We start from the raw sequence: 115,343 nt of genomic DNA, 5'->3' as shown, positions 1-115,343 counted from the left end.
CGCCGCACACTCGGGATCGTTGGTAGACCGGCGGATCAGCGATTGCGCGATCTTGAGATGGTTCACGCGGTAATCCTTGACGTATTCAAATGACGCGTACTCGCTACCGAAATCGTCGATAGCGATCTTCGCGCCGAGCGCATGTAGCTGCGGAAGTATGTCGCTGTGTGCCCACGACAGCCTCGCCAGTGTCGCCTCAGTCACGTCGAATTCCAGAACAGCGGGCGCGAGACGCCACTTCGCGGCGGTTTCCGTGACATCGCGCACAAACGCTTCAGCGTTCCTGAGCTCGAACAGCGACAGATTGATTGCGATCATCAACGGGGCCACCCCCTCGTCGCGCCACGCTCTCATTTGCTGGCATGCCTGGTCCAGCACCCAGTGCCCAAGCGCCGCCATGGTGCCGTCCCTTTCGGCGATCGGAATGAACACACCGGGGGAAATCAGGCCCCGCGCCGGGTGATGCCAGCGGACCAGCCCTTCCATGCCGAGAATGTTTCCGGAGGACAACTCGACTTCGGGCTGGTACTGCAGTTCCACCTCGCCTCGCTCGATCGCTCCTCTCAAGTCGTCAGCGAGTGCGAGACGTTCGAGTATCGCCTGATCGAGTTCGTCAGAGTGAAAGTGATGCCGGTTGCCGCCCGTTTGCTTCGCACGGTGGAGCGCCAATTCGGCCTGCGTCAGCATGGCATCTGCGCCGCTGTCACCCTGGACATACGCACGGATGCCAATGCTCGCCGAGAGACGCACATCGTTGCCATTGAGCAAATAGGGCGCTGCCAGTGCCGTTTGGAGCTTGGCAGCCAGTATCCCGGCGTACGCCGGCTCGGCCATCTCGCCCTGCAGCACGGCAAACGCGTCGCCGCCGAACCGGGCAACCAGGTCGCTTTCGCGAGTGCAGTTCCTAAGACGCGCCGCCACCTCTCGAAGCAACAGGTCGCCGATCGGATAGCCCAGTCTGTCATTGACCAGCTTGAGGTGGTCGAGATCGACAAGAAGAATCGCGAACGGCATCGTGCCGTGTTGGGCCGCAGCGAAAGCCTGACGCATCTGCGCGAGGAAGCGGGCCCGATTCGCCAAACCCGTCAGCGCATCGGTTCGAGCGAGCCGCGCAATCTTTTCCTCCGCGGCCTTGCGCTCGGTAATGTCGATGATCACCCCTTCAACTTCGATTAGCCGTCCATCCTTATCGCGGACCGGGACGTAGCGATTCTCGACCCAGCGGCAAGCGCCGTCGCCAGTGCGCAAGCGGAATTCGATTGCGACGCCTGCGGCGTTCTTTTCCAGCACGCGCGCCAGTGCCTCGTCAACCTTGGCATGGTCGTCCGGTTCGACAAGCTCATTGGCCCACGCGGGCGAGGCGAGCAACGCAGCGCGCTCGTGGCCGAACCTGGTGATCTCGTGCGATATGTAGATGAGCGGAAACGAAGGCTCGCCACGCAGACGATAAAGAATGACTGGACTGTTCTGGACGATGAGGTTGGCTTCAGCAAGCGCTTTAAGTCTTTCCTCGACCACCTCTTCAAGCTCGCTTGTCTTGAGGGCTGCCTCTTTCGTCATCTGCCACTTCCTGGTCAGCACGCTGGCCGCCTGGCGGATCTCGATGTTGTTCAATGGCTTCTTGAGAATGAGCAGCCGGTCGTCTGCGCCCAGGCGCCTGGTCAAGGTCCCCCAAGGGTAGTCTGTATGCGCGTTGCATAAGGCAAACTGCAACTTCGGATCCACTTGCCAGAGTCGCTCGATCGTCTGAAGGCTGTCCCACCCGGACAGCATGTGCATGTCAACAAAGACCATTGCATACGGCTTGTTCTCCGCCAACGCGCGCAAGACCCGCTCCAGCGCTTCCTGGCCCTGATAGACGGAATCCATCTCAAACGCCGCGCGTGCGGCTGGAAGCTCGCCGAACGACGACGCCTGGCTCGCGCTCAGCGCAGTTTCGCTGCCCAGGGGGCGAGTGAGAATCTTGCGGAAGTTCTGGTGAGTCGCAACATTGTCATTGATCACCAGCACGCGACGATTGAGCGGATCGCTCTGCACGCTCACGCGCGGCTCTTCACGGAGCCAGCGGCCGCTCCAGGGCAACGATCTCGCCCTTGCCGACGTCGCCACGGTGTGACCGCGGGGGCGCACGCCCTTGGGCAGCCCGTGCGGTTCTATGTGAGGCCCGGCGTGAGGCCAAGACTGTGACCAGGCCTGGCCGTGGTGAAGCCTTGATTGAAAACGCATGCCAGGTTCTCCCCGCGATGCCAACACTGGCCCAATCTCGTCAGACGATTGAAGTATAGTCGCGCGCGTCCATCTAACAACCTTCAGTGCCTGGAAACATCACGCGCGCTTGACGGCGAATTGAGGGTCGGAGGCGTCCACCTGGATTAGCCGCGAACCGACATTCGAACGTCCCCATTAAAACGTCGGCGAATATCTGTAGATGGCCAGGCTGAGATCTCTCGGATCGGCGGTGAGCCCTGCTTCAACTGCGATGCATCGGGAATAGGATTCTTCGACATATTTCAAGCTATCAATCTTGCTAGGTTCGGATTCTTTTGCATCAAGAGACTATCCGGGGAGTTGGTCGGATCTCGCATTGATCGATACTTAAATCGACGTCGCCATTCAAAAAATTATTTCATTCCGATTCCTGACTCCTGGGGAGAGCCGTGCTGATACAAACACTCTTTGAAGCATTCCACGCCAAGCCATACAAGATCTGCGGATATGAAATGTCGGAGGAACGCGAGACCGTCGTTAAGTACTCGCTTCGAAACAAAAGGGCTGGGAAAGTCTTCCGTAAGGCGGCAAAAGATATCCTGCTCGACAATAGCCTGAGAAAGAATTTCGACTACGACGATCTGGTCGAAATCACCTCCGTCGTGCAGCGCGATAGCATTCTCAGGAACGGCGATATCGACCACGATGTTCTCGGCCGCTATCAACGGGCCAACAAGCCGCTGTATGCTTTCTACCCCTACCTCGTCGCACTGACCGTAGTGGTGTGGTGCTTCTGCGCGCTGCTAGGGCATCGATTTCTATCTGCGAGCTTCTTCGGCGTCAACGTCGTCTTGCCCGGCGGAATCGTTATCTTCCCCGTCATTTATTTTATGGCCGACCTCATACAAGAGGTTTACGGCTATGCAAGGTTGCGCCAGACCTTATGGATCTGCATCGTTTCCCACATCTCGATTGGAATTCTGACCAGTCTGGTCATGTCGATGCAGCCCGCCTCGTTCGTTGACGAACACTCCTATCGGACGGTGATGGATCAACAATGGCGAATGATCATCGGCAATGTGATCGGGATGATTGCTGGCTTCACGATCAATGGCGTCATTCTGGCCAAGCTGAAAATCAAGTTCAACGGGAAAAACCTCTGGCTGAGAACGATCGTCTCGACACTGTGTGCCGAGTTCGTTTACTCATACGTCTGCAGCTTCATCGCCTTCCATCACAATCTGGCCGTCATTGACCTGATCAAGCTGCAGTTTTTGATGGTGGTCGTCAAGGTGATGTGGGAGGTGGTTGCCACGCCGTTGCTGTATGTCACCTCGCACCTGCTGAAGAAGCGCGAAGGCGTGGACGTGTACGACTATTACACGAATTTCAATCCGTTCTCGCTGGCTGTATAAGCACGGGAGAAGATCGAACACGGGTGTGGGCGGCGGATCGTTCGCGCCGTCCACCACACTTGCACACAGTGACGGCGGCGCGCTCGATCACGGCTTAAGCGTTCAAAGCCTGGCGGCGCGCGACAATAAACAGTCTCTCGAACGGGAGCGTGCACGAGCCATCATTGTTTTTGTAGTGGTGCGCCAGTTGGCCGGCATAGAGGTCGCAGAACGCGTCGAACGATATTTGATCGAGCAGGCTGCTTATCGGCCGGAGCGGCGCGCCTTTAGCCCATTCGACGAGTCCGTCCACGCCGGAAAACCGCTGCTCGTATGTTGATGCCCATACTTCGTATGTCACGCCCAGCGAGCCCAGGATGGCTGCATACTCGTTGGCTGCCAGGACCGGAGCTTGCCGCAGTTTCCCCTGCAGGCGGCTCCTCCAGTCGGGCGCTTCGGCAACCTTAAGGATCGATGTGTAAAACGGCGTGTGGAACATGTTCGGCATCTGTATTGCCAGTGTGCCACCTGCCGACAGAAGCTTGGCGAGGCGTGCCAGTTGCTCCGCGTGATTGGGCACCCACTGGAATGACGATCCGAGGTAAATCAGATCGAGCGTTTCATCGGCGTCGAAGGTTTCAATATGACCCGTGCGCCAATCGATGTTGGCCGCCGCTTCTTTGCGGCGGGCCTCCTCGATCAGAGAAGCGGAAGAATCGATTGCGCAGATCCTTGCGTCCGGATAGCGCCTGCGAAGTGCGAGGGTCGAACAGTCGCCGGCGCCACACCCCAGGTCGGCGATCTGCTTCGGGTCGCCTCGAAGCTTCGCGATCAGGTCATCGTTAGGCCGCACACGCTCGGCTATGAAAGCGTGGTATTGAGTAGCATCCCATTCAATCATCGCGGCGGATCTCCTTGACGAGGCCAAGCTTGCGATATCGCCCCTGCAATAGAGGCATGGATTCAAACTTGGGGGCCGAAAAATGGATGACTTCGGTTTGCTGCTTCCTGGCGTAGTTCCCGACGACGACCTCACGGTCAATCGTCTGGATCAGGAACAGGTCGCCGCTTGAAAAACTAGCCTGGTAGTCGACGATCAGCAAATCATCCGGTCGAACGAGCGGCTCCATCGCGCGAAAATTTCCCACCTTCGTGGCAAACAGTTCAGGTTCGGAGAACTTGGTACGCACCTGATCGAGCGAACCATCCGCCAAGGATTCGGGCAGCAGGAGCAAACGGCTCCATGGAATCAGCGGAATGTGATAGTTCTGCAGCCGATGCTCGTTGTTCTCGCCTTTGCGTCTGTACATATCGAGTTTCTCTTCGGCCCTCAGTTGCTCGAGGGAAACCGAGAAAAATTCGGCGATCGGTATCAGCGATGCGTCGGTCGGCGTATGCGTGCGGCCAAGCAGGATATTGTTGATGATCTTCTGTGAGACGCCGGTGAGTCTCGACAATTCGCGCTCACTGATACAAACGTCGTCAATCAGAAATCTCAGCACTTCCGAAGTGGACTCAAACGAAACTGGCCCGGTATCCGTTCCCGAGAGATCGGAAATCAAACCCCTGGGGCTCACGCAGAAAAAGTCCGCCAGCACTCGGAGAGTCGAAGGCCGCGGATTCGAGGTGCCATTGACGAGCGCCTGGAGGGTTGAGAGCGTTATGCCGCTACGCTTCGACAATTCGTTGACACTCGTTATTCCGTTCTGGCGCATCAGTAGCCGGACGTGTTGGGCGAGGTTACTCAAGGCTCCGCTTCCCAGGAAGTTGTGCGTTATGCGTCGAGCATAAAGATTGGAAGTCGCTACGCAGTGACTGTTTTGCGCGGGCAATCGGCTTGATAGGCCAAGCGAAATGCTCTACACTCAAAACAGGTTATGCATTTAACCTGTTTTGAGTGTAGAGCATTTCAAGTGCAACGAGTACAGCGTAAGTGCATAGAAAGAGCGGGCACCAGCAGCAACATCGCTGCCCCTGTCGTAGCGGTCGCTATTATAGGTGTGCTTTCACTCCAACAGCCAGCGGCAATGTTCTTTGGCACTTTCCGTTTTTTATACATTTTGCATAACTAATTGATGAGCTGTACGCGTTCATCAGAATAAAACGACGGAACGCTGCAAGGGCCACTGCCAGGCATCGCACACCGGACAAAGGAGGATAGATGCTCGCTTACACCTTAACCGAGCCAGTCGACAAGGTGGCCCGGCATGACGCGGGGCCGTCCAGGTTGCAGTCTTGCTTTTACTGTCGAGATGGCCGCGCGCTGCCCCTGCACGGCTCGATGGACGCCGTCACGCGGGGCACCTATCTCGGGCTCTTTCACGGCCGCGACAGTCTGGACGCGAAAATGGGCGCGCTCGGTTTCCAGGGTCCGGCGATCGGTCCGCTGCGCTATGTGCGCACCGCTTACGGAGCGCATCTGTACCTCGGCTTCGAAGATCCCGCGATCGCACAACTCTTCTTTCCGGATTTCGAGCCGGAAGTGGGCCGCACTGGCTCGCTCGGTCCACAATATGAAGTGTCGATTGACCTCGAAGACGGCATGATTGCCTTCGACGGCCGCTTTTTCGGCGACTGGTCCGTGTTTTACCACCACGGTTCGTAGTCGGCCTCTCATCTGCTTTAGCCGGCGGCGCCCTGGTCGATGCCTTATCGTATGCTCGATGCGATCAATTGTTCGTACACGTCGTACTGTCCTGCCGGGAGTACCGGCTGCAGCGTTTCCCGCCTTTTTTCCGCGCCGAATAGACGTTCGACAATCCAGCCAACCAGGTATAGGGCGGCAAGACAGCCCCCAGCGGTTGCGACGTTTCCAACGCTCATAAACGGCCGGTCATCGGGCTCCACTCCAGCAGCGCGCAGTGCAGTGCGCGCGTCGGGGTGTGTCGTGGCACGGCGCTCCGGCAACAAGCCCAATCGTTCGAGAATGAACGCACCAGCGCAGATGGAGCCAAGCAACTGGCGGCTCGGGTCCAGCTGAAATGCTCCCATGAAGGCGTTATCCGAGATCGCGGCTGGCACGCCTTCCTTGCCGCTCGCGAACAATACAACATCGGCTTGATTCGCCTCAGCAAGTGAACCGTGAGTGCTGATGGCCAAGCCATGCGCGGATCGAAGCTCCCTTTGCTTGCCCAGGATGCGAACTTGCCAATCGTGCTGGTTGCGGCCAAGAATATCCCACATCAAAAACAGGTCGATGTCGGTGAATTGATCAAAAGCGACAAGCGCAATTTTCTTCATTGGCGGCTCCATTGATCCTTGGCGTTTCCGCTGAAGGAAGGGAAAATGAACGAAGCCACAGTCTAGCGACGCAAGCAGTAACATACACAGGCTGTACGTTTTCGGGGTAAAGCGAATGTTGACGCGTGACCATTGGATTGCCGCTGGGTTCGATACGCTGGACCACGAAGGATATTCGGCGGTTTCCGCTGAACGGCTGGCGCGACGCTTAAGCGTGACTCGCGGATCGTTCTACCATCATTTCCGCAGCCGCGAGGACTTTGTCCGTGCGCTGCTTGCGCAATGGGAGTCGGACTACACGGACCGCATGCTCGAGTACGCAGCGGAAGGCTCCAGTCTGGAGGATGTGCTCACGCGTTATCTCGCGATCGCCGAGGAAAAGCGGCCCGGAAGAGAAATCGCCATCCGGGCGTGGGCGCGTCGAGACCCGCTGGTGGCCGAATATCAGAGCCGGGTCGACAATACCCGGCTTTCGTTCGCGATCTCGGTTTGCCGCTCGCGAAGCGAGGCGTCTGTCGATGCGGACCTTATCGGTCGCCTCGCGCACCTGTGTTTAATCGGCGGCCAGCAATCCGGGGAACGGCATCGAACCGCCGCCTTTGCCCATCTCGCGCACGAAGCGCTTAAGCTGTTGCGACACGCCTCGTTCCCCAATCGGACGTAAAAAACCAAGCGACACCCTCACGGACTCGAGTCGCCAAGACTCGCCGCTCGCAAACGGTCGAAATCCAGAATGACGATTTCCCCGCACCTCAGACTCAAGATGCCTTGGCCTTTCGACCTGGTGTTTACCCATATCTCGGCACGCGTGCCCGGCCCCGAACATCATTTCCTGACTACCCCTTACGGCATGATGTTCGACGAGCTCACCGCGTCGTTGGTCAAGATCGATCTCGACGGCCGCAAGGTTTCCGAATCGCCGTATGACGTCAATCCGGCCGGCTTCACGATCCATAGCGCCGTGCATGTGGCGCGCGAAGACGCCCTTTGCGTGATGCACACCCACTCGGTCAACGGCGTTGCGGTGTCGGCGCAGGAGGCGGGTTTGCTGCCGCTGTCCCAGCAGTCGCTCGGCGTGCTGGCGTCGCTCGAATACCACGACTACGAGGGCATTGCACTCAATGAAGAAGAGAAGCCGCGTCTCGTTCATGACCTCGGAGGCAACACTTACCTGATGCTGCGTAACCACGGCCTGCTGACGGTCGGCGCGACGCCGGCGGACGCCTTCGTCGCCATGTACTTCTCCGAGGTGGCCTGCATGATTCAGGTGCGCGCTACGGCTGGCGAACAGCCAACCAGATCGGCACGCTCATCGACACAGGTGTCATAAGGCCCGTGATCGATCGGGTTTTCCCGTTCGAATCAACTCAAGAAGCTTTGGCTTACGTCGAAACAGGCCGTGCGAAGGGTAAGGTTGTCGCCAAGAACCGATAGAAAGCCATAGCGCGCACCCGGACCGCACACGAGCCGGGTTTCTGCGTCACCCGTTACGCAGAAACACAACATAGCCGCGAAACCACGGATTGGCGCTTAGATACGGTGGCGCCTCCCATACGCCCCCCTCTATCAGGCCAATCCGAAACGGCAACTGCAGGCGCGCAACGCGCGGCAAATACGCGTTGAAATCGGCAATCGTATGGCGGCCCTGATAGGTCTGCACGACCACCTCGTCGACGATTCGCTTGAGCTGGTTGACCTGATCGGCGTCGATGCGGCTGCTCCAGTCGAGAAGCCCGGTGATGCTCAACCGGCAATCGGCCGGCAACTCTTCGCGCAGGACCCGCAGAAAATCGAGGTAGTCCTGAAGATGAAGCGTGTGTGCGTCGAAGTCGATCTGGATCCCGGCGATCTTCTGTCCCGACGCTCGCCAGCGCGCGAGTTGCGCCAGCATGATGTGCTCGACGCGCGGCGTCCAGCGTAGCGTATGCGCTCGGTAGACGAGCCAGACATCCGCATGGGGCAACGGCGGCAGCGAGGCGCCCTGCGCGATGAAACGCACCTGCGCGTCGTCTTGCGGCGACGCTTCGATCTGCCCTTGCAGCACATAGACGGTGCGCGCGTCGTGCAATACCGGCTGTGGCTTTACGCCTGCCCACAGCCAGAACGCGTCGTACTGCGCGGGATCGACCGTGCCGGCCAGTGCGATCCGCGCGCACAAAAGCAGAGCGGCGCAAAGTAGCCGCGTCATCCCGCGTTCACCAGAAATACTTCAGCGACTGCGCGTACTTGCTGCGCGGGTAGGTGGACTTCAGCGTGGTGAACCACTGCTTGCGCGTGCCTTTCGGAACGTCGTCGCCGCCGCAGTCGTTATAGCCCGACGGTGCGTAGCAGTTGATCGCACGATACAACGCGTAGGCCCGCTCATTAGCCGGTGCATCTGCGCTGCTGATCACCGTCTGATAACTGCTCATCCGCTGGTACGATTTACCCGGAAATTGCGACGGCGCGCTGCCAAGCGTAGCCGATGCGTTCGCTGAGCCAGCGGGCGCCGGGTGCACGGACGCTATCACCACCGGGTCTTCGATCAGGCCATAAACGGGAGGATTACGCCGTACGAAATCGGCCAGACAATTCAGACCTTTCGCGTCGGCGGGGTTCTGTTGCAGCGTCGCCGCGACGTCGCGCACAGCAGGACACGCGTAACCCTCGTCGTTGGTGGAACCCGGCAGCGTGAACGGCTTCAGTGCGTCGGACGGCGTGTCCGAAACCAGCGCGAGGTCGGTGATGAAGTCAGGGTAGTCCGCGCGCGTCAGCTCCTTATATAGCAGCGTATACAGCGCGATGTCGCGCAGCGGGCCGCTGGTCGCCCGGTTCTGCGCCTGCGTGCGCAGCAGATTCGCATTCGCCGCGTGTTGCAGCAAGATCGCGCGAATGCCGGCGTTCTGAACCGGCGAATCGTCAGCGAATACGCGGTCAACAAGACCCGCCTGCTCGAGGTTGATCGCCAGCGCGAGTTCCAGCGCTTCACGCTGCAAGCGCAATTTCGCGAGCGGTATCAGATCGATCCAGAGTTGCCGGGCTTTGTCCGCCTGACCGCTGTCTTCGAGCGCGAAGCCGCGCAAGGTCTGCTGGCTTAGGCCAAAGTAATCGAGCGACGCGCCCGATGACTGCGGCAACAACGCAAGAGCCTGCTCCGGTTTGCGATCGACATACACGTGATATGCGGCGAGCAGATAGTCATGCAGCGCCGGTGCATTGGCGAAGCGCGGCTTCTGTGCCTGCAACTCGTCGAGCGCCAGTGGCTTGCTGCTGGTCGAATCGTTGCTGTCGTGGGCGCGCATCCGCATCAGGTCGACGATTGCCAGCACGGATGGCGACTGGAGCTGGCCAGGGTCAAGGTTATCCGTCAACAGCAACTTGCTGTCGAGTTCGTTCGCCAGCTGCGCGAGTGGCACATTCGACGTCTTCGGCGACCAATGAGTAAACGCCTTGTCGTAAAGATCGGCCTGCTGCGTCGCGTTGCCGCCAAGCCAGGCGACGCGACGTTGCAGACCGGCTGCGGATGCCGCATAGCGTCCATGCGGGTAGATCCGCAAATAGGCCCGAAAGACCGTGTCGGCGGCGCCGAGCGAAACCTTTACCACGCTGGCTCGATCCGGTGTGGTGCTGTCGGAGCCGAACGCGTTGGCTTGTGCGGCGTTCAACTGCGCGCGACCGGCCATATACAGCGCGCTCTCCTTAAGCCACGGATCGGCGCTGTGCGACGCGCTGGCGAAAGCCTTGGTGGCGGACGCGAAATCGTACCTGTAGAACGCGTTCGCACCGTCAAGATAGGTCGCGAACTGCTGCCCGAGTGCGGACTTGAGACCTGCAGGCTTCGTCCATGCGGCACTGGCGCCGCCCGTGGCGCACGCCTTCGCCACTTCGGCGCGCGTTGCACGCAAGCGCGCAGCCTCGTCACCCGGGAGCCCCTTCGCGGCATCCAGCGCGTCGTTGAACGCCTTGTCGCCGGACGTCACACTGCGGCAGATGCTGCCCTCGCCGTCCGCATAGACATCCGATTGCGCGCCTTGCGCCGATGAGTCGCTCGACGTCTCCGGCTGCTTCTGACCGATATCGATCCAGCCGGAGAAGTCATATGAAAACGGGACGATGAGCCTGCTCGTCCTGTCCGCTGGCGGAACGGATTCCGGGTCCGGGAGGACTTGTGCAAGTACGCCGCCGTCAGTCATCAACAGCATCGCGTTGATCCGGGTATCGTTGCCGGGGCTCAGAATCGGTAAGCCTGCACACGAATAGCTGTTTTGCCTGATCGTGGCGCTTGGGTCACAGGACATGTCCGAGCTCGCATAGGCGGCCGAAACCGGAAGCAGGCTCGCCACTAGCGTGGCAATCAATTTTCGGTGCAGCAACGTGATTCTCCGCGTTGTTTTTGTGCTGTCGGTGTTTCGAGTAACGTCGAATGCGTCGAACGACGCGTCACGACCACGATGTTGTAAATGCGTTTTAGATATACAACCCGAGTCTCGTACTATCGTTAAACGAAAAATCGTTTGGCTATAGAGGCAGAAATTTGACAATCTCGCCCGGAATGTCGAGGCGAATTATTATAGCTGAGTGATAACTGGATCGAATGATTATCTAGAATCGTAAAGACGGGTGGATGCGCTTAAAACGCGTCGCGCCAATTGATCTTTTTAAGCTTGTCCAATAGACTGAGATCCCTTTTGTGCTTGCCAACAAAAGGAATCTTCATGCTCAGCCTCGCCACGCTTGCCCTATTCTCGGGCGCTTGTCTCGCGCTTACGATGACCCCGGGTCCGGATATGTTGTTGATCGCGTCCAGAAGCGCCAGCCAAGGGCGGGCGGCGGGTTTTGCATCGCTTGCCGGGATTCAGGCGGGAACCTACGGCCACGCAATGGCGGCGGCATTTGGTCTATCCCGGTTGTTTTTGGCCGTTCCCATGGCCTACGATGCGGTCCGGTTCGCTGGCGCCGCATACCTGCTCTACCTCGCCTGGAAGACCTTTCGGGCAGACTCAACCGCCCTGTCGGCGGCAACATCCCAAGGCCGCTCTACGGTTGGAAGGATTTTTCGGCAAGGACTGCTCACCAATCTCCTCAATCCGAAGATGGCTCTGTTCGTCCTCGCGCTGTTTCCGCAATTCGTCCGCCCGCAAGATGGGTCCGTAGCGCTCCAGATATTGATTCTGGCAACCGTCCTTAACCTGATCGGCCTGGTCGTCAACGGTGTGGTCATCCTGTTCGCTAGTCAGTTCAGCCGCCGACTGGCGGGGCGCCGCCGGCCGTCACGACTCCCGCAATACTTGCTTGGATCGGTGTTTGCCGGATTAGCGTTTCGACTCGCTATGGCAAGCCCAAAATAAACGCGGGGACGCGCCCGTCATTTTGAGCTTTCGGAAGGCTATTCACCTAATAATCATGACGGGTCTCCTATTCGTGCTGTCTTGGATGGTCGGGGTCGCAGCGACGGCTATACCTTGCGCTCTCCTGTCTGTGATCGCGCGAATGGTGACCAGGGTGTTCAACTCTATCAAGGGCCGCAGTCGTTATCGTCCCGGACGAAACTGCGCCCGTACGCCGAACAGCGGCAGCAGAGTAAATCCCAGTCCCATTGGCAGTGACCACAATGATTCGCCCCAGTTTGCCCAGAAGGTTGCCGCTTGCGCCGTCATGGCGGGATTGCGCGGGTCGTAAGCTACCGGCACCGCCGCGCCACGCGGCCGCGAAATAAAGCCGTTTTGCACGAATTCAACTTGCACACCATTGGCCGTACTGAACCGTATCGTGGGGTGTCCTGCCGGATCGATGATCACCCCTGTGACGCGGGTCGCATGGCGCAGGAACACAGCGGTGTGACAGGTATGCCATGTGATGTAGGTAAGGACAACGAAGCCCATGATCATCATCAGGACCGTGGCCACATTCCATGGCTCCGGCAGGTTGCGCTCAGTGTCGATTGGCATTGTTGAATAACAAATGATTTGGGCATAACGGCCCGGGCTCCGCTACTTTCCAGACCTTCATGGACACCGGCGTACTCTGCGCCGCAAGGGGCCCCTGGTACGCGGAAATTTTTCTGGTTCGGAAAGACGACCGCTGATTGTTAACGATCTGGGCGACGCTGTCGAATGTCTCAAAGTGGTCGGCGTCGTCTCATGCAATAGGCATATGCAACTTGAAGCTCGCAAAGCTGCGATCGGCGGCATGCAGCCAGCCGATGTGCCGCAGGCCGTGCCAGGAAGAGGTCAGGGAGAAAAAAAGACCGCTGTCCGTGAGGGCAGCGGTCTTTCTTACCATGCGAATTGCTGTTACTGGGCAGCCGGCGACACGGTGCTCGGGGTCGCCAGCGTGTTGTGACTCCCGGGAAGGTTGGTGAGGGAGGTGGCGCTATTGTTCGTGCTGTTCGGCAGGCCCGAGTTCGCCGACCCGGCGCCCGAACCGCTGTCCGAGTTAGTGGCGCCAGGCGTGCCGTAGCCGCTCGTTGTATTGGCGGCCGCCGGCGACACGGTGCTCGGGGTCGCCAGTGTGTTGTTGCTCTGTGCATAAGCGCCGCCCGACAGCGCGAGTGTGGCGGCGGCCGCGACTAATGTGCTGGTTACCTTATTCATGATCCGTGTCTCCTTGATTGGACTGGAATTTCGAAACAAACGATCCATTCGTATTTCTCCATAGCCGTCGTTGCATGCCCGGCTCGTGACAAGCAAACTCGCGCGACCGCTCGCAGTGGCGCACGTGACGCAAACCACAGATCGCCGCTCACGGCTAGCAACGACACACGTACTTCATTCCTGGAAAAACAGATAACACCCAGTTTAGGAAAGCGGACACCGATAATTAAGTGCATTGTTCGCAAGGGTGAATTTCGATTTTTGACATTGCCCTCAGGCAGTCACCTACGCGTTGGTTTGATGTAAGGACATCGGAGTATTTTGGCTATCGTCAACATGTCTGCATACGGCAGACACCAGGTCACGCACACACCTCCGCGCGACGAATACGGTATTCGGGTGTGTCCTCAGAGTGGTTTAACCTTGCCAAGCGGTCTGATGAGTACACAAAACAGTCTGAGTGTCGACCTCGTAGCTGAGTCGACCCAAGACTCCGCGCTGCGAAATTCAGGGTTGGACGCCTTGCGTGCCTCCTTAACCCTGCTCGTTATATTCCATCACTGTGCCATCACGTATGGCGCGATTGGCGGTTGGTACTACCACGAAGTGGCGCCGGAGAAGTCGTTGGCATCCGTGGTGCTGGTGCTCTTCTGCACCATCAACCAGGCATACTTTATGGGTCTCTTCTTCTTTCTGGCGGGGCATTACACATCCAGATCGATCGAACGAAAGGGGCCGGCCCGCTTCCTGACGGATCGGTTTCTGAGGCTCGGCGTGCCTCTACTTGTGTACGGGCTGCTGATCGGGCCTGTCACCATCGCGTTAGCGCAGACAAGCCAAGGTCATACGTTTGTCGGGACGTTAAGCTACTTATGGCACAAAGGCACATTCGAAAGCGGTCCGATGTGGTTCGCCGAGGCGTTGCTCATATTCAGCGTGGGCACTATACTGTGGAACCTCGCTTTTCGGCGCCGCGACGCGTCCCCTGGCAATCGAGCCATTCAAGGCAAATTGCCATCCGACTTGATGCTGGGCGTTGGGGCGGTCCTCACCGGAGTCGCAGCGCTCGCGTTGCGATCGTTTTGGCGCGTCGGGGTCAACGTGTGGGGCCTTCAGCTTGGGTACTTCTCGAGCTATGTGGTTTTGTATTCGGCGGGGTTCGCCACGGCTCATGCGCATTGGATCGAACGTTTGCCGAAAGAGCAAGTACGGCTATGGTGGAGGATCGCCTTGATCGCTTTACCCATATTGCCGCTCGTCTATTTCATTGGCGGACATTTTCCTGGGTTACGCGGTCGCCCCCTGTCGGTCATCTATGCGTTCTGGGAGCCATTTGTCGCGTGGGGCACCATACTCTTTCTGCTAGACGGCTTTCAGCGGCACTTTCATAAGCTGGTCGGATTGTGGCGCCCCCTTTGCAGGCGCGCCTATACGATTTACATCATCCACCCGCCCGTGCTGGTCGCCGTCGCGCTGACATGGAGACACGTGCCGGCATACCCTTTAGTAAAGTTCGTTGCAACCGGGAGCCTCAGTTGCGTACTGTGCTATTTGACTGCTGGGGTTCTGCTTCGTTTTCCTAGACTGGCGTCAATACTATAAAAGGGCAAACTTCGCCGCGAAGGCGCAAGAAGAGTTCGATCGACGGGACAAATCTGTGACAATGGTCCGGTCTTTCTACTCTCATGATGCTATGCGCCTGGACCTCACAGACAACCCCAATGCCGATGACGAAGCTTTCGTCATCGATCAGACCCGAGCGTACAACAGGCGCTTCGTTGAACGTGACGTACAACCGCTTTGCGTATTCGTCCGGAACGATGACGGCCACATCATAGGCGGACTGACGGCCAAGACCTACTGGCAGTATTTAGACATCTCCTTTCTGTGGGTCGACGAACAGCATCGGAAATCCGGTCATGCAACGGCGCTCATGTCAGCCGCTGAGGCGGAAGCGAGACGGCGTGGTTGCAAGAAGGCGATCGTTGATACCTTCAGTTTTCAAGCCCCTGAGTTTTATCGAAAGCTCGGCTACTCCGAGTGGGGCCGCCTGACTGAAATGGCAGGGCAGCACGAGCGCTATTTCTTTCGCAAGGCTCTCTGAGCGATACCAGTCTATTGGATGCTTCCAGCAAATCTCTCTGCTAACCGCTCCCGCTCGAACGCCTCCACGACGAAATCGACAAACACCCGTGTTTTCGCCGGCAACAGCGCTCGAGTTGCGTAATAGATCGAAATCGCTCCGGCGTCCGCGTACCAATGCGGTAGCAACCGCACGAGTTCGCCTCGTTCGATTGACGACAGCACATCCGATACGGTCAGCAGCGCAGCACCCAGTCCGAGAATCGCAGCCTCGCGCATCGCTGCCGGGTCGTCGACCGTGATGGTCGCACTGAGTCGCGCAAGCATCTCGCCGCCCGCCATGTTGCGCATCGTCCTGTGGACCACGCGGCCGGTGCGGCTCGAACGCATCACAATGCCGTCGAGGTCCGCAAGATCGCTGGGATCGTCCAGTGGCACGCGACTGGCCATGTAAGCCGGAGACGCCACCGCCACCAGATGCGCAGGCGCCAATGCGCGCGACACGACGCCCGGTGCGAGATCGAATCCCCCACCCAGCGCGGCATCGTATCCCTCGGCAATCAAGTCGACCTGTCGGTTCTCGAAGTGCCAATCCGGACGAATCATCGGATAGCGGGCGAGGAACGCCGGCAGCAACGGCATAACGTACGTGATGCCAAACGTCGGCGCCATGCTGACTTTCAGCATGCCAGCCGGCTCGCTACGATCGGTCGAGACGGACGCGATCGCTGCCTGCAGCGCGTCCAGATTGCCGCCAATTTCCACTAGAAACCGCTCGCCCGCCTCGGTCAGCGTGAGCTTGCGCGTCGAGCGCTGGAACAGCCGCGCGCCGAGATTGCGTTCTAGCAGCGCCACGTTCCGACTGACCGCAGCGGGCGTCAGCGCAAGACGCCGCGCGGCCGCGGAGAAGCTGCCCGTTTCGGCGCTGCGCACGAACGACTCGAGGTTGGCAAGGGTTTCCATGCAGGAATATTAAAGCATTGCTTGAAAATAATTCAAGCAATTACCCGCTAATCATTGAGCAATTAAGGCGGCAACATTCGCTCATCCGGCCTTGGGGAGTGAACGTCACACGCCCCTCCCCTTGCCGGCACGGACGACGGCTTTACCACCTGATTCATTACCCTTCACCAGGAGCATCGTTATGAGCACCATCGGTATCATCGGAGCAGGCGCCATTGGATCCGCATTCGCGAAAGCGCTGGCGGGCAAAGGCCTCGAAGCCATCATTGCGAACAGCCGAGGCCCAGAGTCACTCGCGGACCTCACGCGCGAACTTGGCCCCTCGATCACGCCGGGAACGCGCGAACAAGCGGCCGCCCAGGACATCGTCCTCGTCGCAGTGAACTGGTCGAAGCTGCCGGGCGCCCTGGCCGGGCTGCCGGACTTCGGCGGACGCATTGTGATTGACGCGAACAACCCGATCGAGGCGCCACGGTTCGAACCCGCCGAATTGCATGGCCGCAGTTCGAGTGAAGTATTCGCGGACCTCGTGCCGGGCGCGCGCGTCGTAAAGGCGTTCAATCATCTGCCCGCACACCTCGTCTCCGACGATCCACAGGCCGAGGGCGGACACCGCGTGCTGTTTTTCGCGGGAGACGACGCGCATGCGAAAACGGTTGTAAGCGGACTGATCGAACGGCTCGGCTTCTTCGGCATCGACCTCGGTGCACTCGAAGGCGGCGGGCGGCTCGTTCAAATCCCGAGCGGCCCGCTACCGGTGCTGAATCTCGTCAAATTGGCTTAGTCGATGAGAGGCGCGGCAAGTGACGAACGTCCGGTCGTTCTCATATAGCCGGAGAAATTGCCCCGAAGGTGAGGCATCCGTTGCGATGCCCACCGCGGTGGCATCTGCTCAACCTTCAGCCGCCTCCCTCAAGATCGCGCACATTCTCCATCTGTGATCGCGGTCGTGGCCGGCAAGCTGTTCGATCGGAAAAGATTCGAACAAGCCTTCGGTTCGGCTTCGCCCCACGCTGCTTGCGATAGACCTCAACCGGCAAGCCACCCCAGCCCCAGTTCTCGGTGTTGACCTCCTCAATGACAACAAAGGTCGATTCGAGCGGTTTGTTCAGTACGTCGAACAGTACCTTACTGACCCCCTCGATAAGCTGCGCTTTTTCGTCCGCTGTGACGGAATCATTGCCGGGCCTGGACCCTTCGCGGGTTACCTGAATAGTGACGATAGGCATGTCGTTCTCCGTAATCGTCGGTTGACTTGAAGGGCGCCGGCGAGCGGCGCCCAAGGGTGATCAGTGACCGGCGCTCTGGCCGCCGTCCACGTGCAGGATTTCGCCAGTCACGAACGGCGCGGCATCCAGATACAGAACTGCGCCCACAACATCGCTCATCTCGCCCATGTGACCAACCGGATGCAGTGCGCCCAGCGCCGCATGGCTTTCCTGCGGGTGCATCGGCGACTTGATGATGCCCGGCGAGACGGCGTTGGCGCGGATGCCCTTTTTCGCGTATTCGATCGCGAGCGACCTGGTGGCCGCGTTCAGGCCGCCCTTGGTCAGCGACGCCAGCACCGATGGCACGCCGTCGATGGCATGGTCAATCAGACTGGTCGTGACGGTGACCACGTGACCGCTCGCATTCTTTTCCATTTCAGCAATCGCCAGCTGTGTGATGTAGAAGAAGCCTGCAACGTTCACGCTCGTGATCGCCGCGTAATCTTCCGCCGTGTATTGGGTGAAGGGCTTGGCGATGAAGATGCCAGCGTTGTTGACCAGTGTGTCGATACGGCCAAAACGGGCAACGGCTTCGGAAATCACGCGCTGCGCGGTTGCCGGATCGGCGATATCGCCTGCCACAGTCAGAATGTTGGAGTCTTCCGAAGGCTTGATCGAGCGCGCGGTTGCGACCACGCGGTAGTCGAGCTTGCGGAATGCCTTGACCAGTTCGGCGCCAATGCCTTGCGATGCGCCGGTAACGACGACGACTTTTTGTGACGTGCTCATGATTGAATCTCCTGAAAGTTTGCTTGGATCAGATGCTGATCGGGCCAGCGGCTCCGATGGGTACGAAATGTAGGCGCATTGGCGCTGAATTCGAACACCCACCGTGGACAAACAGTCTTGCGTGCGAGGTACAAATGCCGCCCGAGATGGGCGCGCTCGCCGGATAGAACGGAGATCAGTATCAGCGCGCCGCAGATGCGACGCGCAGCGGGGAGATTAAGTCGTATGCAGTCTTCGCATTGCGCTATCCCAATGCAGGGGCGGCCCTGCGGCGCGCACCGGTAGTCAGCAGCAGCAACTGTCGGCTGGATAGTGAGGAACCGGAACACAACGTTGGACAGCAACAGCGAACTTAGGGCCGGCTAGCGAGCTTCATCGGCGGCTGGAGGGCTAGCCGCCGGCGCCGAGGCCGACTCCCAGGTACATGAGCCGGGCATTGTGGATTGAGCGTCCGCTCTGGCTCATAGGGTTGCGCCCGTGAGTTCGTATCGGCGTGACTATATCGCAGGACGGAGAGCATCGCTGTCGACGCTGAATACGGACACCGCATCGCGCAGGGCCTGCGCCTGCTGTGCCAGCGCCTGTGCCGCGGCCGATGCCTGCTCGACCAGGGCGGCGTTTTGCTGCGTAACCTCATCCATCTGGGTAATGGCTGTATTGACCTGCCCGATGCCAGTACTCTGCTCGTCCGAGGCTGCGGCGAGTTCGTTCATGATGTCGGTCGTGCGCCCGGCGGAGGTCACGATCTCGTCCATCGTACGGCCGGCATTTTCAACCAGCTTCGAGCCGGTATCGATCCGGGTGACCGATTCGGTAATCAGGTCCTTGATTTCCTTGGCGGCGGTTGCGCTTCGCTGGGCGAGCGTGCGGACCTCGCCCGCCACGACGGCGAACCCACGCCCCTGTTCGCCCGCCCGGGCCGCCTCGACGGCCGCGTTGAGCGCGAGGATGTTGGTCTGGAAAGCGATCCCTTCAATCACGCTGATGATGTCGGCGACCCGCGCCGAGCTTTCGGCAATCTCGTGCATGGTCGTGACGACGCGACCAATCTCCGCGCCGCCACGTTGGGCTACGCTCGAACCCGTGCTGGCCAGATGGCTGGCCTGCTTGGCGTTGTCCGCATTCTGGTGCACCGCGCTGGTCAGTTGCTCCATGCTCGACGCCGTCTCCTCCAGGGAAGCGGCCTGTCGTTCCGTTCGTTGCGACAAGTCGGTATTGCCTTGCGCAATCTCGCCCGCAGCGACCGAGATGGATTCGCTCGAGCTTTTGATGCCCCGTACGATGCTCGTCAACTGCTCTTTCATGGCGGCAAGCGAATACATCAGGCTGGCGTTGTCGCCCGCCTTCAGTGGCACCGTGACGCGCAAATTGCCGGCTGCGATTGCACTGGCCATGGCCGCGGCTTCTCGCGGCTCGCCGCCAAGCTGCCTCGCGAAGCCACGGGCGATGAAGAGCGCCACGGCGAGCGCGACTGCCGCTGCCGCGACGATCAAGCCGATCACTAGCCCAATTGCGCTGTGATAGGCCTCGTCGGCCACCTTCCCTTCTCTCGCCGCGCCTTCTTCGTTGATGGCGACGATCTTGTCGATGTCCTTCGCGACGGCATCCCGAACCGTCCCGGACTGCCCCGTCAGGATGCTCATTGCTTGCTGCGGGTTGCCAGCCTTCGCCTGGGTCCGAACCTGCTGATCCAGATCCATGTACTGGGGCATCAGGACCTGGATGTCCGCAAACGCCGTCTTCTCCTCCGGCTCGGAGATGAGCTTCTCGTATTCCGCACTCGCGCTCCGGAATGCCTCGATACGCGGCGCCATCCTCGAATCCACCGCCTGAACCTCGGCAGCCTTGTCGGTGGAGGCCATCCGGAATTCGGAGAGACGGATCTGGTTCAGGGCGTTTTGCATTCGAAGGCTGCTGCTGACGCTGGCGGACCATTTATCGCGGAGCGCTGCGACATGAGCGTTTTCGGCGCTGACCTCGTAGAGCGAAAACACACCCAGCCCAACCAGCAGAAGGATGACTACCGCAAAGCCTGAAACGAGTTGCGTCACCACTCTCATGTTCTTAAGAAACGGCACGATAATTTCCTTACTTGCTGTGACTGACTGAACCGACGCTCGGCGTGGCCACCCTGCGCATGCCGGTGAGCGGCGTCAGACAGGCGGGATTCGTGAGCAACCACCACGCCAGACGAGCGCGGTCGCCGACTGGCTCACGCCAGCGTCGCCATGGAATTAGTTAATCTACCTAGGTGTTTACGACTGGTCTGAAGAAATATTTAGGGGCGAATGCGTGAGGAAGGTGAGTGGCGGGCGCTTAGCTGGCGGTCAGTTGCCGGTTCGCCGTCAGTCGACGAGACGGTTACATGCTGCCGTTTTCGACGACGCGGCCTTCTGCACGCCAGCGGAGCATGCCGCCGGCGAGGTTGGCAACGGCCTCGAATCCTGACTGCCGCAGGATGACCGTGGCTTGCGCTGAACGTCCGCCGGCCCGGCAGACCGTCACGATCGGGCGTTCTTGCGCGAGTTCGCCGGCACGCTTCGCCAGCTCGCCGAGTGAAATGAGCCTGGCCTCGGGAATGCGCCCGAGCGGCCCGTCGAACTCGTCAGGCTCGCGCACGTCGACGATCTGGACCGAGCGGAGATTTTCCTCGAGCCATTGAGGATTGATTTCCCAGATGCCCGCAAAGTTGTACGTCAGCGGCGCCCAATCGGGCTCGGCCATCTGCGTGGGGTCGCTTGCCGCGACGCCGCATGTCAGGTTGGCGGGCACCGCGACGTCGATCTGTTTCGGATGCGGCAGGCGCAGATTCGTCATGTATCCGGCGAAATCGTCTTCGCAGAGCTCACCACCGAGACGCGGATTGAAGCGCCGCTCCTCGCCGACACTCGTCACCGTCAAGCCGCGGTAATCGTGGGCCGGGAACAGCAGGCATGTCTCGGGCAGCGTGAAAATCTGCTCGTGGACCGCCCGGAACATCGCGCGCGGATCGCCGTGCTGGAAATCTGTCCGGCCCGTGCCCCTGATCAACAGGCAATCGCCGGTGAACGCCATGGTCTCGTCGTCGAGCACAAGGCTGATGCATCCATTCGTATGACCTGGTGTGGCACGCACGCCCAGGTACCGTGTGCCGAATTCACACCGGTCGCCATGATTCAGATAACGGCTCGCACCTTCGGCTCCGCTCGCGGCCGACATCGCAATCTGGCTGCCCGTGCGGCGTTTGAGCATCCACGCGCCAGTGACATGATCGGCGTGGACGTGGGTGTCGATGGTATAGAGCAGGCGCAATCCCAGCTCTCCGAGCAGGGCAATCTCCCGGCGCACCTGTTCAAATACCGGATCGACCAGCACCGCCTCTCCGGTTGTGCTATCGGCAAGAAGATACGTGTAGGTGGACGATTGCTGGTCGAATAGCTGCCGGAAAATCAACACGGTTTCGCTCCGGGCACATGGACGCGCCCGGACTCGCCCCGGGCGCTGGAGAGTATCACTTCGGTTGTGCCACGTACCGCAGGTAAGGTTTCACGGTTTTGAAACCCTGCGGGTATTTGCGCATCGCGTCATCGTTCGAAACGGACGTCGGAATGATCACGTCCTCGCCCGGTTTCCAGTTAACCGGCGTCGCCACCGTGTGTTTTGCATTGAGCTGCAGCGAATCGAGCAGACGCAACACCTCGTCGAAATTGCGGCCTGCGCTCATCGGATACACGAGCATGGCTTTGACCTTCTTGTCCGGCCCAATGAGAAACACCGAGCGTACCGTCGCGTTGTCCACTGCGGTGCGTGGACCACCGCTGGCGTTCGGGTGAATCATGTCGTATAGCTTGGCGACCGCCAGGTCCGCGTCGCCGATCAGCGGATAGTTGATCGCGTGTCCCTGGGTCTCTTCGATATCCTTCACCCACTTCGTGTGGTCGCTCACTGGATCGATGCTGAGTCCGATGACCTTTGTATTGCGCTTGTCGAATTCCGGCTTCAGGCCGGCCATGTATCCGAGTTCAGTGGTGCAAACCGGTGTGAAATCCTTCGGATGCGAAAACAGGATGACCCAATGGTCGCCGATCCATTCGTGAAAATGGATCGTCCCTTCGGTGGTTTCGGCCGTGAAATCCGGAGCTTCTTCTCCTAATCGTATCGACATCTTCATCCTCCATGGGGCGTGTGCGCCAAGGTACTCGTTCCGCTGTCGCAGCGACGGCCGCGGCTGCCTCGGTTGTAATCAGGCGCTGGGTTTAGCTAACGATCAACCTGCGGTCGCGCTTATAGCGTAGGACAAAAACGACTTTCGCAGGGGGCGTTGAGGCGACGGCGGGTATACGTCAGCTCTTTCTGGACGTCTTCGCGACAAATGGCGTGGGGGTGTGCTGAACCTTTTCGCTTCCGCACTTCGGACAATTTGGATGAGCGGTTTCATGTTCAGCGAGATGTTCGGCATGCTCGAACATCTGACCGCACTTCTCGCAACGGTACTGGTAAGTCGGCATCGCACCTCTCCAACACAAATCCCGCACGTTGTGCGGGCCAGATACCGCCAGCAACACGCGGTACTGTCGTAGCCCATTCTAGTACACGAAACGCCTCCGTACGCGCCTTGCGCAGCGCTCATCGCACGGGCAGCGAGTCCCCTCCGAGGCAACCGATTGCGAACTTGCCGGATTTCCAATCCGTTCTCTTCTGGACGTTAGCTCACGCTCCGCTATGCTTACTGATACCGACCGACGGCTCCGTTGAATGGACCTCGGGCGGCACGGTAGCCAGAGGCCAACATCTTGCTACAGGGGGCAACAAGCGGAGCGCTAAATTATGAAAATGCTACTTACGGTCCAGATCCCTCATGAACCCTTCAACTCACTGGTCAAAAGCGGCAAGGCCGGCGAGACGCTTGGGCATATCCTCGAAACCATCAAGCCGGAGGCCGTGTACTTCACGGAGCAAGACGGAATGCGCTGCGGGATCTTCCTGGTCAACGTACAGGATTCATCTGACGTTCCCGCTTTTGCGGAGCCCTTTTTTCTCACCTTCCAGGCGAGTTGCAAGTTCCGCATTGTGATGAGCCCGGAGGATCTGCAAAAGGCCGGTCTGGAAGAACTCGGCAAAAAGTGGGGGTGAGGAGCGTTCAGTAAGTACGTCCCAATCCGCCCCCTGTTGCGTCGAGAAGGCGGGCAGCTTCACGCCTCGCCTGTTCGGCCTCTTGCGGTCGTTGGATCTGACTGAACAGCGTACCCAGGTTGCCGAGCGTCCGTGCTTCATCCTGACGGTAGGCAACCGGATCATCTCGCGACAGGGCCTGGTACAGGTCCAGCGCGTTTCGGTAGGCATCTTCCGCCTCGCGCGGGCGCCCAGTGTGACTGAAAAGGACACCTAGATTGTTCAGCGTCCGCGCTTCGTCCGGCTGATAGGCCGTGGGGTTTTCTTGCGCCAGCGTACGATAGATTTGCAGCGCATCCTCGTAAGCCTGCTGCCCCTCTTTCGGCCGTTGCGTGGCGCGGTAGAGCGCACCAAGGTTAGTGAGTGTGCGCGCCACATCGGACCGATAGAGTGCAGGACTCTCCCGGGCAAGCTGCTGCCGGATCGTTAGCGCGCCCCTGTAGGCATGCTCTGCTTGCTGGTGTTGCTGTGTTGCGCTATAGAGGTTCCCGAGATTGTTGAGCGTACGTGCGAGCGCCGGGCGATAGGCCGCGGGGTTAGCGCGCACGAGAGCTTGCTGGATGCTCAGCGCCTCGCGATACGCCTTCTCAGCATCGCTCGTGCGCTGTGTGCGTCGTACAGGATGCCGAGGTCGTTGAGCGTCGTCGCGATATCGGGCTTGTAGGTCGTGGGGTCGCGATCAGCCAATGCACGATCGATGTCCAGCGACTCGCGGTAAGCATCCGTGGCATCCTGCAGGCGCTGTGTATCGCGATACAGGACGCCGAGGCTATCAAACGTTTCCGCCACAGCAGGCCCGTAGACCACAGGGTCCTGTCGCGCCAGTGCCCAATCGATCTCCAGCGCCCTCAGATAGGCGATTTCCGCCTCTTTTGGCCGTTGCAGGCCAACATAGAGGTTGCCGAGTTTCTGCTGGGTATGCGCACGCTGAGGTTGGTAGGCGGCAGGCTTCTCCTGCGCGAGCACCTGATAACGCGAGAGCAGCGCGCGGTAAATCGGTTCTGCACGTTCGAACTCGCATTGCTCTTCCAAAGTATCGGCAAACGCCGTTGCAATGCTGGTGTCGTCCGATTGCGCCTGTACGACGACGCTCAGTATTACGTTGGCCGCTCGCGCGAGCGAGACTATCTGGGCACGGGAGAGTTTGGCGTCCTTCGCTGCACGGCTCAGCTCGGTGGCCATACGGTTGAGGGCTCGAACGTGGAAGCCACAATCGGCCTGTACCTTGAGGCCGTCTTTGACATCGACCTCGAAGAACGCCGGGAAACACGAATTCGCGGCCGCAGCGTGGTGTCCCACCAACAACACGGCGATTGCCACGCCCCACAGCATCTTGCGCGCACTCACTTCCCTACGCAGGCCTGCAGTCAAATCAGACGCGCAAGTTGGCTGACGCAGCGCCCTTTATGCCGCACTGCGCAAACCGTGCTGCATCAAGCGGACACTAGTCAACTTGGCACACCATGCATGCGACGAGCGAAGCGAGTCCGCTCGGCTCGGTCCATCAGATCGAGGAATTGATCCGTGCCCATGTGAATCAGTTCTTCGTGATCGCCGGCCTCGAAATATACGTCCGGCTGCTGGGCGAGGCTTTCGTCAAGATAGGTCCGCATGCCATAGGCCGTGCATACCGGCGGCAGCGCTCCCAGGTCGCAATCCTTGAACAGCTCGCGTAGATCGACCTCCTTGGCCAGCGTGAGGCGGCGCCCGGTCTTTGCCCAAAGCTCGGACAACCGCACGGCGTAGGTGGATGGCAGTACAGCCGCCACATAACCGTGCTCGTCTTCGAAAAGCACGGTCTTGGCGAGGCGATCGCCGGGAATATGCGCAGCCGCCGCGGTTTCAACGCTGGAATGGCTGTGCGGATGATGCACGATTTCGTACCGGGAGCCCTTGCTGCGCAGGCAGTCCTGGAGAGTGGCAGACATTGACATGACGCACCTCCTCGGGAAGGAAACGGGTGATTGTTGCGCACGATCCTTAAAGAATAGTTCGCTTTCGTTCGCGTGTGAAAAACATGCGGGCCATAGCATCTATGCACGGGCGTGACGAAGAACTGGACGATTACCCCGTATGGCACACGCGTCCGTTTTCGCCAATAATGGCCCCAGATCCACTACTGGACGAGGGCGGCCATGCGTTACAGTCCCGATTCCATACGTACCGTCGCCCTGGTCGGACATGCCGGGTGCGGCAAGACGTCTCTCGTCGAAGCACTGCTGCACCAGGGCGGCGCGCTCCACGCGCCCGGCAGCGTCGAGCGCGGTACCACGGTCTGCGATTTCGACCCGCTCGAGCGCAAATATCATCACTCGCTAAATTCGGCCGTCGCCCACCTGCACTACCGGGATACGCGCATTTTTCTGCTCGATACACCCGGCTATCCGGACTTTTCCGGGCTGTCGATCAGCGCCCTGCCCGCGGTCGAAACCGCCGCTATCGTCATCAACGCGCAGACCGGCATCGAACTGACCACCCGGCGGATGATGGCGTGGGCGGAACAACGCAAGCTCTGCAGAATGATCATCGTGAACGGGATCGATGGCGAAAAGGTCGACCTTGCGGGGCTTCTGACGCACATTCAGGAGACCTTCGGTATGCAATGCCTGCCCATCAACCTGCCGGCTCAGCGCGGCCGCCAGGTGGTGGACTGCTTTTTCAACCCTGGCGGCGACGCCGATTTTCGATCGGTTGCGGCCGCGCACGACGCGCTGGTCGATCAGGTGGTCGAGATCGATCCTGCCCTGATGGAGCTTTATCTGGAGCAAGGCGAGGCCATCAGCCCGGAGCAATTGCACGAGCCCTTCGAGCGAGCGCTACGCGAAGGCCATCTGGTGCCGATCTGCTTCACGTCAGCGACCAACGGTGTCGGCATCGCGGAACTGCTCGACGTGTTCGTCCGGCTCCTGCCCAATCCCATGGAAGGCAACCCGCCGCTCTTCTATCGCGATGCCGGCGGCCGCCAGCAAATCGTACGCGCCGAACCGGTTGCCGACAAACATGTACTGGCCCACGCCTTCAAGATCGTCATGGACCCTTACATCGGCAAGATGGCGGTGTTTCGCGTCCATCAGGGCACGATCCGACGCGATAGCCAGCTCTATATCGGCGACGCACGCCAGCCGTTCAGGGTCGCCCATCTAATGATGCTGCAGGGCAAGGAACACGTGGATGTCCCGCAAGCCTGCCCGGGCGATATCTGCGCCACGGCCAAGGTCGACGAGATTGGCTTCGATGCGGTGCTGCATGACGCTCCCGAGGACGGCAACATCCACCTGACCCCGCTCGACTTCCCCACGTCCATCTATGGGTTGGCGATCGAGCCTGCGCGCAGGGGCAACGAACAGCGCCTGTGGGAAATTCTGCAAAAGCTGAGTGCGGAAGACCCGTGCCTGCGCATCGAACACCCGGTCGGCACCAACGAGACCGTGGTGCGAGGCCTGGGCGAGTTGCACCTGCGCATCATGCTGGAGCGATTATCCGAGCAGTACAAGCTCGAGGTCGTGACGCGACCACCGAAGATCGCCTATCGGGAAACCATCGGCGCCAAGGCCGAGGGGCATCATCGCCACAAGAAGCAAACCGGCGGCGCCGGGCAATTCGGCGAAGTGATGCTGCGCGTGGAGCCGCTGCCGCGCGGCACGGGTTTCGAGTTCGTCGACGCGGTCAAGGGTGGCGCCATTCCGGGCCAGTTCATGCCTGCCGTGGAAAAGGGCATCCTTCAGGTCATCGAGAGCGGGCCGCTGGCCGGTTTCCCGATGCAGGACGTGCGAGTCATTGTCTACGACGGCAAGAGTCATTCAGTCGACTCCAAGGAAGTGGCCTTCGTCTCCGCCGGGCGCAAGGCCTTTATCGACGCGGTGCTGAAAGCTCGGCCGATCCTGCTCGAACCCATCGTAGATATCGAGGTGATGACGCCGGAAGCCGCGATGGGCGACATCATCGGCGACCTGTCCGCCAAGCGCGGGCAGGTTCACGGCACACGCACGGCCGCCGGCAACGCGGTGGTCGTTGCGGGGCAGGTGCCGTTGTCTGAACTCAACGACTATCAGTCACGTCTGAACGCGATTGCCGGCGGGCACGGTAATTACAGTATCCAGCTTAGCCACTATGATCCGGTGCCTCCCGCTCAGCAGGAGAGGATGGCGGCGCAGCATAAAAGCCAAGGGGACAGCGCGGCGACATGAGTGGCATGCCTGCAAGGTCCGCGTCGCATGGATTCCCCATGCAAGCTTGCGACAATCGCGTCTGCCCGAGCCAGTGATATGGGCCGCCCCGATCAATACAGGGATCAAAGGCGGCGCGTCACGTTTCATCATTCTTTGCTGGATTGAGTCGCGGCTTGTTCGATGAGCTTGGCGACTTCGGCCGGGTGCGACATGTAAGCCACGTGGCTCGAGTTGACCTCAACCACCTTGCTTCCGGCACGCTGGGTCATGAAGCGCTCCAGATCGGGATTGATTGCGCGGTCCGCCGTCGCGACAACCGCCCAACTCGGCTTCGTCCTCCACGCCGCATGTTTGATCGGGACACCAAACGACTGTGCCGCCGGCGTCACTTGCGAAATAGCCATGAACTTTGCTTCGGCAGCGGGAACGTCGGCGGCGAAATCTGCGTGGAACATCGCCTCATCGAAATACAGGTGGCCATCTGCCGTCGCCTTGATCGCCGTGGTCGCGGGCGGCATCTTTTTGGTCAGATCAAGGGGGCTTTCTCCCGTATCGGGCTGGAAAGCAGCCACATAAACAAGACCTGCGACCTTGTCGTCGTTGCCGGCCTCGGTCACCACCGCACCACCGTAGCTGTGACCGACGAGGATGCTCGGGCCGTCCTGTGCATCGATCACCCGGGTGGTTGCCTTCACATCCTCGTCGAACGAGGTTTCCGGCTCTTGCACGACCGAAACCTTGTAGCCGTCGCGGGTAAGGATGTTCGAGACGGCCTGCCAGCCCGAGCCATCGGCGAAATAGCCGTGAACGAGGACGACGTTCTTGACGGGTGCAGCCACCGCTGCGTGTGATCCCAGGACCGCGGCGGAGAACGCGACTGCGGCGGCGATTTTGCTTACGTATGAGGAAATCTTCATTTTCATGCTCCAAAGAGTGAGGTAACCAGAGAAGTCGACCGGGGATCTCCCTGACCGATGTAGCCATCCTACTAGTAGGATGGCTAGAATGCAAGAAAATTTTCAAGGCTGGAAATTGGTGCCCGCTCCGCGTAGACTGTCGAGTATCCAACCGACTAGATGGTAGGCAAAATGACAGCAACTGGGGACCTGACCGCGAACAGGATTATCGAAGCGGGCCGGCAACTCATCATGCGTCGCGGCTATAGCGGGTTTAGCTATGCCGACGTCGCCGACGCAATCGACATTCGTAAGGCGAGCATTCACCACCACTTCCCCGCGAAAACAGATCTCGTGATCGCTGTATTGAACGATTGGCGGGAAACGTTTGACGCCGACATGGTGTTACTTGAGGCAAGCGGTGCCGACGCGCTTGCGCAGTTGCGTGCCTACATCGGCCATTGGGAACGCTGCATTGCGGACGACACAGCTCCGTTCTGCGTGGCTGGCATGCTCGGCGCCGAACTTCCGTCGCTGCCCGAGGAAGTAGCGAAAGAGGTGAAAGCGTTTTTCGATAACCTCACTGCGTGGCTTGAGCAGGTGCTCGAGTCAGGCGTGAAAAACGACCTCTTCAAACTGAGTTCGTCGGTTCAAACCGAGGCCGCAACACTCGTGTCGCTGGTATACGGCGCCATGCTCGCTGCGCGGGCTTATGGCAATGTCTCGCTGTTTAAGGACGTTACCGACAGCGCAGTGGAAAGGCTGGTGAAAGCGCACAAGCGGAGCCGGTCTGCGTGAGAGACTGGGGCCACGCAGGCACTGGCGTGGGTTTCAGATCTACTGGTTGGGGGGCGCTTGGCTTCATCGGCGAGAAGCAGGCGTCACCGCCCTCCGACCCGACGCGAGCGCTAAGGCGGCTGCCGTCCGACTTCTCGATACCGCCATTGTCAGCAATCCGCCGCATTGCTGATGTAGAACCCGACCCGCCCCATTGTCGGCTCCGGCCGAAGCGTGCGCATCGCTATTCCGGCAGGTTCCGGAGCCCTCCTGTCGATGCGGTTGCGAGGGCGAGCCATGCGCACATACACCGGAAAAGCGCTCTAAAGAATACTGTCTAACGCCTTGGCGAACCTGGCGACCGTGCCTTCGACGTCATGCAGTTTGTCCAGGCCAAATAATCCGACGCGGAATGTTTTGAAGTCTTCAGGCTCGTCGCATTGAAGGGGAACGCCGGGCGCGATCTGCAAGCCGGCATCGGCGAATTTCTTGCCGGATCGTATGCCGTCATCGTCCGTGTAGCTGACCACGACGCCCGGAGCCTGAAAACCTTCGGCCGCCACGCTTTTGAAACCTTTGTCACTCAACAGAGAGCGAATGCGCTTGCCGAGTTCAAGCTGCTCCGCTCTCACTTTGTCGAAGCCATATGCCTCGGTTTCCTTCATGACGTCACGCAGGGCCGTGAGACTGTCCGTGGGCATCGTGGCGTGGTACGCGAACCCACCGTTCTCGTAGGCTTCCATGATCTGCAGCCATTTGCGAAGATCGCAAGCGAAACTGGTGCTGGTTGTTACGTCGACTCTTTCGCGGGCGAGAGGGCTGAGCATGACCAGTGCGCAGCAGGGTGGCGCGCTCCATCCCTTTTGCGGTGCGCTGATCAGGACATCGACGCCACTGGCCTGCATGTCCACCCAGATCGTACCGGAGGCGATACAGTCCAGCACAAACATGCCGCCGACGGCGTGAACAGCGTCGGACACGGCACGCAAATAGGCATCAGGCAACATCATCCCGGATGCAGTTTCGACATGCGGCGCAAAGACCAGATCCGGCTTGTTCTCCTTGATCGCAGCGACCACTTCTTCGATCGGAGCCGGTGCATAGGCGGCCTGCCTGCCTTGCTCGACCGGACGCGCCTTCAACACCATCGATTCAGACGGAATGCCGCCCATGTCGAAAATCTGCGACCAGCGGAAACTGAACCAGCCATTGCGGATGACCAGACACTTCCTGCCCGTCGCGAACTGCCGTGCGACGGCTTCCATGCCGAAAGTGCCGCTGCCCGGGACGATAACGGCCGACTTCGCGTTGTAAACCTTTTTCAGGGTTCCTGAAATATCGCGCAGGACTCCTTGAAAGAACTGCGACATATGATTGATTGATCGGTCGGTGTAAACGACTGAATATTCGAGGAGTCCCTCGCGGTCGACATCGGGAAGTAAGCCTGGCACGTTTGTCTCCGGTTATGGACGAATATAAGGATCGAAAACAGATTCTAGCGAAAGCCACCTGCAACGGCATCGGCCGAGAGGCCCCGCTACCCATCCGACAAGTTTCGGCATGGACCCGACAGTCTACGACACATATTCGATGCACCCGACGGCGGTTTGCTGCATCAGCGAACTCACACTCCCGACCCTGTGCAGACTTTCACCGCATCCTGCTAGCAGTCATCTGCAGGTTTGATCATCGCGGCTTACGTGAACCGCCCCGGGGAATCGTGCAGGCTGGTTCCTCAGGCCCCGCAGAACTCAGTGAACCACTGAGCCGCGGGGCCACACGTTCAAGGTCCACGTACCAGGTGGAACAATCGCGTCGCCCAATCTTGCAGCGACCCGATAGTCATCACCGGAAGCTTGAAGCCGCGATACTGGACTGCGCGATCAGGACATGAATCAGCCGACAGGTCTTCGAATCCATATCGAAGTCCTGCCCGTTCCTGCGCCCAATATTCGAACGGATGGAAAATCCGTGCCCGCGCCACCGGCATGGCGTACCCGGCCGCATGGCGATCGTGGATCTCGTCCTCGACTCTCGACTTGGCGGGATGCCGAGTCGGGTAGATCGTTTGGATGGACTCGTTGTGAAGAGTACGGCTCGATGTTTTCGTGTTCATAGTTATCTCCGTGAGTAAAACCGGAAACGGAGACGCTACAAACAAAACAGGCCTCATCCGTTTCCGGCGAGGCCTGTTGACAAACGCTTTGTTCAAATCTAACGCGAACGGGCCCCCCGCAGTACGTCCAACTGGACATACTTGCCGCCTTGCTCTGCGAATGGGGAGATGTGGTTCGTCAACATGGCCTGAAGTGTCTATGTGAACGCGCCGTCTGTCAATCGACGCCATGTTGTTCTCGCACTACATTTCATTGGATCTTCAGTGACGGCGCGGGGCTAGATCGAATCTCCAGGAATCTCATTCCGAGGTGAACGCGACGGTACGCTTTTGCCGCTCGTCGACCGAAAGCGAGAAAACATCCGGACGAGCATAGTGGCCGACCACGTCGAAATCGTAACGTGCTCGTGTGAGTTCATCCGTATCGATCTCGGCCACGACGAGGCCCGCTTCGCCACGTAGCGGTCCGGCTAGCACATCGCCGAGCGGTCCGACAATCACGCTGCCGCCGTTGATCAGCGGACGGTCTTTGTCCCAGTTCGGCACGTCGATACCAAGTGCCGTCGGCGACGGCTGTACCTGACATGCACTGATGACGAAGCAGCGGCCCTCGTGGGCGATGTGCCGCATCGAGCATTGCCAGATGTCGCGCTCGTCCACCGTGGGAGCACACCAGATCTGCACGCCTTTCGCATACATGGCCATACGCATCAGCGGCATGTGATTTTCCCAACAGATCACCGCCCCCGCGACGCCAGCGGAAGTCTCGACGGCAGGCAGGGTTGAACCATCGCCTTGCCCCCAGATCAGACGCTCGGTCCCGGTCGGCATCAGCTTGCGGTGCTTCGCGACCAGTCCTTCTCCCGGATTGAAGAACAGCGCCGTGCAGTAAAGCGTGCTGCCCGCGCGTTCAATGACACCGATCACGAGCGACACGCCGCACCGGGTCGAAAGCTCGTCGAGCGCCTCCGTCTCCTCGCCCGGGACGTCGATCGCGTTGTTGTAATAGCGCGCAAACGCCTCACGCCCTTCAGGCAGTCGATAACCGAGCCGCGTGCCGAAGATCTCGCCTTTCGGATAGCCGCCCAGCAGCGCTTCCGGCATGACGACGAGCTTCGCTCCAGAAGCGCGGATCGGCTCTTCGAACGACAGGATCTGGCGCAGCGTCTCTGCCTTGCCGGCAGCGGACGAGCCGATTTGCAATGCGGCGACTTTCGACTTGGACACGATGAATTTCTCCAGGGGAAGTTGATAAAGCGCTATCTTTCCGTGGCGATAGAATCGCGTGAACACATATCATAACTTTCCGATATGAATAGATTTGATATCTCTGCCGTCGATCTGAACCTGCTGAAGATCTTTGAAGCGTTGTTCGAAGAGGGAGGGGCCAGCCGGGCGGCGATTCGTCTGGACATGACCCAGTCTGCCGTCAGCGCGTCTTTGCGGCGCCTGCGCGAGGTCTATTCCGACACGCTGTTCGTGCGCACCGGCCGCGGTCTGGCGCCGACGTCGCGGGCGCGCGAACTCAAGCCCGTGATCAGCGAGGCACTGGACAAGTGCAGGCAAAGCCTGGCCATCGCTTCACCTGATGCAACCACCTTCCATGGCCGTGCCGTATCGATCGGACTCTCCGACGACTTTGAGCTGGCCTTGGGGCAACGGATCATCGACATGGTGGAACGTCGCGCCCCCGGGCTGCGGATCATTTTCCGGCAAACGTACAGTCAGATCGTGAGCGACGCACTGGCCAACCAGGAAATGGATCTGGCAGTCGCTGCGGGTGGCTTTGCCGCTCGGGGTCTCAGTCACAAAGTACTCGGCGAGGGAAGCTATGCGTGCCTGATAGACGGCGCGAGTGACAGCCCCCAAGGTCTGACGCTCGACGAATTTGTGTCGAGGGGACATGTTCTGGTTTCGTCGGGCGGCGTGGTTGGGATCGTCGACGAGGCCCTGGCGGCCCTCGGACTGAAGCGCAATGTCATAGCGTCGACGACGCACTTCGCGGCATTGCCGTTTCTGCTGAAAGGCACGCGAGCGGTGGCGACGATCCCCCTCCATGCGGCCGAAGCGATCGCAAAAATGACGGGACTAAAGCTGCTGGCGTGCCCACTCGACGTGCCGGGCTATCCGATTGAGCTGGGATGGCGCAGCAGTTCGCTGCGGGATGCGGCCGTGGTCAAGGTTCATGCCGCGATAACCGAGTGCTTCTCTTGAGCCACTTTCCGCGCCGGGAATTCACGCATGAAATCAACAAAGCGACGAACTTTCTCCGGAACGTGTGCCGTATTCGGAAACACCGCGTAGACCCCTTGTTGCGGGATCGAATACTCTGGCACGAGCTGGATCAAGCGCTGTTCCCGTAACGCGTTCGCCACGAGCCAATCGGGCAGGATTGCAGCACCGCTAGGTCGCGCGGCGTGGCGACAGCACACCAGATCGTCAATTCGAGCGATCAGGAACTGCGCTACCTCGCGGTCAGCACACAGCAGTCCCCAGAGATTTGCGAGTACCCGGATTCAGGCAAGTATGCGGCGAGGGTCGATGGTCCGGATGGATTCAACGCCATCGGCTTTAGCGGCAAAAGCACGGACTACTGGGACGGCGAATAATCCGTCAATGCGTGCTTCGAGCCGCACCTGCGCGGTATGTCAAGTGGGCGGCGCCGGGCGATGAGTCAGGGGGCCGCCCCAAAAATTGCCTTATAAGTTCTTTTGACAATGGGCAAAAGCGGTTTTGGGGTTAGCTTGACGGCACATTCTTTTATCAGGGAAATCGCTCGCGGCTCGGGAAACATGTTGTCTTGCACCCATTTGCCATCGAACTGGAACAACAGCTCGGGATAGTCGATGTATCGCTGGTCAATGTTCAATTCGCCTACCAGATCGTCTCGGACAAAAATGAGGTTTCCGGTGTGGCAAACCAGCGTATAGCCTTTCTTTTTCGCTACGTTACACGTGGCGGAAAAGGTGTTCCCTTTGGTTTTTTCGCTATGCCTCCACACTATTCCGGGCGGCACACTCGAGTTGATTTCAATAACGACTACCTTTGGCGTGTAGTTTTTCAAAGACTCCCATACGTCGCAGTCGTACGAGTCAATGTCGATTGAGAGCAGCGCAAATTCCGCCGGAATCGCCGTTTTACCGAGAATGGAGTCCAGCGAAAGCTCGTCGCCAGCGAAGCGCGCCACAAACGCATTGACGGGTGTGATCTTCGGATAGCGCCTGGCTGTGTTCAGGAGGTCGCCGTATCTTTTGTTATCACCCTCAATATAAACGGCGTTCCATCCTCGCTCCACAAGATGGAACGTGTTGCTGAGATGTATGCCGTCCCACGCACCAAATTCTACGCACCAGTTGTCTGCGTCAGCGCTGACATTCAAGCGTTTGTGGATTTCAGCGATTACGCCGTCCTCGCCATTCTGTGAATGGACGTTGGACTGGTACCGGTTGAAAGGCAGGTCGTTGATGGTTGGCGTCATTTCTACCCCTCCCACTATTGAGGAATCAGCTTCATAGGAACCCTCGTCGTCCGGTAGGCCATCCACGTCGCAGCGGAGCTCAGGCCCACCGTCATCGCCCAGGCAATGCCCGTCACACCCCAGAAGTGGGTAGCCGGCGGCACACACACGAGCAACACGACGACATCGATCGCCGACGCCTGCGTCGTCGCCTTCGCGTCGCCGACCGCGCGCAGATACGACACGAGTACCGCGATCAACGCGCCAATCGCCATGTTGATCACGAAGATCTTGAAGAGCGGCACAGCGGGCAGCCACGCCGGTCCGAGGATCAGCGAGAACAGCAGTGGCGCGGCAAGCCGCAGCACGACGACCACCACCGCAAGGCCCAGTGCGATTACACCGATATAGCGCCTGAAAAGGCGTGCAGAGGCTTGCGGATCGGCGCGATGACGTGCGGCGAACGTCGGGAACAGGTACTGGGACATCGCGATTGCCGCGTCGGCGAGCAGCATTTGCGCGAGCCGCGACGACATCTGGTACGCGCCCAGTTGCGCCGGTCCCAACAGTTTGCCGACCATTACCTTGTCGAACTGGTTGAGCACCAGATTGACGACACTGCCCGCCCAGATCCAACGGCTGAAGTTGATGTAATGACCGATGCCCGACCAGCGTAGACGAATCGGCGGACGCGGCTTCATCGTCGCCCACGTCAGCGTGGTCTTCAGCGATTCGCCAACTATCATCCCGATCAGCAACGAAACTGCGCCCGCTCCGGCGAGGGCCAACGTGAGACCGGTGCAGCAATCGAGGAAGGCCGCCGACACCTCGATGCACGCCACATGCTGAAAGCGCCGCTCGCGCTGCACGACGTAATACGAGGGTGACGCGATGCCGCGCAATAGTGGTAATAGCGCCGCGAGTTGCAGGAGCAGCAGCGCACCGCCCAGATGGAACTGCTTGTTCATCATTGGCGCGATCGCAACGAGCGCTGCGCCGATCAGCAAGCCGCGGGTGGCGAGCGTCGTCCAGACGGAGCCGAGCTCCTCGCGCGTCGGCGCAACCTGCCCTTGAATGACCGCCTGCGACAGCCCGGTATCCGATAGTGCTTCGCCAATCGCAACCGCGAACAGGGCGACGCTTACGCTGCCGATCGCCTCCGGCCCGAGAATCCGGCCGATCATGAGAAATTTCACGGCAACGAGCCCGCGCAACAGCACCTGCTGCAACAGCACCCACGTCGCCGCGCTGGAGCTCAGCCCCGCTCTGACTGAGAACGCCGGTAGTCTCAACGTCCGCAATCTGGATCCCCTTTCTTGCGTTGCGTCGAAATACGCGCGTCGCTCCATGGACGATCACGCATCCGTCCCTCAAGGTAACCCGCGGTGTTCGCCTGCGGACGCCAACTGCCTGTCAGATTCGGCCGGCGCGTGTCGCACCCGCTATCTGGGGAGCGCGCTCAGCCACGTCCACGCGGATTGCGAACAAGTAGCCCTTTCAACAGCGCATCGAGCCAGTCGGCAAACACCTGAACCCTGCGCGACAGATGCTGCCGATGCGGATAGAGCAAGGTCATCGGCATCGGCGCAGCCCGGTGTTCGGGCATCACCTCGATCAATTCGCCGGCACGCAAATGCTGCTCCACGTCATAGGCGGGAATCTGGATCAAGCCAAGTCCTGCCAGGCAGCATGCGATATATGCCTCGGCGCTGTTGACGGTCACGCGGCCCTGCGTCGTCAATGTCTTTACGGTCTCGCCGTCGAGCCATTCCCAAGGCGCAATGCGACCGCTCGATGGCGACGCATACTGAACGACCAGATGGTTTGTCATATCGCCGGGCGTGCGAGGCGTACCGTGCTGGGACAAATAGAGCGGGCTCGCAACATTGATCAGCGGCAGATCGCCAATCGGACGCGCGATCATGCCGGAATCGTTTAGCTTACCTACGCGCAGCACGCAGTCCACGCGCTCTTCGATAAGGTCGATCGCGCGATCGGTCAGGCCGAGCGTGATGTCGATCTTCGGATAGGAAACGAGGAATTCCGGCAGTGCGGGCGCGATGATCAGCCGGCCTATACGGCCCGGCACGTTGACGTGCAACACGCCGCTCGGTCCAACCGACGTGTGCCGGAACAGATTCTCGGTCTCCTCGACATCGGCAATCAAGCGCAGGCAGCGCTCATAGAGCGCGACGCCGTCCTGGGTCGGCGACACCTTACGGGTGGTCCGATGCAGCAATTGGGCGCCTATCCGGCCTTCCAGCTCCTGGATCGCAGCGGATACCGACGAGCGCGGCATGCCGAGGGTGTCCGCCGCGCGTGTGAAATTCGCGCATTCGACCACGCGCGCGAAGACACGGAACAGGTCAATACGATCCATGCCCAGACACCCCTTCCATTGTTCGACCTTCCTGACTAGTGATGTCAGAAACAGTAGATTTAAATGATTTTCCTGGAATATATCATCCAGCAGGATGAGAGGTCGCATAGGGCGGCTTCAACACTGGGGATGGACATGGCAAACCACAGCATCAAAGGCAAAACGGTCATCATTGCGGGCGGCGCGAAAAATCTCGGTGGACTGATTGCGCGGGATCTCGCCGCGCAGGGCGCCAAGGCGGTGGCGATCCACTACAACAGCGCGAGCTCGAAGTCCGCAGCCGACGCGACGCTTGCCGCGATCGAAGCGGCGGGCGCCAAAGCGGTGGCTTTCCAGGCCGATCTGACTTCGGCCGCCGCGGTGGAAAAACTGTTCTCGGATGTCGTCGCCGCTGTTGGCCGTCCCGATATCGCCATCAATACGGTCGGCAAGGTACTGAAGAAGCCATTCGTCGAGATCGCCGAGGCCGAATACGATGAAATGACCGCGGTGAATTCGAAGACTGCGTTCTTCTTTCTCAAAGAGGCAGGCAAGCACGTCAACGACAATGGCAAGATCGTCTCGCTCGTCACGTCGCTGCTCGGGGCGTTCACGCCGTTTTACGCTGCCTATGAGGGCACCAAGGCGCCGGTCGAGCATTTCACGCGCGCGGCGGCGCAGGAATTCGGCGCGCGCGGCATCTCCGTGACGGCCGTCGGTCCCGGGCCCATGGACACGCCATTCTTTTATCCCGCCGAAGGCGCGGACGCGGTGGCTTATCACAAGAGCGCCGCCGCACTCTCGAGGTTCTCCAAGACGGGGTTGACCGACATCGAGGATGTGGTGCCGTTCATCCGCCATCTGGTCAGCGACGGGTGGTGGATTACGGGGCAGACGATTCTGATCAACGGCGGTTATACAACCAAATAAGCGACCAACTAAGCGGCCACGCCGCGCATCGCTCTCTCTGCCAGGCCGAAAACAATGTTTACATTTTAATTTCTATTGTATTACACTTAGCCTCACTTATCTCCCCGATAAGTACACACTTGTGAGTTCTCGACCTGCCGCCATCCCTTGGGCGAGCAGGTCTTTTTTTGCCCCACCACCCCGCCTGGCTGCAGACACCACACCCTCTTTGTGCAGCCGCCAGCAGAAGCGCACGAACTGCCGCCACTGACACAGTGGGTCAATACTAGTAAAAACCCTAGCCGCAAAGAAATTACGTAAACCCCACATTTTTTTTACTCTGCTCAAACAAATTTTGACGAAACAATTCTGTGCTGATATGTTTCCGTACACGAAATGAAAGACATCCGTCACCTTCTCTTTCGAACAACAAAGTAGAACGTTTCGCAAGTAGATGCAGGGCGCGGTTGCGGAAGCTAGGCAGCGGGGGATTCAAAGACGTTTCTTTGCCAGTTGAGGCGAGCCGGCACCCCCGTCCGCTCGCGCATTGCCGGCAGCGCTGGGATTGTGGAAGTTCTTGTTTTCGCTGTACTAATTAACAAGATGCTCGAGCGGAAATTGAACCGGGTGAGATGCCAGGCGTGATTGGCAGTTTGAAATAGCAACCCGGACACTCTCTTGACCAAGGGGCGCCTCCAATCTTCTTAATTAGTATAACTACCTAGTTTTTGAATTCACTATGAATCAACGACCTTGGTGATCGTTGTTCGGGTTCGAGGACAAACGGAGCATTCGAATCCAGGCGGTGGGGTACCGCAAACGAAGAGGCTTGCCAGGTCTTTTCGTATAACAACTTGGCGTTAGCGGCGAGAGAGATAAGTATGAAAAAAAAGGTTTTAGGTTCGGCCATTCGAAAAATAGTCTGGGCCGAAATGGCTTTGACGGCTGCGGTGGGCACCTCCGCATTCGCTCAGAGCCAGCCGCCAGCAGCGGGGGCTGCGGCGGCGCCATCCACCACCAAGGTCGCACAGGCAAGCACGCCTGACAGTACCGCGACGCCGACTACCGATTCCGATTCGGCCGTCAAAGGGGGCGTCAAGCAGCTCAAGAAGTTTGAGGTTACGGGTTCGCTTATCCGCACGTCGGACAAGGTCGGCAATACCGAAGTTCAAACCATTACGGCGAAGGATATCCAGCAAAGCGGCTACACCACCGTGTCCGATTTTCTGCGCAGTACCTCTGCCAATTCGGCCAGCAGCTGGGGGCAGTCCACGATGGCCAGTTCAGCGCCGGGCGGAGCTGGTATCGCGCTGCGCGGCTTGAGCGAAAAGTACACGCTGGTGCTGATAGACGGGCAACGTGTCGCCAACTACGCAGAAGCGGTGAACTTCACCGACACCTTCTTCGACATCAACACGATTCCGCTCAACATGGTCGATCACATCGACATCGTGAAGACGGGTGCGGTGTCGATTTACGGTTCCGATGCAATCGCCGGTGTGGTCAACATCATTACCAGGAAGAATTTCCAGGGTCTGCAGCTCGATACCCAACTGGGCAAGGCGCAGCACCCCGGCAATGGCCAGGGCAGCTTCAGCGTGCTCGGCGGCTTCGGCGATCTCAACTCCGATCGCTTCAACGTCACGGCCGCGGCAAGCTACTATCGGGACAGCGGGTCGACGCTTGCCGATCGCGACATGACGTCGTCGCAGGATTTCACGCAGTATTCGGGCGGCAAGGCAGCGCCGTTTGGTCCGGGCCAGCAGTCGTTCTGGGGCACCCCTGGTGGCAACACGGCACTTAGCCCCTGTCCGCCGGGCAGCACCGCAGCGAACACCAATGGCAAGTCGTGCACGTACAACGTCGCTGCCGGCACCTCTCTGACACCGGCCGTCACACGCTGGAATGGGAAGGTTCGCGGTACCTTCCGGCTTGACGACGACACGGAAGCGTATGCCGGCTTCTGGGTGAGCCGGGATGAAACCGTGCAGTTGGTGGGCCCCGCCGCGCTCACCGCTAATACGAACGTGTTCAACCCTGCCACAGGCTCAGTCGCACCGCTTTCGCGGACTGTGCCGGCGTCGAATCCGTTCAACCCGTTTGGCGTGCCGACGCCGATCAATTTGGCATTCCCGAACAACGTCGGCGTGTCCGACACCGTATCGACGTTCTGGATGGCTTCGACCGGCATCAAGGGCTCGTTCAACACGTCCAGGCTGGGGAACTGGGATTGGTCGGCCGACTACGGCCATTCGCAGAGCACGGTTGATACGACGTACTCGAACCGCCTGAACGTGGCGGGCGTCGAGAGCATGTTGATGAACGGCACGTACAACTTCGCAAATCCCGGTTCGACGCCTAATGGTCTGAACGGCGTCTTCACCGATGACAATCAACAAGCGATTGCGAAGGTCGATAGCGTGACCGCCAAAACCTCGACGGCGAACCTGTTCACGCTGCCCACCGGTAATGTCGGTTTGGGCTTCGGTACGGAATTCCGTCACGAGTCGTCGGTCATCAACCCGCAGACCCTGGCCGCGCAGGGCATCTCGGCACCGGCGAACGTGCAGACCGTCGACAGCTCGCGCAATGTAGCAGCAGCGTTCTATCAGGTCGATATTCCGATCCTCAAAAACCTGACGTTCACGCAAGCGAGCCGCTACGACCACTACAGCGACTTCGGCGGCGCCTTCTCGCCGAGCTTCGCACTGCGCTTCCAGCCGGTGCGCATGCTGACGACCTTCGCCTCGTACAGCCGCGGCTTCCGCGCGCCGACCGGCGTCGAGAACTCGCAGGCGGTCTATCTCGGCCACCAGAACCTGGTCGATCCGTATGATCCGAGCGGCGTGCCGACCAAGCACTTCACGACCGAGCAGACCACCGGCAATCCGAATCTGCAGCCTGAGCACACGAAGAACTACAACATCGGCTTCCAGTTGTCGCCCGATGCGACCACCGATATCGGTGCGGCGTTCTACAAAGTGCACATCGACGGTGTGATCGGGACCGCAGATCCAAACGCGGTACTGCAAGCGAACAATCCGTCGACGGTGGTTCGCAATCCGGACGGCACGATCCGCTATATCGTGCAGCCGTTCGTCAACCTCGGCTCGCTCGACACCGACGGCTTCGACATGAACTTCCGCAAGGCGCTGCGTACGACCTACGGTACGTTCACGCTGACCGGCGACTGGGCTTATATGTGGCACTTCAAGCTTCGCAGCCCGGGTTCGGCGCCGCAGGACTTCGCGGGTAACAACCTCGCCTTCCTGCAACCGTTCGGCGCAAGCGATCCGCGTTGGAAGGGCAATACGACACTAGCCTGGGATTTCCACAACCTGACGACCTCGCTGACCTGGCAATACACCGGTCCGTACACCAACGCCGTAGCAGCGGAGTTCGGAGATGGCGGAACGGGTTCGGTGGCGTCGTATAGCCAGTTCAATCTGATGGCGAGCTATCGCGGGATCAAGCACTGGACCATCTATGGTGGTATTTCGAACCTGTTCGATCGCAAGCCGCCGTTTGACGTCGAGTGGCAGGCTTCGCCGGATATCACCGGGTACGATCAGTCGCTGTACACGGACCTGGGACGGTTCTTCCAGGTTGGGGCGACGTACCGGTTTTGATGGCTTAGCTGAACGAGTAACGACTGAGTTGTAATTTGAAGGTGCGCCGCTTCCTGTGAGGGATCGCAGGAAGCGGCGCAGGCCCGTTCGCCCACGTCTTAAAGCCCAAGCACCTGTTCCAGTTGCAACATCTCTTGCCGCCACTCGTGCTGCAAGTGCGGTTTCTGATGTTTCGGCTTACGTGCCAGGTCCGTCGCTAGCATGGCCTCCAGTTGACACCAACGCTGCCATTGCACCTCAGCGTCGCTAACACTACCGCTATTAGCGGATTGCTCACCGGAGTGCTTCGTTACGAGCGAAACAGGTCCGGATACAACCGTGTCACGCGCCGTGAACAAGTTCTGGTAGGCACTCTCTGCATCCAGCCATTCCTGCAGACACCCGTTATTGATCACCCAGAAGCGATTGCAAGTGCCCTCGATCAACTCACGGTCGTGCGAAACCAATATGAAGCCGCCCTCGAACGCAGCCAGCGCCGCACCCAGTTCGCGCTTGCCCTCCATGTCCAGGTGATTGGTCGGTTCGTCGAGCCACAACAGGTGATAGCTGGCCATGGAGAGTGCCAGCAACAGCAGACGCGCCCGCTCGCCGCCGCTCAAGGTGGCCACGGTCAGGCCGTGGCGTGGATAGGCAAACCCCGCGGAAATCAGAGCCTGGCGCCGCTCTCTGTCGCCGATGCGGGCGAACTTATATAACGCATCAGGTAGCGTTGCGTCGTCGGACAGTTGATGCAACGACTGATCGTAATATGCGATCCGCGCCGCAGGATGATAACGCCAGCCATCGCGTGCCTCACCCTCTTGAACGTCGCTCCAGCACTGGCGCAGCAATGATGACTTGCCCGTGCCGTTGCTACCTAGCAGCGCGACCTTGTCGCCTGGCCGCAGCCACAAGTCATTGACCTGAAACAGTGGCGCTTGTTCTGGCTGAGCGCGTACCTGAAGATCTTCGAATGCCAACAGACGGTCTGCCGCCAGTGCACTCCCCTGCAGTTTCAAGCGCCACGGGCTGCCACGGCTAACGAAGGTTTGATCGTCTTTCAGCTTGTCGACGCGCCTTTGTATCGACTTGGCCTGGCGCAACAATTTTTCATTGTCGTGCTCGCGCCCCCAGATGGCGAGGCGCTTGCTGCTGAGGGCCAGCCGGTCGATCTCCTTTTGCTCACCGGCATGGCGTGCCTGCGCCGCCGCGTCGGCATCGGCCAACGCAGCCAAAGCCCGGCTGCACGGCATATCGAAACTGTATAGGCGCTGATCGCGCAGGATCCAGCTCTTCTCGCTGAGCGTATCCAGAAGTCGCGGATCATGCGATACCAGAATGAAGCCGCCCTGCCAACGGCGCAGGAAGTCCTCCAGCCACAGTAGCGAGGGTAGATCCAGGTGGTTACTCGGTTCGTCCAGCAACAGCAGATTCGGCTCGCGGAGTACGGCACGCCCCAACAGCAAACGGGTATGTTGACCGCCGCTCAAGCTGGACACCGGCGTGTCGGCCGCCTCGGGTAAGCCCAGTTCGTCCAGCAGGCTATCTACCCGCCAATGCTGCGCCGGTTGCTCGCTCACCGCCTCCAGCAAGGCCTCGCGTGCTGTCAGACCGGCAAGTCTTGGCGGCAGATGCTGCTCGACGTGTTGCAGGCGGCATAGCCCCGCATACTGCACGCTGCCAACACTGGGCTCGCGGCTGTTTGCCAATACATCGAGCAGACTGCTCTTGCCGCAGCCGTTGTGGCCGATCAGGCCAATGCGGTCGCCGAGTTTTACAGTAAAAGAAAGATCCTGGAACAGCGGGCCATGGCCGGTTTCTAGTTGCAGGGAAAGTGCGGAAATCAGGGTTGTCATGCTCTTGCTCTCGTTTTTTGGGGACGTGTTTGTCCCTGTCAACAGGAGCGCTGGCGACAACAATGGAGTCGAGAAAGGACTCAGGAATGTGGAGTGGGCTTTGCTCTGACCAGGTTATCGCAGCGCGATGGAACTCGGGCAAGAGCAGGCAAATGTGCTGAACAAGCGTGCCGACATCAGTCGGCGCACAAGCAGAACCATATTTACCTCCTTTTTAAAAAGAATTGGATTGAGAGCGGAAGTGTAAATCGGTTTGGGTTGGGCAGACAAGTTAGTGGGTTAATGGCTCTCAGTTTGACGACACACGTTGGGGTTAGCAACGAGCGTCCGGGCGACAAAAAAGCTTTATACCGACGGCAAGATAATTGGCCATCCGTGCGCTCGCCACCAACGGCCGTTGGTGGCGGCCAACTGGCGACTCCGATAACAACGAGGCGCGACTCCTGACATGCGTTATCAATCAAAAGCCTCGAAGCGATCCTTAGAGCCAGCTCAAACGCTTCTGGTAAGGCATGCGTTGCACTCCCCAGGCCCCGGGGGCTCCGAGATCAAAACCCCGCGTTGACGCCGTCCGAAACCTTTGCGTTGACAAACTTTATCGCACCTTCTCAGGATATCGTGCCGGCCAACAACCTCTTTTGCTCTGGCAGCTCCGGCAACATCGCCAGTAGGAGAAGTGCATTCACCAAGGATTGTAGACTTCTCAGAACTTCCTCGACATTATGAACTCTTTGATCGGAGATCAGCGGCGCGATCTTTTCAGCCTCCATCGAAGGTATTGTATGATGCATCCACAAACTCCATTGACACTTCGCAAACAAAATGCCCAGCATCACAGATTACAAAAATGCAATTTCGAGGGCATGTTATCGCCTTTCTCACCCAGAAGTTCCAGCCGCTTTTCTTGCCATTGTCGGCGGATCATGCGCACTAACATCAATCACTTGTACCTCGACCAATTCAATAGCGGGGTGGATTGGGTATATCTTTATATCGTCGATAATTGGATTTTCGTTCTCACTGATGCTTTACTGCCTTGTTTACTTTCCAAAGGCATCAAATCCAGAGCCAGACTCGAACGATTTATATCACTTCACGAGTAAGAAAGGCGCCGAATCAATACTTGAAAGCGGGTTAATAAGAGGGCGGGCTGATGGGCGTGTCTACCTCGTTGCCAGGCGCGAACATTCGAATTACGGAGTACTTTCTTCCAATGAGGAAAAACGTTGCTTTGTTCTGGTCAATGGGGCCCACAACTCCTCAGATGTGTCACTTATACAGGGCGGACGATATACCTACGATGGCTGGAAACACCGGAACGGGGAGTGGAGAACCATAAAATACGGTGACATCGCGATTTCGAACCCACGATCGCTAATGGAACAACGCAATTTTATAGAAGTTGACTGGGTGTTCGTCGAGCACACGGGCTGCCTCCATGCGCTTAGTGCGTTGAGATACCGAGGTCGGATTTTTGCTATGCAGCCATTTATTTGGATGCCATCCTTAGTTGTATCACTTTTAATTGGAATTCGGATAGATGGACCAATCGGGAAATTTATTTTTCTGACAACAATAATAATATCTGCACTATTTTTATCAATCTTTATTCTTTGGTTTCTTCTTCAATACAAAATCGATAATTACGCCCGCAAAAAATAAAATCCTCTGTTATTTTTCCTCGACGACAATCGTTCAAGCTTCACTGTTGCGGGGATTCTGGTAGACCTGCGACGTTCTGAGCACTTAGAAAGTGCTGACCTACACCATCTCTGCTTGAGTGCCGGGATTTCGGCGCACTGTGCTACCCCGCCAACGTATTCCATGCCTTGCTTACAAGCTTCGGCTGGTTGTTGTGGGTCGCATGCAGCATCTCCCCATTATTGCGGTCAAACGCTAGATCTAAGAAAAGTTGTCTTTGGCACGCCTATAAATCAATGATTTGGACGTCTTTTCCGAAACGGATCGATAGAGCTGGTCTCAAAGAGGTGTCCTTGGGTGACAAAATTCTCGAAAAAGTCATCCTTGGAAAATTTGCCCAACAACGTCGAGGTAGCCGCAGCTTTCCCTCGGCTCTCCAGCGTCGCCGCTCTCAAGCTAGCCCCAAGGGTTTCCGCTGATGCCCAAGCGCGAGAACTCCTTCACGCGTCGCCTAGAATGGTTCTGCCAGTGTGGTCACTGACCACATACGGTCTTCCAGAGGACGCGCACATTTCACCGCTAAAATACAGAAAACACTTAAAAATGTAAGAACACTAACGAGGGGCCAATGAATAGCCAACAAGAGCAGGAAACGGGGGCGGCGAACAACCCGCAAGAGTTGGACCAAACAAACAGTAATGCGGAGCCAGAAGCTCCCAACACTCTCCTCTTGGAGATCGAAGCAGACCCGACGCTTGGCTACGCCTCGATCCAGAATTCCGTGCCGGTAGTACGCGCATTGCGCGTTACCAGCCGCTTCAAGACACATCTAGACGATGTCGAGATCTTGATCAACTGCAATCCACGGTTTGCCCAAAGCACAAAGCTTCGGTTTGCAAAGCTCGCGCCGGATGAAAGCAGGCGCATTTCTCCACTGGATTTGGCGCCCGACCACAGCTACCTGGCCGATCTCCAAGAAGCAGTAACTGCATCGATCACGGTGGTTGCCCAAACGGGAGATACCGAACTGGCTCGCGTCAGCCAGATCGTTGAGGTGCTCGCCTATGACCAATGGGCGGGTACGCGAGCACTGCCTGAATTGCTGGCGGCCTTTTCGATGCCGAACAATCCCGCTATCGACATCCTCATCGGCAAAGCGTCGAAGCTGCTTCGCGACCAGCATAATGACCTGTCGATGAATGGGTATCAATCCAAGACTCGCGACGTGGTCTGGAAACAGGTCTCGGCAATCTACAGCACGCTTGCCGCTGAAAATTTCCAATACTCGGAGCCACCCGCCTCATTCGGCGTTGATGGACAGAAGATCCGCACACCGGACCGCATTCTCGAGAGTCGAGTGGCGACGTGCCTCGATTTGGCTATGCTCTTCTCCTCCTGCATGGAGCAGGCCGGATTGCGACCGGTCATCCTGATCAAGGATGGTCACGCGTGGGTCGGGGTGTGGCTGCACCAAGCCTGCTTCCCCGACCCGCTCACAGACGACGTTCAGGCTGTGCGCAAGCGCGTGGACAGCGGTGAGTTCCTTGTGTTCGAGACCACTGGAATTGCGCAACATCCGAGTCACCGCCCCTCCCTACGAATCGCGCTGGAGCAAGGATCGGCGCACCTTCTGGGAGAAGGTACTTTCCGCTACGCGGTGGACATTCATCGTGCCCGCGAGCTTCAAATCAAACCACTGCCTTCCAGGGTGACAGGTATCAAGCGCTCAGAGATGGACGAAGCCGAGGCTCCCGAGGCGATCGAACCGACACCGCAACTCCCACCGCTCGATCCTGAATTTCTCACCCCGTTGGACATTGGAGCAGACGAAACGCCCGAAGGTCGGCTCTCAAAATGGAAAGCACGGCTGCTTGACCTGACGCTTCGCAATCGCTTGCTCAACTTCAAGACGACCAAATCGACCCTACAACTGGTCGCCCCGGATCTGGGCAAACTAGAGGACGCCATCGCCGACGGCATCGAGTTTCGCGTTCGCCCCTTGCCCAACCTGATGGAGGGCAAGGATCCACGTATGGCCGAGGTTCACGCCAGCCGCGGTGGCCGCACACCGCTGGACGACATGGCGCTCGAGGCCCTCAGCAACAATGAACTCATCGCCCGGGTGGCTCAGGAGGCGCTGGACGGCAATTTGCTGACCATCTTCAGCGCTGCGCGCACAGGGCTAGAGGAAGGGGGAGCCAATACCCTTTACCTCGCCCTAGGCATGCTGCAATGGACCGAGACCGAAAGCGCCGAATCGGTGCATCAGGCGCCTATCCTCCTCGTCCCCGTTTCTCTGCAGCGGCAATCGGTACGAACCGGATTCAGACTCAGTCGGCACGACGACGAGACAATCATCAATCCGACACTGCTCCAAATGCTGCGCACGAACTTTGAGATGCGCGTCCCCGGGTTGGACGTCGTACCGACGGACAGCAAGGGCGTAGACGTCGGAAAAGTATTGCAAGCCTTCCGGCTGGCCATACGCGAGATCCCCAAATGGGAGGTGGTCGAGCACGCCCACCTCGGTATCTTCTCGTTTACGAAGTATCTGATGTGGAAAGACCTTCAGGACCGAACGGAGCAGCTCAAAGCAAATCGGGTAGTGAAGCACCTGATAGACAACCCTGGGCAGGCCTTCGAAAAGGACGAGACCGACGAGCGCTTTGACCGGCTCGACGAAACTCACAAGCCGCAAGATCTTTTCACGCCCATGCTTTCGGATTCGTCGCAGCTCAAGGCCATCTGCATCGTCGACTCTGGGCGAGATCTGGTCCTCGAAGGGCCGCCAGGAACTGGCAAGAGCCAGACCATCACGAATCTCATCGCCCATCTGCTGGCAAAGGGCAAGACGGTGCTTTTTGTGTCCGAGAAGATGGCAGCCCTGGAAGTCGTGCATCGCCGACTAGCAAGCATCGGATTGGGACCGTTCTGTCTTGAGCTGCATTCATCCAAGACACGCAAGTCCGAAGTGCTACAACAACTCGGCAACGCTCTGGACTTCAACGGTCAGCGAACAGGTGAAGAATGGGCACGGGAAGCCGAGCGCCTTGGACAGCTTCGCCAAGATCTTAATCACCTTGTGGAGTCACTGCACCGTTCGCATCGTAATGGGCTGACGGTCTATCAAGCCATTGGGACATGCATTCAGCACACAGGCGAAGACGCCTCTCCCATGCCGTGGGCGGACCCATCGACTCACGGTTACAACGAACTTGAGAACCTGCGTGAAACTGCCAAGCGGATGACGACCCTATCCAGCGCGCTTGTTGCGCTGCATGGCCATCCACTTGAGCATGTCGGCAAAATCGAATGGACTCCAACCTGGCAAGATAATCTATTAGCGGCCACCCAAGCTCTCGAGCATGCCGTTCATGTGTTCAAGGGAAGCGCTACCGAAACCGAAAGTGTGGTGGGATCACCGACCTCGGGTCTAAGCCTTGAAGGCTACGAGAGACTCGACCGACTAGTGGATATATTGCTGGGTGCGCCGCAGGTTCCGCTAGGCGTCGCCGTCCGCGCACACGACGCAGACTCCCGAATAAAACTTCAGTCGCTTGCCCGTCACGGGAGGGCTCGCAATGAACATTGGAACAAGCTTGACACTGGTTGGGCCGAGCAGTTGTCCGAGCTCAGCAGCAAATCACTCAAAGAAGAATGGACGCGAGCCACAAGCACTTGGTGGCCGAAATCGGTCTTGGACAAACGAGCTACCCGCGGAAAATTGGCAAGCTACCGGTCCGATGGGAAACGCCCGACCGACGAAGCCGTCGTGGCGATGCTCCCTCACCTAGCCGGGGTGAACGCGGAAGATGAGCAACTCCAGACACTTAAGATCGAGGCTCAGCAACTTCTGCAGGACACGTTCAACGGTGTGAAGACCAACTGGGACCAGGTATCGCGGCACGAACAATGGGCGCAGAGCTTCTCTGATGCCGCCACCCTGGTTGCAGGAGACTCGGAGGCAGCGGCGCAACTGCGAACCCGACTACAGGCACTTGTGGTAGACAACCGTGCCTTGCTTCAGCCGGGTGCCACATTGGGTCGGACGCTACTGGCCTATCGAGACAGTTGGCGCGAACTGCGCGCTCAACTCACAACAGTGGAATCGTTGTCTCAGCCTACGAGGCCACTGCAGGGTCCGTCTGATGCCAGCGGCGCACTGGAGCGTATTTCGGACGTGACGGCCAGGTGGCATCGCGCGAAGAGCCAATTTATGTCGTGGTGTCTGTGGCGACAGGTGCGCGAGCAAGCCATGCACCTGGGACTACAGGGTTTAGTGACATCGCTAGAAAGCGGCCGTGTTCCACTTGATCGAGTTGTGGAGCATTTCGAGTTCAGCTACGAGAACTGGTGGGTCAAAAAGGTCATTGACAACGATCCGACACTGCGTACCTTCTCGAGTGCCGACCACGAGCGCAAGATCCATGAATTCCGACAATCAGATGAACAGTTTCAAAGGTTGACTGCCCAATACGTCGCCGCGACGCTCGCAGGCAAGGTTCCGAGTGCCAAGGGGATGGTCATCAGTTCCGAAAGTGAACTTGGTCTGTTACGGCGTGAGTTGCAAAAGAAGACTCGCCATACTCCGGTGCGCCAGCTGATGCATGGCCTTCCGACGCTACTGCCCAAATTGAAGCCCTGCCTGTTGATGTCGCCATTGTCAGTCGCCCAATACCTGGATGCCGGCCATGCACAGTTCGACGTTGTCGTATTCGATGAAGCCTCGCAAATTCCTGTATGGGATGCTGTTGGCGCTATCGCGCGTGGCAAGCAATTGGTCGTGGTCGGAGACACAAAGCAACTTCCGCCGACTAGCTTTTTCAGCAAATCCGCGGAGATCGATGATGGCGCCGGCGATGATGGCCAGGTAGAAGATCTCGAAAGCATCCTAGACGAGTGCCTGGGTGCTGGAATGAATCGACGGCGCCTGCAGTGGCACTATCGCAGCAGACACGAAAGCCTGATTACGTTCAGCAACGTCACCTACTATGACTCCCAACTCATTACCTTCCCGTCCCCTGTTACGGATGATATAGCGGTACGTCTGGAGTGCGTCGCCGGTGTATATGATCGTGGTGGCAGTCGTACAAATCGAGCGGAAGCCGAGGCAATCATTCGTGGCATTGAACAGCATTTCCTGGACAAGAACCGGCAGCACCTGACTCTGGGTGTCGTGACATTCAATCAACCTCAACAGTCTCTGATCGAGTCGTTGCTGGACGCCCGGCGTCGAAGCAATGCTCAACTGGACAAAGCCGTCTCGGCACAATCGCGAGAGCCTTTGTTCGTCAAGAACTTGGAAAACGTTCAAGGGGATGAGCGCGATGTCATTTTCTTCTCGATCACGTACGGACCGGACGCGGCAGGAAAGATGACTATGAATTTTGGCCCGCTCAATAGCGAAGGCGGTCAGCGCCGGCTCAATGTGGCAGTCTCTCGAGCGCGAGAACAGGTCGTCATATTCAGTACGCTGCGCCCAGAGCAGATCGACCTGTCTCGCGTTCGCGCTGCAGGTGTGCGCGATCTAAAGCACTATCTCGAGTTTGCACTGAAGGGACCCCGTGCCTTACTGGAGCAATCCCTGCCGACTGGCATGGAGCCGGATAGCCCGTTCGAGGTGCAGGTCATCAAAGTGCTGCGAAACCATAACTGGGTCGTGCATCCGCAAGTCGGTTGTTCTGGTTACCGCATCGACATTGGCGTAGTGGATCCGAGAGCACCCGGCCGCTACCTCATCGGTATCGAGTGCGACGGCAGGGCCTATCACTCCGGCGCGACCGCGCGGGATCGAGATCGTCTGCGACAAGTGGTTCTCGAAGGCCTAGGTTGGCAACTGCATCGGATTTGGTCGACTGACTGGTGGCTAAATCCGGAGGTCGAAGTACAGAGTTTACTCGCTCGCCTGAACAAGGAACTCGAAACAGATCCGAACGAGGGTGCGTTGCCAGTTGAAACCCTAGTCGAACCCGCAGAGATAGATGTCGACATTGACAACATCATCTACGCCGCGGATGCGTTGGTCAGCGAATCCGACATCACTGCGGCTGTGCCGAAGTATCAAATGCTTACCCCGCCCGGAGGTCAACCTGATCACTTTTACGACCTTGCCCACAGCCGCAAGTTGACGGACCAATTGATGTTGATCATCGAGGCTGAAGGCCCGGTCCACGAAAGTGTCCTCCACCGCAGGATTGCTAGGGCTTGGGGCTTAGAGCGCACTGGGCCACGAATCGTAGACAGGCTCCGAATGCTGACTCCACATCAGGTTGGCAAAACTTCTGAGGGCGAAGTTACCTTCTACTGGCCAGTGGGCGTAAATCCGCTCGTGTGGGCCGGATTCCGTGAGGCCTCAGAGGATGAGACATCGCGGCGTAGAGTCGATGATGTGTGCCTGCAAGAACTCGGCAACGGCGTATTACACGTCCTGAATCAGGTCGGTAGCGCACCGCAGGTCGACGTTGCGAAATCCGTTTGCCGGCTTATCGGCATGTCCCGTACCCCAGCAGACGCGGAAGCGCGAGTCGGGCTCGCGATCGCCAATCTTTCTTCGAAGGGGCACATCGAAGTGAAGAGCGGCCTGCTCAGACTTCCGTGATATGTCCTCGCCCCGGCCGTGCACCTGTGTGACCTCTATATGAGCGGCTATGAACCGAATCTTCCCGTGCCCACGCCCGGTGCTTTGGCGTGAGCCTACGTCAGGCCCCCCGCTTTACCGCTTGCCGACGCAGGGCTGCGGCAAACGTATCGGCCGCCCATGACTCGCGGAGCGCCCGGGCGAACAACATTTGCTGGCTTTCCGGCGCAAGGCCGCCAACAGGCGGGTCACTATCAAGGTTGGTGGGAAACGGATACCCCTCGGCGCACGATGCAATGACCGCGTCGGCTTCAGCTTCGGTCATCCTTGATGTGGCGAGGTTGTCCAGCAGGACCGGATAGAGGACTTCGCACATTGTTGTGCGATCCAACGATTCCATTGCGCGACCGTAGGCCGAGGAAATCTGCAGCAGATTTGCCATGCGTTGAACGCTTGCCGTCCGGTTCGCCCCTGCCGCATGAAAAAGCGCAGGACTGAAGAAAATCACATCGCCTTTCTCGAGGGACAACTGAACATAGTTTGACTCGAAGTAGTTTCGAAAGTCCTGCCGTCGCCATGCAAGATAGCCCTGCGCGTACCGTTGCGAGAATGGCAGCAGCTTGGTGGGCCCGCTTTCCACGGGCATATCGCTGTGTGCGACAGCACCTTGCAGTGTCAGGAAAGCAGACATGGTATGGACGTGCGCCGGATAGCGCTCGGCCTCCGCTACGGTCTGGAACCCGAGATGGTAGTCACGGTGCGCCTGTTGTGCGTCTCCGCCGGGACGCACGACGTTCACCTGCGAGGTCACCTGAAAGCAGGGGCCGAGCCATGCTTGCGATGCGGCAACCAGCATCGGGTTGGCGTAGTAACGGGCGAATACGGACGGAGCGCGCAAGCAAAGCTTTTGCTGCGCATTCCATATTCTGTCGTTGGCCCCCGCCTTGGCAAAATGATCGGCTGCTTCGCCCCCCGCTTCTCGCTCGGTCTGGATGATGGCCTCGAAGACCGCCGTTGCATCGTCGATCGGCGCGGTGTCGGGAAAGGCGCGCTTCAACACCAGAACACCCGCACCGTGTTCGAGAACGTCCGCCCACTCGATTTGCAGCTCCGTGCGACGCGCCGCATCCTCGAGTACTCGGCTTAACCCGATGCAATCGTAGATCGGCACGTTCTCACGCGTACCGTCTGAGTATTCGGCTCGAACCGCATCGCGATGCTCGTGCAATACGGCGAGAAAGTCGTCAAGCGAGCAATCCTTCTCGCGGTACGGTTTCCGGCGCCCTGTATCCAGGCGGGAGCGTTGCTGGCCCATTTTGTCTCCTGTCGACCAGAGTTAGCGCTTCAGCGCTTACTCTGGTCCCATGCAAAGCGGTCGACCAGATTACTTCTTGGGGCGCCGCGTCGGTCAGCCCTCAGCGAAAACACGCTCGGCGCGCCCTTCTTTTCGAATACGCTTGGCTTCGTACATGGCCTGATCGGCCCGATCGATGAGGGTCGTCATCTCGACACCATCATCGGGCAAAACGGCCGCGCCAACACTGATATCGAGGTCAAGCGCGCGCCCCTCGAACTCGAACGGCCCACGAACCTGCTCGACAATGCGCATACCGAGCCCCTCAGCATCCGCCTTTGAGCTGATACCGGGCAGAATGACGGCGAACTCGTCGCCACCAACACGGGCCACGGTATCCGACCGACGCGCCGTTCGATTCATGCGTACAGCCGCTTCCCTGATCGCCGCGTCGCCCGCGCGATGGCCATAGCGGTCGTTAATGGGCTTCAGGTCGTTGAGGTCGAGGTTGAGAATGCCCAGCGTTCCAGAAGAGCGCTGGGCCAGCTGAATCGCCTGCCGCAGACGGTCGTAAAACAGCGCGCGGTTTGGCAAGCCAGTTAGCGAATCGCGCGTAGCCAGAAGGTAAAGCTCGCTGGTTTCGTGCCTGGAAGCGTGAAACATGGCCGCAGCGATCAGTTCGGACATCAGCTCAAGCGCGCGAATATCGTCGGCACTGAATGCGTTGACCGTTGTGCCCACAACCTTCAGCACACCGACCGTTGTATCCATATGTCTGAGCGGAGTCACGACCATCGAGCGCAGGCCAACGCGCCGACAGGCCTCGCGGTCGACGCGCGGGTCGGTTTCTGAGTCCTCGCATCGCAGGATGTCGCCAGTCTCGACGCACAGGCCAGACAGGCTGCCGTGACGCTTGAGCCGTAAGCCTAGCAAGGTAGCCGCAAGGCCCGAACTCGCGCGGTAGACCATTTCATCGCCCTCGGCAAGCTCGACGACGGCGCCGTCGGCCCCCGTCAGTTGCTGCACCCGTTCGGTGACGAAGTTCATCACGCCGCCAAGATCCAATCCCAGCTTGGCGATCTCCGTCTGCGCCTTCACGATCGCGAGGAGCATCTCACTACTGGGCACGGCGTTGCTAACAATGGTCTCCAACATTCTCTCCGTGGGCGAGTTACCTGGACGGGAGACATTCTACAGGCCAAACAAACTCAGAACCGCTCTGCGCTCGGCAATAGCCGCAGGATCCCCATTGCGGAAATAGTCTGAAGATAATGTGCTTAGTACGGGTATCGGCCCGATATCACCGCAAGGAGCCGTCGTCCTCGGAGGACATCCGGGCCCAGCACCAGGCGCCCCGGCCGGCCGGTTTCGCCGCGTAGAGCACCACGTCCGCGATCTGTACCGGACACCATCGGCAAATCTGTACCGTTACTGTACTGGCCCGGGTCGATAAACTGCGTTAAAACGCATCGACACCGGAGCCACCCATGTCCCTCGAATCTCTGAGCGCGCTGCCCGCCGGCATCCTGTTCGCGCTCGTCACCACTATCACGCCTGGGCCGAACAACACCATGTTGCTTGCCTCGGGCGTCAATTTCGGCTTTCGTCGCACCCTGCCGCATCTGTTCGGCATCAGCGCGGGTGTGGTGTTGCTGATGCTATCGGTCGGCTTCGGGCTCGGTGAGGCGTTTCACCGTTTTCCGGTGCTGTACTCGGTGCTGGAGGTCGCCAGCGTCGCCTACCTGCTGTATCTCGCGTGGAAGATCGGCACGTCCGGCGAAGTGAAACTGCGCAAGGGCGAGCGCCGGCCCATGAAATTCTTCGAGGCTATCGCCTTCCAGTGGGTCAATCCGAAGGCATGGATGATGGTGCTGACTGCGGCCACGACTATTCACGTGAGCGAGAATTTCGGCACCAATGTCATGCTGATGGCCGTGCTGTTTTATGTGATCGGCTTTCCGTGCATCTGCCTGTGGGCGGCTTTTGGCCAGGCGATGCGGCAGGTGCTCACAGACCCGAAGCGGCTACGCATCTTCAACGTGGTAATGGCGCTGCTACTGGTGATGACGCTGTATCCGATTGCCGCTCGTTTGCTGAGCCAGAGCTAATCACGGAAGAGGCCGGTGCAAGCGGCCCCTTCCGTCGTTCCCGCATGCACCAGCCGGGCAATCGCGATCAACTCGCACCGGAAGCCGCATTCAATGCTGCCGCTTCCGGTCCAGTCAGATAGAGGTCGCGGAACCGTTCGTCAACCCGCTCCCACATCAGATTCGAAAACAGCTGCGCCGCACCCAGCGGGCGATGGTTGATTACTACAGAATCCGCCTCGCCCTGTTCGTTCATGTGAGCCACGAGCAGGGTTTCGATTAGCACGCCTTGAATCTGCGAGCGATAGGACTCCATATAAAGTCCGTTGCCTATCTCGCCCTTGTAGCTGTGCTGCTGGAACTCGTAGAGCGAGACCGCGTGCTTGATCACAGCCAGGATGTCGGCCCGCCCCTCGACCGGGCGCTTCAGGACGGTCGCCTCAAGCGTCGCATTTTCGGCGAGTCTGGCCAGCCAGAGCGGCAAACCCTCTGCAGACGCCGTGACCGGCGCCGTATCGTTGAATTTCATGGTGGGTTCTCCTTCAATTCGGTGCCGAGCTAACGGCATCAAGAGCGGCTCCGAGCGTGATGCGTGCCTTTTCGCGGCGTCTGCGCGCCAGCCGCTCCTCGCCGGCGCTCCGTTCGGACGCCCCGGCCAGCATGGCGTGAATGGCAGGCAGCGTCCAGATAGCGCCACGACTGCCCCACTGGCCATCGGGGATCTCCGTTGGGAACACCCAAACGCGCGGTGCAACCTCTTCGAACGGCCGGCTCTCGGCGCGAGCCACCGCTTCCGTCACGTCTCTTACCAGCTTGCTACGGATCTCATCGGTGTATTGCCCCTCGGGCGCCGAAGGAATGATCCGGTAGCGCGCCGCATTGAAGCGTTCCCCGCCGACGAATACCGCGGCGGGTCGATGCAGATGAAACACCGTGACGCTTTGCGCAATCGGATCGGCCGGATCGTAGCCTTCCGCTTTGATCAAAATGTCAGACAATTCTTTTACCAGACGTGCTTCCGCCTCAGAGGTCAAGGCGCCTTCCGGCCACAGTGCGTCGATCATTGGCATGGTGAAATTCCTTCTTCAGGTGTTTTGGCCTAGCGATGATGCGGGTTTACCGGGGGGTGGGGAAGTGGCATTATTGCCATCATTCGAGGAATATCAGCCAAGCACGCAAACGGTCGCCAAATGGTCACTATCCGGATCTGGGTCTATGACGGAATCATGGCATCGGGCGTCGCGGGCCCCATCGACGTCTTCAATGCAGCCAACCTCCTGAGTGCCCAGGAGGCTACGCGCGGGCCGACCCCTTCGCCCATTTTCGCGTGGCGCGTGGAATCGCCTGACGGACAATCGGTCAGGGCTGCTTCGGGTCAGAGCGTACCCGTAGACGGCAAAATCGATCCTCGCAAGCGTGCCGACGCGATTTTGCTAGCGGCGCCCTTTTTCTCCAATATGGACGAGTTCGTCGGCCGCCGGGAGCAGTTGAATGCGCTGTCTTCTGCTCTACGGCGCCAGCACAAGGCGGGCGCCGTGCTGGCCGCATACTGCACCGGCAACTACCTGCTTGCTGAGGCGGGCTTGCTCGACGGCCGGGTCGCCACCACACACTGGGCCAAAGCGGCTGACTTCGCCCAGCGTTATCCGCATGTCGAACTTCGAGCCCGCGAAGTCCTGACCGGAGGAGATGGCATTCTTTCGGGCGGTTCAGTGACGTCGTATCTCAACCTCGCCGTACGGCTGGTCGAGATGTTCGCTGGCGAGAAGCTTGCCGCGAAGACCGCCAAGTCGTTATTGATCGACATGAACCGGACTTCTCAGGCATCCTTTGCAACGCTTCTCGACGAACACGGACATGCCGACCCGCTCGTCGCGCGGGCTCAGCAGCGCATGGAGGCCACACTTCAGCAAGGATTCCGGCTGAGTGAGCTCGCCGCCTGGCTCGCTGTCAGCGAACGGACGCTTAACCGGCGTTTCAAGCAGGCAGTCGGCCTCGCGCCATTGGCGTATCTCCAGAACCTGCGCATCGAAGTGGCGAAACAATTGCTCGAATCAAGGCCCATCAGCGTCGATAGGGTGAGCCAGCGGGTCGGCTACGGCGACATCAGCACATTTCGACAGTTGTTCAAGCGCAAGACCAGTCTGTCGCCCAGCGAATATCAAATGCGCTTTGGGCGCGCCTCCGTGGTCGACGATACGGAACGCGAGTAGCACAGTATTCCTGGTTAGGTCCCGCCGACAAACCACTCCTCTTTGTATCGCAATGTATCCGCCAGGTGCATTGATACACGCACTTACACAAACCACCCGGCCCGGACACATGTGGGATACATCCGGGCACTCCAATACGTCCATCGTGCATTGAACCTGCGCCGCAACGGTTTCCTCCTCGGTTTCGCTACCGGAAAGCCCGTGGCCTGTCGATGAACGCACCATTGTTTACCTATCACCAGACCTATTGGAGCAACCCGAAGTGACCCAAATCGAAAACGTCCTGTACACAGGCAAGACTCACACGACTGGCGGCCGCAATGGGGCCGCGCGCAGTTCAGACGGCCGCCTCGACATCCAGCTCTCGCCCCCGGGTTCGGCGGGTGCCGGGACGAATCCCGAGCAACTGCTCGCTGCCGGCTGGTCGGCATGCTTTATCGGCGCGATGGGCAAGGCTGCACACGCCTTGAATGTCGGGTTGCCGCCCGACACCAGCGTCGATGCCGAGATCGATCTCGGAACCACCGACGGCGCGTATTTCATCCAGGCACGTCTGAACGTGAGCCTTCCCGGCCTCCCGCCCGAGGTTGCTCAGGCGGTGGTAGCCGGGGCGCATCAGACCTGCCCGTATTCCAAGGCGACGCGCGGCAATGTGGATGTTTCGTTCACGCTCGTATAAACCGGATAGACGGCTGGCGGATCAGAATTTCCGCCAGCCGATGTATTGCGTATGGGACATAGCAGGAAGGCGTTGTGCTCGTCCGTACCACTAAAGGAGTTTGCAATGAAAGTCGTCAAAGCCGCCGCGGTCCAGATCAGCCCTGTGCTGTACAGCCGTGAGGCGACCGTTGAAAAGGTCGTACAAAAGATCCTCGAACTTGGTCAGAAGGGTGTGCAGTTCGCCACGTTCCCGGAGACCGTGGTGCCTTACTACCCGTATTTTTCCGCCGTCCAGACAGGCGTTCAGCTTCTGTCCGGAACCGAGCATCTGCGACTGCTGGAACAGTCCGTGACAGTTCCCTCCCCCGCGACCGATGCGATCGGCGAGGCTGCCCGCAAGGCAGGCATGGTGGTGTCCATCGGCGTCAACGAGCGGGACGGCGGCACCCTCTACAACACGCAGTTGCTGTTCGACGCCGACGGCACCCTGATCCAGCGTCGCCGCAAGATCACCCCCACCCATTTCGAACGCATGATCTGGGGTCAGGGCGATGGCTCGGGCCTGCGCGCCGTCGACAGCAAGGTCGGCCGGATTGGCCAGCTCGCATGCTTTGAACACAACAACCCGCTGGCACGCTACGCGATGATGGCGGACGGCGAGCAGATCCATTCGGCCATGTATCCGGGCTCCGCCTTCGGCGAGAGATTTGCCCAAAGGATGGAAATCAATATCCGCCAGCACGCCTTGGAATCCGGCTGCTTCGTCGTGAACGCAACGGCCTGGCTGGACGCCGACCAGCAGGCGCAGATCATGAAAGACACGGGCTGCTCGATTGGTCCGATCTCGGGCGGCTGCTTCACCACCATCGTGAACCCCGACGGCATGCTGATCGGCGAACCGCTCCGCTCCGGTGAGGGCGAGGTCATCGCTGACCTCGATTTCACGCAGATCGACCGGCGCAAGATGTTAATGGACTCGGCTGGCCACTACAACCGCCCCGAACTGCTGAGTCTCCTGATCGACCGTACGCCCACCGCGAACCTTCACGAACGCGCCGCGCACCCCAAGTCGAGCACGCAACAAGACCCCGACGATCTGGGCACCACGGTTGCCTGATCCCAGGAAATCGACTGTGGCATCTGTGCGCACATTCATCACGTTGAAGTCCTTTAGTCAGGCATCTATATCTATCTGAGAAGCCGTACTAACGTTCTGCTTCCGCGCTCATATGTGCATACACACCTTCCACAAGCCCCCGCAAGCCACCCAACCTCAACCTGTTTGAACGCATCGAAAAGGGAAACGCCATGCCGCCGAGTTCACCCACGGTGACGCCACCGCTTGAAACCTAGCCACATCGACACCAGGAGATCTTATGTCAGACAACAGCAATCCTCAGGTTCCGTCGCGCCGTCGTTTCATTGGCGTAGCAGCGGCAACCATCGCTGCGGGCTCTTTGAGCCAGCTCGCTTTTGCGGACACGAATCAGGCAATCGCCGAAGCGGCTCCGGCAACGGGCGACAAGACCGCCATTCGTCCACTACGTATCCATGTGCCGGAATCGCAACTGGTCGATTTGCGGCGACGCATCAAGGCGACGAGATGGCCTGATCGTGAGACGGTGACGGATGACACGCAGGGCGTGCCGCTCGCGATGATTCAGGAACTCGCTCGCCATTGGTCGACCGATTACGACTGGCGCAAGTGCGAAGCAAAGCTGAACTCATATCCGAATTTCGTGACCGAGATCGACGGACTGGATATTCACTTCATCCACGTTCGTTCGAAACACGAAAACGCGATGCCGCTGATCGTCACGCACGGCTGGCCCGGCTCGATCATCGAGCAGTTCAAGATTATCGATCTGTTGAGCAATCCCACGGCACATGGCGCGAGCGCGTCGGACGCGTTTCATCTGGTGATTCCGTCCTTGCCGGGCTACGGATTCTCAGGCAAACCGACCACCACTGGCTGGGGTCCGGAGCGCACCGCGCGCGCCTGGGTACTGCTCATGAAGCGTCTGGGATACGAGAAATTTGCATCGCAAGGCGGCGACCTGGGGGCGATTGTCTCGAACGTGATGGCCAAACAGGCTCCGCCGGAATTGCTGGGCATCCACGTCAATCTCCCGGCGACGATTCCGCCCGAGATCGTCAAGGCGCTTCAGGACAATAGTCCGGCTCCGGCTAACCTCACGGACGACGAAAGGCACGCATACGAGCAGTTACTCGGCTTGTCGAAGCGGCGCGGCTACGCAGTCGAACAGGGCACCCGCCCACAAACGTTGTACGGCCTGTCGGACTCGCCGATTGCGCTGGCAAGCTGGCTGATGGATCACCCCGACGGTAACGGCCAGCCGGCTGCGGTGATGACGTCGGCCGTGTACGGTCGAACGGTCAACGGATTTTCCTCAGGATACCTGACAAGAGACGATGTTATCGACGACATCACGCTCTACTGGCTGACCAACACGGGGATTTCCGCGGCTCGCATCTATTGGGAATCGCACTTCAACTTTTATGCCGCCGCTGACGTCTCCGTTCCGGCTGCTGTGAGTGCGTTTCCCGGTGAGAACTATCAGGCGCCGCGCAGCTGGACAGAGCGGGCGTATCACAACCTCATCTACTACAACAAGCCCGCAAAGGGTGGGCACTTTGCGGCGTGGGAACAGCCGCAAATATTCGCCGAAGAGGTCCGCGCGGGTCTGCGCCCCCTACGCACATAACCGATATCAGGACCACCACCGACATCCAAAAGGAATGTGAGATGACCGAACCCACCTCAATGACACGACGTCAGTTTGTCGCCACTGCTGCGCTCGGCCTGGCCGCTGGCACTCTCGCCCAGTTTGGACCGGCCAGCGCAGAAGCGAGCGAACCGACCTCCCGAACGATCCCCACGATCGTCCCGGGCTCGCACACTAAGTTTGGCCCTTTAAAACAGATCAAAGCCGGAGAACTGAACGTCGGCTATGCGGACCTTGGTCCCGCGAACGGGACACCCGTCCTGCTGCTTCACGGCTGGCCCTACGACATTCACAGCTTCGTAGACGTGGCACCGGCGCTCGCCGCCGCCGGTTACCGCGTGCTGGTCCCTTACCTGCGCGGCTATGGCACCACGCGGTTCCTGTCAGACGCTACGCCTCGGAAAGGCCAGCGGGTATACGATCGCCAGTCAGGAGGACCAGGCATTGAAGCCAATACCGCCCGAGAAGGAACGCGAATGGTGGTAACTGTTCTACTTCGCCACCGATCGGGGCCGGATAGGTTATGGCCAATACACTCACGATTTTGTCAGGCTGACCTGGGAGCTGGCGTCGCCGAAATGGCGGTTTGACGATGCGACGTTTGAGCGCTCAGCGCCGGCGTTCGAGAACCCTGACCATGTCGCCGTTACCGTCAACAGCTATCGCTGGCGGATCAAGCTGGCAGAGGGTGAAGCCAGATACGACGAGATCGAGACGAAGCTCGCAGCCCACCCCACCATCGGCATTCCGGCCATCACGCTCGAAGGCGACGCTAATGGAGCGCTTCATCCCGAGCCGGCCGCCTACGCCAAGTACTTCACCGGCGCCTACGAGCACCGCCAGCTCACCGGCGGCATCGGTCACAACCCTCCACAGGAAGCCCCGCCCGGGGCCGATGAGACTTATCCTTCCTCTGGCCACGCCATGTTTTCGCGTGCCATAAGCGCCGACGATCCAGCAGGACCATATGTTCCTGCGATATAGGCTCGCGGCCGATCGCCAAGCGCCCGCCATCCGGCGAGAATGGGCTCCACCCACGCCCATGCCGCCTCGAGTTCGTCGCGGCGCATGAAATGGGTCGGACGGCCTCGGATCACGTCAATCAACAACCGCTCGTAGGCTTCAGCTCGACGTCCAGCGAGGGCCTGCTGCAAGTCGAGATTCAGGTTCACTGGCAGTACCTGCAGCCCGCTGCCGGGTTCCTTCGCGAGCATCTGCAACTGGATGGATTCTTCGGGCTGGAGTTGGATCACAAGACGGTTGCCGTACTTGCGCGTTCCATTTGGAATGATCGAAAACGGCAAATCAGCAAATTCGATGACGATCTCGGACTGTTTTTGCCGCAAACGCTTCCCCGTGCGCAAGAAGAACGGCACATTAGCCCAGCGCCAGTTGTTAATACGTACACGTAACGCGACGAACGTTTCCGCGCTGCTGTCGGCAGGTACGTTGTCCTCTTCCAGGTAGCCTTTGACCGATTCGCCGCCGACGGCGCCAGCCATATATTGACCACGTACGGTATCGCGTGCGATGTCGGCCATCGTCATGGGCCGTAACGAGCGCATAACCTTCAGCTTTTCGTCGCGCACAGCGTCAGGATCGAGCGACACTGGCGGTTCCATCGCGACAATGCACAACAGTTGCAACAAGTGGTTCTGCACCATGTCCCGCATCGCACCTGTCTTGTCGTAGAAGCCAGCGCGGTTACCTACGCCGACCGTTTCCGCCACCGTGATCTGTACGCTTTTGATATAGGGCGCCTGCCAGAGGGGACCGAAGATCGCGTTCCCAAAACGCAGAACCATCAGATTCTGCACCGTCTCCTTGCCAAGATAGTGGTCGATCCGGTAGATCTGCGCTTCTGCAAAGTGACGCCCAACAGAAGCATTGATTGCCTGTGCCGAGGCAAGATCGTGACCCAGAGGTTTCTCGAGCACGACGCGCGACTGGCCGTCGACAAGGTGACATGCGGCGAGATTGTCGCAGATCGCTGTGAACAGCTCCGGCGAGGTTGCGAGATAAAACACGCGCAGCGCGTCATTGCGAGTTTTCTCGGCAAGACCTGCATAGTCGGCCGGTGATCCGATCTCGACGCGCACGTAGTCGAACAGAGCGAGGAACTTGTCCCAACCAGGCGCATCGAGTGCTTTGCTGTCGACGAACGGCCGCGCGTTCTCTTCCACGAAGGACAGATACTGCTCACGCGACCAGTCAGCACGACCCACCGCGACAATACGTGTTTGTGCCGGAAGGTTTCCGTGCAGGTGCGCCATGTAAAGAGCCGGGAGCAGTTTGCGTGCGGCCAGGTCTCCTGCACCACCGAAGACAATCATGTCGAGCGGAAGCTCGGGTGTCGCTGAAAGAGTCTGAGTAGTCATGGTAGGGGTTAAATCTCCAGTTACCCGGCTATGGCCGCTCGGACCTGAGCTGCACTGCCAAGCTTCAATACACGTTGCGCCAACGTCCGGCATGCCTCGAAATCGAGCCTTGAAAGCTCAGCCTTGATCGCGGGAATCGCGGGAACGCTCACAGAAAGCTCATCAATGCCCAGCCCAACCAGGATCGCCGTGGCAACCGGATCGGAGGCCATCGCGCCACACACCCCTACCCACTTTCCATTCGCATGCGCACCCTTTACCGTCAGATCGATCATTTTCAGCACGGCCGGATGCAAGGTGTCGACCTGCGACGATAGCTTCGCGTGTCCACGGTCGATTGCTAGCGTGTATTGGGCAAGGTCGTTGGTACCGATCGAGAAAAAGTCGACTTCCTGCGCGAGGGCCTCGACAATCGCCACTGCGGCGGGCACCTCGATCATCAAGCCGATCTTGACCGGATGCGGGTACTTCATCTGCTCCTCCCTCAGGATGCATTTCGCGGCCAGCACCTCATCCAGATCGGACACCATGGGAAACATAATGTGCAGGTTCCCGGCTGGTGCGGCCCGCAGCATCGCGCGCAACTGGCTGCGAAATAACTCGGGGTAGGCGAGGCTGACACGAATGCCCCGCAAGCCGAGGAAGGGGTTGTCCTCTTTCGGCAAGGGCAAATACCGCAGCGGCTTGTCCCCACCGACGTCAAGCGTCCGAACGATCAGCCGCCGCTGCGTGCCCAGCTCGGCCGCCACAGCCTGGTAAGCGGCAGCTTGTTCGTCTTCATCCGGCGGCGCAGTACGGTCTTCGAAGAGGAATTCCGAACGCAGCAGCCCGACGCCCTCTCCGCCTGACGCCATCGCCTCACGCGCTTCGGCCGCATCCCGCACGTTGGCGACCACTTCCACTCGATGCCCGTCGCGCGTGCTGCCGATGCGGTGCGCTGCTTGCTGGTTCGCTCGGTGTTGCACCGCTGCAGCCTCCTGACGGCGCCCCACGTCGGCCAGCAAGGTGGGATCGGGATCGGTTTGAAGGACACCCGCCGTGCCGTCGAGCACGGCAAACGTGCTGTCGCTGAGTGACAGTGCGGCCGCAGGCATGCCACAGATCGCGGGGATCCCCATCGAACGGGCGAGAATCGCCACATGGCTGGTCGGCCCGCCAGCGACAGTGCAAATACCGACGACCTTGCTGCGATCCAGCGATACGGTGTCGGACGGCGTTAAGTCGTGGGCGAGGACAATCGACCTGTCTCCCAGCACAGGCGTCGAACGCTTGCCGCCGGTCAGCAAGGTCAGCACGCGCGTGCCGATATCGCGCACGTCGGTTGCCCGTTCACGCAATTGCGCGCTCGCATGCTGCTGCAGACGCCGCACAACCGACTGACAGGCAGCATGCCACGCGCCTGGCGCACTGACTCCGGTACGAAGGCTGGCTTCAGTCGGGTCAACCAGCAGCGGATCGTCGAGCAGTGCAAGATGCGCTTCCATGATCTGCACCTCTGGAGCATCACCTTGCGCCCCGTGGGGCGCCAACGAGCGGATCTGGTTGCGCGCGATCTCCAATGCAGCATGGAGCCGCGCACGCTCCTCGTCGAACGAACTGCCGGTCTCGTCGAATTCGAGTTCGGCATCACGCCATTGCACGATATGTCCGACCGCCAGTCCGGGTGACGCGGCAACGCCAGCGAAAGCGCGGTCATTCGATGTGTCCGCTTGCGCCACCGGGGCTGAACAAGTGTCTTGCGCTTGCCGACTGGCCGCCAGGCGCGTGGCGTCATCGATGCGCTCCCCGCATCCATCGCGCAGCAAGTGCGCCAGCCTGTCGAGTGCTTGCGCAGCATCGCTGCCGCGTCCGCTCAAGCGCACCTTATCGCCCAGGCGGGTCGCCAGCGCCATGACTTCGACGGCCGACTTGGCGTCAGCCTCCAGTTCGCCACACGACAGCACGACACGCGCGGAAAACTTTCGAGCCTCCGTTGCCAGCGTTGCAGCGGGCCGAGCATGCAGACCGGCTGGGTTGCGCAACTCGATGACAGGCGAATGCAACATTTCGCCGTCATGCTCCGGTGGTGTGCCATCGGATGCCTCAACTTCGAGATGAAGCGTTAGCAGCACACTCCGGCCAGCCTCGGCCATGCCCGAAGCCTTGTCGATTCGCGCGACGATCTCGCCGTTGACGACGACGATCTCGGTCAGCACGCTAGCAGCGTTGCGGGCCACGTAGTCCCTATCAAAGCGCAATAGCGGCTGTCCGGCGCGAACCATATCGCCTTTGCTGACCAACGCACTGAAGCCCTTGCCTTCGAGCAGGACCGTATCGAGCCCGACATGCACCATGATCTTGACGCCCGCTTCCCCCGCGATGACGATGGCATGGTGCGACGACTGGAAATCGATCACCTGTCCGTCGATAGGCGCCAACACGACATCCGTGAGCGGATCGATCGAGAGGCCGTCGCCGACCATCTTCTGAGCGAACGCTGGATCCGGAACCTCTTCGATCGGAACGATCGTGCCGGATAGAGGGGCCAACACATTCACTTGCGATAACTTAGCCAACATATGCAAACTGCTCCTGGAATACGTGAAGATAAGAGGAAAATTGCCACGGCCTGCAGTTACCACCAGCTCTCGACCTGGACGCCGTACAGGTTGGTAGAGCGACGGCCCGCCGACCATGTGCCCCATTGCGCGCCTTGCGCATCCAGCGCTGCCGTGTTCCATGCGACACGCGTCGCATAAAGACGCAGTTCCGGCCGGGTCATCAGTTCGGCACCGGGACTGAAGGCGATGGCGCCGGTGTATTTTTCGAGCTTCTGTAATGGACCGCCGTTCACACGCAAGCTCGTCCAACCCACTTCCGAGAGCAGCTTGATATAGCGCGTCACGCCGTATGAGACGCGTCCACCGAACGACGTCCCAGTGCTGCTGCCTTCATCGCTCTCGTCTTTCCCGCGCTGATAGACCGCGATCGCCTGACCGCCGAAACGGCCGACCTGCCAGTTAAGCGAATCGATCAGACGCACGCTTCGAGTGCCGCTTGGGCAATTCAGTGCATCAAAGCCGGTTTCCAGCGACGCGTAACCGGTGCTGCCCTGTAACCACACGGAATTCGTCATGTTCGGCAGAGGAAAATCGTGCTGGTCGTATTTAAGAGTCAGTGCACCGCCGCTGCTGCCGCCATTGAACTGGCCATGCATCACCTCACCCACCACGCGCAGTTGGCCGCCCGGTGCCACCGGGATATCGTAGAAATCGACATTGATTCGTGTAGCGTCCTGCCTGTCGTCCGTCGGGCTGAAACGCTGTTGGCTGCGAAACACGCTCACCCCGAGTTTGGCCTCTGTGCCAATCGGAATGTTGTTCGCGCCGATGCCCGGGTCGATCGTCGGCCCGCCGATGCTGTAAAAGAAGTGGTCGACGATATGCACGTCTTCCCGTTCGACGTAGCGCTTACCCGCCCAGAAGATAGTCGAAGGCGAGAACGCGTAGCCGCTGGTTGCAACATAAGCTTCCTTCGTGACGTACATCCCATCGCTAGTCAAGCCGCGAAAATTGGCAAGACCGTTCCAGTAGGTCGCGGTGAACGCCGCGGACCAGGTCACACCGCTGTCGAAGTGGAAGGTCTTTTTCAGTCCGAGCTCGGCATACGTATCGCCCTCGTTACCAAGACGGAACAATTCCGCGCCGCTTCCGAGCGCGTACTTGTTCACGCCGCCGTCGTCTGTCTGATGCTCCGCAACCACACCCGCGCGGATGTAGCCAGTAAACTCAAGGCCATTACCAAGATCCATGGCAAATACCTGCGTGGACGGGCATAGCGCTGCCGTCGCGATCAGTGCTCTGATTCGCGTCTTCATGTCTCTCTCCAAAGTCTCGTTGTGCTATTTATTCTTTGAGAAGTCGCAACTACGCTGGTCTCTGCGCCAGGGGCCACAAATGAATGTCATGAAGCGCAACGGACTGCGCGGCAGTAAGCCGAGGCGACGAGGGCCCGGACGTGGGGTAACAACGCGTCGTAAAAACCTCGATGCCGTTGTTCACAAAGATCTCCACCGAACTTCGGTCAACGAATAGCTGCAACCGCTCCACGCGAAAACCGATGTCGCAACCCTTTCGCTCGTGGATCTGGCCTGCCGCCGGGCAGTGCCGGACAAGCGACAGCCTGCCTTGTCCGCCCTCGTAGGCGAGCGACAACGACTGGTCCTCACCGCTGTAGATATGGAGTACCCAATCAGCGTCGATGGACGCCTCGATCGAAATATCCAGTTCCCATGCGCCCTCCGGAACTTGAGGCAAGGAGATAGCCGTTCCCGCTTCCACCTCGACGTCAGGCATTCGAATCTCATCCCCGCGCAGATGCTTCAACTCGCGCAGCGGACGCTGTAGCAGCCGCTCGCCTTCCAGTGTCAGCTCGCGCGGCATGGTTAGACAGTGGGTCCAGCCCGACGCCACCGTTGGCGTTTCCGGCTGAGTCGGCAACCCCATCCAGCCAATCAACAAACGGCGTCCGGCGGGATCAAGCAGCGTCTGCGGTGCGTAAAAGTCGAAACCATGGTCGAGCTGACGAAAGGTGCCGTGCGAAAATCGTGCGTGCCCCAGGTCCATCTGACCGATCATGTAACCGGCCACATCCTCGCGATATATATTGCCGGCACGAACTTCCTGCGTCTGCTTGCAACACGTCATAACCGAGCAACCGTCGAGCACGAACAGATCCGGGCATTCATACATATAGCAAGATTCTTCCGGTTCGATCAGTTCACCTATTAATTTCCAATCGTGCAAATCCGGGCTCGTTGCCAGTACAACCGTTCCACTCAGATCCTCGCGCTGCGCGCCGATTACGGCGTACCAGTTGCCGGCCTCGCGCCATGCCTTGGGATCGCGGAAATGTCCGGTGTAGCCGGAAGGCGATCCATCGATGACTGGACCGAGTTTGTCGAAATGGAGGCCGTCACGCGAACGCGCCAAACACTGATAACTGGAACGACCGCCTGCCTCATCACGAACGTTGCCCGAGTAGAGCAACAACAGCGCTCCATCGAAATCGAGCGCGCACCCCGAATAACAACCGTGAGCGTCATAGACGGCGTCAGGGGCCAACGCAACCGGCAAAGACTCCCAATGGATCAGGTCGGTGCTTCTGGCATGCGCCCAATGCTTGTTCTGATGAACGCAACCATCCGGATTCCATTGATAGAAAACGTGATAGGCCCCTTGCCAGAAGATCAATCCGTTCGGATCGTTCATCAGGCCACGCGCAGGGCATAGGTGAAAGGACTGCCGCCAAGGGTCTTCAATAGCATCGAGCACGGTTCTATCAAGCACCTGATGCCTCCCCGTACGGTGCCTTCACTTTCAGATGAGCCAGCCATGTACCTGCAAACGCCAAGCCAAAGGCGATACAACCGCCAATCAGGTAGTTCAACATGCCGTCTGGGCGAACGATTGCGAGACCAGGGATACCGGTGAGACCGATCCCGGTCATTCCGACATGTGTGGCGACCACCCAACTACCCGCAACGGCCCCACCGAGCGCAGCCGCCACGAACGGCCAGAAAAACCGCAGGTTGACGCCAAAGATCGCTGCTTCTGTAATACCCAACAGGCAAGATAGCGCCGCCGGTAAGGCGACCTGGCGAATTTTCTCGTCACGCGTGATGAAGAACACTGCAAGCGCTGCGCCGCCCTGCGCGATATTCGCCATCGACCAGATAGGCAGGAGAAAATTGACACCGATAGATGGGTTGGCAAGCAGGCCTGCTTCCAGTGCGTGAAAGCTGTGGTGGACGCCAGTAATGACGATCGTTGAATAGAGCCCACCGAAAACCAGTCCCGCAAGCGGGCCACCGTGCAGATAGATCCACTGCAGTCCGAACGACAATCCGTCTCCCAGCATGCGGCCGATGGGGCCCACGACAGTGAGCGAAACGGCGCCGGCAATGAGAAGTGTGAGAAACGGCGTAAAGATCAAGTCGATTGCGTTTGGCATGATCCGGCGCACGGCGCGCTCGACAAATCCCATCATCCAGACCGCAAGCAGAATCGGCAGTACAGTGCCTTGATAGCCGACCTTCGCTACTTTCAGTCCGAACAGATCCCAGTATTCGTGAACTCCGCCACCGAGCGTCCAGGCGTTCTGCAAGGCAGGGTGGATCATGATGCCCGCCAGCGCGACTGCCAGATACGGCGATACGCGGAAATCACGGGCCGCTGAAAACGCGATCAGAATCGGCAAGAACACAAAGGCCGTGCTGGAGAAGATATCGAGGATCTGAAATAGCGGGCTATTCCCATCGGCCCAGCCAAGACTGCGCAGCATGCCGAGCGTGCCCATCAGCAAGCCGGAGGCGACGATCACCGGAATAATCGGCACGAAGATATTCGATAGCGTCCGGGCCAGTCTCTGTGCCGCGTTCTGTTGCGCAGCGGCCTGCTGCTTGACTTCATCAAGCGAGCTGACAGTCAGGTCTCCGACAAGCGGTTGCATCGCATCGTGGACCTGGTTCACCGTACCCTGACCAATGATGATCTGAACCTGCCCTGCAGTACTGAACGAGCCTTTCACCAGGTCCAGTGCCCTGATCGCATCGTGATCGACCTTCGCTTCGTCGCGCACAACCAGTCGCAGACGGGTTGCGCAGTGCGACATCCGACAAATGTTTCCGGGGCCGCCAATCAAGGGCAGCAATGCCTGTGCTGTTTCTCTTTCATTCATTTTCATCTCCTTTACGCTCAATATGGTACCGATACCACTATGGTACCGATACCATATTGGCCTTTTTTAACGGCCTCTGAAGACATTCAACTACCTTGGGTGTGCTTTCGCCGGCTGGTGGGTCAAGTACTCTGCCGCAACGCGAGCCGATATGGCATCACAACGCTCGAGGCCGCCCGAGGTCTCGTTTCGCGGATATCAAGCAGCCGAAGCGCAGCTTCTGCTCCGGTGCCGGCGTAATCGTAGTGGACGGTCGATAGCGCCGGGCGAACCATGCGGGCCATGTCACTGTCACCCATGCCCGCTACCGCGATATCATCCGGCACCCGCAAGCCGTGGTCATGCAAACAGGCCATCACACCCACCGCCAGGCGGTCGGTCACCGCCAGAATCGCCGTACAGCGGGCACTGCCAGTGGCGCGTAGCAACTGCTCCGCCGCCTCCTCACCCGCGCCTGTTTGAAAACTCGCGCGCACAATCAAATCCGGATCCACCGACAATCCTCGTGCCTGCAAAGCTTCGACATACCCTGCTGTTCTCTCTCCGCCAATCTGGATGTCCTCTTCGCTCACGGTCACTAGCCCAACTCGCGTGTGTCCAGCTGCGAGCAGGTGTTCAGTGATCTGTCGAGCTGCGGACCGTTCATTCTGGATGACGCTTGTGATTTCAAGTCGGCTCGCATCCTGTCCAATCATGACAATGGGTAAGGCGGCGCCGCGTATCGCATCAATCAGGCTGTGATTAACCGTTGTCGCCAGATGCAGGACGCCAGCCACCCGTTGCCTGCGGAACAAATCGTAGGCGGCTTGCTCCTCCTCCACCGAGTTAGCCGTATTCGCCAGAAGCATTTGATAGCGTAACGGCGCGAGTGTTGCTGAAATTCCGGCAACAATCTCACTTGTCGTATACGAATTGATCTTCGGGATAATTACGCCAATCAACCCTGACCGATGCGACTTCAACTGTTTCGCCAACTCGGAGGGTGTGTAGTGAGTCTGCGACATCACCGCTTCAATGCGCTCGCGAACTTCAGCCTTGACGTAGCCAGAGTTATTGAGCACGCGTGACACTGTCGACGTTGAAACCCCAGCAAGGGCGGCAATATCGCGGATCGTTAAGCGTTTTTGTGGCATCGGTACCATGTCGAGACGATATTCAATTTACGCCTCAGTGTAAATAGGGAAAACTCTAACGTCTGAGGAATATGATCTCACCCCGCCCCTTCACCCACCCGCTCGATAAACCGCCACAACGCATCGTCAGTGGAATACGGCGCATTGAAGCGAAACCACGCGCTCGCCGCATCGTCGGGCCGAAAATACGACCCCGGCGCGAGCCAGATGCCATGCGCGAGCGCCGCCGTCGCCACCTCGCCGGCCCGCTCGGCTGCGATCGGCAAACGCGCCCACAAGAAGAGCCCCGCCCGTGGCCGATGAAACAGCTCCAGCCCGAGCGCATCGAGCCGCTCTTCCACCACGGCATGCGCAGCCTTGAGCCGCTCGTTCACCTCCTCGACGTGACGCGCATACCGCCCTTCCAGCAGCACCTTGTCGACAATCCGCTCAATCGTCTCCGACGACGTCAGCCCCACCGCCATCTTCGTGCGCGCCAGTTCGCGCAGCACGTCGCGCTCGGCCACCACGTAGCCGCAACGCAGCCCCGGTGTGACCGTCTTCGAGAATCCGCCCACATACAGCACCCGCTGCAAGCCTTCCATCGCGGCAAACAAGGGCGCCCCCGGCGGCGCGAGTTCGCGGCTTACGTCGTCCTCGATCACCCACATGCGCGCCCGCTCCGCAATCTGCAGCAGGCGGAACGCCGCCGCCATGCCGAAAGTCGCGCCGGTCGGATTCTGCAGCGTCGTATTGACGAAGATCGCCTTGGGCCGATGCGCGGCCACCAGCGCTTCGAGCACCTCGGTATCGACGCCCGCCGGCGTGCGCGGCACGCCGTACACCACCAACCCCGCCAGCTTGAGAATCTGCAGCAGGTTGCAGTATCCCGGATCTTCGACGAGCACCACGTCGCCTGTCCGCAGCAGCGTGCGCACGATCAGATCCAGCGCCTGGGTCGCGCCTTGCGTCAGCAGCACGTTGGAAACATCAACCGGCAAGCCGTGCCGGTCGAGTTGTCCGGCAATCCGTTCGCGCAGCGGCGCGAATCCGTACGGATGGCCGTAATCGCCCATGCGCGGCCCCGGCACCCGGCTCATCGCCCGTAGCGCATGCTGCAGACCGCTTTCGTTGATCCATTCGTTCGGCAGCCAGCCGCCGCCCGCCTTGATCGGCACCGAATGATCGGCGAACACGTCGGAGAGCAGCCACGTCGCGGTGAGGCTGGGCGGCTGCCAGTCAGTCGCGCTGGCGCGGGCGGCCTGCGCCAGCGGCGCCACCCGGTAGCCCGAGCCGCGCCGGGCAACCACCAGCCCCATCGAAACCAGGCGGTTGTATGCTTCTGTAACGGTAAAGGTGCTCAGTTCGTGGCTCGACGCCAGTTGCCGCACCGACGGCAGCAGTGCCCCCGCCCGCAGCGATTGCGCCTCGATGGCGCGCGCAAAGCCCTGGACGAGCTGCTCGACGAGGGTGGGCGCGGTGCGGCGGTCGCGTTCCAGTTCAAGTTCAATCATGGCGGCGGACGCAATGCCCAGATGACCAACACAGTTAAGGCAACTTCGCCTGTACAGTTAGCAGATCAGTGCATCAACTGTTTATGTCCGCCATTTAACCGCGGACGCTACAGTTTCGCAACGCCCCATCCCACCGGGACTTCCTTCGGCCGTTGGAAGTCCCCCTGGAAGACCACTTCGAGGAGATAACCATGACTTCGCGCCCCGTCATCGACGACCTGTCGTCCTTCTGGATGCCCTTCACCGCCAACCGCCAGTTCAAGGCCGCGCCGCGCCTGCTGGAATCGGCCAAGGGCATGTACTACCGCTCAACGGACGGGCGTGAGGTGCTCGACGGCTGCGCCGGCCTCTGGTGTGTAAACGCCGGCCACGGCCGCGATGAGATCGTCGCCGCGATCACCGCACAGCTTTCTACACTCGACTTCGCGCCGACCTTCCAGATGGGTCACCCGCTCGCGTTCGAAGCCGCCTCGAAGGTTGCCGAACTGATGCCGGCCGGCCTCGACCGGATTTTCTTCACCAACTCAGGTTCGGAGTCGGTGGACACGGCGCTCAAGATCGCTCTGGCCTACCACCGTGCGCGCGGCGAAGGTCAGCGCACGCGTCTGATCGGCCGCGAGCGTGGTTATCACGGCGTGGGCTTCGGCGGCATTTCGGTGGGCGGCATTGCGCCGAACCGCAAGATTTTCTCCGGCGCGCTGCTGCCGTCCGTGGATCACCTGCCGCACACGCACAATCTCGAACACAACGCCTTCTCGAAGGGTCAACCCGCATGGGGCGCGCACCTCGCGGACGAACTCGAGCGCCTCGTCACGCTGCACGACGCCTCGACGATTGCCGCGGTGATCGTCGAACCGGTGGCCGGCTCCACCGGCGTGTTGATTCCGCCGCAAGGCTATCTGCAGAAGCTGCGCGACATCTGCACCAAGCACGGCATCCTGCTGATTTTCGACGAAGTGATTACCGGCTTTGGACGTCTGGGCAAAGCAACAGCCAGCGAGTACTTCGGCGTCACGCCGGACCTGCTGACCATGGCCAAGGCCATCAACAACGCCGCTATTCCGATGGGCGCCGTGGCCGCCAGCCGCACGATTCACGACACCATCGTCAATAGCGGCGCACAAGGGGCGATCGAGCTGTTCCACGGCTACACGTATTCGGCGCACCCGGCTGCCGCTGCGGCTGCCGTGGCGACGCTCGACCTGTATCGCCGCGAAGACCTGTTCGCACGGGCGGCATCGCTGGCGCCGGCGTTCGAAGCGGCCGCTCATTCCCTGCGCGATGCCAGGCATGTGAAGGACATTCGCAATCTCGGCATGGTTGCCGGGATCGAACTCGAACCGCGCGAGGGCGCACCGGGCGCCCGCGCCTATGAGGCCTTCGTCAAGTGCTTCGAGGCTGGCGTGCTGGTCCGCTTCACGGGCGACATCCTCGCCTTCTCGCCGCCGCTCATCATCAACGAAGAGCAGATCCAGCACATCTTCAAGACCGTGCGCGACGTGCTTGCGACGATTCAGTAACACCCACAAGAGGCGGCGGCATCGCGCCGCTGCCTCTGAGCTGGATTTACGCCGCGCGTCCGACGATGGTCTGGTAGTAGAGCTTCAGAAAACCCTCCACGTCCACATCCACGCAGACATCCTGCTGGGTGAGCGTGTCCCAGTTCGGCGCGGGAACACCCATCGTTGCAGGCTTCTGAATGGTTTGGCCGATCGCGAGGCCTTCCACCACCACCCGCACCGCCCCGCGCCTGATCTGATAAAGCTCGGGCGCCACCAGATAGGCGACCGCCGACGAGTCGTGCACATAGATGCCGTGCACGCCCGAACTCTCAATGTGGAACTGCTCGTAGTGGCGCGATACGTCCCAGACGAATTGTCCATCCGCGCCGCCATCTTGACGGAGACGGTCGAGATACTCGGTGGTCATGATCGCCTTTTGCGTCACGTCGAGGCCCACCGCAGTGACTTTCCAAGCTGCGGCAAAGACTTGATCGGCCGCATCCGGATCGGCAGAAATGTTCGCCTCTGCGCAGGGGCTGACATTGCCCAGGATGCCGTTGATGCCGAACGCGCCGCCCATGATGATGACCTGCTTCACCAGGTGCTGGATCTCGGGATCTTCCTGCAGCGCAAGCGCGAGATTGGTCAGCGGTCCAACGGCGACCAGGTTGATCGCATGCGGATGCTTGCGGATCTCATCGATGATGAAGCGATGCGCCAGCCTTGCGTCAAGGCGGCCACGGCCGTCGTCTTCCAGCTCCGGCAGGTCGATGTCGCCAAGGCCGTTGTGCCCGTGAATATGCGGAATCGGCTCGGGTGTCGCGCGGCGCAACGGCTTGCCCGCTCCGCGAGCCACCACGACCGAGGGCTTCGCAAACCGTTCGACCAGATAGAGCGCGTTGCGCGTCGTGGTTTCGATCGTCGCATTGCCGAACACGGACGTCACACCGATCAGTTCGATATCCGGATGACGCGTCTGAAACACCAGCGCCATCGAGTCATCGACGCCGGGGTCCGTGTCGTAGATTACCTTGTGCATGATTTGATGCTCACGTTGTGTGCAAAGGAAAAAGCCCCATCGCAGGTGGAGCGTGTGGGTTCAACTGCGCGCCTTAAGCGCGTGGCGTGGCGCTTAACGTCAGGCGTTGGGCGAGCCGTCCGGTTCGAGATAGAACGCGCCCGGCAGCAGCGCGCCGGCGCTGGTCACTTCCACCTTGCCGTCCAGATTGCTGAGCACGACCTCGAGTGTCGGCGAGCCCAGTTCGATCATCACCTGGCGGCAGGCGCCGCACGGTGCAATCGGACCATCCGTCTTGCCGATCACCGCCAGCGTCTTGAACTGGCCCGGACGATAGCCGGCCGCCATCGCGCTAAACAGCGCCGTGCGCTCCGCGCAATTGCACAGGCCGTACGATGCGTTCTCGACATTGCAGCCATGAAAAATCTTGCCGTCGTGGGTCTGCACTGCGGCGCCGACCAGAAAGTTCGAATACGGCGCATAGGCACGTTCGCGTGCTTTGCGTGCTTCGTCAATTAGTTGTTGATGTTCCACTACTCCTCCGCATCGAGATCAGCAATCCTGCTGAGTCGCTAGTCGATCAGTTCGTACACGCTGGCCGGCACCGCAACGGGAGCTTCGGCCAGCGTGCAGGCTGCCTGGATGTCGCGCGCCGCCTGCTGCGCCGTCGACGAATCGCGGGCATGAATCCGCGCCAACGGCGCGCCCGCCTCGACGTATTGTCCGAGTTCAACGAGGTCTGTCAAACCGACCTGATAATCGATGCCGTCTTCGGGACGTCTTCTGCCTCCGCCTAGCCCCACCACCGTCAGTCCGAGCGCCCGGCAATCAATGCGCGTCACATAACCCGAGCGCGGCGCCTTAGCCGTGAACACGACCGGCGCTTCGCCAAGATGACGCCCGGGTGCTTCGAGCAAATCGGCCGGGCCGCCTAACGCGTGAACCATCCGCGCGAAACGCTCCGCCGCCGCGCCTGAGTCGAGCGCGGCATTCAGCCTGGCGTTGGCGTCGGTCGTGTCCGCGGCGAGGCCACCCAGCACAAGCATCTGCGTAGCCAGCGCGAGCGTGACCTCGTGAACGCGCCCCGGACGGATACGCCCAGTCAGATAGTCGATCGCGTAGCGAACCTCCAGCGCATTGCCCGCACACGACGCGAGCGGCTGATTCATATCGGTGAGCACGGCGGTCGTCTTCATGCCGGCGCCATTACCGACATCGACGATGCTGCGCGCCAGTTCCTGCGATTTCTCATAGCTGGGCATAAAGGCGCCCGAGCCGACCTTGATGTCCATGGTCAGCGCGGCCAGCCCCGCGGCGAGCTTCTTCGACAGGATCGACGCCGTAATCATCGCAACCGATTCGACGGTCGCCGTGACGTCGCGAATCGCATAGATGCGCTTGTCCGCTGGCGCGAGTTGCGCTGTCTGACCGATGATCGCCACCCCGACCTCGCGGACCGCGCGTTGAAACACGTTCGTCTCCGGCACGAGGTTATAGCCGGGTATCGCCGCGAGCTTGTCGAGCGTGCCGCCAGTGTGGCCGAGGCCACGTCCCGAGATCATCGGCACAAAGCCGCCGCAAGCGGCCACCATCGGGCCGAGCAGCAGCGAAGTGAGATCGCCGACGCCACCTGTCGAATGCTTGTCGATCAGCGGTCCCGGCAGATCGTAGTCGTGCCAGGCCAGCACCTGGCCCGAATCGCGCTGCGCCAGCGTCAGCGCGACGCGCTCTTCGACGCTCATGTCATTGAAGTACACCGCCATCGCGAAGGCGGCTACCTGTCCCTCGCTGACGCTGCCGTCGGCAATGCCCTGCACGAACTCGGCGACCTCGTTGCGGCTAAGCGGCTGCCTGTCGCGCTTCTTGCGGATGATTTCCTGCGTCAACGACATGATGATCGACCCGACACAATGTAGGAGACCCTGGCGTTACGACAACGGTGCAACTGCAGCTTCTCAGGCACGCAGCATGGTTCAAAGCCATGCCGCATGACGCTTGCACGCTTCAATGAAACGTCAGGAAAATGCCGGCAATCGCTGCGCTCATCAGATTCGACAGCGTGGCGGCCGCCACGACGCGCAAGCCATAGCGCGCCACCTCGGCGCGGCGGTCCGCCGCCACTGCGCTAAAGCCGCCCGTCAGAATCGCGATCGAGGAGAAGTTGGCAAAGCCGCACAGCGCGAACGACACGATTGCCAGCGTCTTCGGATCCAGCACCTGCAGGCCAGCCGCGGCAACCGATTGTGCGCCCTTGAGGTACGGCGACAGATCCACATACGCCACGAACTCGTTGAGAATCAGCTTCTCGCCGATGAAATTGCCAGCCAGCGGCGCGTCGTGCCACGGCACGCCGATCAACCATGCAACCGGTGCGAATGCCCAGCCCAGCAGGCTTTGCAACGTGAACTGCGGATGGCCGAACATCCCGGCAATGCCGCTGACGGTCGAATTCAGCAGTGCAATCAGCCCAATGAAGGCAATCAGCATGGCGCCGACGTTGATGGCAATACGCAGGCCAATTGCCGCCCCCGCCGCAGCCGCCTCGATCACGTTAGCCGAGCGCTTCTCGTCGAAGCTGAGCCCTTCCAGCACGACACGGCTCGGCTCGGTGGTCGGAAAAATCACCTTGGCAAACAGCAGGCCGCCCGGTATGGCCATAAACGAAGCCGCCAGCAGATACTCGAGGTTGACGCCCAAGCCCGCATAGCCGGCCAGCACTGACCCAGCGACCGAAGCCATGCCGCTCGACATCACCGCAAACAGCTCGGCGGCAGTCATCTGCCGGACAAACGGCTTGACGAAGGCCGGCATCTCGCTCTGGCCGAGGAAGATCGTCGCCACCGCCGAACAGGCTTCGACACGCGTTACGCCCAGCAGCTTTTCGAACACGACGCCGAGACCATTGATGATCCACTTCATCACGCCGATGTGGTACAGCACCGCGATCAGCGCCGTGACGAAAATAATCATGGGCAGCACACGCAGCGCGAACACAAAGCCACCACCGCCGAACAACTGGAACATCTTTTCGTCGACAAGACCGCCGAACATGAACGAGACGCCGCGATCGCCCATCTGCAAGACGTGATCGACACCGCGCGCGGCGGCGGCGAGCGCTGCACTGCCGAGCGGCACGAACAGCACCAGCGCGCCGATTGCCACCTGGGCAATCAGCGCAGGAATCAGGGTACGCAAGCGGATGCCGCTGCGGTTGGTCGACAGCGCATAAGCGATCAGCAACAGTAAAGCAATGCCACACAGACTGCGTACGATATCCACGTTGTGCTCGCTGTAGAGAAATGAGGATGACCGGAGGGGTGTAACGCGGAAGAGCGCTTGCTCTCGTTCGCTCACGTGAGTGCGCGCGGCCTTTCTTGAGGAAACGCCGCTGGCCCGCAGCGCGGCGTCAAGGAGAATGGCGCTGTCGTGAGACGACCGGGTGGGAGTGTGCCTGTGAAGCGGGGGCGAATTTCGTTCGCATACCTATCTTCCTCCTTGTATCTTTAGTGTCGATCTTTTATAGCCCGCTATGTTTCGGCCGCGAGGGCGCGCCACGTATAGTGCAGCGCCAGACCGCCCGCGTCCAGCCATCTGCGTCTAACCGGGCAGTCACGCTCAGGATGATGCGGCGCAGCGAAACTCGTCGTTACGTTGCAACGAATTCGATCGATGCATCATGCATGACAAGGGCTATCGCGTTGCAATCCTGTCCTGTCGGTCAGGTTATAGATCAACAAAAAAATAAAGTACAAGGGTTTTCACGAGAAGCAGACGTTTCATTGCCGGGCCGCGTGGTGCGGCCGGCACAACTGGGCGGCGGCATTGCGCCGCCGCCCTCAAGGCGCCGCTTTATGATGCGAGCGCGCCGTCCTCGTATGTGCTGCTTTTTTGGCGGCGGCCGAGCGCGTCGCTTCGCTAGTCGTACCCTTCTTCGGCGCCTTCAGATCGACACCGGCGCGGCGCGCCTTCGACAGGCCGATGGCAATGGCCTGTTTAGCCGATTTCACGCCGTGCTTGCCGGCGCGCACCCGGTCGACCTCTTCCTTGACGAATTCTCCGGCCTGGGTACTCGCGGCCTTACCGGCGCGCTTGTCAGCGTGGGCACGCTGGATGGCTTTCTGTTCAGGCATGACGTTCCTCCAGATTGGCTGTTGGCCCATACCAGCGCAGCAACCGCTGTGCCTCGCTCTGACGCGGCGTCGTCCGCGCGCGAAACCGTGCATTTTCAATGCAACATTTCGTGCTGGCAGAACGCCTTGAATAACGAGGGCGTGCGAACGCAGCCTCGTAAAGGTCAAATTACAGAAAAAGCCATCAATTGGTGCGCTGGCGGCGCGGACGGCGTATGGTTACAGCAAGGGCGGGCGCGGTTTGCCCGGCCACCGGCCATCCGGCCAGACGGGAGACGCCGCATGAAGATACCCACCTTACGCGCAGGCACCCATATCGAAGGCATCCACTGGGTCGCCGAATATGCCGAGGACGTCCACGAGATTCGCGTCTTTCGCGAAGGGCAGGAAGTGGACGTGCACAACGCACCGTCCACCCTGTTCGGCGACGAAGAGAACGCCGGATCGAAAAGCTGCGCCGATCATCGCGCCGCGGAAGCGGCCGTGCTCGCGTACTTGCGGCGCTTCGTCGCCGAGCACGACGCGGAGGAGTAGCGGGTCGGATCGCGCCTCAATCAGCCGGACGCAGTTTCTTCACTTCGGCGTCCGACGGTTGCACGCTCGCGCCGTCGATATAGCGGTACGAGGTCATCACTCCCTTGCCGTCCTTCACGGCCGTCACCCCCACAAACGCGCCCATGGTCGACTGGTTGTCCTGCGCGCGATACGTGATCGGGCCGAACGGCGTCTCGACGTTCAAGCCCTTGAACGCGGCGGCGAGCTTGTCAGGATCGGTGGAACCGCCGGCTTTCTTCAGGCCGTTCGCCAGCGACATCAACGCTGAATATCCGACTACCGAGCCCAGACGCGGGTAGTCGTGATACTTCGCCTGATACGCATCGACGAACTTCTTGTTCGCCGCCGTATCGATCGAATACCACGGGTAGCCGGTCACGATCCAGCCGGTCGGGGCTTCGGCGCCGAGCGGGTCCAGATAATCCGGCTCGCCCGTCAGCAGGGACACCACGCTGCGATCCTTGAAGAGTCCGGTCGTATTGCCTTGCCGGACGAACTTGCCGAGGTCCGCGCCGAACAGCACGTTGAAGATCGCGTCGGCCTTCGCATCGGCGATCGCCTGCGTCACCGCACCCGCATCGAGATTGCCGAGCGGCGTTGCCTGATCGGAGACGAATTCGATATCCGGCTGCGCGGCCTGCATCAGCCTCTTGAAGGTCGCCACCGCCGACTGGCCGTACTCGTAGTTCGGGTACACCAGCGCCCAGCGCTTCTTATGCAGCTTGAGCGCTTCCGGCACCAGCATCGCGACCTGCATGTAGGTGGACGGACGCAGACGGTAGGTGTACTTGTTGCCGTCGGCCCAGACGATCTTGTCGGTCAGCGGTTCGGCGGCGAGGAAGAAAATATGCCGCTGCTTCGCGTAGTCGGCGAGCGCGAGGCCCGTGTTCGACAGGAAGCCGCCGAACAGCACCTGCACGCCTTCGCCCGTCACCAGCTCCTGCGCGACCCGTACCGTATCGCCGGGGTTAGCGTTATCGTCGCGCGAAACGACTTCGAGCTTCTTGCCGAGCACGCCGCCCGAGGCGTTCACCTCGTCGAGCGCGAGATTCCAGCCGTTCTTGTAAGGACCGAGAAAGGCCGGCTGGGCCTTATAGCTGTTGATTTCGCCAATCTTGATCGTCTCCTGGGCGGCCGCCCCGAGTGCCGTCAGCGACAGCGTCAATGAGAGAGTCAGACTGGAGATCCATCCTGCGCGTGTGGTCATGCGTAGCTCCGTTATCAGTGGGAGTGCGGGAATACGAATGCGAATACAAGTGCATCAGTCGGCGCGCGGCGCCGCGCGAATCCGCGCCACGCTCGCCTCGACGTCCTGCCACGCGGGTTTGCCGCCCGCAAACTGTTGACGCAGGTAGGAGACGAGTTCGGCCACCTGGGCGTCGTTGAAACTGTCGCGGTAAGCCGGCATCGTACCGAGTTCGGGCCGCGCAGGCGAGCCGATGCCGTCCAGAATCACGCGGATCAGGTTGTCGGGCGCCGCGCTATGCAGATTCGTATTGAGCGCGAGCGACGGATGTGCCCCGAATAGCTGCGGCCCGCTGCCGGTGTGGTGGCATGCCGCGCAAGCGCCGTCGAAGAGGCGCGCGCCGAGGCTCGATGCCACCGGTGTCGCGAGGCTCGCCTGGGCGCTCGCCTTCTCGTATTCGCGCGCCAGGGCTTGCGGGTTTGCGTTCGGGCCCGCCGGGTTGAGCGAGGCCAGGTAATTCGCCATGGCGCGGATATCGCTATCGGGCAAGGCTGCCAGTTCGCTCACAACCGGTCCCATCGGACCGGCTGCTACACCGTGCAGCGGTGCGTGGCCAAAACGCAGGTAGCTGAACAGCTCGTCTTCGCTCCACGGCACAGGGGCGTTTGAAAGCGTCGTCAACGCGGGGGCTTCCCAGCCTTCCGCTACGCCGCCGCCGAGGAACGCCGCGCCGGTTTTCTCGGCGCCGAAGGCGTTGCGGGGCGTGTGACATGCGCTGCAATGGCCAAGGCCGTTGACCAGATACGCACCGCGATTCCACTGAGCGGTTTGCGTCGCATCTTCGGTAAAGGTATTGCGCTTCAGAAACAGGCTGTTCCATGCGGCCATCATAGGGCGCACGCTGAACGGAAACGCCAGCTTCGTTTCAGGTGGGCGCGAGCGCACTGGCGTTTGCGACATCAGATACGCATACAGCGCCTGCAGATCGTCGTCCGAGACGTTCTTGAACGAGGTGTAGGGGAATGCGGGGTACAGGTGCCGTCCATCGCGATGGATGCCCTGGCGCATGGCCCGCACGAACGCCTCGAACGACCACGTGCCGATGCCGGTCTGCGCATCCGGCGTGATGTTCGTGGTGTAGATGGTGCCGAACGGCGTATCGAGCGGCAAACCGCCGGCATTCGGCAAGCCATTGTGCGCGGTGTGGCAGACCGCGCAATCGCCGAGCGATGCAAGCAGCTTGCCCCGCGCGATCAACTCGGGGGCAAACGAAGTGGCTAACGGTGGCGTGATCGGTGCAATAGGCTGCGGCGCGAACGAGGCCATGCTTAGCCATCCCGCTGCGCCCGTAGCCAATGCGCCGAGGAAGCCGAAGCGCCAGCGCTTTTTCCTGCGCGCGGCAGCGGCGGACGCCGCTTGTGCCGGTCCGTCGGCAAGCGCTGCGCGGATGACTTCTGGCGTGAACGGTGGCCTGCGAAACCGCACACCCGTGGCGTCGTAAAGCGCGTTGGCAATCGCAGCGGCGCCAGGTAACGAGGCCGATTCACCCGTGCCCATCGGCGGCTCGCCGTGGCGCGGCATCATCACCACCTCAATGACCGGCACCTCGCGGAACGTCAGGATCGGGTACGCGCCCCACTCCTGACTGGTGACCGCGTTCTCGCCGAAGGTCACGCGCTCTTTTAACGCGCGGCTGGTCGCCTGGATCACGTTGCCGTGGATCTGGTGACGCACGCCAGCGGGATTCACCATCGTGCCGGTGTCCTGGCCGACCACCACACGTGTGACGGCTAGCTCGCCGCTCTTGCGGTTCACTTCGACGTCCGCCACCCAGGCCGCCCATGCCGCGCCGAAACCGGGGAATTTGCTGTGTACGTAGCGGGCGTAAGCGAAGCCTCTGCCGCGTGCGATGTCGCCTTGTTGCTCGTCGCCTGGCTCGTTGTCTGCTTCGTCGCCGCGTTCGTTGCCTGGCTGGGCGTTTGGCTCTTCATGCGCCTGCTTCTTTAGCGCGGCATGACGCGGCTCCCAACCCGCCTTCTCGGCCACCGCTTTCACCAGATCGATCGCGCGTGGATCGGTCAAATGCTGCAGCCGGAATTCGACCGGATCGACGCCCGCCTCCGCAGCGAGTTCGTCAATGAAAGACTCATGCGCAAACGTATTGGGCAACGCCGATACGCCGCGCAACCACGAGGCACGTACGATGGGCGGCGTGTCGTCGCAAACGATCCGCATCGTGCGGTAGTCGTAGGGCGGCACGGAAGTGCGGTCGCCCATTTCGAATACCTGCGGCTGCGGCGAGATCGTGCCGGTCAATAGCAAAGCGAGCGTAGGCGCATCGTTCGACGGGTAACGCGTGGCGAAATCGTAGCCGTTGAGTTGGCCGTTCGCGTCCACTGCGCCGCGCACGTCCATCAATTGCGCCGCGCCTTTCGGTTCCCAGGCGTGTTCGTCTTCGCGCGAAAGTTGCACGCGCACCGGACTGCCCACCGCACGGGAGAGCAACGCGGCGTCTGCGGCCACGTCGTCGGCGCAGTTGCGGCCGTAACAGCCGGCGGCCTCCATCCGCACCACCTCAATCTTCGTTTCGTCGAGCCCCAGCAGCAGCGCCAGGTCGGCGCGCAGCGAATGCGGGTTCTGCGTGCCGGACCAGACCTTGAGCGCGCCGTCACGGTAGTCGGCCACGGCGCACGACGGTCCAATCGACGCATGCATCTGGAACGGCCAGACGTAGGTGCGTTCGAGCGTGTTGCCTGCTTGTGCGAGCGCCGCATCGACGTCGCCTTCGATCACCAGATCGCGGCGCGTCGAGGGATTGGCGCGCAAAGCTGCCTCGACTTCGCTGCTGGATTCGAGCGGCGGCAAGCTCTCCACCGCTTTCCATTGCACATCGAGCCGTTTGACCGCCTGCTGCGCGACCTCTTCGCGCTCCGCGACGATGCCGACAAAATCGCGGATCACAACAACCTTGACGATGCCGGGCAGATCGCTCACCGACGCCTCATCGACGTGCAGCAGACTATTGCCGAGAAAGTCGCCTTGCGCGACACCCGCATACGGTGGACGGACCACCCGGCCGTGCAGCATCCCTGGCACGCGAACGTCATGCACGAACATCAGTTCGCCGGTGGCCTTAGCGGGAATGTCGAGGCGCGCGGTACTCTTGCCGACAATGCGATACGCCTCCGGCGGCTTCACGGGCGTATCCGCCGCAAGCATCAACTCGATGCGCCGCCCGGCGATCAGCTCGCCATAGCCGATGCCTTGGGTCCAATCTTCGCCGCGCCGATGCACGATGCCGTCATGTACGTCGAGCGTCTCGGCGGCAACGCCAAAGCGCTCCGCCGCCTGCGCCACCAGATACTGGCGCGCCTGCGCCGCAGCCAGGCGCAGCGGCACCGCCGAAATCTGAATCGTGGCGCTCGCAATCGTCGGGCCCTGGTTCGGCGCCTCGGTGGTGTGTCCGAGCACGATCGAGACGCGCGTTAGCGGCACATCCAGCTCTTCCGCCACGATCTGCGCGAGCGCTGTGCCGATCCCGGTCCCCAGATCGACGTGTCCGTTGAACGCAATGACGCTGCCGTCCCCGCGCACCACGAGAAATACGTCCGCCGTCGTCGGCACGAACGATGAGCGCGAGCCCGGCTGGCCGATCGCCGGCTTCACCGGCGCCTGCGGCGGGCGCAAGACGATCAGCACGTTCTGCGCGTCATCGAGCTGCTGCCGCGAGAGCGGCTGACGATCCACGCTGACGTCCGGTCCGGTCATGCGCGCTCTCCTTCATGCTCACGCTCGCCGCGCTGCGCCGCCAGCAATTGGGCGGCGCGATGCACCGCGCGCAGAATCTCGACATGCGTGCCGCAGCGGCATAAGTTGCGCGACAGCTCGCGACGAATCGTATCGTCGCTGGGATGGGGATCGCGGTCGAGCAGCGCTTTCGCGGTCATGATCATGCCGTTCAGGCAATAGCCGCACTGCGCGGCCTGTTCGTCGATAAACGCCTGCTGCACCGGATGCAATGCGGCACGCGTCCCCAGTCCTTCGAGCGTGGTGATCTCGCGTCCTTGCGCGACCCGCGCCGTCGTGACGCACGAGCGGGTCGGCATGCCGTCGAGCAGCACCGTACACGCGCCGCATTCGCCAAGCCCGCAGCCGAACTTTGGGCCGTTCAGCGCAAGATCGTTACGCAGCAGATACAGCAAAGGCGTGTCGATACTGGCGCTGACGACATGCGTCGCACCGTTCACCTTGAGCGTGAAGTCTGTGGGACGGTTCATGGCAGCGGCGCCGACGGGTCGCTCAGCACCTAGACGATCACCGGCACTTCGGTCGCCGGCGGCGTATTGCGGCTGCGCCTGCAACGGATCAGGCCGTCGATCATCACCATGCCGACACCCGGGATATCGCCAAGCTGCACGCTTTCAAGCAGCGTACTGCCGGCCGTGTGCTGCGCCCGATCCATGAACACCAGATCCGCGGGCCGGCCCACTTCGATCAACCCCTGGCGTAAATTGCGCTGCCGTGCCGTATTACCGGTCGCAAAACAGAACGCCATTTCCGCAGGCACATCGGCAAGACTCGAAATCAACGCAATCATCCGCAGAATGCCGAGCGGTTGCACACCTGAACCGGCGGGACTGTCGGTGCCGAGAATAATGCGGTGCGGGCATTTGAGTTCGATCGCATGACGCGCGGTCAGCAAGGCGATGCGCTCATTGCCGTTGTGGACGATTTCCAGTGCGCGGGTGGATTGCTCGCACAGGTCGCAAACATGGCGATAAGGCAGCGAGGTATGCCCGCCATTGATATGGCCAATCACGTCCGCGTCGGCCGCGAGCACCACGTCCTTGTCGATCAGGCCCGAACCGGGAATCGACGGACCGCCCGTATGGATCGTGCTTTGAATGCCGTACTTGCGCGCCCAGGCCACCATCTGGCCTGCTTCTTCGCCAGCTTTTACGCTACCGAGACCCACCTCGCCGAGCAGCTTCACACCCGCTGCGGCCAGCTCCTTGAAGTCTTCCTCAACCATGCCCTTTTCGATCACCGGTGCCCCGGCCAGCACCTTCACGCCACCGCCGACGCCCGCGCCGCGCATGCCTTCGAACGAGCGTTGCGCGGTAATCGCCAGCGCTTTCACGCCGACGATATCCTTAGGACGTCCTGGCAGATGCACTTCACCCGCCGAGATCATCGTCGTCACGCCGCCGTTCAGGTTCGACTCGATCCAGCCCATCTGATTCTGGCGCGGGGTCCAGTCGCCGAAGACGGGATGCACGTGCGAATCGATCAGCCCGGGCGCTACCGCCGTGCCTTTGCAATCGACCGTAGTGCGCGCACCCTCGAGGTCGCAGTCTTTGGCCTTACCCACGGCGGCGATCACACCGTCGTCGATCACCAGCGTGTCGGCATCGAGAATCGGCTGGTCGATATCGCCCGATAACAGCAAACCGATATTGGTTACGACGACCTTGCCCGACAACCCCGTCAACGTCTCTGCTGCCATCTGCTTCTCCTTTCGCAACGACTACCCGAGGCAGCAGCACACCGGTGTATTGCCGGGTGCGTGGCCGCGTCGCAGGAATCAGACGCTCAAGTAAGCGCGCCTGACTGTTTCGTTCTTCGCGAGTTCGCCGATCGTGCCGCTAAAGCGGATCTGCCCTTTTTCGAGGACATACGCGCGGTCGCTGACCAGCTCGGCGAAGTGCAGGTTCTGTTCGGACAACAGGATCGACAGCCCTTCGCGCTTGAGTTCGAGAATCATGTTCGCCATCTGTTCGACGATCACGGGCGCCACGCCCTCCGACGGTTCGTCGAGCAGGACCAGATACGGATTGCCCATCAGCGTGCGCGAGACGGTCAGCATCTGCTGCTCGCCGCCGCTCATCTGGCCGCCGGGACGTCTGGGCATTTCGCCGAGATTGGGGAAGAGCCGGAACAGCTTGTCCGGCGTCCACCGCGGCGCGCCTTCGCGCGGCGGTTGCCGGCCCGCATCGAGGTTCTCCATCACAGTGAGGTCGGAGAACACGCGGCGGTCCTCGGGCACAAAACCCATTCCCATGCGTGCAATCCGATACGGCTGCAACGTCGAAATGTCCGTGCCGCGAAACCGCACTTCGCCCTGACGGCGTGGCAGCAGGCCCATCACCGCCTTCATCGTGGTGGATTTGCCTGCGCCGTTGCGGCCCATCAGCGCCACCACTTCACCGCGGCCCACTTCAAGGCCGACATCGAACAGGATGTGCGCGCGGCCATAGAACGCATTGAGGCCGGATACCTTCAGCATAGGCTCGCTCATTGCAGCGCCCCTTGATGACCGCTTTGGCCGTCGTGATGGTCCAGCGCCGCATGCGCCTGGAAAGTCTTGCCGGTGCCGAAATAGACTTCCTGCACGCGTGCGTCGTTGCGGATCGTCTCGGCGCCGCCTTCGGCAATCAGCTTGCCGCGCGCCAGCACGATCATGCGGTCCGCGTAGGCGAACACCACGTCCATGCTGTGCTCCGTAAACAGCACGCCGATCTTGTGTTCGGTGACGAGACGCTTGGTCAGCGCCATCAGGTCGTTGCGCTCCTTCGGCGCCATGCCGGCGGTCGGTTCGTCCATCAGCAACAGCTTCGGGCGGTTCGCCATGGCGATGGCGAGTTCGACCCGTTTGACGTCGCCATAGGCCAGCACGCCGCAGGCGCGATGCGCATCGGCGGCCATGCCCACCTGTTGGAGCAGGCTGAAGGCTTCATCGGCATACCACGAGCCTGCCGGCTTCCACAGCCCAAACAGTTTGCGTTCGCGCGAGACCAGCGCCATCTGCACGTTTTCGAGCACCGTCATCGAATTGAAGGTCGCGGCAATCTGGAACGTACGGCCTACGCCAAGCCGCCAGATATCGCGCGGCCGCATGCCGACGAGTTCCTGATCGTCGAGGCGGATCGAACCGGCGGACGGTTTCAGTTGCCCGTTAACCATGTTGAAACAGGTCGATTTGCCCGCGCCGTTCGGGCCGAGCAAGGCGAGCAGTTGACCGGCTTCGAGATCGAACGAGACGTCATCGACGGCTTTGAGGCCGCCGAACGACTTCGACAAACCTGAGACGCGCAAGAGGCTCATAGGCCCTCCTTCATCGCCGTGGCTTGCGAAGGCGGGGGTGACGCCGGACTGCCACCACCTCGCTCCGCTTCGCTCACCCCGCCGGTGTGGCCGTTTTTCGTGCTGGCATCATCGTCGCCGAAGCGCTCACGGATGAAACCGACGATGCCTTGCGGGAATGCAATCACCAGCACCAGGATCGTAAAGCCCAGCAGAGCCTGCCAGTAGTCGGTCTGACGCGCCACGGTGTCCTGCAGCCAGGTGAATACCGCTGCGCCGACAATCGGCCCGGTCAGCGTCTGCAGGCCGCCTAGCAGCACCATCACGAGCCCGTCGACGGAACGGCTCACGCTAATGACCTCGGGAGAAATCGTGCCCTTCGAAAACGCGTACAAGGAACCGGCCAGACCGCAAAACACCGACGCAATCACAAACGACGCCCACTGCACCCGCTTGACGTCGATGCCGATCGCCTCGGCACGCAGGCCAGAGTCGCGCGAAGCCCGCATGGCATAACCGAGCGGCGAAAACAGCATGCGCCGCAGCAGCCAGACGCAGATCACGACGCAAACGAGCGTCAAGTAGTAATAGGCGACCGGCGAGGATAGCCAGTTCGACGGCCACAACCCCAGCACGCCGTTGCTGCCGCCGGTCACGTCGTCCCATTGGAACACCACCGACCAGACGATCTGCGCAAACGCCAGCGTCAGCATGGCGAGATACACGCCGGACAGACGCACGCAGAACCAGCCGAACACCAGCGCGCCGCCGAGCGCCAGCAATGGTCCGAGCAGCAGTGCGGCTTCCATCGGCAAGTTAAGCACCTTGAGAAACAGCGCCGCACCGTAAGCACCCAAGCCGAAATACGCCGCGTGCCCGAACGAGTGCATGCCACCCGGTCCCATGATGAAGTGCAGGCTGGTGGCAAATAGCACTGCAATGAGGATCTCGACCAGCAGGATGGGCATATACGGAAACGCTTTGGCGGCAAGCGGGGCGAGCACCAGCATCGCGAGCACCGCCAACGCCAGCCACTTCAGACGCTTGCCCGCAGGCCGCAGCGGCGCTTCCGGCGCGGCCATGCCGCGCACCGCAGCACTTGCTCGACCCAGCAATCCCCAGGGCCGCACGACCAGCACGACCGCCATCACGACAAACTCCGCCACCAGCGTGAAGCGGCTCAGCGAAAAATCGATCCCGCCAATCGACACGTGTCCGATGCCGATACACAGCGCCTTGATCTCGGCAATCAGCAACGCGGCGACGAACGCACCCGGTATGGACCCCATGCCGCCCACCACCACGACCACAAACGCATTACCGATGGTCTCCAGATCGAGCGACAGATTGGCCGACATACGCGGGCCCTGCAACGCACCACCGAGACCTGCGAGAAACGCACCGACAAAGAACACACCAGTAAACAGCCACGCCTGATTGATACCAAGCGCGCCGAGCATTTCGCGGTCCTGGGTCGCCGCCCGCACCAGCGTGCCCCAGCGCGTGCGCGTGAGGGCGTACCAGAGTAGCAGCAACACCAGCGGGCCGATCGCGATCAGCGCGATATCGTAGGTGGGCAGCGGATGGCCGAGCAGAGTGACCGCGCCGGCCAGATGCGGCGCACGCGGCCCGAACAGATCTTCCGGGCCCCACAGCCAGAGCGCGGCGTCACGGAAGATCAGCACCAGCGCGAAGGTGGCGAGCAGATGGAACAACTCAGGCGCCTGATAGATGCGCCGCAACACGATCATTTCGACCAGCGCACCGAGCACCGCGACCACCAGCGCCGCAGCCAGCACCGACAACCAGAAGCCTCCCGTGGTATGGCCGAAGCGGCTCGCGATGCTATATGCGAGGTAAATGCCGAACATATAGAACGAGCCGTGCGCGAAGTTGACGATGCGCGTCACGCCGAAGATCAGCGACAGGCCCGCGGCGACGAGAAACAGCGTCGACGCGTCGGCGAGTCCGTTGACCAGTTGTACCAGCAGATTCGAAAGCATCGTAACCCTCAGCGACTTGCAATCCATCTCATGCGCAGCAGGTAGCCCGCGCCTCACGGGCAGCACAGTACCAGCGAATCAATTTAGCGCAAACCGTCTTCGCCTTTGATTTCGCTGACCTGCAATCCGCCGATGCGCGGCAGCGGCCGCCCCGAAGCCGTCACGGCAACCGCCACCACGATCTCGTTGGCGCGCGGCGCATCGGCCACGCGCGCTTCGATAGCGTCGAAGTGACTGCGCACGAAGGCGGCGTCTTTGTGGCCAAGCGGCACGTCGATGGCCGTGCCGAGCGTGCCCATCTTCTTCGCCGACGGCACCAGCGCGGCGCCCTTCTCTACCGCTACGCGCAGCGGTGCGCCAAGTTTCGGATGCAGGATCGCGGCGGCATGCTCCAGTTCGCCCGCTTCGCCGACAATCGCAGCCTTGCCGTAACTGTGCGCCTCTCCCGGCGCAATGCCCAGCGCCTCGACGCACTTCTTGCCGAGCAGCGCACCGAGTTCTTCTCCGGCGTCGACCAGCGCATCGAGCTTCGGCTCGAAGCGGCCTGCGTAGGGGTTTTCGATTACGGCGATGGCGACCGCGCGGCGCGTCGGCGGCTCGATCGTCTGCCCCATCTCAATGCGTGTTTCATCCACCTGCACTACCAGCTTGCGAAGCTTGATTGCCATTTCGCTCTCCATGTATGGGTCCGCTGTGTTTGCGTGCGCTGCGATTGCTTAAACCGAATTCGCTTCTATGTCGCAGCGGCCTAGCGCAGGCCGTCCTTGCCGACGATCGCCTCTTTCGCCAAACCGCCGACGCGCGCGTGCACGCGCTGCCCCGTGCTCATGACCAGGATAAAAACCACTTCGTTCGCGGCCGGCGCGCCAGGCACGCGGACTTCGATTGCATCGAAGTGGCTGCGCACATAGCTTGCGTTCACATGGGTCATCGGTACATCGAGTGCAGTCGAGGGCGCGCCGACCTTCTTGGTGGACGGCACGATGGCGTTGGTCGGCACACCGTTTTTCTCCAGCAATTCGCGCATCGCATAACCGCCTGGCACATGCCACAGCGCACCGTGCTCCAGTTCGCCCGCTGCGCCGACAATCGCGCCCTTGCCGTAGCTTTCGATTGCGGCATGCGGCACTGCCATCGCAGCGAGCAATCTCTGGGCAAGATAGACGCCAATCGGCTTCAACGCTTCCATGGCGTGTTCGATCTTCGCTTCGTAGCGGCCGGCGAACGGATTGTTCATCACCGCTGCGATCGCGCCTTTGCGCAAGGGATGCGCCGGCGGCGGCCCAAACTCATGAAAGATGTCTTCGACGTGCGTTAGCACGCGGCGGATTTCGAACACGGAGCCTCCGTTGGGTAATGGGGTCGATGGATACTATGGGCTACGTGGGCGGAAGTCGCGTCACCGGTTAAGCCCATTCCGCCCTCTGCATTCGAGGCGAGCGCACCTGGCACAGCCATACCGACGACGCGCACCCGTCGTTGCAGAAACAATGCTGCGCCTTCGATCAAACCTTGCTCGTGCAGCCGCGTCGCTTCCTGAGCGCCACGCGCGAGAGCGAAATCGACGAGCGGTTGCGGCAGCGGCGGCACATCGACCGTCACCAGCAAGTCGCCAAGGTCGCTATCGTCTTTCAGCGAAGACGCGGGTTGACGCACGATATCGGCGTGCTTCAGATCCACCGCATTCGCGATCATCGTTGCAGCGGCATCAGCGGCGGCGGCATTGCGCGCCAGCACCGTGACGCTATCCGCGATGCCGAGGCTAAAACTGCGGCCACGCCAGCCGCTCGTCGCGATGCCGCGAACCGGCTGCACCGCGTCCAAGGTCAGATTGGCGTCAAGCTTGAGCCCCTCAGCCAGGCGCGTCTGCGTAAATTCGGCCAGATCCATAAACACGCCGATCCGGTAGTGCTGCCCTTCGTCCAGATGCAAGGCAATGTCGCCGCCGTTATTGATGAACGCGCGCTTTACGCCCGGCCGCACAAACGCTGCGATCAATTCGTCCGCGACGCTGCCCGCGACCGCGGCCATCGGCGTGATATAGCGGGCGCGGTGCGGAAAGCAGGCATCCCACATGCGGCTTGCGACACGGCCCTCGCACGGCCGACTCAAGGCATCTGGCCGCACGGGTCGTCTCAGTGCAGGCAATTCCGCGACCAGTTCGTCGAGGATCGTCGTAAAGCGCTGCCAGCAAGCCTCATGCGCGGCACGCACGGCTGCAGCATCGCCATCCGCGCCGATGATCAGATCAATCGGGCCGTGCTGCAAATGCCAGCGCGTGGCGTCCAGTGGTGCGCGAGTTGCGGTCATGTGCGTCATCCCAGCATCGGCGGCATGCCGAGCGGCCATGGGTTGTCCGGATGACGCGCCAAGGTGCGGCGTGCGAGCGGCGCCCCTTCGAGATGATCCGGCCCATTCGCCAGCACGCTTTCCAGCGAACGCACGGCGTCGAGGTGGCCGCCGAGATCGCGGTATGCGTCATAGCTCATGGTGAACTCGATCGGCGCAACGATCGCGGGCGTCGGCACCGTGCCGAACGAACGGTCCGGCATGCGTGTCACATCCACCATGACGGTAATGCCGCCGCCTGGCCAGACGTAGGCCGGCGCACCGCCACAGGTCACGTTCACCAGCCGCTGCTTGATGGCGCGAGTCAGCAACACGGGATTCTCGGTAGCGCCGGCGCGCAGGCTGCCACCCGCACCGCCCAGGAACAATACCGTCGCCAATGACGGTTCGCAGTTTTCGCCGATCCGCTCCACGGTACGCCGCACCGCATCCGGCATCTCCATGATGCGCGGCACCAGATCAGCGTCGAGTTCGTACCACTGCGCATGCTCGCCGGTAGTCGACACCATCAGCAAGCGCATGCCAGGCCGCGCCACTGTGGGATCGAAGCCGTCAATAATTGCTAGCGGGTCCTGAATGTCGGTGCCGCCCCAACCCGTACCCGGATTGGCCACCTGGAAATAGCGGCCCGGCGTCGATTTGCGGCCGCGAATCTTCAGACCTGAGCGCGTCATGCCGAGGCACCGTCCAGCCTGATGCTCGGTCAGCACGCCGGTAATGTGATCGTCGACCACCACCACTTCGTCGACATGCCCAAACCATTGTTTGGCAAAGATGCCGATGGTGGCGGAGCCGCAGCCCACCCGCATACGCTGCTCTTCGACGCCATCCACGATCGGCGCCGCACCGGCGCGGATCACCAGACTGGCGCCGCCGTCGATGGTCAATTCGACCGGCTGCTTGTTGCCGAGCGCGAGCATCATGTCGCAGGTCACGCGGCCTTCTTTCTTGCTCCCGCCGGTCAGATGGTGGACGCCGCCGAGGCTCAGCATCTGCGAGCCGTATTCGGCGGTGGTGACGTGGCCGACCATCTCGCCCTGGCAACGCACATTCGCTTGTTCCGGCCCGAGAAAACGATCGGTGTCGATCTTTACCTTGAAACTGCAGTAGCTAAAGATGCCCTCGGTGACGACCGTCACCATATCGACGTCGTTGTGCTTCGAAGCAACGATAAAAGGCGCGGGTTTGTAGTCCGGATAGGTGGACGATGCACCGACGCCGGTCACGAACAGCGGCTGGTCTTGAACGCCCGTTGTCAGTGCATCGCTGCGCGCCTGCCTCGATGCACCAAATTCGATCGCGGCGTCTGCTGCTTCGGTGCTTTTCGCAGCCACCGGCGAGCGAGACATGAACACCACTGGATCGACGCGAATCAGCCGACCGTCCGCATTGGCGTAGCGATCACACGCCCCGGTACGGCCTTCGGAGATCTGGCACAGCACCGGACAGGCATTGCATTCGATCTTGTTGGACGCCATCCGCTCGCTGCGCGGCACCGCTTTTTCGAGCACGGTGGGACCGGGCGTGGAGGCGGTTTCGCCATCCACACGGTCTGCACCGAAATCGACCTTCGTATGCTCAGTCATGTTGGGGTTCCCATACGACGACATTACAATCGGTCCTGCCCGGCTGACGAAATATCCCTTGTTTCAAGGCATATTCGTGTGACACGCAGCGGCTCGCATTTTGAAAAATGTTGCGGTCACTCACCGTTCGTGTAGTATTCGCTACACCAAACTTGATTGAAATCTACTCGATCAAAATAGACTGCGCAACGTCTTTTCCCGGTCTGTGCCTGATCTTTCGTCATGTTGCGGCGCGCCAATTTCCGCGTCGCGGCTCTGTGCAGAAGGAGATTCGCCGTGACTCATGTCGTGACAGAAGCCTGCATCCGCTGCCGCTATACCGACTGTGTGGATGTCTGCCCGGTGGACTGCTTCCACGCCGGGCCGAACATGCTGGTGATCGATCCGGACGAGTGCATCGACTGCGCGGTATGCGTGGCCGAGTGCCCCGTCAATGCAATTTACGCCGAAGACGACCTCCCTGCAGACCAGCAGGAATTCACTGCGTTGAATGCCGAGCTGACCGGCGTGTTTCCGGTGCTCAGCAAACGCGAGGAGCCCTTGCCTGACGCTGACACATGGAAGGACGTGATGGACAAGCTGCATCTGCTCGAGCGCTGAGCCGCACCATGCTCCGTCCAACGCCACCGCCTTTCGGCACTCTGATTTCGCTGTGCTGCCGCGTCCCTCAGATGCGCACACGGCTCATCGTTCCCCCGTTGTTCCTCACTCAACCGAATGCAGGAGAAACCCATGAACGAAGTAGTTGACCACCCCGTCTCTCACGACACGACGGACACCCACGCCGAACCGCCATCGCCCATCGAGACCGACGCATTGATCGTCGGTGCAGGGCCGGTCGGCCTCTTTCAGGTGTTCGAACTAGGCCTGCTGGAAATCAAGGCGCATGTCATCGATTCACTGCCGGTAGTGGGCGGTCAGTGCGTCGAGCTGTATCCGGACAAGCCGATCTACGACATTCCTGCGGTGCCGATCTGCACCGGGCAGGAGCTTGCCGACAATCTGCTCAAGCAGATCGAACCATTTGGCGCGACCTTTCACCTCGGACAGGAAGTGCAGATCGTCGAGCGTCTGGCAGACCGGCGCTTTTTCGTGCGCACCAGCAAGGGCACCGAGTTCGTTACCAAGACTATCTTCATTGCCGCGGGCGTAGGCTCGTTCCAGCCACGCACGCTGAAAGTGAGCGGCATCGACAAGTACCATGGGCGGCAACTGTTCTACCGCGTACGCGATCCCGAACTGTTCCGCGACAAAGACATTGTGATCTGCGGCGGCGGCGATTCCGCGCTCGACTGGGCGCTCAATCTCGTGGATATCGCGCAGAGCGTGATCCTCGTGCACCGGCGCGACGAATTCCGCGCCGCGCCTGCCTCGGTGGCAAAAATGCGCGCACTCTGCGACGACCTGCGCATGCAGTGCATCGTGGGCCAGGTGAGCGGCTTCGAAGACAATCATGAAGCGCTCCACCGCATCAAGGTGACAGGCGGCGACGGCGTAACGCGTACGCTCGAACTCGATCATCTTCTGGTGTTCTTCGGGTTATCCCCGCAACTCGGGCCGATTGCCCAGTGGGGGCTGGAAATCGAGCGCAAGCAGGTGGGCGTCGATACCGAGAAGTTCGAAACCAATGTGCCGGGCATCTTCGCAGTCGGCGATATCAATACCTATCCCGGCAAGAAGAAACTGATCCTGTCGGGCTTTCATGAAGCGGCGCTAGCCGCGTTCGGCGCGGCGCCTTATATTTTCCCGGACAAGAAGATCCATATGCAGTACACAACGACCAGCACCAAGCTGCATAAGGTGTTGGGTGTCGAGTCGCCGGTGTTCGATTGATGAACCGCTTGCCGGGATGGGTCCAGGCTGGGTTTAGTCCAGGTCCCGGCTGTATGATGGCAGCGGGCCGGGGTTGCACCTCGCCGGCCCGCTGTGTTTTGAGTAGATGCAGCAGAACCTATCAGAGAGAACCGAGGCAGCCCATGAGTCCAACTGCCGCCCGCAAGACGGGCGCCACCGGCATCCGCGCGAAGCAGGCCCAGGATACGCGCGCCAAGATTCTGAAGGCCGCCATCAAGGTATTTGCCAAGCAAGGCTACGCGAGCGGCCGGGTCGAGAGCATTTCGAAAGCTGCACGCTCGCACGACCGCATGATTTACTACTACTTCGGCAGCAAGGAGCAATTGTTCGTCGAAGTGCTCGAGACGATCTATTCGCAGTTCAACGAAGCCGAAAGCCGGCTCGATCTGGACCTCGACGATCCCGTGCGTGGGCTAACGCAGGTGGTGGAGTTTGTCTGGCAGTACTACCTCGATCATCCCGAGTTCGTCACACTGCTGTCCAGCGAGAATCTGCATCAGGGCAAGCACGCCAAGAAGTCTTCCAAGCTGCGCGATATTTCCGGCTATGCCATTTCCGTGGTCCAGAAGGTGCTGGATGCGGGCAAGGCGAAAGGCGTGTTTCGTGGCAGCATCGCGGCGCGCGATGTCTACATCATGATTGCCTCGCTGGGGTATTTCTATAACGCCAACCAATACACGCTGAGCGCGTTCCTCGGCGAGGCGCTAATGGACAAGGCTGCGCTCGCGCACTGGCGTGAGGTCATCAAGGAAACGGTGTTGCGAGCGGTGTTGGCGCAGGTGCCGGTTGAAGAGGCCGGCATCGTGCGCGAGAACACGCCGTAGCCGGCCCTGCGTGAACCATTCGTCTCGCCGCTCGCGGCGGCGTCACTCCATTTGACGATCACCGCGAGCCGCGAAGCATCATTGCTGCTGCAGCGGTTGCAACGTGAGTTGCGCCTCGCGGATATAAGCGAGCAGGTCCCGGTCGATCCCCGTGCCTGCCAGAATCGCAGGCTCATTGTCGTACGCCGCCTGAAGTTTGCGATGCGCTTCCGGGTCCGTGCCGACGTATGAGTTGACGATGTCGATCCAGCGCTGTGCCAGCCGCTGAACCACCGGGTCGTCCACGGCTGTCTCACGCTCCATTTCGCGGCGAATGTCTGCGACAAGGCTAGGCCACTCAGCCACGTAACGGCTATCGTGGTCATGCATCCGTTGCAGTTCTTGCGGCGAGAAATATTTCGCGTACAGATCAAGCTTCGAATGCCGGATGGCGCGCGTCAGGTAGGCAAGCAACTCCGTCGTGATGCCGCTCTGTGTCTGCAGTGACGGCTCACTGCGATGCATCGCGTCGAGCCTGCTGAGCAGGCGCGGATCGCCACCTGTGTAGTTGTCCACCATGGCGGTCCAACGGGCCGCGAGCGCCTGGGCCTCGGCGCTTTCCACCGCAACGCCCCGATCAATCAGGCCATGCGCCGATTGAATCAAAGCGAGCCAATCGGTCGCCATGTCGGCCTTGTTCAGACGGAGTTGCTTCTGCTCGTCGTGCGTAAAGTATTTGTCCTGCATGGTCATTAGCTCCAACGTGGTTAGCCAATCAGCAAGATCCGGTTCTTCTCCCGTCATCAACTGCCCGCGCAGACGATTAAGGCGATCGCGCAGGTCGGTTGCACGGTCGATCTGTCGAGTCAGCGCAACGATCTGCTGCTCGATGACCGTCGAGAGTGTCGAATCCGGTCTTGCCAACAAGGCCCCAATGTCGGCCAGCGACAAATCCAGCCGCCGCATCGCCTGGATCTGATGCAGCCTGGCGATATCGGCACGGTTGTAAAGGCGGTAGCCGGCATCGGAGCGGGCCGAAGGACGAAGCAGCCCGATCGCGTCATAGTGATGAAGCGTGCGCACCGTGATGCCGGATCGCCGCGCCAGTTCACCCACTTTTAGCAACATCGAGATCGCTCCTTTCTTCATGCCTGCACGTAGGCTAGAACCTTACGTTGCGTGAGGGTCAAGCAAGAAGCTATGCCTGTTCCTCAGGAGCCCCCCAATCAGGACGCCCCCTCAAGCCGCTTCCGGCGGCAGGTTAGCACCCGCTGCGCGATGCGCGGCGGAGCGCTTGACCATCAACGCCCCCGCTGCGATCAGCGACGGCACGGCCAGCAGCGCAAAGATCGTGCTGAAACCAATATTGGCCTGCAGCAGCAGTCCACCGGAAAACGCCCCGAGAATGCCGCCGAAGCGCCCGACGCCCAGCATCCACGCGACACCTGTAGCGCGCCCGCTAGTCGGATAGAACGCCGCGGCCAGGGTGGGCAACGACGACTGCGCCCCATTCATGCAAACGCCCGCAATGAACGTAATGGCCGCAAGCCACACGAGACTACCCGACTGCTGCCCCACCATCCACACGAACAGGCCCGTCAGCACGTAGGTAATCGCAATCACGCGATGCGGCTCGAAGCGGTCCATCAACCAGCCGACCGCAATCGACCCAACCCCGCCGCCGAACGGAAAGAGCGCGGTAACGAGCGCGGCCTGCCGCACCGTGAAGCCTGTATCGCGGATCAAGGTAGGCAGCCAGCTCGTCAGCATGTAGTACACCAACAGCCCGGAGAAGTACGTAATCCACAGCATGATGGTGCCGGTCCTGAAGCGCGCCGACAGCACCACGGAGCCGCCCGTCTTGCGCTGCACGGCGGGATCTTCCGGCAACACGAAACGCACGTTATCGAACGACTCGTTTGGCGCGATGCGCCGCAGCACGGAGGCGATCCGCTCCAGCGACCAGCCACGCAATACCATGAAGCGGATCGATTCGGGCAAGGCGATCAGCACGAAGCCGAGCACGATCGGCATGATGCCGCCCGCGACGAACACGCTGCGCCAGCCGTAGTGCGGAATCAGCGCGGCTGCGACCAAACCGCCGGCCGACGCGCCCACGGTAAAACCGCAAAACATCGTGTTGACGAGAAACGAGCGCTTGCGAGCGGGCGCATATTCGGAGGTCAGCGTGGTGGCGTTCGGCATTGCCGCGCCAAGACCGATACCGGTCAAGAGACGCAACACCGCCAGCTCCGTCACCGAACCGGCGAACGCGCACGCAACACTGAGCACGCCGAACACCAGCACCGATCCCACCAGCACTTTCTTGCGGCCAATACGGTCCGCGAGCGGGCCTGCTGCGAGCGCGCCAATCGCGAGCCCGACCAATGCCGCGCTCATCACCGGCGCTAAGGCCGCCTTGGTGGCGTGCCATTCCTGCGCAAGCGAAGGCGCAACGAAGCCGATCGCGGCGGTATCGAAACCGTCCGTCGCAACGATCAGAAAGCACAGGATCAAAACGAACCATTGATACGGCGAGAAGCGCCGTTCGTCGATAAACTGCTGCACGTCGAGCGTGCGGGTTGCGCCAAGCGCCGAGCCTGTCATGATTGTCTCCGGAATGAGCGCGGTGCGATGCCCGCGCTTCTTGTGATTCTTGCCGCTAATCGCGTCAGGTGCCGTCGTCTTCGCGGAACAGCTTGTCGGCCAGATGGAAGGCCGAATTGGCCGCCGGCACGCCGCAATAGATCGCGGTCTGCAACAACACTTCCTTGATCTCCTCGTGCGTCACACCATTGTTCTTCGCCGCGCGCAGATGTAATGCCAGTTCTTCGCTGCGATTGAGTGAGACCATCAGCGCGATCGTCACCAGGCTGCGTGTGTGTCGCGGTAAACCTTCGCGTGTCCAGATTTCGCCCCACGCATAACGCGTGATGAAATTCTGAAACTCTTCCGTGAATTCGGTACGGTTAGCCAAAGAACGGTCGACGTGCGCGTCGCCGAGCACCGCGCGGCGCACCTTCATTCCGGCTTCGTAACGTTCGTCGTCGTTCATTGCGGCTCCTTGAGGAAGTCAAGCACGGTCTTCGTAAAGGCGTCGGCTTGCTCGATGTTGGAAATATGCGAGGCGTCCAGTTCGACATAACGCGCGCCCGGGATGACGGCGGCGAGTTCCTTGCCCTGGGCCGGCGTCGCCGCCAGATCATGCGTGCCAGAGATTACGAGCGCAGGCAGCTTGATCCCAGACACCTCGGGACGCAGATCGGTCGCATCGATCGCTTCGCAGTTATTGGCGTAGCCTTCCTTGTCGGTATGGACAAAGACATCGCGGATCACCGAGAACATCAACGGCTCGCGCGCAATGAATTCGCCGGTAAACCAGCGCGGCAACACCGCTTCCGAAAGCACCAGCATCCCTTCCTTGCGCGCCCGCTCGGCTCGCGGCACCCACACTTCCGGCGAGCCGATGCGCGCGGCGGTATTGCACAGCACGACCCGTTCGAAGCGATTCGCATGACGCGCCGCCAACGCGATACCGGTCAGGCCGCCCATCGAGATACCGCAGAAATTCGCCTTGGCGATCTTCAGCGTATCCATCAGGCCGAGCACGTCGCCGCTCAACTGTTCGATCGTATAGGGCCCCTTCGGCGCTTCCGAGTGGCCATGGCCGCGCGTGTCGTAACGCAACACGCGAAACTGCTTCGAGAGTGCGGCGACTTGCGGCGTCCACATCGACATATCGCTGCCGAGCGAATTCGACAGCACGATCCACGGTGCATGGCCGTGCCGGTCACCGTCGATCCGGTAGTGAAGCTCGATGCCGTTGACTGCGGCGTAGGGCATTCTGTTACTCCTGAGAGGTGGCGTGGTCGGCGCGCTCGCCATGCAGTGCAAGCACGGCGTCGACATAGGCGTGCGCCTGACCGACGTATTGAGCCGGATCGAGCAGGCGCTGCAGTTGCTCGACCGAAAGATGTTGTGTGACTGCGGGGTCGGCGGCGAGGACGTCGAAGAGCCTTTGGCCGGTTTGTACCGCAGTCTTCGAGGCCTGCTCGACCCGATGATGCGCCTCGAGCCGGCCGATGCTATCGCCGAGCGCGAGCATCACCGCTTCGCCGAGAATCAGCCCATGGGTGACCTCGAGATTGGCCGCAAGCCGCGCGACGTTGACATCCAGGCCGCTCACGATCTGTTCGATGTTGGCAAGCGCACCGCCTGCGAGGCGGGCCAGATCAGGCAGCGCGTCCCATTCGGCCTGCCAGCCGCCGAGGGCGCGTTCGTGCTCCTGCACCATCCCGCTCAGCACGGTGGCGACGAGGCCGGGTGCGCGGGTTGCGGCGGTCAGCACGGCCGCGCAGCCGACCGGATTGCGCTTGTGCGGCATGGTCGACGAACCGCCCTTGCCTGCCGCGGCCGGTTCGCCCAGTTCGCCCAGTTCGGTTTGCATCTGCAGCGAAATATCGCGGGCCATCTTGCCGAGCGTACCGATCAGCATGCCGAGCCACGCCGCGGTTTCGGCGATGCGATCGCGCTGCGTATGCCACGGCACGGCGGGCACGCTCAGGTTCAGCTCTTTGCCTAACGCTTGGGTCACCGCCGGGGCCGCCTCGCGCAAACTCGCGAGCGTGCCGGCCGCGCCGCCGAATTGCAGCGTCAGTACCCGCTTGCGCAACTCATTGAGCCGCTCGCGATAGCGCAGCAAGGCATCGAGCCACTGGGCGAATTTCAGGCCCAGCGTAATCGGCAACGCCTGTTGCAACCAGGTGCGGCCGATCATCGGCGTAGCGCGATGTTTGCGGGCAAGCGTGGCAAGCGCCGCACAGGTGGTATGCAAGTGAGGTTCGAGCAGATCGAAGGTATCGCGCAGTTGCAGGACAGTCGCGGTATCGATGATGTCCTGGCTTGTCGCGCCCCAATGAACGTACTTCGACGCTTCCGCATCCGCCGCCTTGACGCGTGCGGTCAACTGCTTGACGAGCGGAATGGCGAGGTTGCCGCCGAGCGCCGCGTCGCGCGCCAGGGACTCGGCGTCCAGTTGATCGGCATGGCATGCCGCCTCGATCGCCGCCACCGCCGCAAGCGGGATGACCTTATGCGCCGCCGAGGCCCGCGCGAGTGCCGCTTCGACATCCAGCATCTTTTGCAGCGTCGCACGTGGCGACCAGATGTCGTTCATCGGCTGCGTGCCGCAGAGGAGACCGGTCAGGCGGGCACTGGCTTCGAGCATGATGGAGTGGGTCAGACAGAGAAAGGGATCGGGTCCGCGCGGTGCGTGGCAAAACCGGCGCGGCGCGCGGCGTTGGCTACCATTGTCGCCAAACGCCGCGCCAAGGTCACGCGGCGCGTGCGCCCTGGGTGCCGTCGATCAACGGCACGCCGGTCAATTTGTGCAGCGCATCGAAATCGATGTCCGAAAAGATCTCGCGCACCACGAGGCCATCAGCGGTCACGTCGATCATGGCCAGATCGGTATAGATGCGGTCCACGCAAGCCACACCCGTCACCGGATACGTACACTCGGCTGCGATCTTGCTCTCACCCTGCTTGGTCAGATGCTCCATCATCACATAGACCTGCTTCGCGCCGATTGCCAGGTCCATCGCGCCGCCGACCGCCGGAATCGCGTCCGGCGCGCCAGTGTGCCAGTTTGCCAGGTCGCCCTTGGCCGACACCTGGAACGCGCCGAGCACGCAAAAGTCGAGGTGGCCGCCGCGCATCATTGCGAACGAATCCGCATGATGGAAGTACGCGCCCCCCGTCAGTAGCGTGACATGCTGCTTGCCGGCGTTGATCAGTTCGTCGTCTTCCTCGCCGGGTGCGGGCGCCGGACCCATGCCGAGCAGACCGTTTTCGCTGTGCAGGAAGATTTCCTTGTCGGCACCGAGGTGGTTGGCCACCAGCGTCGGCACGCCGATGCCCAGATTCACATACGCGCCTTCAGGGATATCCTGGGCGACGCGCTTCGCCATTTCATCGCGAGTCAGTTTTTTCATGTCGGGTCTCCTCAGGCGGCCGTCGCGGATGCAAGTTCGGCTTGATGCGTGGCTTGCGGCACTTCAATCACGCGTTGCACAAAGATGCCGGGCGTGACGATCACTTCGGGATCGAGCTCGCCGAGCGGCACCACCCTGGAAACCTGTGCGATGGCGGTCTTTGCCGCGCTGGCCATGATCGGACCGAAGTTGCGCGCCGTCTTGCGGTAGACCAGGTTGCCCCAGCGATCGCCCTTGAATGCCTTGATCAGCGCGAAATCGGCGTGCAGCGGCGATTCGAGCACGTAATGCTTGCCGTCGATCAGGCGGGTTTCCTTGCCCTCGGCGAGTTTCGTGCCGTATCCCGTGGGCGTGAAGAAACCGCCGATGCCCGCGCCTGCTGCGCGAATGCGCTCAGCGAGGTTGCCCTGCGGCACGAGTTCCAGTTCGATCTCACCGGCGCGGTAGAGCGCGTCGAACACATAAGAATCGGTCTGGCGCGGAAACGAGCAGATGATCTTGCGCACGCGCTTGGCCTTGAGCAAGGCGGCAAGGCCAATGTCGCCATTGCCCGCATTGTTGTTGACGATGGTGAGCTCGCGCGCGCCCTGCTCGATCAGTGCGTCGATGAGTTCGGACGGCATGCCGGCTGTGCCGAAGCCGCCGATCATGACGGTGGCGCCGTCCTGCACATCGGCTACCGCCGCTTGAAGTGACTCGAAAATCTTGTTGATCATGTCGGATTCCCTTTAGAACGCCTCGCGCCGGACCGCTTGTGCCGCCGCGACTTGCCTGGCTGGCAAGCCGTGGTGAACGACACGCGGGACGGTCTCCACGTCCTGGTCATAGCGCGCCGACCAGATCCGATCAACGCGATTTTGTTCGTTACACGAACACTGATTCGTTTAGCGAACGCATTGGCGCATTATGAAAGCGGCCGGAACACGTTGTCAAGGCGGGGCTATCCATAAGCCGATTATGAAGCGTGGTGTCCAGCGAGTCTGGCGTCTGACGCACCGGGTAAATCTTCTGATTAACAAGACGAACGCCTCTGATTTTTTATCTTGATCAGGAACAGTATTATCGATGTCGGGATAAGACGTTCGTCAACCTGGCGTCCGGACTACCCGAGGAGGCAGGTCATGCGGCAACGCGGCGGATGCTTCTTATTTAGTTAGGAATATTAACTTCAAAGCTTGACTGAAGTCTGTTAGGCAGTCGGCATGCGGGTCGCGCTCGCGACATCAGTCCGCAAGCCAAAACTCAAATCGAAAGCGGCGAATGGGTTTGATGAGCCGCTAGAGGGATAAACGAAGAATGAAAACAGAGAGACATAACGACAAACCGGCCGGTTTCTGCAAAACCATTTGCGAGGTCAGCCTGAGGTGGTCGAACAACGCAAGCGCCCCGCGGGCGATCGCTGGCGGCGTCTCGATTGTATTTTCGCTGGCACTCGCCGCATGCGGCGGGGACAGCGGCGTGGACCCGGCAGCCGGGGCAACGCCAACGGCACAAAGCATGACGGAAGTCGCGGCGGCGGCAAGCGCCGCCAGTTCGAACAACGTTCCGCTCGCAACTTCGCTAAAGATGAAGACGAGCAGTATTACATCCGACACGGAGACCGACCGCTTCATCGTCAAATACAAAACCGGCACCGCCGAACGTGGTGCAACTGCCGCCGTCCAATCAAGGCTCGACAAACTGAAAAGCACATTCCCAGCGCGGGCCCATCACTTACGCCGCATGGGTATAGGCTCGGATGTGGTTACGACAGAGCGCAAGCTCAACGCAAAGGATTCCAAGGCGTTCATGCGCGCTCTTGCCTCGGACCCTGACGTTGAGTACGTGGAACCGGATACCGTGACCAGCATAGGGTCATCACCGAATGATCCGTTATATGGCAAGCAGTGGGCATTAACTTCAAATCAGATGCCGGGAGTCACAACGGCGGGGATTCGTGCTGAAGGCGCCTGGGATCTCGCGAGCGGCGCGGGAATCGTCATCGGAGTGGTGGATAACGGCGTTACAAGTCACAGCGATCTGAGCCCTAATGTCTTGCCCGGTTACGACTTCAGCTCGGGCCCTTATGGCAACCTGGGCGGTGACGGCGTGCAGCCTGCGAATAAGGCCGGCGAGACCTGTGCCATTACCTGGCACGGAACGCACGTGGCCGGCATTATGGCAGCGGTATCCAATAACGGTATCGGGATCGCTGGAATTGCGCCAGCAGCCAGGATCGTCTCTGCGCGGACCGTGACGAACTGCGCCGGTGGCTGGTTATCCGATATGGCGGATGGCATCAGGTGGGCTGCAGGCGGAACTGTGCCCAACGCGCCCGTCAATCCGAATCCTGCGAAAGTGATCAACGTGAGCCTTCAGGCCAATGGCCAGTGTCAGGCATCGTTACAGGACGCAATCGATGACGCAAGCAGTAGAGGAGCCATAGTCGTTGCCATCTCCGGCAACTACGATGCCGACGCAGCGCGTGTTCAGCCCGCTAGCTGTCGTAACGTCATTACGGTCGGGGCGACCAACTCCGATGGCTCGCGATGGGTCAATTCAGACTATGGTCCCACCGTGGACATTGCTGCACCTGGCTCGGGTATCTGGTCTACCTACAATGACGGAAAAACAGCGCCTGGCAACGAAAGCTACGGCGTCCTGGACGGCACATCCCAGGCGGCACCGATGGTCAGCGGCGTCGCCGCGCTTGTGCAATCCGTCGCGCCCAAGCCTCTGACGGTGGCGGAAATGCGGACCCTCATACAGCAGAGCGCTCAGCCGTTCGCGCCGAAGAAGCCGGATCGGCCGTTCGCTCTGGGCATCGTCGATGCGACAGCCGCAGTTACGGCTGCGAAGTCTGGAAAGATCCCTGCAGCGGCGGATTTTTCGTGCTCGGAATCGCCGAAGCTCATGCAGATAACGTGTATCAACCTGTCCACTGCGCGGGGAGGAACGGCTATCAAATCCTGGGCGTGGAATTTCGGCGACGGTGCGGCGGATTATGTAGCTACAACGCCTATCAATATGGTCAGAAATTTCGATTATGGTGGCACCTATAACATCAAACTGACCGTTACGGACAGTGCCGGCGCGACGAGTACGTATTCACGTCCGTTTCAGGTTTTACCGCCTGCCATTAACTATTTTTTGGTCGACACGCCCACATCGCTCTTCGCCAAAACTGACGATATGCAGTACTACGAACTTGACATTCCGAACGGTGTCAAGGGTGTGACCATCACGTTAAAGCCGACAACTACGAATGAACGGGGCTGGTTGTATCTGCGGGCAGGAACACCCTCTGTGCTTCATCCGCAATGCCAGGCTCAGCTGTTCAACGGAAATACCGCGACTTGTACGATGGCGAACCCCGCTGCGGGTGCTTATTACGTGATCGTATCGGCTCAGGCGAAACTGAACGGCAGCATCCTGACGGCGACTTACACCCAATAAGTCAGCACAAGCTGGAACGATGAGAGATAACGCCTCTCGTTCGTTGGAACGGGCGAGAGGCGTGACTTCTGGCGCAATACGACCAGAACGCAGAATAATGAAGGCGGCCCCTGCAAATGCTAGAACTGAATGACCCGGGCAGCGGCGCAGCGTGCGTAGACGCTCTGTTTGCACGCGCCGATGCTGATTTTTCCGCTCGTCGTATGAGCGACGCGTCGAACGCCTATCTTACGGTGCTAGCCGAGCGTCCGCACGACGCGCATGCGCTACACCGCCTGGCACTCGCCAGCGTGCATCTGGAGGACATGAATGCGGCACAGACCTATATCGAGCGTGCCGTGCTGGCTGCCCCTGAGCGCGCCGAGCTATGGGAGCACGCTGGCCTGATTGCAGCTCTGAAAGGCGAGCCTATTCGAGCCGAAGCGTTCTATTATCGCGCGCTCGATCTGGACCCTGACAAGGCAACCCTACAACGAAATCTGGCTGACTGCCTGCGATCATCCGGCCGCCTCGTCGAAGCCAAAGCTCATTACGCAAAGGCCGTGGCGTTAGAGCCGCAATTGCATCATGCGCTGCGGGCGATGGCCCGGATCAGTTCAAAACATGGGCAGATTGACGATGCTGCGGACTACTGGATACGTGCATGGACACTCGACTCCACCCGTCCCCGCGATGGAATCGACCTGGTTTCCGCCCTGGCGAAGGCCAGGCGCACGCCGCAGCTTGATGAAACGCTCGCACAGCTCCGGGCGCGCTTTGCGGGCAACGCGAACGAGCTGGAAGCACTCGCTTACGTCCTCTACAAAAACGACCGCTTCAGCGATGCACTGAGTGTTGCAAGGCAGGGACTTGCCATCTATCCGGCAAGCGCCAGGCTGCATCACTATGCGGCGCTAGCGCTGAGCGTCCCGGGCAACATAGTGGAAAGTCTGCCGCATAGCATGGAGGCCGCGCGACTCTGGCCCGACAGCCCGGAAATGCAGTATCACCTTGCCTGTGTCCAGCTTGCATGCGGCAAGTTCAAGGAAGGCTGGGCACGACACAAAGCGTACTATGCACTCCCTGGTAGCAAAGCCAGTTTGCTCATTCCACTCGACTTTCCAGAGTGGAACGGCGAACCAGTGGCAGGGTGCCAGTTCCTGCTCGTCGGAGAACAGGGAGACGGCGATAAAATTCAGTGCATCAGGTTTGCCGAATGGCTACACCGTCAAGGTGCGACAGTCGATTTGGTCGTCCCCACGCCGGTCGCACAGGTCGCAGCGACCATGAGGTGCATACGGGCCGTGTATTCTTCGGAGCCTCCACCCGGACCTTACGACTACTGGACCCATCTGCTAAAAATTCCGGAACATATGGGTCTGGATTTATCGATGCTGCCTGGCATCGAGATCCCGTATGTGTTCGCAACACCTAAAAAGGTGCATCGCTGGCGGACTCACATTGAAGCCCTCTCACCAGTAAGCATCGATGCCAGGCGCCGTCGAATCGGTGTCGTGTGGGCCGGGAGGCCCGCATACGCTTTCGACCGGTTCCGCTCTATCCCGCTAGATATGCTGAAGCCGCTTTTCGGATTGCCGGGAACGGCGTGGTTCTCGGTGCAGAAAGGCGAGCGTGAGCGCGAAAGCGAGGCGCTGGCCGAGGAATTTGACCTGCATACGCTCGGGCCATCAATCGAAGACTTCACCGATACCCTCGCGATACTTGAAACGCTCGACCTGGTGATCACGGTAGATACGTCCGTGGCCCATCTTGCCGGTGCGGCTGGCCGGCCAGTATGGGTACTGGTACCCGCCTACGTTGAATGGAGATGGCTAAACGGTCGAACCGACAGCCCCTGGTATCCGTCCATGCGCCTGTTCCGGCAACGCGAACTGCGCGAATGGAACCCGGTGATCGAAGAGGTGCGGGGTGCGCTGCATGACTGGCTGAGCGAGTTCGCCTAACGAACGTAAAATCAGATAATCGAACAATCCTCGGCGCTTTCCCCAATATACGGCAAGGCGATTTCAGCGGTACGGTGTATACGCCTCCCCGATACTCCCCCGCCACCGCCCGCATGTCCGAACTCGACCTGAACCTGATCCCCTACCTCGTCGCGATGGAGGAAACCCGCAACGTGAGCCGCGCGGCGGAGCGTCTCGGCGTCAGCCAGCCACGCGTGAGCACGGCGCTCGGACGGCTGCGCGAATACTTCGGCGATCAGCTCTTCGTGCGCACCTCGCGCGGCATGGAGCCAACGCCGCGTGCGCTCGCGCTGATTCCTGCGGCACGTGAAGCGCTGCTGCGCATCGAGCAGGGCATGCTGGACGTGCAAGACTTCGAGCCGGCCACGACCACCCGCACATTTTCCATCGCCCTCTCCGACGTCGGCGAAATCGTGTTCCTGCCGCGCCTGCTGCAACTGTTTGCCGAGCGCGCACCCAACGCGAATCTACGCTCGGTTTCGCTGCCGCCCTCGCAAGTCGAACGCGGTCTCGAATCGGGCGACGTGGATCTCGCAGTCGGCTACTTCCCCGACCTGTCGGGTAACAACTTCTTTCAACAGCGCCTCTTCACGCATCGATTCATTTGCCTGATGCGCAGCAATCATCCGCTCACCCGCGAGCCGCTCACGCTATCGCAGTTCGTCGCCTGCGGGCATGCCGTGGTGCGCGCCGAAGGCCGCAGCCAGGAAGTGCTCGAGCAGTTCCTCGAGAAAAAGCGCATCCGGCGCCGCGCGGTGCTGGAGACCACGCACTTCATGAGCCTGCCGTTCATCCTCGCACGCACCGACCTGATCGCCACGGTGCCGCACGCAATCGGCTTTGCTTACGTCTCCGAACACGCCTCCATCACGCTGGTCGAGCCGCCGCTCGAACTGCCGCGCTTCGATCTGAAGCAGCACTGGCATCGCAAGTTTCATAACGATCCACGGGCGGGGTGGCTGCGTGGTGTGGTCGCCGAACTCTTTAACGACGCCATGGACGAATGGCCGAGATAGTCCGCATGCCCTTGGCAGTGGGGAACGTCCATGTAAGCGCAATAAGCGCCGCGCCCGCCGCAACGCAAAACATGGAACAATGTCTGCCACCGTTTGGAACCCTATTCAACGCGCGGACGCGGCCCCGGAGGAACGAAGGATGAGCAGCAAGCCAAAGAAGACCAGGCAAAGTGAAGCCCCGGGACGCCCGACGCGCGACGAAGCAGAAGACGCCGTGCGCGTATTGCTGCGCTGGGCCGGCGACGATCCGCAGCGCGAAGGCCTGTTGGACACACCGGCGCGCGTGGTGCGGTCCTACGAGGAATTCTTCGCGGGCTATGCAGTCGATCCGCGCGAACTCCTTGCGCGTACCTTCTCGGAGGTGGATGGCTACGACGAAATGATCGTGCTCAAGGACATCCGCTTCGAGAGCTATTGCGAGCATCACATGGTGCCGATCATCGGCCGCGCGCACGTCGCTTATCTGCCGGGTCACCGGGTAGTGGGCATTTCGAAACTGGCGCGGCTCGTCGATGCGTTCGCCAAGCGCCTGCAGATCCAGGAGAAGATGACCGTGCAGATCGCCGATACGCTCAACGAAGTGCTGCAACCCGAGGGCGTCGGCGTGATTCTCGAAGCGGCCCATCAATGCATGTCGACGCGCGGCGTGCACAAGGCCGGCGTCACCATGGTCACTTCGCGCATGCTCGGCACGTTTCGCACCGATCCGTCGACCCGGCGCGAGTTCCTGTCGATCGTCGGCAATCCCGGTGTCGTGGCGGTGGCAAATACGTAGGCACATCGCTCACTCGGCCTCACGCCGAACCACGACGCGGCACGCGCCTCATCTGCCCCACGGTCGCAAGCAAGAGCGCGCCGAGCACGCAGGCCACTCCGGCAAGCTGCGCGCTCGACACCGGTTCGTGCAGTAGCGCAGCCGCCATCGCCACCGTGCTCACCGGCACCAGCGCCGTCATGAGGCCCGCTTCCGCGCCGCTGATCCGTGCGGCCCCCGCGTACCACAACACGAACCCACCCACCGTCGGCACCAGCGCGTAGTAGACCACTCCGGCCAGCGCGCTCGTATCGAACGGCAGACGCCATGCCTGTTCGAAACATGCCGGCACGATGGCCACCGCCAGGCCTATGCCGCTCATCAAGGCCGACAGCGGCAGCGCGGCGATCGGCGTACGCAGCTTGCGATTCAGCAGAATGAACAGGGCTTCGCAAACAATCGCGGCAAACACCAGCGCATCGCCCGCTAACGAACCGGCTGCATGCGGCGCGCTGAGATCTTCCACACGCACCGTGCATACCAGCACGCCTAAAGTCGCCAGGACAATCGCGCCAATCAGCGAGGGGCCGGGCCGCTCGCCGAGCGCCAGCATGGCCACCAGCGCCGAGACAGCCGGCAAAGTGCCCGCTATTACCCCTGCATCCGCAGCCGATGCAAGCCGCATGCCGCTGATCAGAAACACCGTATAGCCGACGCTGCCCGCCCCGGCCTGCGCGATCAGCAATAGCACGTCGCGCCGTCCGAGACGCGGCCAGCGCACCCCGCGCACACGCATTACCAGGAGAAACACCGGAAAGGCAATCGCAAAGCGCAACGCCGTGGCGGAAAACGGCGGCAGTCCGGCCGCGATCGACTTGCTGACCACTACCGTGCTGCCCACGCCGATCATCGCCAGACCACACAACAGATAACCCAGGTAACGCGAATTCATGCCGCCGCCGTTCTTGATTGAATGAGCGGTCAGCTTAGGAGCCGGATGGCGAGCGGTCTTGAACGAAATTGCAGCCCGCGATTGAACGGGCGTGGCGGGCTTGGTGGGCTCAGCGCGCTTAACGAGTCGCCGCGGCGTAGTTAGCCGGCGTTACGCCGAGCAGGCGCACGAAAGCGCGCGTCATATGGCTCTGATCGGCAAATCCGGCGGCAGCCGCCGCATCGGCAAGCGTCGCGCCACGCGCGATCCATTGACGGGCCAGCACCACCCGCCGCTGCATACGGTACGCATGCGGCGGCAGCCCGATCTGCTGCGCGAAGCAGCGCAGCAACTGGAAGCGGCTCATACCCGCCTCCGCAGCCAGCTCCGCGAGCGTTAGCTGCGCGGCGGGATCGTCGTCGATCCGCGCTTTGGCGCGCGTAACCGGACCGGCCTCCTCGCGCGAGGATGCACCGCTCAGCGTGGTGTGATGGCGCCCGAGATGCCCGAGCATCTGCAGCAGCGCCGTCTCGCGTGCGAGCGCATCGCCAGGACCCACCAACGTGACGGACACCAGGAACAGCCGTTCGAACAGCGCGTTCAACACTGGGTCGTGAGCGACAGGCTGCGTCAATTCAATCTGGCGCGGTACGACGCCAGGACGCTTTGCAGCCAACTCGAGCGCCGCGTCGTGCAGCAATGCCGGTTCGAAGTAGAGCATGCGCCATGCGCGGCCACGCTCATCAAGCGGACTGCCGTCGTGGACTTCGCCGGGGTTGACCATGATCGCGTCGTTCACGCGCGCTTCGACGAGGCCGCGTCCGCTCGCCGAGCGATGCCCGCCGCGCACGATCACGCCCACGCCGAAGCGGTCATGCGAATGACGGGGAAACGCGTGCGCAGTTTCCGCGACCGTCGCCTCTACCCCGGCGAGGGCACAGCGCGGCATCTGAACGCGACTGGCAGCCATGGGCCCGTGTGCTAGCGAGGACGCGGCAGCGCCAGCATCAGCGCCGCCCTTCGTCGTTGCGATCGCCTTCGCGAACCTTGCCTTGCGAGACGCTGCTGCCCGGCGGCACGCTATGCGTGAGCCACACATTGCCGCCGATCACCGAGCCACGCCCAATCGTCACGCGGCCGAGAATCGTGGCGCCAGCGTAGATCACCACGTCGTCCTCGACGATCGGATGGCGGGCATTGCCCTTGACGAGCGTGCCGTCGACATCCGCGGCAAAACTCTTCGCACCGAGCGTGACCGCCTGATACACCCGCACACGTTCGCCGATGATGGCGGTCTCGCCGATAACCACACCCGTGCCGTGGTCAATAAAGAAGCTCGGCCCGATTTGCGCGCCAGGGTGAATGTCGATGCCGGTGGCCGAGTGCGCGATCTCGTTGATAAAGCGTGCCAGGAGCGGCACACCGAGCTTGTGAAGCGCGTGAGCGAGACGGTGGTGCGTCATGGCCCAGACGCCGGGATAGCAAAGCAGGATTTCGGTGATGTGCTGCGCGGCCGGGTCGCCTGTGAAGGCAGCCTGAATGTCGCTGACCAGCAGCGCCCGGATACCCGGCAACTGCGTGCCGAACTCGCGGGCCACTTCGAAGGCCCGCTCGGCGAGTTCCGCATCTGGGGTCTCACCGTGCTCGGGCAAAAATCGCAAAGCGCGACGAATTTGTTCGGCTAGCAGCCGCAAGGTGCTTTCGAGCGTGTGACCGACGTAATAATCGACGGTCTCGTCGGTCAAATCGGGCGCACCATAATGGGTCGGGAAAAGCGCGGCGCGCAGGCCGGTGACGATGCTGCTCACCGCGTCACGTGACGGCAGTTCGCGAATGCCGCGCGGATGGCGGGTGCGATGCAGTTGCTCGCGCGATGCGCGCAGATCGGCGACGATCTGCTCGAGGCCCCAGTTGCGGGAAGGATGGTTTGGCATGGTGAGGACGGCGGCCGTACGGCAAGCACGGTTCAGAGTGAATTGTCCCCAGAGATTACCGCGTTTTCCCGCCGCTCGTGCAGCGCTACATCCACGCCAGCTGCGTCAAATCGTGACGCTGCTGGCGTCGATCCAGCGAACCGCCCAGTCGCGCGCATGCGCGATCGCGGCGGCTTCGTCAGCGAAGCGGAAATCCGTCGGAAAAAAACGGTTAGCGACCAGCTCGCCGTCACTCGAACGGGAGATCACCACGTAAGGTTGCCAAGTTCCGTCTCCCGCCCGCGCTGGTGCGCAGTTTAGTAAGTAGCCGCGATGTGTAAATGCAGCATCGAAGTGCATGTGTCACCCGCCCTGACTGCCTCATGTAGTGGTAGGAGCGGCGCGTCGCCGTCTCTCATCGGCTTGGCTGAAAGCGGCTTGGCAGAAGCCGTCATTTTTTGAGCGCGCTCGCTCGTCGGAGTAAGATCATACTCTCTAGAAAATACGCGTTGATTAAAAAAAAATCAAAAGAATGTCAGCCGCGCGAGAGGCGTAAACCGGAGGGTGTGCAGCTCGCCTCAGGGATCTCCGGAACAAGTTTTGCTGCTATCTCACCCAGGTTGTCCTCAAGGAGAAAGCATGATGAACAGCGACACTGAAAAACCTGTCAACACCGCTAGCAAACCCGGCGGCGGCGGCCCAAGCAGCACCGATCTGCACAACGACCGCACCCACGACAGCACGGTGGACACGGACGGCAAGAATCTCGAAGCGGCACGACTCGCCGGACACAGTCCGATCGGTCCGGACGAAGTCACCACCAGCAACGCCTCGCTCGTGAACAGCGTGCCGGAAGCGCGCGACGGCCTCGCCGGCTTCGATAGCCGGGTGGGCGGCAATCATCTGCTGCTCGCGCTCGAGCCGGGCTATACGGTAGTGGACAAAGGCATGATCGCGCCGCAATCGACGTACGACGAAGACCATCAGTTCGACGATCCGCGGCCAGTAGGCAGCCGTCAGGACCGCGGGCGCATTCACTTTGCGCTCAATCATATGCGTCCCACCCGCGTGATCGAACTGCAGCGCGTGAAGTAGGCACGCGGCTGATTCGAAACTCCAGGTTTAAGGACCTGCAAGCCAAACGCCCTGTTTCGCACCGCGCGTCGCGCAGACAATGAAGGCCACATTCAACATTCAAGGTCGGATATGACAAAGATCGTCGTTATTGGTGCAACGGGTACGCTTGGCCGGGCCGTGACCGCTGAATTGAAAGCTCGCCACGAAGTGATCGAGGTGGGCGCAACGCGCGGCCAGTATCGCGTCGACAGCACGGACCCCGCGAGCATCGAAAAGCTGTTTCGCGAGATCGGCAAGGTGGATGGCGTGGTCACCACCACGGGCAAGCTGCATTTCGGGCCGCTGCCCGAGATGACCGTCGAGCAGTTCTGGGTCGGCTTGCGCGACAAGCTGATGGGACAGATCAACGTGGTGCTGACGGCGCAGCAGTATGTGAACGACGGCGGCTCGTTTACGCTGACGAGCGGCATCCTCGCCGACGAGCCGATCCGCCAGGGCGCGAACGCGACCACGGTCAATCTCGCGCTGGAAGGTTTTGTGCGTGGCGCAGCGATTGAACTACCGCGCGGCATCCGTATCAACGTAGTCAGCCCGACCGTGCTGACGGAATCGCTCGAAGCGTATGGGCCGTTTTTCTACGGCTTCGAAGCGGTGACCGCACAGCGCGCCGCCCAGGCTTATCTGCGCAGCGTCGAAGGAGCGCAGACGGGACGGGTGTACCGCGTCGGCTCTTGATGCCTGGCGGCAGCAGGCATTCAACGGCCGCAGGATACACCACGAATCATCCCGCGGCCCTGAGCGAATCGTAGGTCCTATCGAGGCACCCTGCTTCGATAGGACCAAGCGCTAACTCAGTGAATCTCCGGCTCGCCTGCGCTGCTGCAGCTACTGGCGCCGCTCGCGCCATCGCGCTGCAGGAAGTCGAAGTCGCAGCCCTTGTTGGCCTGCATCACATGCACCTGATGCATCGCGCCGTAGCCACGCGTGAAGCGCGGCTGAGGTTCCACCCACGCCGCCTTGCGGCGCGCCAGTTCTTCATCCGATACCAGCACGTTCAGTCTGCGTTGCGGCACGTCCAGCTCGATCAGGTCGCCGTCCTGCACCAGCGCAAACGGTCCGCCGATAAACGATTCCGGCGCCACGTGCAGCACGCATGCGCCGTAGCTCGTGCCGCTCATGCGCGCGTCGGAGATGCGCAGCATGTCGCGCACGCCCTTTTGCAGCAGCTTCTTCGGGATCGGCAACTGGCCCCACTCCGGCATGCCCGGCGCGCCTACCGGACCCGCGTGCTGCAGCACGATCACACAGGTTTCGTCGATATCGAGCGCGTCGTCGTCGATGCGCGCGGCCATGTCGTTGTAGTCCTTGAACACTACGGCGCGGCCGGTATGCACATGCAGCTTCGGATCGGCTGCACCCGGCTTGATCACCGCGCCGTCCGGCGCGATATTGCCGCGCAGGACAGCGAGGCCATTGTTGGGCAGCAGCGGCGTG

Annotated in this window: 96 protein-coding genes and 5 pseudogenes (1 of these 101 running past the window's edge); 34 read left to right on the top strand and 67 right to left on the bottom strand. The window is 60.6% G+C overall.

Going from position 1 to position 115,343, the window contains the following annotated elements; all coding sequences use genetic code 11:
* Positions 1-2,043 carry the 5' portion of a putative bifunctional diguanylate cyclase/phosphodiesterase gene (locus BLQ92_RS04375; protein ID WP_244106313.1) on the bottom strand. The gene continues 219 nt to the left of window position 1, outside the view, so the window shows 2,043 of its 2,262 coding nt (coding positions 1-2,043); its start codon is at positions 2,041-2,043; its stop codon lies beyond the left edge, outside the window.
* 614 nt (positions 2,044-2,657) lie between these two features.
* On the opposite strand from BLQ92_RS04375, the gene BLQ92_RS04370 reads away from it, so the two are divergent.
* A complete protein-coding gene (locus BLQ92_RS04370) occupies positions 2,658-3,623 on the top strand; it encodes a queuosine precursor transporter (protein ID WP_143016507.1) in 966 nt (321 codons plus the stop codon).
* Between the two features lie 94 nt (positions 3,624-3,717).
* Here the strand turns inward: BLQ92_RS04370 and BLQ92_RS04365 are convergent, their stop codons facing one another.
* Entirely contained in the window at positions 3,718-4,503 is a 786-nt protein-coding gene (locus BLQ92_RS04365) for a methyltransferase domain-containing protein (protein ID WP_090682058.1), read from the bottom strand.
* Positions 4,496-5,350: a helix-turn-helix domain-containing protein gene (locus BLQ92_RS04360; protein ID WP_143016506.1), complete on the bottom strand. Its 855-nt coding sequence runs from the start codon at positions 5,348-5,350 to the stop codon at positions 4,496-4,498. The genes BLQ92_RS04365 and BLQ92_RS04360 overlap by 8 nt, the downstream gene beginning before the upstream one ends.
* A 413-nt stretch (positions 5,351-5,763) precedes the next feature.
* On the opposite strand from BLQ92_RS04360, the gene BLQ92_RS04355 reads away from it, so the two are divergent.
* A complete protein-coding gene (locus tag BLQ92_RS04355) occupies positions 5,764-6,207 on the top strand; it encodes a hypothetical protein (RefSeq protein ID WP_143016505.1) in 444 nt (147 codons plus the stop codon).
* A 44-nt stretch (positions 6,208-6,251) separates the two neighbouring features.
* Here the strand turns inward: BLQ92_RS04355 and BLQ92_RS04350 are convergent, their stop codons facing one another.
* Complete coding sequence (locus tag BLQ92_RS04350) at positions 6,252-6,842, bottom strand: DJ-1/PfpI family protein (RefSeq protein ID WP_090682052.1); 591 nt, start codon at positions 6,840-6,842, stop codon at positions 6,252-6,254.
* A 115-nt stretch (positions 6,843-6,957) separates the two neighbouring features.
* On the opposite strand from BLQ92_RS04350, the gene BLQ92_RS04345 reads away from it, so the two are divergent.
* From BLQ92_RS04345 to BLQ92_RS04335, 3 genes and pseudogenes are all read left to right on the top strand, one after another.
* Positions 6,958-7,506: a TetR/AcrR family transcriptional regulator gene (locus BLQ92_RS04345; protein ID WP_090682051.1), complete on the top strand. Its 549-nt coding sequence runs from the start codon at positions 6,958-6,960 to the stop codon at positions 7,504-7,506.
* Between the two features lie 69 nt (positions 7,507-7,575).
* A complete protein-coding gene (locus BLQ92_RS04340) occupies positions 7,576-8,172 on the top strand; it encodes a class II aldolase/adducin family protein (RefSeq protein ID WP_090682048.1) in 597 nt (198 codons plus the stop codon).
* Positions 8,139-8,276, top strand: a pseudogene (locus tag BLQ92_RS04335) (zinc-binding dehydrogenase); the annotation flags it as partial. The gene BLQ92_RS04340 and the pseudogene BLQ92_RS04335, both read left to right, overlap by 34 nt.
* Before the next feature lie 46 nt (positions 8,277-8,322).
* Here the strand turns inward: BLQ92_RS04335 and BLQ92_RS04330 are convergent.
* Together BLQ92_RS04330 and BLQ92_RS04325 are read right to left on the bottom strand one after the other, a co-directional pair.
* The gene (locus BLQ92_RS04330; RefSeq protein WP_090682045.1) at positions 8,323-9,030 is read right to left on the bottom strand and encodes a DUF3142 domain-containing protein; all 708 of its coding nucleotides are present in this window, start codon (positions 9,028-9,030) and stop codon (positions 8,323-8,325) included.
* A 7-nt stretch (positions 9,031-9,037) separates the two neighbouring features.
* Positions 9,038-11,194, bottom strand: coding sequence for a PA5441 family protein (locus tag BLQ92_RS04325; RefSeq protein ID WP_244106312.1), 2,157 nt, complete (start codon positions 11,192-11,194; stop codon positions 9,038-9,040).
* A gap of 342 nt (positions 11,195-11,536) precedes the next feature.
* Between BLQ92_RS04325 and BLQ92_RS04320 the strand changes: the two genes are divergently transcribed.
* On the top strand, positions 11,537-12,169 hold the full coding sequence (locus BLQ92_RS04320) for a LysE family translocator (protein ID WP_090682044.1): 633 nt from the start codon (positions 11,537-11,539) through the stop codon (positions 12,167-12,169).
* 183 nt (positions 12,170-12,352) lie between these two features.
* On the opposite strand, the gene BLQ92_RS04315 is transcribed toward BLQ92_RS04320, so the two are convergent.
* From BLQ92_RS04315 to BLQ92_RS04310, 3 genes are all read right to left on the bottom strand, one after another.
* On the bottom strand, positions 12,353-12,727 hold the full coding sequence (locus BLQ92_RS04315; protein WP_175772618.1) for a DUF3592 domain-containing protein: 375 nt from the start codon (positions 12,725-12,727) through the stop codon (positions 12,353-12,355).
* Between the two features lie 232 nt (positions 12,728-12,959).
* Positions 12,960-13,103 (bottom strand): hypothetical protein, encoded by a 144-nt coding sequence (locus tag BLQ92_RS39835; protein WP_175772617.1) that lies wholly within the window; start codon positions 13,101-13,103, stop codon positions 12,960-12,962.
* A gap of 11 nt (positions 13,104-13,114) precedes the next feature.
* Positions 13,115-13,414: a hypothetical protein gene (locus BLQ92_RS04310; RefSeq protein ID WP_090682041.1), complete on the bottom strand. Its 300-nt coding sequence runs from the start codon at positions 13,412-13,414 to the stop codon at positions 13,115-13,117.
* A 438-nt stretch (positions 13,415-13,852) separates the two neighbouring features.
* On the opposite strand from BLQ92_RS04310, the gene BLQ92_RS04305 reads away from it, so the two are divergent.
* Positions 13,853-15,016: an acyltransferase family protein gene (locus BLQ92_RS04305; RefSeq protein ID WP_090682040.1), complete on the top strand. Its 1,164-nt coding sequence runs from the start codon at positions 13,853-13,855 to the stop codon at positions 15,014-15,016.
* Between the two features lie 91 nt (positions 15,017-15,107).
* Positions 15,108-15,518, top strand: coding sequence for a GNAT family N-acetyltransferase (locus BLQ92_RS04300; protein WP_175772615.1), 411 nt, complete (start codon positions 15,108-15,110; stop codon positions 15,516-15,518).
* 11 nt (positions 15,519-15,529) lie between these two features.
* Here BLQ92_RS04300 and BLQ92_RS04295 read toward each other — a convergent pair whose 3' ends face one another.
* The gene (locus BLQ92_RS04295; protein WP_090682036.1) at positions 15,530-16,459 is read right to left on the bottom strand and encodes a LysR family transcriptional regulator; all 930 of its coding nucleotides are present in this window, start codon (positions 16,457-16,459) and stop codon (positions 15,530-15,532) included.
* Between the two features lie 181 nt (positions 16,460-16,640).
* Here BLQ92_RS04295 and BLQ92_RS04290 point away from each other — a divergent pair, with 181 nt between their 5' ends.
* On the top strand, positions 16,641-17,243 hold the full coding sequence (locus BLQ92_RS04290) for an NADPH-dependent F420 reductase (RefSeq protein WP_090682035.1): 603 nt from the start codon (positions 16,641-16,643) through the stop codon (positions 17,241-17,243).
* 217 nt (positions 17,244-17,460) lie between these two features.
* Here the strand turns inward: BLQ92_RS04290 and BLQ92_RS04285 are convergent.
* From BLQ92_RS04285 to BLQ92_RS04260, 6 genes and pseudogenes are all read right to left on the bottom strand, one after another.
* Positions 17,461-17,688, bottom strand: a pseudogene (locus tag BLQ92_RS04285) (tautomerase family protein); the annotation flags it as partial.
* Between the two features lie 60 nt (positions 17,689-17,748).
* Positions 17,749-18,459: an SDR family NAD(P)-dependent oxidoreductase gene (locus tag BLQ92_RS04280; RefSeq protein ID WP_090682031.1), complete on the bottom strand. Its 711-nt coding sequence runs from the start codon at positions 18,457-18,459 to the stop codon at positions 17,749-17,751.
* Between the two features lie 497 nt (positions 18,460-18,956).
* Positions 18,957-20,537: a methyl-accepting chemotaxis protein gene (locus BLQ92_RS41045; protein ID WP_090682030.1), complete on the bottom strand. Its 1,581-nt coding sequence runs from the start codon at positions 20,535-20,537 to the stop codon at positions 18,957-18,959.
* Between the two features lie 283 nt (positions 20,538-20,820).
* Positions 20,821-21,891, bottom strand: coding sequence for an MBL fold metallo-hydrolase (locus BLQ92_RS04270; protein ID WP_090682915.1), 1,071 nt, complete (start codon positions 21,889-21,891; stop codon positions 20,821-20,823).
* Between the two features lie 58 nt (positions 21,892-21,949).
* Positions 21,950-22,603: a peroxiredoxin gene (locus BLQ92_RS04265; RefSeq protein WP_090682028.1), complete on the bottom strand. Its 654-nt coding sequence runs from the start codon at positions 22,601-22,603 to the stop codon at positions 21,950-21,952.
* Positions 22,604-22,781: 178 nt separating this feature from the next.
* Positions 22,782-22,946 carry an FmdB family zinc ribbon protein gene (locus BLQ92_RS04260; protein WP_090682027.1) on the bottom strand — a complete coding sequence of 55 codons (165 nt, stop codon included), beginning with the start codon at positions 22,944-22,946 and terminating at the stop codon, positions 22,782-22,784.
* A 319-nt stretch (positions 22,947-23,265) separates the two neighbouring features.
* On the opposite strand from BLQ92_RS04260, the gene BLQ92_RS04255 reads away from it, so the two are divergent.
* On the top strand, positions 23,266-23,571 hold the full coding sequence (locus BLQ92_RS04255) for a panthothenate synthetase (RefSeq protein WP_090682025.1): 306 nt from the start codon (positions 23,266-23,268) through the stop codon (positions 23,569-23,571).
* Between the two features lie 7 nt (positions 23,572-23,578).
* Here BLQ92_RS04255 and BLQ92_RS40525 read toward each other — a convergent pair whose 3' ends face one another.
* The 3 genes from BLQ92_RS40525 to BLQ92_RS04245 all read right to left on the bottom strand — a co-directional run bounded on the left by BLQ92_RS40525 (position 23,579) and on the right by BLQ92_RS04245 (position 25,544).
* Positions 23,579-24,157, bottom strand: a complete 579-nt coding sequence (locus tag BLQ92_RS40525) for a tetratricopeptide repeat protein (RefSeq protein ID WP_244106311.1) — start codon at positions 24,155-24,157, stop codon at positions 23,579-23,581.
* Between the two features lie 17 nt (positions 24,158-24,174).
* A complete protein-coding gene (locus BLQ92_RS40520; protein WP_244896617.1) occupies positions 24,175-24,957 on the bottom strand; it encodes a tetratricopeptide repeat protein in 783 nt (260 codons plus the stop codon).
* 101 nt (positions 24,958-25,058) lie between these two features.
* Positions 25,059-25,544, bottom strand: a complete 486-nt coding sequence (locus BLQ92_RS04245; protein WP_090682023.1) for an aminoacyl-tRNA deacylase — start codon at positions 25,542-25,544, stop codon at positions 25,059-25,061.
* Positions 25,545-25,745: 201 nt separating this feature from the next.
* On the opposite strand from BLQ92_RS04245, the gene fusA reads away from it, so the two are divergent.
* Positions 25,746-27,797 (top strand): elongation factor G, encoded by a 2,052-nt coding sequence (gene fusA / locus BLQ92_RS04240; protein ID WP_090682021.1) that lies wholly within the window; start codon positions 25,746-25,748, stop codon positions 27,795-27,797.
* A 128-nt stretch (positions 27,798-27,925) separates the two neighbouring features.
* Here fusA and BLQ92_RS04235 read toward each other — a convergent pair whose 3' ends face one another.
* Positions 27,926-28,696 (bottom strand): alpha/beta hydrolase, encoded by a 771-nt coding sequence (locus BLQ92_RS04235; protein ID WP_090682019.1) that lies wholly within the window; start codon positions 28,694-28,696, stop codon positions 27,926-27,928.
* A 171-nt stretch (positions 28,697-28,867) separates the two neighbouring features.
* On the opposite strand from BLQ92_RS04235, the gene BLQ92_RS04230 reads away from it, so the two are divergent.
* Positions 28,868-29,473: a TetR/AcrR family transcriptional regulator gene (locus tag BLQ92_RS04230; RefSeq protein WP_090682912.1), complete on the top strand. Its 606-nt coding sequence runs from the start codon at positions 28,868-28,870 to the stop codon at positions 29,471-29,473.
* Between the two features lie 302 nt (positions 29,474-29,775).
* Here BLQ92_RS04230 and BLQ92_RS04225 read toward each other — a convergent pair whose 3' ends face one another.
* The 3 genes from BLQ92_RS04225 to BLQ92_RS04215 all read right to left on the bottom strand — a co-directional run bounded on the left by BLQ92_RS04225 (position 29,776) and on the right by BLQ92_RS04215 (position 32,795).
* A complete protein-coding gene (locus BLQ92_RS04225) occupies positions 29,776-30,903 on the bottom strand; it encodes an aminotransferase class V-fold PLP-dependent enzyme (protein ID WP_090682018.1) in 1,128 nt (375 codons plus the stop codon).
* A 332-nt stretch (positions 30,904-31,235) separates the two neighbouring features.
* A complete protein-coding gene (locus BLQ92_RS04220; protein WP_090682016.1) occupies positions 31,236-31,568 on the bottom strand; it encodes a hypothetical protein in 333 nt (110 codons plus the stop codon).
* 300 nt (positions 31,569-31,868) lie between these two features.
* Positions 31,869-32,795 carry a carbon-nitrogen hydrolase family protein gene (locus BLQ92_RS04215; RefSeq protein WP_090682015.1) on the bottom strand — a complete coding sequence of 309 codons (927 nt, stop codon included), beginning with the start codon at positions 32,793-32,795 and terminating at the stop codon, positions 31,869-31,871.
* A gap of 84 nt (positions 32,796-32,879) precedes the next feature.
* Between BLQ92_RS04215 and BLQ92_RS04210 the strand changes: the two genes are divergently transcribed.
* Entirely contained in the window at positions 32,880-33,782 is a 903-nt protein-coding gene (locus tag BLQ92_RS04210) for a LysR family transcriptional regulator (protein WP_090682013.1), read from the top strand.
* On the opposite strand, the gene BLQ92_RS41335 is transcribed toward BLQ92_RS04210, so the two are convergent.
* Positions 33,752-33,943, bottom strand: coding sequence for a type 2 periplasmic-binding domain-containing protein (locus BLQ92_RS41335; RefSeq protein WP_425194939.1), 192 nt, complete (start codon positions 33,941-33,943; stop codon positions 33,752-33,754). The genes BLQ92_RS04210 and BLQ92_RS41335 overlap by 31 nt on opposite strands.
* Positions 33,944-33,985: 42 nt before the next feature.
* Between BLQ92_RS41335 and BLQ92_RS40390 the strand changes: the two genes are divergently transcribed.
* The gene (locus tag BLQ92_RS40390; RefSeq protein ID WP_208449372.1) at positions 33,986-34,177 is read left to right on the top strand and encodes a cupin domain-containing protein; all 192 of its coding nucleotides are present in this window, start codon (positions 33,986-33,988) and stop codon (positions 34,175-34,177) included.
* 65 nt (positions 34,178-34,242) lie between these two features.
* Here BLQ92_RS40390 and BLQ92_RS04200 read toward each other — a convergent pair whose 3' ends face one another.
* From BLQ92_RS04200 to BLQ92_RS04190, 3 genes are all read right to left on the bottom strand, one after another.
* A complete protein-coding gene (locus BLQ92_RS04200) occupies positions 34,243-35,046 on the bottom strand; it encodes a hypothetical protein (RefSeq protein WP_090682010.1) in 804 nt (267 codons plus the stop codon).
* 14 nt (positions 35,047-35,060) lie between these two features.
* The gene (locus BLQ92_RS04195) at positions 35,061-36,326 is read right to left on the bottom strand and encodes an oligosaccharide flippase family protein (protein ID WP_090682910.1); all 1,266 of its coding nucleotides are present in this window, start codon (positions 36,324-36,326) and stop codon (positions 35,061-35,063) included.
* A 158-nt stretch (positions 36,327-36,484) separates the two neighbouring features.
* A complete protein-coding gene (locus BLQ92_RS04190; RefSeq protein ID WP_090682009.1) occupies positions 36,485-37,405 on the bottom strand; it encodes a LysR family transcriptional regulator in 921 nt (306 codons plus the stop codon).
* Between the two features lie 135 nt (positions 37,406-37,540).
* Here BLQ92_RS04190 and BLQ92_RS04185 point away from each other — a divergent pair, with 135 nt between their 5' ends.
* Both BLQ92_RS04185 and BLQ92_RS04180 read left to right on the top strand, forming a co-directional pair.
* Complete coding sequence (locus tag BLQ92_RS04185; protein WP_090682908.1) at positions 37,541-38,314, top strand: SDR family oxidoreductase; 774 nt, start codon at positions 37,541-37,543, stop codon at positions 38,312-38,314.
* Positions 38,315-39,174: 860 nt separating this feature from the next.
* Entirely contained in the window at positions 39,175-41,922 is a 2,748-nt protein-coding gene (locus tag BLQ92_RS04180; RefSeq protein ID WP_090682007.1) for a TonB-dependent receptor, read from the top strand.
* Positions 41,923-42,020: 98 nt separating this feature from the next.
* On the opposite strand, the gene BLQ92_RS04175 is transcribed toward BLQ92_RS04180, so the two are convergent.
* Positions 42,021-43,757, bottom strand: coding sequence for an ATP-binding cassette domain-containing protein (locus BLQ92_RS04175; RefSeq protein WP_090682005.1), 1,737 nt, complete (start codon positions 43,755-43,757; stop codon positions 42,021-42,023).
* A gap of 2,269 nt (positions 43,758-46,026) precedes the next feature.
* Here BLQ92_RS04175 and BLQ92_RS04170 point away from each other — a divergent pair.
* On the top strand, positions 46,027-51,996 hold the full coding sequence (locus BLQ92_RS04170; RefSeq protein ID WP_090682003.1) for a DUF3320 domain-containing protein: 5,970 nt from the start codon (positions 46,027-46,029) through the stop codon (positions 51,994-51,996).
* A gap of 100 nt (positions 51,997-52,096) precedes the next feature.
* Here BLQ92_RS04170 and BLQ92_RS04165 read toward each other — a convergent pair whose 3' ends face one another.
* A complete protein-coding gene (locus BLQ92_RS04165) occupies positions 52,097-53,290 on the bottom strand; it encodes a phytanoyl-CoA dioxygenase family protein (protein ID WP_090682001.1) in 1,194 nt (397 codons plus the stop codon).
* Between the two features lie 93 nt (positions 53,291-53,383).
* Positions 53,384-54,424 carry a sensor domain-containing diguanylate cyclase gene (locus BLQ92_RS04160; protein ID WP_090681999.1) on the bottom strand — a complete coding sequence of 347 codons (1,041 nt, stop codon included), beginning with the start codon at positions 54,422-54,424 and terminating at the stop codon, positions 53,384-53,386.
* 332 nt (positions 54,425-54,756) lie between these two features.
* On the opposite strand from BLQ92_RS04160, the gene BLQ92_RS04155 reads away from it, so the two are divergent.
* On the top strand, positions 54,757-55,377 hold the full coding sequence (locus BLQ92_RS04155; protein ID WP_090681998.1) for a LysE family translocator: 621 nt from the start codon (positions 54,757-54,759) through the stop codon (positions 55,375-55,377).
* A 67-nt stretch (positions 55,378-55,444) separates the two neighbouring features.
* On the opposite strand, the gene BLQ92_RS04150 is transcribed toward BLQ92_RS04155, so the two are convergent.
* Entirely contained in the window at positions 55,445-55,885 is a 441-nt protein-coding gene (locus BLQ92_RS04150) for a hypothetical protein (protein WP_090681996.1), read from the bottom strand.
* Positions 55,886-55,898: 13 nt separating this feature from the next.
* Positions 55,899-56,426 (bottom strand): tautomerase family protein, encoded by a 528-nt coding sequence (locus tag BLQ92_RS04145; RefSeq protein ID WP_090681995.1) that lies wholly within the window; start codon positions 56,424-56,426, stop codon positions 55,899-55,901.
* 120 nt (positions 56,427-56,546) lie between these two features.
* Here BLQ92_RS04145 and BLQ92_RS04140 point away from each other — a divergent pair, with 120 nt between their 5' ends.
* From BLQ92_RS04140 to BLQ92_RS04120, 5 genes and pseudogenes are all read left to right on the top strand, one after another.
* Complete coding sequence (locus BLQ92_RS04140) at positions 56,547-57,569, top strand: GlxA family transcriptional regulator (RefSeq protein ID WP_090681993.1); 1,023 nt, start codon at positions 56,547-56,549, stop codon at positions 57,567-57,569.
* 262 nt (positions 57,570-57,831) lie between these two features.
* Complete coding sequence (locus tag BLQ92_RS04135) at positions 57,832-58,248, top strand: organic hydroperoxide resistance protein (RefSeq protein WP_090681991.1); 417 nt, start codon at positions 57,832-57,834, stop codon at positions 58,246-58,248.
* Positions 58,249-58,353: 105 nt separating this feature from the next.
* Positions 58,354-59,346: a carbon-nitrogen hydrolase family protein gene (locus tag BLQ92_RS04130; protein WP_090681989.1), complete on the top strand. Its 993-nt coding sequence runs from the start codon at positions 58,354-58,356 to the stop codon at positions 59,344-59,346.
* 259 nt (positions 59,347-59,605) lie between these two features.
* Entirely contained in the window at positions 59,606-60,955 is a 1,350-nt protein-coding gene (locus BLQ92_RS04125) for an epoxide hydrolase family protein (protein WP_090681988.1), read from the top strand.
* Between the two features lie 41 nt (positions 60,956-60,996).
* Positions 60,997-61,960: pseudogene (locus tag BLQ92_RS04120) on the top strand (alpha/beta fold hydrolase).
* Here the strand turns inward: BLQ92_RS04120 and zwf are convergent.
* The 7 genes from zwf to BLQ92_RS04085 form a co-directional block, all read right to left on the bottom strand.
* Entirely contained in the window at positions 61,879-63,354 is a 1,476-nt protein-coding gene (gene zwf, locus BLQ92_RS04115; protein WP_090681986.1) for a glucose-6-phosphate dehydrogenase, read from the bottom strand. The pseudogene BLQ92_RS04120 and the gene zwf overlap by 82 nt on opposite strands.
* A 20-nt stretch (positions 63,355-63,374) precedes the next feature.
* Positions 63,375-65,912, bottom strand: a complete 2,538-nt coding sequence (gene ptsP / locus BLQ92_RS04110) for a phosphoenolpyruvate--protein phosphotransferase (protein WP_090681984.1) — start codon at positions 65,910-65,912, stop codon at positions 63,375-63,377.
* 56 nt (positions 65,913-65,968) lie between these two features.
* Positions 65,969-67,210, bottom strand: coding sequence for a maltoporin (locus BLQ92_RS04105; protein WP_090681982.1), 1,242 nt, complete (start codon positions 67,208-67,210; stop codon positions 65,969-65,971).
* Between the two features lie 49 nt (positions 67,211-67,259).
* On the bottom strand, positions 67,260-68,666 hold the full coding sequence (locus tag BLQ92_RS04100) for a glycoside hydrolase family 32 protein (RefSeq protein ID WP_280517436.1): 1,407 nt from the start codon (positions 68,664-68,666) through the stop codon (positions 67,260-67,262).
* 7 nt (positions 68,667-68,673) lie between these two features.
* On the bottom strand, positions 68,674-70,071 hold the full coding sequence (locus BLQ92_RS04095; RefSeq protein ID WP_090681979.1) for a sucrose-specific PTS transporter subunit IIBC: 1,398 nt from the start codon (positions 70,069-70,071) through the stop codon (positions 68,674-68,676).
* A 122-nt stretch (positions 70,072-70,193) separates the two neighbouring features.
* The gene (locus BLQ92_RS04090) at positions 70,194-71,204 is read right to left on the bottom strand and encodes a LacI family DNA-binding transcriptional regulator (RefSeq protein WP_244106309.1); all 1,011 of its coding nucleotides are present in this window, start codon (positions 71,202-71,204) and stop codon (positions 70,194-70,196) included.
* Between the two features lie 77 nt (positions 71,205-71,281).
* Positions 71,282-72,697: an aminotransferase-like domain-containing protein gene (locus BLQ92_RS04085; RefSeq protein ID WP_090681976.1), complete on the bottom strand. Its 1,416-nt coding sequence runs from the start codon at positions 72,695-72,697 to the stop codon at positions 71,282-71,284.
* Positions 72,698-72,888: 191 nt separating this feature from the next.
* Between BLQ92_RS04085 and aptA the strand changes: the two genes are divergently transcribed.
* Positions 72,889-74,217: an omega-aminotransferase AptA gene (aptA, locus tag BLQ92_RS04080; protein WP_090681974.1), complete on the top strand. Its 1,329-nt coding sequence runs from the start codon at positions 72,889-72,891 to the stop codon at positions 74,215-74,217.
* Positions 74,218-74,263: 46 nt separating this feature from the next.
* Here the strand turns inward: aptA and BLQ92_RS04075 are convergent, their stop codons facing one another.
* The 5 genes and pseudogenes from BLQ92_RS04075 to BLQ92_RS04055 form a co-directional block, all read right to left on the bottom strand.
* Complete coding sequence (locus tag BLQ92_RS04075) at positions 74,264-75,238, bottom strand: nucleoside hydrolase (RefSeq protein ID WP_090681972.1); 975 nt, start codon at positions 75,236-75,238, stop codon at positions 74,264-74,266.
* Between the two features lie 99 nt (positions 75,239-75,337).
* Positions 75,338-75,751 (bottom strand): cytidine deaminase, encoded by a 414-nt coding sequence (locus tag BLQ92_RS04070; RefSeq protein WP_090681971.1) that lies wholly within the window; start codon positions 75,749-75,751, stop codon positions 75,338-75,340.
* 38 nt (positions 75,752-75,789) lie between these two features.
* On the bottom strand, positions 75,790-77,109 hold the full coding sequence (gene deoA / locus BLQ92_RS04065) for a thymidine phosphorylase (RefSeq protein ID WP_090681969.1): 1,320 nt from the start codon (positions 77,107-77,109) through the stop codon (positions 75,790-75,792).
* Between the two features lie 112 nt (positions 77,110-77,221).
* Positions 77,222-78,496, bottom strand: a complete 1,275-nt coding sequence (locus tag BLQ92_RS04060) for a NupC/NupG family nucleoside CNT transporter (protein WP_090681967.1) — start codon at positions 78,494-78,496, stop codon at positions 77,222-77,224.
* A gap of 599 nt (positions 78,497-79,095) precedes the next feature.
* A pseudogene (locus BLQ92_RS04055) lies at positions 79,096-79,347 on the bottom strand (DUF6496 domain-containing protein); the annotation flags it as partial.
* Positions 79,348-79,629: 282 nt separating this feature from the next.
* Between BLQ92_RS04055 and BLQ92_RS04050 the strand changes: the two are divergent.
* Entirely contained in the window at positions 79,630-79,881 is a 252-nt protein-coding gene (locus BLQ92_RS04050; protein ID WP_090681966.1) for a hypothetical protein, read from the top strand.
* A 16-nt stretch (positions 79,882-79,897) separates the two neighbouring features.
* Here BLQ92_RS04050 and BLQ92_RS04045 read toward each other — a convergent pair whose 3' ends face one another.
* The 11 genes from BLQ92_RS04045 to BLQ92_RS03995 form a co-directional block, all read right to left on the bottom strand.
* The gene (locus tag BLQ92_RS04045; protein ID WP_090681964.1) at positions 79,898-81,109 is read right to left on the bottom strand and encodes an ABC transporter substrate-binding protein; all 1,212 of its coding nucleotides are present in this window, start codon (positions 81,107-81,109) and stop codon (positions 79,898-79,900) included.
* A 54-nt stretch (positions 81,110-81,163) separates the two neighbouring features.
* Positions 81,164-84,856, bottom strand: a complete 3,693-nt coding sequence (locus BLQ92_RS04040) for a molybdopterin cofactor-binding domain-containing protein (protein WP_090681962.1) — start codon at positions 84,854-84,856, stop codon at positions 81,164-81,166.
* A complete protein-coding gene (locus tag BLQ92_RS04035) occupies positions 84,853-85,365 on the bottom strand; it encodes a (2Fe-2S)-binding protein (protein WP_090681961.1) in 513 nt (170 codons plus the stop codon). The genes BLQ92_RS04040 and BLQ92_RS04035 overlap by 4 nt, the downstream gene beginning before the upstream one ends.
* Positions 85,366-85,394: 29 nt before the next feature.
* Positions 85,395-86,594 carry an amidohydrolase family protein gene (locus BLQ92_RS04030; protein WP_090681959.1) on the bottom strand — a complete coding sequence of 400 codons (1,200 nt, stop codon included), beginning with the start codon at positions 86,592-86,594 and terminating at the stop codon, positions 85,395-85,397.
* A gap of 78 nt (positions 86,595-86,672) precedes the next feature.
* Positions 86,673-87,386, bottom strand: coding sequence for an ABC transporter ATP-binding protein (locus tag BLQ92_RS04025; RefSeq protein ID WP_090681958.1), 714 nt, complete (start codon positions 87,384-87,386; stop codon positions 86,673-86,675).
* Positions 87,383-88,192, bottom strand: a complete 810-nt coding sequence (locus tag BLQ92_RS04020) for an ABC transporter ATP-binding protein (protein WP_090681956.1) — start codon at positions 88,190-88,192, stop codon at positions 87,383-87,385. The genes BLQ92_RS04025 and BLQ92_RS04020 overlap by 4 nt, the downstream gene beginning before the upstream one ends.
* The gene (locus BLQ92_RS04015) at positions 88,189-90,174 is read right to left on the bottom strand and encodes an ABC transporter permease (protein WP_090682905.1); all 1,986 of its coding nucleotides are present in this window, start codon (positions 90,172-90,174) and stop codon (positions 88,189-88,191) included. Before BLQ92_RS04015 ends, BLQ92_RS04020 begins: the two co-directional genes overlap by 4 nt.
* A gap of 83 nt (positions 90,175-90,257) precedes the next feature.
* On the bottom strand, positions 90,258-90,842 hold the full coding sequence (locus tag BLQ92_RS04010) for an amino acid synthesis family protein (protein WP_090681954.1): 585 nt from the start codon (positions 90,840-90,842) through the stop codon (positions 90,258-90,260).
* A gap of 80 nt (positions 90,843-90,922) precedes the next feature.
* On the bottom strand, positions 90,923-91,513 hold the full coding sequence (locus BLQ92_RS04005; protein WP_090681953.1) for an amino acid synthesis family protein: 591 nt from the start codon (positions 91,511-91,513) through the stop codon (positions 90,923-90,925).
* Entirely contained in the window at positions 91,489-92,484 is a 996-nt protein-coding gene (locus BLQ92_RS04000; RefSeq protein WP_090682904.1) for a UPF0280 family protein, read from the bottom strand. Before BLQ92_RS04000 ends, BLQ92_RS04005 begins: the two co-directional genes overlap by 25 nt.
* 5 nt (positions 92,485-92,489) lie before the next feature.
* Positions 92,490-94,109, bottom strand: coding sequence for a 6-hydroxynicotinate reductase (locus tag BLQ92_RS03995; protein WP_090682902.1), 1,620 nt, complete (start codon positions 94,107-94,109; stop codon positions 92,490-92,492).
* Positions 94,110-94,385: 276 nt separating this feature from the next.
* Here BLQ92_RS03995 and fdxA point away from each other — a divergent pair, with 276 nt between their 5' ends.
* The 3 genes from fdxA (at position 94,386) to BLQ92_RS03980 (ending at position 96,787) form a co-directional block, all read left to right on the top strand.
* Complete coding sequence (fdxA, locus tag BLQ92_RS03990) at positions 94,386-94,709, top strand: ferredoxin FdxA (RefSeq protein ID WP_090681951.1); 324 nt, start codon at positions 94,386-94,388, stop codon at positions 94,707-94,709.
* A gap of 132 nt (positions 94,710-94,841) precedes the next feature.
* Entirely contained in the window at positions 94,842-95,942 is a 1,101-nt protein-coding gene (locus BLQ92_RS03985) for an NAD(P)/FAD-dependent oxidoreductase (protein ID WP_090681949.1), read from the top strand.
* 143 nt (positions 95,943-96,085) lie between these two features.
* Complete coding sequence (locus BLQ92_RS03980; RefSeq protein ID WP_090681948.1) at positions 96,086-96,787, top strand: TetR family transcriptional regulator; 702 nt, start codon at positions 96,086-96,088, stop codon at positions 96,785-96,787.
* A 78-nt stretch (positions 96,788-96,865) separates the two neighbouring features.
* On the opposite strand, the gene BLQ92_RS03975 is transcribed toward BLQ92_RS03980, so the two are convergent.
* The 7 genes from BLQ92_RS03975 to BLQ92_RS03945 all read right to left on the bottom strand — a co-directional run bounded on the left by BLQ92_RS03975 (position 96,866) and on the right by BLQ92_RS03945 (position 103,475).
* Positions 96,866-97,882, bottom strand: a complete 1,017-nt coding sequence (locus BLQ92_RS03975; RefSeq protein ID WP_244106308.1) for a MerR family transcriptional regulator — start codon at positions 97,880-97,882, stop codon at positions 96,866-96,868.
* A 123-nt stretch (positions 97,883-98,005) separates the two neighbouring features.
* Positions 98,006-99,373 carry an MFS transporter gene (locus BLQ92_RS03970; RefSeq protein WP_090681945.1) on the bottom strand — a complete coding sequence of 456 codons (1,368 nt, stop codon included), beginning with the start codon at positions 99,371-99,373 and terminating at the stop codon, positions 98,006-98,008.
* 64 nt (positions 99,374-99,437) lie between these two features.
* Positions 99,438-99,821 carry a 4-carboxymuconolactone decarboxylase gene (gene pcaC, locus BLQ92_RS03965; RefSeq protein WP_090681943.1) on the bottom strand — a complete coding sequence of 128 codons (384 nt, stop codon included), beginning with the start codon at positions 99,819-99,821 and terminating at the stop codon, positions 99,438-99,440.
* Positions 99,818-100,609, bottom strand: coding sequence for a 3-oxoadipate enol-lactonase (gene pcaD, locus BLQ92_RS03960; RefSeq protein ID WP_090681942.1), 792 nt, complete (start codon positions 100,607-100,609; stop codon positions 99,818-99,820). Before pcaD ends, pcaC begins: the two co-directional genes overlap by 4 nt.
* A 4-nt stretch (positions 100,610-100,613) precedes the next feature.
* Positions 100,614-101,993, bottom strand: a complete 1,380-nt coding sequence (locus tag BLQ92_RS03955; RefSeq protein ID WP_090681940.1) for a 3-carboxy-cis,cis-muconate cycloisomerase — start codon at positions 101,991-101,993, stop codon at positions 100,614-100,616.
* Between the two features lie 106 nt (positions 101,994-102,099).
* Positions 102,100-102,759, bottom strand: a complete 660-nt coding sequence (locus BLQ92_RS03950; RefSeq protein WP_090681938.1) for a 3-oxoacid CoA-transferase subunit B — start codon at positions 102,757-102,759, stop codon at positions 102,100-102,102.
* A gap of 11 nt (positions 102,760-102,770) precedes the next feature.
* The gene (locus BLQ92_RS03945) at positions 102,771-103,475 is read right to left on the bottom strand and encodes a 3-oxoacid CoA-transferase subunit A (RefSeq protein WP_090681937.1); all 705 of its coding nucleotides are present in this window, start codon (positions 103,473-103,475) and stop codon (positions 102,771-102,773) included.
* A 580-nt stretch (positions 103,476-104,055) separates the two neighbouring features.
* On the opposite strand from BLQ92_RS03945, the gene BLQ92_RS03940 reads away from it, so the two are divergent.
* The 4 genes from BLQ92_RS03940 (at position 104,056) to folE (ending at position 109,949) form a co-directional block, all read left to right on the top strand.
* A complete protein-coding gene (locus tag BLQ92_RS03940; RefSeq protein ID WP_090681935.1) occupies positions 104,056-106,194 on the top strand; it encodes a S8 family serine peptidase in 2,139 nt (712 codons plus the stop codon).
* Positions 106,195-106,310: 116 nt separating this feature from the next.
* A complete protein-coding gene (locus BLQ92_RS03935; protein ID WP_090681933.1) occupies positions 106,311-108,137 on the top strand; it encodes a tetratricopeptide repeat protein in 1,827 nt (608 codons plus the stop codon).
* Between the two features lie 113 nt (positions 108,138-108,250).
* Entirely contained in the window at positions 108,251-109,174 is a 924-nt protein-coding gene (locus tag BLQ92_RS03930) for a LysR family transcriptional regulator (protein ID WP_090681932.1), read from the top strand.
* 139 nt (positions 109,175-109,313) lie between these two features.
* On the top strand, positions 109,314-109,949 hold the full coding sequence (gene folE / locus BLQ92_RS03925; protein ID WP_090681930.1) for a GTP cyclohydrolase I FolE: 636 nt from the start codon (positions 109,314-109,316) through the stop codon (positions 109,947-109,949).
* Between the two features lie 19 nt (positions 109,950-109,968).
* On the opposite strand, the gene BLQ92_RS03920 is transcribed toward folE, so the two are convergent.
* From BLQ92_RS03920 to BLQ92_RS03905, 4 genes are all read right to left on the bottom strand, one after another.
* Positions 109,969-110,880 (bottom strand): DMT family transporter, encoded by a 912-nt coding sequence (locus BLQ92_RS03920; protein ID WP_090681928.1) that lies wholly within the window; start codon positions 110,878-110,880, stop codon positions 109,969-109,971.
* A 118-nt stretch (positions 110,881-110,998) separates the two neighbouring features.
* Positions 110,999-111,829: an AraC family transcriptional regulator gene (locus tag BLQ92_RS03915; RefSeq protein WP_090681927.1), complete on the bottom strand. Its 831-nt coding sequence runs from the start codon at positions 111,827-111,829 to the stop codon at positions 110,999-111,001.
* A 37-nt stretch (positions 111,830-111,866) separates the two neighbouring features.
* Positions 111,867-112,793, bottom strand: a complete 927-nt coding sequence (gene epsC, locus BLQ92_RS03910; RefSeq protein WP_090681925.1) for a serine O-acetyltransferase EpsC — start codon at positions 112,791-112,793, stop codon at positions 111,867-111,869.
* A 105-nt stretch (positions 112,794-112,898) separates the two neighbouring features.
* A complete protein-coding gene (locus tag BLQ92_RS03905; protein WP_074296310.1) occupies positions 112,899-113,132 on the bottom strand; it encodes a hypothetical protein in 234 nt (77 codons plus the stop codon).
* A 282-nt stretch (positions 113,133-113,414) separates the two neighbouring features.
* On the opposite strand from BLQ92_RS03905, the gene BLQ92_RS03900 reads away from it, so the two are divergent.
* A complete protein-coding gene (locus tag BLQ92_RS03900) occupies positions 113,415-113,867 on the top strand; it encodes a DUF3005 domain-containing protein (RefSeq protein WP_090682900.1) in 453 nt (150 codons plus the stop codon).
* Between the two features lie 111 nt (positions 113,868-113,978).
* Positions 113,979-114,584, top strand: a complete 606-nt coding sequence (locus tag BLQ92_RS03895; protein ID WP_090681924.1) for a short chain dehydrogenase — start codon at positions 113,979-113,981, stop codon at positions 114,582-114,584.
* Positions 114,585-114,700: 116 nt separating this feature from the next.
* Here BLQ92_RS03895 and BLQ92_RS03890 read toward each other — a convergent pair.
* Positions 114,701-115,343 (bottom strand): annotated as a pseudogene (locus tag BLQ92_RS03890) (dihydroxy-acid dehydratase); the annotation flags it as partial.

Origin of the sequence: Paraburkholderia phenazinium, from assembly GCF_900100735.1 — a bacterium.
Taxonomy (GTDB): domain Bacteria; phylum Pseudomonadota; class Gammaproteobacteria; order Burkholderiales; family Burkholderiaceae; genus Paraburkholderia; species Paraburkholderia phenazinia.
Note: the sequence above shows the minus strand (reverse complement) of the source record. Positions and strands in the feature narration are given on the sequence as shown.

Bases quoted from the DNA above. Each gene is read 5' to 3' on its own strand.
- BLQ92_RS03955 (WP_090681940.1), bottom strand. From the start codon at position 101,993: ATGCTCGAAGCCAGTGCCCGCCTGACCGGTCTCCTCTGCGGCACGCAG.
- BLQ92_RS04230 (WP_090682912.1), top strand. From the start codon at position 28,868: ATGACAGCAACTGGGGACCTGACCGCGAACAGGATTATCGAAGCGGGC.
- BLQ92_RS04170 (WP_090682003.1), top strand. From the start codon at position 46,027: ATGAATAGCCAACAAGAGCAGGAAACGGGGGCGGCGAACAACCCGCAA.
- BLQ92_RS04280 (WP_090682031.1), bottom strand. From the start codon at position 18,459: ATGAGCACGTCACAAAAAGTCGTCGTCGTTACCGGCGCATCGCAAGGC.
- BLQ92_RS04355 (WP_143016505.1), top strand. From the start codon at position 5,764: ATGCTCGCTTACACCTTAACCGAGCCAGTCGACAAGGTGGCCCGGCAT.
- BLQ92_RS03980 (WP_090681948.1), top strand. From the start codon at position 96,086: ATGAGTCCAACTGCCGCCCGCAAGACGGGCGCCACCGGCATCCGCGCG.
- BLQ92_RS04295 (WP_090682036.1), bottom strand. From the start codon at position 16,459: ATGGAAACCCTTGCCAACCTCGAGTCGTTCGTGCGCAGCGCCGAAACG.
- folE (WP_090681930.1), top strand. From the start codon at position 109,314: ATGAGCAGCAAGCCAAAGAAGACCAGGCAAAGTGAAGCCCCGGGACGC.
- BLQ92_RS04010 (WP_090681954.1), bottom strand. From the start codon at position 90,842: ATGGCAATCAAGCTTCGCAAGCTGGTAGTGCAGGTGGATGAAACACGC.
- BLQ92_RS04175 (WP_090682005.1), bottom strand. From the start codon at position 43,757: ATGACAACCCTGATTTCCGCACTTTCCCTGCAACTAGAAACCGGCCAT.
- BLQ92_RS03985 (WP_090681949.1), top strand. From the start codon at position 94,842: ATGAACGAAGTAGTTGACCACCCCGTCTCTCACGACACGACGGACACC.
- BLQ92_RS04105 (WP_090681982.1), bottom strand. From the start codon at position 67,210: ATGAAGACGCGAATCAGAGCACTGATCGCGACGGCAGCGCTATGCCCG.
- BLQ92_RS03950 (WP_090681938.1), bottom strand. From the start codon at position 102,759: ATGAAAAAACTGACTCGCGATGAAATGGCGAAGCGCGTCGCCCAGGAT.
- BLQ92_RS04300 (WP_175772615.1), top strand. From the start codon at position 15,108: ATGCGCCTGGACCTCACAGACAACCCCAATGCCGATGACGAAGCTTTC.
- BLQ92_RS39835 (WP_175772617.1), bottom strand. From the start codon at position 13,103: ATGGTAAGAAAGACCGCTGCCCTCACGGACAGCGGTCTTTTTTTCTCC.
- BLQ92_RS04365 (WP_090682058.1), bottom strand. From the start codon at position 4,503: ATGATTGAATGGGATGCTACTCAATACCACGCTTTCATAGCCGAGCGT.
- BLQ92_RS04200 (WP_090682010.1), bottom strand. From the start codon at position 35,046: ATGACGCCAACCATCAACGACCTGCCTTTCAACCGGTACCAGTCCAAC.
- zwf (WP_090681986.1), bottom strand. From the start codon at position 63,354: ATGACTACTCAGACTCTTTCAGCGACACCCGAGCTTCCGCTCGACATG.
- BLQ92_RS04140 (WP_090681993.1), top strand. From the start codon at position 56,547: ATGGTCACTATCCGGATCTGGGTCTATGACGGAATCATGGCATCGGGC.
- BLQ92_RS03945 (WP_090681937.1), bottom strand. From the start codon at position 103,475: ATGATCAACAAGATTTTCGAGTCACTTCAAGCGGCGGTAGCCGATGTG.
- BLQ92_RS04290 (WP_090682035.1), top strand. From the start codon at position 16,641: ATGAGCACCATCGGTATCATCGGAGCAGGCGCCATTGGATCCGCATTC.
- BLQ92_RS04265 (WP_090682028.1), bottom strand. From the start codon at position 22,603: ATGTCGATACGATTAGGAGAAGAAGCTCCGGATTTCACGGCCGAAACC.
- BLQ92_RS04025 (WP_090681958.1), bottom strand. From the start codon at position 87,386: ATGAGCGAGCCTATGCTGAAGGTATCCGGCCTCAATGCGTTCTATGGC.
- BLQ92_RS04185 (WP_090682908.1), top strand. From the start codon at position 37,541: ATGGCAAACCACAGCATCAAAGGCAAAACGGTCATCATTGCGGGCGGC.
- BLQ92_RS04035 (WP_090681961.1), bottom strand. From the start codon at position 85,365: ATGAACCGTCCCACAGACTTCACGCTCAAGGTGAACGGTGCGACGCAT.
- BLQ92_RS04350 (WP_090682052.1), bottom strand. From the start codon at position 6,842: ATGAAGAAAATTGCGCTTGTCGCTTTTGATCAATTCACCGACATCGAC.
- BLQ92_RS04190 (WP_090682009.1), bottom strand. From the start codon at position 37,405: ATGGATCGTATTGACCTGTTCCGTGTCTTCGCGCGCGTGGTCGAATGC.
- BLQ92_RS04255 (WP_090682025.1), top strand. From the start codon at position 23,266: ATGAAAATGCTACTTACGGTCCAGATCCCTCATGAACCCTTCAACTCA.
- BLQ92_RS03995 (WP_090682902.1), bottom strand. From the start codon at position 94,109: ATGACTGAGCATACGAAGGTCGATTTCGGTGCAGACCGTGTGGATGGC.
- aptA (WP_090681974.1), top strand. From the start codon at position 72,889: ATGACTTCGCGCCCCGTCATCGACGACCTGTCGTCCTTCTGGATGCCC.
- BLQ92_RS04235 (WP_090682019.1), bottom strand. From the start codon at position 28,696: ATGAAGATTTCCTCATACGTAAGCAAAATCGCCGCCGCAGTCGCGTTC.
- BLQ92_RS04085 (WP_090681976.1), bottom strand. From the start codon at position 72,697: ATGATTGAACTTGAACTGGAACGCGACCGCCGCACCGCGCCCACCCTC.
- pcaD (WP_090681942.1), bottom strand. From the start codon at position 100,609: ATGCCCTACGCCGCAGTCAACGGCATCGAGCTTCACTACCGGATCGAC.
- fusA (WP_090682021.1), top strand. From the start codon at position 25,746: ATGCGTTACAGTCCCGATTCCATACGTACCGTCGCCCTGGTCGGACAT.
- BLQ92_RS04260 (WP_090682027.1), bottom strand. From the start codon at position 22,946: ATGCCGACTTACCAGTACCGTTGCGAGAAGTGCGGTCAGATGTTCGAG.
- deoA (WP_090681969.1), bottom strand. From the start codon at position 77,109: ATGTCGTTGACGCAGGAAATCATCCGCAAGAAGCGCGACAGGCAGCCG.
- BLQ92_RS03935 (WP_090681933.1), top strand. From the start codon at position 106,311: ATGCTAGAACTGAATGACCCGGGCAGCGGCGCAGCGTGCGTAGACGCT.
- BLQ92_RS04020 (WP_090681956.1), bottom strand. From the start codon at position 88,192: ATGAGCCTCTTGCGCGTCTCAGGTTTGTCGAAGTCGTTCGGCGGCCTC.
- BLQ92_RS04330 (WP_090682045.1), bottom strand. From the start codon at position 9,030: ATGACGCGGCTACTTTGCGCCGCTCTGCTTTTGTGCGCGCGGATCGCA.
- BLQ92_RS04090 (WP_244106309.1), bottom strand. From the start codon at position 71,204: ATGCCACAAAAACGCTTAACGATCCGCGATATTGCCGCCCTTGCTGGG.
- BLQ92_RS03915 (WP_090681927.1), bottom strand. From the start codon at position 111,829: ATGGCTGCCAGTCGCGTTCAGATGCCGCGCTGTGCCCTCGCCGGGGTA.
- ptsP (WP_090681984.1), bottom strand. From the start codon at position 65,912: ATGTTGGCTAAGTTATCGCAAGTGAATGTGTTGGCCCCTCTATCCGGC.
- BLQ92_RS04245 (WP_090682023.1), bottom strand. From the start codon at position 25,544: ATGTCAATGTCTGCCACTCTCCAGGACTGCCTGCGCAGCAAGGGCTCC.
- BLQ92_RS04015 (WP_090682905.1), bottom strand. From the start codon at position 90,174: ATGCTTTCGAATCTGCTGGTACAACTGGTCAACGGACTCGCCGACGCG.
- BLQ92_RS04180 (WP_090682007.1), top strand. From the start codon at position 39,175: ATGAAAAAAAAGGTTTTAGGTTCGGCCATTCGAAAAATAGTCTGGGCC.
- BLQ92_RS04305 (WP_090682040.1), top strand. From the start codon at position 13,853: ATGAGTACACAAAACAGTCTGAGTGTCGACCTCGTAGCTGAGTCGACC.
- BLQ92_RS04045 (WP_090681964.1), bottom strand. From the start codon at position 81,109: ATGACCACACGCGCAGGATGGATCTCCAGTCTGACTCTCTCATTGACG.
- BLQ92_RS03930 (WP_090681932.1), top strand. From the start codon at position 108,251: ATGTCCGAACTCGACCTGAACCTGATCCCCTACCTCGTCGCGATGGAG.
- pcaC (WP_090681943.1), bottom strand. From the start codon at position 99,821: ATGAACGACGACGAACGTTACGAAGCCGGAATGAAGGTGCGCCGCGCG.
- BLQ92_RS04340 (WP_090682048.1), top strand. From the start codon at position 7,576: ATGACGATTTCCCCGCACCTCAGACTCAAGATGCCTTGGCCTTTCGAC.
- BLQ92_RS04030 (WP_090681959.1), bottom strand. From the start codon at position 86,594: ATGGCAGCAGAGACGTTGACGGGGTTGTCGGGCAAGGTCGTCGTAACC.
- BLQ92_RS04075 (WP_090681972.1), bottom strand. From the start codon at position 75,238: ATGCACAAGGTAATCTACGACACGGACCCCGGCGTCGATGACTCGATG.
- BLQ92_RS04320 (WP_090682044.1), top strand. From the start codon at position 11,537: ATGCTCAGCCTCGCCACGCTTGCCCTATTCTCGGGCGCTTGTCTCGCG.
- BLQ92_RS04165 (WP_090682001.1), bottom strand. From the start codon at position 53,290: ATGGGCCAGCAACGCTCCCGCCTGGATACAGGGCGCCGGAAACCGTAC.
- BLQ92_RS04050 (WP_090681966.1), top strand. From the start codon at position 79,630: ATGAAGATACCCACCTTACGCGCAGGCACCCATATCGAAGGCATCCAC.
- BLQ92_RS03895 (WP_090681924.1), top strand. From the start codon at position 113,979: ATGACAAAGATCGTCGTTATTGGTGCAACGGGTACGCTTGGCCGGGCC.
- BLQ92_RS03970 (WP_090681945.1), bottom strand. From the start codon at position 99,373: ATGACAGGCTCGGCGCTTGGCGCAACCCGCACGCTCGACGTGCAGCAG.
- BLQ92_RS04345 (WP_090682051.1), top strand. From the start codon at position 6,958: ATGTTGACGCGTGACCATTGGATTGCCGCTGGGTTCGATACGCTGGAC.
- BLQ92_RS04155 (WP_090681998.1), top strand. From the start codon at position 54,757: ATGTCCCTCGAATCTCTGAGCGCGCTGCCCGCCGGCATCCTGTTCGCG.
- BLQ92_RS03940 (WP_090681935.1), top strand. From the start codon at position 104,056: ATGAAAACAGAGAGACATAACGACAAACCGGCCGGTTTCTGCAAAACC.
- BLQ92_RS04150 (WP_090681996.1), bottom strand. From the start codon at position 55,885: ATGAAATTCAACGATACGGCGCCGGTCACGGCGTCTGCAGAGGGTTTG.
- BLQ92_RS04310 (WP_090682041.1), bottom strand. From the start codon at position 13,414: ATGAATAAGGTAACCAGCACATTAGTCGCGGCCGCCGCCACACTCGCG.
- BLQ92_RS04160 (WP_090681999.1), bottom strand. From the start codon at position 54,424: ATGTTGGAGACCATTGTTAGCAACGCCGTGCCCAGTAGTGAGATGCTC.
- epsC (WP_090681925.1), bottom strand. From the start codon at position 112,793: ATGCCAAACCATCCTTCCCGCAACTGGGGCCTCGAGCAGATCGTCGCC.
- BLQ92_RS04145 (WP_090681995.1), bottom strand. From the start codon at position 56,426: ATGCCAATGATCGACGCACTGTGGCCGGAAGGCGCCTTGACCTCTGAG.
- BLQ92_RS04220 (WP_090682016.1), bottom strand. From the start codon at position 31,568: ATGAACACGAAAACATCGAGCCGTACTCTTCACAACGAGTCCATCCAA.
- BLQ92_RS04130 (WP_090681989.1), top strand. From the start codon at position 58,354: ATGAAAGTCGTCAAAGCCGCCGCGGTCCAGATCAGCCCTGTGCTGTAC.
- BLQ92_RS03905 (WP_074296310.1), bottom strand. From the start codon at position 113,132: ATGCACTTCGATGCTGCATTTACACATCGCGGCTACTTACTAAACTGC.
- BLQ92_RS04000 (WP_090682904.1), bottom strand. From the start codon at position 92,484: ATGACCGCAACTCGCGCACCACTGGACGCCACGCGCTGGCATTTGCAG.
- BLQ92_RS04095 (WP_090681979.1), bottom strand. From the start codon at position 70,071: ATGAATGAAAGAGAAACAGCACAGGCATTGCTGCCCTTGATTGGCGGC.
- BLQ92_RS03920 (WP_090681928.1), bottom strand. From the start codon at position 110,880: ATGAATTCGCGTTACCTGGGTTATCTGTTGTGTGGTCTGGCGATGATC.
- BLQ92_RS03900 (WP_090682900.1), top strand. From the start codon at position 113,415: ATGAACAGCGACACTGAAAAACCTGTCAACACCGCTAGCAAACCCGGC.
- BLQ92_RS04210 (WP_090682013.1), top strand. From the start codon at position 32,880: ATGAATAGATTTGATATCTCTGCCGTCGATCTGAACCTGCTGAAGATC.
- BLQ92_RS04040 (WP_090681962.1), bottom strand. From the start codon at position 84,856: ATGACCGGACCGGACGTCAGCGTGGATCGTCAGCCGCTCTCGCGGCAG.
- BLQ92_RS04125 (WP_090681988.1), top strand. From the start codon at position 59,606: ATGTCAGACAACAGCAATCCTCAGGTTCCGTCGCGCCGTCGTTTCATT.